Raw genomic sequence first — 115,343 nt, 5'->3', positions numbered from 1 at the left:
CTGAGCGTCCGTCGGGCCGCGGAGCGGTGACTTGGCGTCCGTCTGGACGCCCCGCGCCGCTCCGGACGGACGCCAGCTCACCGCCCGACGGGCTGGGCCCGGCGGACGGACGCCAGCTCACCGCCCGACGGGCCGGGCGCGGCGGACGGACGCCAACCCACCGCCCGACGGGCTGGGCGCGGCGGACGGACGCCAGCCCACCGCCCGACGGGCTGGGCCGGTCAGCTGCGGGTGTCGGCGAGGGCCATGTGGAGCGCGCTGTTCACGACGATCTCCTTGACCCGGTCGAACGGGACGTCGTCGACGGCGGGCAGGCCCGGGTTCTGCTCGCGCACGGCCAGGCGCAGGGTGGCGAGGTTCAGCACGCCGAGCGCCTGCGTGTAGAAAATGTTGGCCAGCAGGGCGGGGTCCTCGACCCGGAAGACGCCGGAGGCGTTGCCCTCGTCGAGGACGGCCACGACCACGCCGAGCGGCCCGTTCATGGCCTGGCCCAGACGGAACATGGCCTTGTCGCTCACCTCGGCCATGAGCTCGTCGCCGCGACGACGCAGCAGCGACTGGGCGCAGTCGACGAACGCGGGGTACTGCTCCCCGAACTCGAGGAAGCCGCGGGTGATGGCCACGAGGCGGTCGGGCTCGGTCTCGGCGGAGGCGTCGGCGGTGCGCAGCAGCTCGGCCAGCTCGTCGAGGTAGGCCACGAGGGTGAGCGCGAACAGCTCCTCCTTGCCCGAGAAGTGCCGGTAGATGATGGCGCGGTTGATGCCGACGGCGCGGGCGATGTCCTCGATCTGCGCGTCGCGCACGCCGCGCTCGTCGAAGAGGGCGCGCGTGGCTGCCAGGATCTCCTGCGTCCGTGCTGCGCGACGGTCCTGGGCGGCCATGTCGTCCACCCTAGTGCTTGCTCTACGCACGGGCTGCTTCTGTCGGTGCCGACACGTACGCTGGTGGGAATGAGGCCAGTAGCGGAGCTCCAGCGTCAAGTCGCACCCTTCGAGGTCGTCTCGGAGTACAAGCCGGCCGGTGACCAGCCGGCCGCGATCGCCGCGCTCACCCAGCGCATCGGCGCGGGTGAGAAGGACTCGGTGCTCATGGGCGCCACCGGCACCGGCAAGACGGCCACCACGGCCTGGCTCGCGGAGCAGCTGCAGCGACCCATGCTCGTGATGCTGCCCAACAAGCTCCTGGCGGCGCAGTTCGCCAACGAGCTGCGTGAGCTGCTCCCCAACAACGCGGTCGAGTACTTCGTCTCGTACTACGACTACTACCAGCCCGAGGCGTACGTGCCCCAGACGGACACGTACATCGAGAAGGACTCCTCCATCAACGAGGAGGTCGAGCGGCTGCGGCACTCGGCCACGTGGTCGTTGCTCACCCGCCGCGACGTCATCGTCGTGGCCACCGTCTCGTGCATCTACGGACTCGGCTCCGCCGCCGAGTACACCAACCGGATGATCGGCTTCAAGGTCGGGGAGTCCAAGCCGCGCGAGGAGCTGCTCCGCACGCTCGTCCAGGCCCAGTACGTCCGCAACGACGCCACCGCCACCCGCGGCACGTTCCGGGTCAAGGGCGACACCGTCGAGATCTTCCCGGTGTACCAGGAGATGGCCGTCCGCATCGAGTTCTTCGGCGACGAGATCGAGCGACTCATGACCCTGCACCCGCTCACGGGCGAGATCCTGAGCGACGACCAGGAGCTCTACGTCGGCGCCGCCACCCACTACGCCGTGGGCCCGGAGATCATGACGCGCGCCATCTCCAGCATCGAGCTCGAGCTGGCCGACCGCCTGGCCGTCCTGGAGCGCGACAACCAGCTCCTCGAGGCCCAGCGGCTGCGCATGCGCACCACGTACGACCTCGAGATGATGCAGCAGATCGGTACCTGCTCGGGCATCGAGAACTACTCGCGCCACATGGACGGCCGCGCGCCCGGGTCGGCCCCCAACTGCCTGCTCGACTACTTCCCCGAGGACTTCGTGCTCGTGGTCGACGAGTCGCACGTGACCATCCCGCAGATCGGCGCCATGTACGAGGGCGACATGTCCCGCAAGCGCACCCTTGTCGAGCACGGCTTCCGCCTGCCCAGCGCCATGGACAACCGTCCACTCACGTGGGACGAGTTCCTGGAGCGCATCGGTCAGACGGTCTACCTCTCGGCCACGCCGGGCAACTACGAGATGGAGAAGGTGCAGGGCGACTTCGTCGAGCAGATCATCCGGCCCACCGGCCTCGTCGATCCCGAGGTCGTCGTCAAGCCCACCAAGGGCCAGATCGACGACCTCATCGCGCAGATCCGCACCCGCACCGAGCGCGACGAGCGCGTCCTCGTCACCACCCTCACCAAGAAGATGTCGGAGGACCTCACCGACTACCTCCTCGAGGCCGGCATCCGCACGCGGTACCTGCACAGCGAGGTCGACACGCTGCGCCGTGTCGAGCTGCTGCGCGAGCTGCGCATGGGGGAGTACGACGTCCTCGTGGGCATCAACCTCCTGCGTGAGGGACTCGACCTCCCCGAGGTGAGCCTCGTCGCCATCCTCGACGCCGACAAGGAGGGCTTCCTGCGCTCGGGGCGTTCCCTCATCCAGACCATCGGTCGTGCCGCTCGTAACGTCTCGGGCCAGGTCATCATGTACGCCGACAAGATGACCGACTCCATGGCCCTGGCCATCGAGGAGACCAACCGTCGCCGTGAGAAGCAGGTCGCCTACAACCTCGAGCGGGGTGTCGACCCGCAGCCGCTGCGCAAGAAGATCGGCGACATCACCGACATGCTCGCGCGCGAGGACGCCGACACCGAGAAGCTGCTCGCGGCCACCGGCGACCGTCGGCGCAAGGGTGCGGCCGTCCCGCTGGGCCAGCACACCAAGGACCTCGCGTCCCTGCCCTCCGGCGAGCTGGCCGACCTCATCGCCCAGCTCAGCGAGCAGATGCACACCGCCGCCGCCGAGCTCCAGTTCGAGGTGGCCGCCCGGCTCCGCGACGAGATCGGCGACCTCAAGAAGGAGCTGCGCGGCATGATGGCGGCCGACGCCTAGCACCTGCGCCCTGCGGCTGACGCCGGTCCCACCTCGTGGGACCGGCGTCGTCATCAGGTCTGCCGGGCACACGGTGGGGCGACCAACCCCGACCAGGAGGTCGCCATGACTGTCACCGACGAGCTCGTCGAGTCCAACCAGGCCTACCAGCAGGGCTTCGAGGGTCCCCTGCCGCTCCCGCCGTCCCGCAAGGTCGCCGTCGTCGCGTGCATGGACGCCCGCCTCGACCCCGCCAAGATCCTCGGCCTCTCCGAGGGCGACGCCCACGTGATCCGCAACGCCGGCGGAGTCGTCACGGAGGACGCGCTGCGGTCGCTCGCCATCAGCCAGCGTCTGCTCGGCACGGAGGAGATCGTCCTCGTGCACCACACCGACTGCGGCATGGTCACGTTCTCCGACGACGAGTTCCGCCAGAGCATCGAGGCCGACACCGGCATCCGTCCCAGCTGGGCCGCGGAGGCCTTCCCCGACGCCGCCGCCGACGTCGTGCAGGGCATCAGGCGCATCCAGGCGAGCCCGTTCGTCCCGCACCGGGACCAGGTCCGCGGGTTCGTGTTCGACGTCGCGACCGGCGCCCTCGACGAGGTCCAGGTCTGACCACCCGCTCGCCCGGCCCCGGCCGGGCGAGCGAAGCTCGGGGCGTGCTGTCAGAATGATCCGCGGAGGGGAGTATTCCCTGATCACAGCGCCGTCATCACGGTGACTCCCAGCAGTCACCCGGTTCTGTGGGCCGTGCGCCCGCCTCGAGCGTGGTCCGGCGGAAGAGACCTCCGGCCGTTTGACGACCGGAGGAATCTCCCTTGAACGTATCCACCACCGAGTGGGCCATCACGATCGGCGTGACGCTCGCGGTGCTCCTGTTCGACATCCTCATCGTGGCCAGGCGGCCGCACGAGCCGTCGATGAAGGAGTGCGCCACCTACCTGAGCATCTATGTCGGACTGGCCATCGCCTTCGGCATCTGGGTCACGCTCTACCACAACGACCCGAACATCAAGGACGGCGACTTCGGGCTGCAGTTCTTCGCCGGCTGGCTCACCGAGTACAGCCTGTCGATCGACAACCTGTTCATCTTCATCATCATCATGGCCAGCTTCAACGTGCCGAGGAAGTACCAGCAGGAGGCCCTGCTGGTGGGCATCGTGATTGCCCTGATCTTCCGTGCGATCTTCATCGCGCTCGGCGCTGTGGCCATCGAGCAGGTCTCGTGGATCTTCTACATCTTCGGCGCGTTCCTGCTGTACACGGGCTACAACCTCATGAAGGACACCGACCACGACGACGACGGCGAGAACGCCGTCGTGAGGTTCGCCCGCAAGCGGTTCACGATCTCCGAGCAGTGGGACGGCCTCAAGCTGTTCGTCCACGAGAACGGCAAGCGCGCCATCACGCCGATGTTCCTCGTGATCATCGCGCTCGGCACCACCGACCTGCTGTTCGCGCTCGACTCCATCCCGGCGATCTACGGCCTTACCAAGGAGCCGTACCTGGTCTTCACGGCCAACGTCTTCGCCCTCATGGGTCTGCGTCAGCTGTACTTCCTGCTCGGTGGGCTGCTCAAGAAGCTCATCTACCTGTCGCAGGGCCTCGCCATCCTGCTGGCCTTCATCGGCGTGAAGCTCATCCTCCACGCGCTGCACGAGAACGAGCTCCCGTTCATCAACGGCGGCGAGCACGTGAAGGTGTACGAGATCCCGACCCTGCTGAGCCTCGGCGTCATCGTGGCCATCCTGTCGATCACGGCGATCGTGAGCCTCACGGTCTCGAGCCGTCGCGAGAAGGCCGGGCTCAACCCGGACGGCAGCGAGAAGTCTCAGGCCGGTCCCTCGGACGAGATCTCGTAACGACTGACCGACGCATCGACGATCGCGACCTGCTGGTCATCCGACGGCCCTGAGCCCCGGAAGGCCAGCAGGTCGCTCTCGTCCTGCCACCGCTCGTAGACGTTGATGCGGCCGGCGTCGACGAGGTCGGCGCCGAGGGTGAAGTCGAGGCAGCCCTGCGCAGCGCGCGCCTGCTCGACGACGGCCGTGCAGCCCGCGAGGTACTCCTCGCGGGCTGCAGGGTCGACCCGGAGCCATCCGGCGACGACGAGCACGGGTGCTACTCGCCGAGCTGGTCGATGTTGTCGAACTTGCTGTCTCCGGTGCCGGTGAGCCGGTTGACCACGTAGGTGAGAGCCCACAGCCCCACACCGATGAGCATGAGCACACCGGCGATCTCGTAGATGAGCGCGTCACGGTCGACCCAGGGTCCGACCAGGAAGAGGCAGAGGAACGCCCCGAGGTACGGCAGTGGACCGGGCGAGGTGAAGAAGGTCTTCACCTTGTCGTGCCGCTTCCCGCGCAGGACGATGCAGGCCACGTTCACCACGGCGAAGACGGCCAGCAGAAGCAGCGACGTGACGCTCGCCAGGTTCACGACGATGTCGCTCTCGGGGTCCTGACGCACGTAGAAGATCAGGCCGAGCGCCAGGAGCGTCGTGAAGACGATGCCGGCCCACGGGGTGCGACGCCCCGGCAGGACAGCTCCCAGCTGGCGGGGGAGCACGTTCTGGTTGGCCATGCCGTAGATGAGCCGGCTCGCCATCAGCATGTTGATCAGGGCGGTGTTGGCCACCGCGAAGACCGCAAGGAACGGGAAGACCTTGTCGATCGGGAAGTCAGGGGCACCGACCGACACCACGGACAGCAGGGCGCGGTCGCCGTTGGCGTTGATCTCCGCGATCTGGTCGGACGTCAGCACGCTCACGACCGAGACGGCCACGAGCATGTAGAGGATGACCGCGATGCCGAGGCCGGTGAGCATGACCCGCGGGAAGATCTTCCGGGGCTCCTCGACCTCCTCCACCATGTTGACGGCGTCCTCGAAGCCCACCATGGCGAAGAACGCGATGGACGTGGCTGCGGTGACAGCCAGGAAGAGACCCTTGTCGTTGGCGTCGTTGAAGACGGTCACCTGGCTCAGGTCGCCCTTGCCCTGGGCCAGCACGTAGAAGCCGACGCCGATGACGATGGCGAGCGCCGTGATCTCCACGAGCGTCAGGACCACGTTGAACTTCACGCTCTCGCCGGCGCCCCGCAGGTTGATGAGGGCGAGCAGGATCATGAAGCCCATGGCGATGGCAGTGATGGTGCCGTCGCTGACGTCGCCGTCGATCCAGCCGTTGATCTTGAGTCCGTCGGTGAGGAACCCGGACAGCGTGGCCGACGCCGTGGACGCGCTCGTGATGCCTGAGCACACGACGGCGAACGCCACGATGAAGGTCACGAAGTGCAGTCCGAAGGCCTTGTGCGTGTAGAGCGCTGCTCCGGCCGCTTCTGGGTACTTGGTCACCAGCTCGAGGTACGAGAGGGCGGTGATGGTCGCGACGATGAAGGCCAGCAGGAACGGCAGCCAGACGATGCCGCCCACCTGCCCCGCCATCTGGCCTGTGACGGCGTAGACGCCGGCGCCCAGGATGTCTCCGACGATGAAGAGAAGGAGGAGCTTGGGCCCCATGACCTTCTTGAGCCCGGTGGGCCCGGCGGGTCCGGTGGACTGCGGTTCCGCGGTGGTAGCACTCATGGTTCCCCCTCGGTGATGGATCGCGAGGTCGTCGCGATTCCTGTCACCCTGGCCTAACTGCCGCGAGTCCGCAATCGCCCCAGGTGTGCTCAATGGTATTTTCGGGGAGTGCTGGACCTGCGTGGACGACTCAGTCGATGGGTCGGACGTCTCGCTGTGCGGCGCATCCAGAAGCAGGGCATCGACCTGTCGCGGATCAGCATCATCCCCGAGCCCACCAAGGTCCCGCTGCAGCGCATCGGCACGGACCCCGTGCCCCGGCTGGCCGAGATCCGGGGCGAGGGAGCCCTGCACAAGCTCCAGCTGCCGTTCTCCTTCAACGCCTACCTCGTGTCCGGGTACGACGAGACGCGTACGATCCTCACCGATCGCGGCAGCTACTCCAACGACATCCGGCACCTGTTCCACGGCGACGGTCCGGCCACGTCCGACGACATCGGCGGCCTCGGGTTCACCGACCCGCCGCTGCACACGCGGCTCCGCAAGATCGTCAACCCCGAGTTCACGATGCGACGGCTCTCTCGCCTCGAGCCCATGATCGACCGCATCGTCAAGAACGCGCTCGACGAGTTCGAGGACGCCGGCTCGCCGTCGGACCTCGCCAAGCACCTGGCCTTCCCGGTCCCGTTCCAGACCATCTGCGAGCTCCTCGGGCTCGACTACGAGGACCGTGAGGCCTTCGCCGCCCTCGGGAGCGCTCGCTTCGACGCCACCGGCGGAGGAGCCGCTGCCTTCGGTGCCGTGTCGGCCCAGCGAGAGTTCCTGTTCGAGGCCGTGGCCCGGCAGCGCAAGGAGCCCGGACCGGGCCTCATCGGCCAGATCATCCGCGACGAGGGCGACACCATCTCCGACGTCGACCTGGCCGGACTCGCCGACGGCGTCTTCACCGGAGGCTTCGAGACCACGGCCGGGATGATCGCCCTCGGCACCATCGTGCTGCTGCGCGATCCGGCCCACGCAGACCTCATGCGTCACGGCTCGCGCCCCGACGTCGAGCGCGCCGTGGAGGAGCTGCTGCGCTACCTCTCGGTCGTGCAGGTGGCGTTCCCACGGTTCGCCCAGCAGGACATGGAGCTCTTCGGCCAGCAGATCAAGAAGGGCGACGTGCTCCTCGCCTCCATCAGCGGGGCCAACCGCGATCCCAGCGCCGTCGGCGAGGATCCGGAGAGCTTCGACCCGTTCCGGGTGCCGAAGAACGGCCACCTCGCCTTCGGCCACGGGATCCATCGCTGCATCGGCGCCGAGCTGGCCCGCATCGAGCTGCGCGCGGTGTTCCCGGCCCTGCTCCAGAGGTTCCCCGACCTCGCGCTGGGTGTGCACGAGTCCGAGCTGAGCTTCCGCCAGCTCTCGTTCGTCTACGGCGTGGACGAGCTCCCCGTCACGTTCTGACGGGTCAGACCAGGCCGTGCTCGTGGGCCAGCACGATGGCGGCCGGGCGGTCGCGGAGGTCGAGCTTGCTGAAGATCCGGCCGACGTGGCTCTTGACCGTCAGCTCTGAGATGAAGAGCTGTGAGGCGATCTCGGGGTTGCTCAGGCCGCGCGCCATCAGGGTCAGCACCTCGAGCTCGCGCGACGTGAGGTCGTCGAACACCATGGTGGAGCGCGCGGTGGGGGAGGTCCGGTAGGCGGTGAGCACGCGAGCCGTGACCGCGGGGTCGAGCCAGGCCTGCCCGGTGGCGACGGCCCGCACCGCGCGGATGAGGTCCTCGGCGGGCGTGTCCTTGAGGACGAAGCCCGCCGCGCCGGCGCGCAGGGCACCGGACAGCATCTCGTCGTCGTCGAAGGTCGTGAGCACGATGACCGGGGGAGCGGCCGGGTCGGAGCGAAGGTCACGGGTCGCGGTGATGCCGTCCACGCGCTTCATCCGCAGGTCCATGACCACGACGTCGACGGCGAGGCGGGAGAGTGCTGCCGCGACCTCGTCGCCGTCCGAGCACTCGCCCACGACCTCGAAGCCGTCGCGCCGGCGCAGGATGCGGGACAGGCCCGAGCGGACGAGCTCCTGGTCGTCGACGAGGAGGACGCGCAGCAGGTCGGGTGCGTCCGTCATGAGCGGCTCCCGTGGAGTCCGCACATCAGTCGGCGCCTCCAGGCCGGCTCCCTCGACGCGCCGAGCGGCACCGAGAGCGCCACGACCCAGTCGTCGTCGACCTGGTGGGCCTCGAGGGATCCCTCCATCTGCTCGGTCCGCTCGCGCATGCCGGTGATGCCGTGTCCGAGTCCGTCGTCGGCCGCCGGACGCGGGTTCGGGTTGGTGACCAGGACGGTCACGTCGGAGCTCGTGGCCGAGATCATGAACGTCGCCGAGGCACCCGGAGCGTGCTTGACGACATTGGTCAGCGCCTCCTGGACGACGCGGTAGACACCGAGGCCGACGCCGACCGGGACGGTGTCGAGGTCGCCTGAGACGGTCGAGCGGATCGTGAGGCCGGCGGCGCGCACGGTGGCGAGGAGCGTGGGGATGTCGGCGGCGGTCGGGAGCGCGTGGGTGGGCGCGGCTCCGTCGGCCAGGAGGCCGACGGTGCGCCGGATGTCCGACATGGCCTCACGACCCACTCGTTCGGCGTCCGCGAGCGCGGCGGACGCCTCGGCGGTGTCGTCGTCGAGCAACGCGCGCCGGGCGCCGGTGACCTGGAGCAGCGTCACGCTCATGGAGTGGGCGACGAGGTCGTGGATCTCGCGTGCAATCCGCTGCCGCTCGGCCAGGGCGGCCCGCTCGCGCTCTCCCCGCCGCGCCGCCCGCTCGGCGAGGAGGGCGCGCATCTGCCAGCGCAGCATGGCCCCCATGAAGAGGCCGAGCACGATCTCGCCGGCCTGCGACGAGCCGGCCAGGACGTCGAGCGCGAGCGTCGCCGTGACGGACACCGCCGCCACGACCGTGCCGCGTCGAAGCCCGTCGGTGGCGACCACCTCCGCCACGAGCACCGCGAGGACGGCCGGCGCCAGGTCGACCCGTCCGTCATAGTCCACCGCCATGATCCAGGCGACCCCGCTGCCGACGCTCAGCGACGTCGCCCACCACGGCACCCAGCGCTCGGTGCTCGCCTGGACGACGTGGGGGAGCGCCACCAGGGCGACCGCGAGGACCAGCACCGACGGCGGAGTCAGTGCGTCGCGCTGACCGACGGCGGCCAGCGCGATCCCGACCTGAGCCGTCTTGGACACGAAGCCACCCCACCAGGGGTACGCGAGGCCCTTGCGCTGGGACTTCTCGTCGAAACGCGCCTGGACGGCGAGCAGGACGGACGGCAGGGCAGGCACATCGGCAGCCTAGAGCCGGTGGTCGCCTCGTGTCGTCGGACCGCCGAAGGAGCCGGCCTCCGACCAGGGTAGGACCTCGAATGCGGTCCCCGGGCCGATGCCCACGACACGTGCCGACACCTAGCGTCGTCATCAGCACCCGAATCCGCACCGAGCCGAAGGAGCCGGCCATGACCTGGACCGAGACCAACCGACGCCAGCAGGCCCTCCGGGAAGCCCTGGCGATGATCGAGCAGCGACGCGATGGACGGCTGCCCTGGCACGAGGACTGGTACGACGTGTTCGGCGACCAGGAAGGCCTCCTGTCCGCCCTGAGCCACCGCTGGCGGCGCCAGCGCGAGGGCCAGCTGGACCCGGCACTCGACGACGTCGGGCTGGCTGAGGCCCGGCGTAGGCTGCAGGACCAGAACGTAGGTCTCATCGCCGTGCTCGCGCGGCACGACGACAGGAGGTCCGTCGATGTCGCCTGAGGATGCCGCACGATGCCCCGTCGACCACTCCGCGGTCGCGTCCACCCCGGCTGGCGCAGCACCCGCCGTGCCGCACTGGGAGGGCCGGGCCGGCCAGTGGTCCCGGCTCCCCGGCGCCTCGCGGCTCGCGTGGTCCATCAACTTCGGGCTGGCGCGGCTCATGTTCGGCATCGCCGGCCGGCGCGGCGACCAGATCGCTCTGCTCACGACCGATCCGGTGCTTCGCGCCGACCCCTATCCCGGCTACGAGGCGCTGCGGGAGCAGGGGCGCATCGCGGTGGGCGAGGTCATCACCGCCACCGTCGACCATGCGCTGGCCCGCGAGATCTTCAAGTCTCCGGACTTCGGCGTCGGGGGCGACTCCAAGCCGCGCCAGGGACTCCTGAGCGACGCCTACTACGGGCTGACGGCCCAGCGCCACCTCGGCCCCGTCGATGCGCCCTCCATGCTCGCGGTCGACGGCGAGCTGCACACCCGGTACCGCCGCTTGGTCACCCGCGCGTTCGCCGCGCGGTCGGTGGCCCAGCAGGAGGACCAGGTCCGCGAGATCGCGACCGGGCTCCTCGACGACCTCGAGGCCGAGGGCCTGAAGGAGTTCGACCTGGTCGAGCGGTATGCCGGTCTGCTCCCCGTCGCCGTCATCGCCGACATGCTCGGCGTGAGCGTGGACGACCGCCGACGGATCCTGGACTGGGGAGACAGCGCCGCGCTGCTCCTGGACCCCGACCTCACGTGGCGTCAGTACCGCCGTGCGGTCAAGGACGTGGCGCACCTGCACGACTGGATCGGCGACCACGTGGAGCACCTGCGCCGCGAGCCCAACGACAGCCTCCTGGGTCGGCTCGTCCAGCTGGAGGGCGACGAGGCACTCGACGACCTCGAGCTCCGGGCCACGGCGCTCCTGCTGCTGGGCGCGGGCTTCGAGACGACGGTCAACCTCATCGCCAACGCGGTGCACCTCCTCGACGAGTTCCCGGAGCAGCGGTACGCGGCGGCGCAGCACGGCTGGGCCGGGGTGGTGGAGGAGGCTCTGCGGTTCGAGCCGCCGGTCCAGCTGACGCTGCGGGTCGCCACGCGCTCCACCGAGGTCGCCGGCCGTCGGTACGAGCCCGGCCACGGCATCCTGCTGATCCTCGGTGGGGCCAACCGGGACCCGGAGGTCTTCGAGGACCCGCACGTCTTCGACGTCACCCGCGCCAACGCCGGCGAGCACCTCTCCCTGTCGCACGGCGCGCACTACTGCATCGGTGCCAACCTGGCGAAGCTCGAGGGTCGGGTGGCCCTCGAGGAGCTCTACGCGCGTTTCCCCGACCTGCAGGTCACCTCCGGGGCGCACAGGCGGCCCAACCGCGTGCTGCGGGGCTGGGAGTCGCTACCCGTCAGCGTGTGAGGCCGACACCCGCGGTGGGTGGAGCACGAGCACCACGACGACCGCCACGAGGATCAGCGTCGTGAACGTGAACGGCACCGGGATGACCGGGTCCAGGAGGACCAGGACGGCGCCGAGCGGCACGACGGTGTTCACCCAGCGGTCGGCCTGTGCGCGCATCGCGATCCACCAGGTGCCGAGCATGAAGATCGCGATCGGGACGGTGACGGTGTAGGACGCTGCGAGGTCGCTCAGCTCGCTGTGGTCGGAGAGGGCGTCGATCTCCACCTCGATCCCGGCGGAGAGCGCGCCCGCCGCGGCGAACACGAAGAGGTGCGAGTAGCCGTAGCGCAGCGAGCTCCGCAGGTCGGTGATGATCAGCTGGTGAGTGGGCCAGAAGTAGATCCACCAGAGGGCCGCCGTGGCCACGAAGGTCAGGACGGCGATGGAGACCAGCGGCAGCAGGTCGGCCTCGCCGTCGCGCGCCTCGATGAGCGCGTTCGTGGAGGCGAGCAGGCTCTCGCCGAGCAGGATCAGCGTGAACAGTCCGTAGCGCTCGGTGACGTGGTGGCGGTGCCACGGCGTGAGGCCGCGGCGCTCTGCCACCACCGGCACGGCGATCTCGGCCAGCGCGAGCAGCAGGAAGACCGGCACCCGGACGCCGTCCGGGATCGCGAGGAAGGCGACCCAGAGGACCTGGACCGCGGCGATGCCCCCGGCGTACGCCCGTGCCGTCCGACGGTGCTCCGCCGACCCGCGCGAGGCCCGCAGCCACTGCGAGATCATCGCGAGACGCATGATCACGTAGCCGACGACGGTGGTGGTGAAGTCGTGGTCCTCGAAGGCGTCGTGGATCCCGGCCGTGAGCACCAGGACACCGCCCATCTGCACGAAGGTGGTGACCCGGTAGAGCCAGTCGTCGGTGTCGAAGGACGTCGCGAACCAGGTGAAGTTCATCCACGCCCACCAGATGGCGAAGAAGACGAGGAAGAACGACAGGACGCCGTCGAGCACGTGACCCTCGGTGAGGGCGTGGTGCAGCTCGTAGGCGGCCACGCTCACGGCGACCACGAAGACGAGGTCGAAGAAGAGCTCCAGCGGACTGGCGGCACGGCCGGGCTCGTGGGGATCGCGTGCCGTCATGGGGACGAGCCGGGACAGGGCCGAGGAGTCAGGCGAGTTCACGGACCCAGGGTAGGGGTTGGGTGCGTGGACATTCTCCCCAATGTTCCGCCGGACGTTTTGCCCAGCGTTGTGCACAACTTGTGCGTAAGTTCGACGTACGATCGACGAAGGTCGCCGAAGCGGTGGCACCACGCACGGGGGGCGGGTCGACGACGTGGCCGCCTCGAGCCGAAGTCGGCTCGGGGCGGCTGACCCGTCGGGGCTACTCCTGGGGGTCGCGGGCGCTGGTCTCGCCCTCGCTGGCCTTCCAGATCGTGATGACGCGAGAAGTCGCCGCGGCGATGATCGCCACCGGCAGCACGGCGTAGGCGAAGGCCCGCGGCAGGACGTCGGCCCGGACGAGTCCCAGCACCACGAGCACCACGACGATCGCAAGGACGATCACGAGCATCCCGAACTTCCAGGTGCCCCGGCCCGCGCCCATGGAGTGCCGCCGCGGCGGGTTCATCCACGGCCGCTTCATGCTCCCGGTCCACTCGTCGTCGGTCCTGCGCTTGTCCTCTGCCATGCGTCGGAAGTACCCAGGACGACCCGGTTCACGCGCCGACCGTGGAGGTGGGCCGGCTCTACCAGCCGCGCTCGCGCCACTCCGCGAGGTGGGGGCGCTCGGCGCCGAGGGTGCTGTCGTTGCCGTGGCCGGGGTAGAAGTGCGTGTCGTCGGGGAAACGGTCGAACAGCTTGGTCTCGACCTCGTCGACGAGGGTGGCGAAGGCCTCGGCGTCGCCGAACGTGTTGCCCACGCCGCCCGGGAAGAGCGAGTCGCCCGTGAACAGGTGCACGATGCCGTCGGGGTCGTCGTAGGCCAGCGCGATGGATCCGGGGGTGTGACCGACGAGGTGGATGACCTCGAGCTCACAGGAGCCCACGCGCACGCGGGCGCCGGGGCCGACGCGGTTGGCGGTCGGAACGGGGATGGCGTCGGCGTCGAGCTCGCCGGCCACGGTGGTGGCGCCGGTGGCCTTCACCACCTCCTCGAGTGCGCCCCAGTGGTCGCCGTGCTGGTGCGTGGTGATGACCGTGGACAGGCCGGCGTCGCCGATGAGGGCGAGCAGCGTCTCGGGCTCCGCGGCGGCGTCGATGAGCGCCTGCTCACCCGTGAGCGCGCAGCGCAGCAGGTAGGCGTTGTTGCTCATCTCGCCCACCGCGACCTTCGTGATGACCAGGTCCGTGGCGTCCTGCGTGTCGGCCGGACCGCCGACCTCGACCTCTCCGGTGTACGTCATGCGGCGAGCCTAGGGGACGAAGGAATCGACCTTCGGATGGCCTGGGGGACATGAATGTCGATTCCTTCGTCGACCCGGACGGATGCAGATTCCTTCGTCACACCTGCTCGACGTGTTTATGTCGGTGCTCGCCACTACGCTCGAAGAGGTATGCCCATCACTGTTGCAAGGGAACTTCGTTGATCGACCGGATCGTCGTCCGCGGCGCGCGCGAGCACAACCTCAAGGACGTCTCGCTCGACCTGCCGCGTGATGCCCTCATCACCTTCACCGGGCTCTCGGGCTCGGGGAAGTCGTCGCTCGCCTTCGACACCATCTTCGCCGAGGGACAGCGACGCTACGTCGAGTCGCTGTCCGCGTACGCGCGCCAGTTCCTGGGCCAGATGGACAAGCCCGACGTCGACTTCATCGAGGGGCTCTCGCCGGCGGTCTCCATCGACCAGAAGTCCACCTCACGCAACCCGCGGTCCACCGTGGGCACCATCACGGAGGTGTACGACTACCTCCGCCTCTTCTTCGCCCGCGCGGGCCGACCGCACTGCCCGGTCTGCCACGAGCCCATCGCGCGCCAGACGCCGCAGCAGATCGTCGACCGCCTCCTCGAGATGCCCGAGGGCACCCGCTTCCAGGTGCTGGCCCCCATGATCCGCGGACGCAAGGGTGAGTACACCGAGCTCTTCCGCCAGCTCCAGCAGGACGGCTACAGCCGCACCATCGTCGACGGCGAGGTGCACCTGCTCGCCGACGAGCCGCCCAAGCTGGCCAAGCAGAAGAAGCACACCATCGACGTCGTCGTCGACCGCCTGCAGGTCAAGGCCTCCATGCACCAGCGCCTCACCGAGTCGGTCGAGACGGCCCTCGGCCTGGCCGACGGTCTCGTCATCGCCGACTTCGTCGACCTGCCCGACGACGACGAGCACCGCACGCGCCGCTTCTCCGAGAAGCTGGCCTGCCCCAACGACCACCCGCTCGCCATCGACGAGCTCGAGCCGCGGTCCTTCTCCTTCAACGCCCCGTTCGGCGCGTGCCCCGAGTGCCACGGCCTCGGCACCCGCATGGAGGTCGACCCCGAGCTCGTGGTCCCCGACCCCTCCAAGTCGCTCGCCGAGGGCGCCATCCAGGCCTGGAGCTACAACCAGGTCTCCGAGTACTTCCTGCGCATCATGGAGGCACTCGCCCACGACCTCGGCTTCGACATCGACACGCCGTACGGCGAGCTGAGCGACGACGTCCAGCGCATCCTCATGCACGGGCAGCCCGACAAGGTCCACGTCAGCTACAAGAACCGCTACGGCCGCACGCGTTCGTACTACACGGCGTTCGAGGGTGCCATCGCGTTCCTCGAGCGGCGCCACGCCGAGACCGAGTCCGACACCAACCGCGAGCGGCTCGAGGGCTTCATGCGCGAGGTGCCGTGCGGCGAGTGCGGCGGCAGCCGGCTCAAGCCGGTCATCCGTGCGGTCCTCATCAACCACCCCACGCTCGGCCCCAAGAACATCGCCGAGGTCAGCAACCTCTCCATCCGCGAGGCAGCCGAGTACCTGGCCGACCTCGAGCTCAGCGACCGCGAGCGCCAGATCGGCGAGCGGGTGCTCAAGGAGATCCACGAGCGGCTTCGGTTCCTCCTCGACGTGGGTCTCGACTACCTCAGCCTCGACCGCGCCGCGGGCTCGCTCTCCGGCGGCGAGGCCCAGCGCATCCGCCTCGCCACGCAGATCGGCGCCGGCCTGGTGGGCGTCCTCTACGTCCTCGACGAGCCGTCCATCGGTCTGCACCAGCGCGACAACCACCGCCTCATCGAGACGCTCGTGCGACTGCGCGACCTCGGCAACACGCTCATCGTCGTCGAGCACGACGAGGACACCATCCGCGCGAGCGACTGGGTGGTCGACATCGGCCCCGGCGCCGGCGAGCACGGCGGCAACGTCATCGTGTCCGGCTCGGTCGACGAGCTCCTCGCGAGCAAGGACTCGCTCACCGGCCAGTACCTCTCGGGGCGCCAGGCGATCCCGGTCCCGGAGGTGCGTCGCCCGCGCGACCCGGAGCGCTCCCTGACGGTCCTCGGGGCCCGTGAGCACAACCTCAAGGACGTCGACGTCGAGTTCCCGCTGGGGCAGTTCGTCGCGGTCACGGGCGTCTCCGGCTCGGGCAAGTCCACGCTCGTCAACGACATCCTGTACACCCAGCTCGCGCGGCACATCTACGGCGCCCGCACCATCCCGGGCCGTCACCGCACCATCGAGGGCCTCGACCAGGTCGACAAGGTCATCCACGTCGACCAGTCGCCCATCGGACGGACGCCGCGCTCCAACCCGGCCACGTACACCGGCGTCTTCGACCACGTCCGCAAGCTGTTCGCGCAGACGCCCGAGGCCAAGATGCGCGGCTACCAGCAGGGCCGGTTCTCGTTCAACGTCAAGGGCGGACGCTGCGAGGCCTGCTCCGGCGACGGCACCATCAAGATCGAGATGAACTTCCTGCCCGACGTCTACGTCCCGTGCGAGGTCTGCCACGGCGCGCGGTACAACCGCGAGACGCTCGAGGTCCACTACAAGGGCAAGTCCATCTCCGACGTCCTCGACATGCCCATCGAGGAGGCCGTCGAGTTCTTCGAGGCCATCCCGGTGATCGCGCGGCACCTCAAGACCCTCGTGGAGGTGGGTCTGGGCTACGTGCGTCTGGGCCAGCCGGCCACCACGCTGTCCGGAGGCGAGTCGCAGCGCGTCAAGCTCTCCTCCGAGCTGCAGAAGCGGTCCACGGGCCGCACGGTGTACGTGCTCGACGAGCCCACCACCGGTCTGCACTTCGAGGACATCCGCAAGCTGCTCGGCGTCCTGCAGCGCATCGTCGACACCGGCAACTCCGTCATCGTCATCGAGCACAACCTCGACGTCATCAAGACGGCCGACTGGGTCATCGACATGGGCCCCGAGGGCGGCAGCGGCGGCGGCCAGCTCATCGCGCAGGGCACCCCGGAGGACGTCGCGAAGATGAAGCACAGCCACACCGGCCAGTTCCTCGCGCCGCTCCTGAAGTAGGGCAGGGTCGAGCCATGGCCGATCCGTCCACCTACCGACCCAAGCCGGGGGAGATTCCGGCCGAGCCCGGCGTGTACCGCTTCCGCGACGCCTCGGGCCGGGTCATCTACGTCGGCAAGGCCAAGTCGCTGCGCCCCCGGCTCAGCTCGTACTTCCAGGACGTCGCCAACCTCCACCAGCGGACGCAGCAGATGGTGCTCACCGCCGCCAGCGTCGACTGGACGGTCGTGGGCACCGAGGTCGAGGCGCTCGCGCTCGAGTACACCTGGATCAAGGAGTTCGACCCGCGGTTCAACGTCAAGTACCGCGACGACAAGAGCTATCCCTGGCTGGCCGTCACGGTCGGCGAGGAGTTCCCCCGGGTTCTCGTGATGCGCGGCGCCCAGCGCAAGGGGGTCCGGTACTTCGGTCCGTACGGCCACGCGTGGGCCATCCGCGACACCGTCGACACGCTGCTCCGTGTCTTCCCCATGCGCTCGTGCAGCGCAGGGACGTTCCGCCGGGCCCAAGGGATCGGTCGCCCGTGCCTCCTGGGCGACATCGGCAAGTGCGCGGCCCCGTGCGTCGGCCGGGTGACGGCCGAGGAGCACCGGGCCATCGTGAACGACTTCATGGCCTTCATGGGGGGCCAGACCGGCAACTTCACGCGCCGTATCCAGCAGCGCATGAAGGAGGCCTCCGACGCCCAGGAGTACGAGCTCGCGGCCAAGCTGCGTGACGACCTCGGAGCGCTCAACCGGGTGCTCGAGAAGCAGACCGTCGTCCTCGGCTCCGACACCGACGCCGACGTCCTGGGCTTCGTCGACGACCCGCTCGAGGTGGCCGTCCAGATCTTCAACGTCCGGGGCGGCCGCATCCGTGGTCAGCGCGGCTGGGTGGCCGACAAGGCCGACGACGCCGACTTCCCCGAGCTCGTGCAGCGCGCCCTCGTCACCCTCTACGGCGACGCTGCCTCCGACGCCGTGCCGCGCGAGGTGCTGGTGCCGGCGCTGCCGAGCGACGTCGAGGCCGTCACCGAGCTGCTCGCCGAGCTGCGCGGCAGCAAGGTCCGGGTGCGCGTGCCGGAGCGCGGCGACAAGAAGCGACTCATGGAGACGGTCGTGCAGAACGCGCAGCAGTCCATGGCTCGCCACAAGCTCAAGCGTGCCGGCGACCTCACCGCCCGCAGCAAGGCGCTCGAGGAGATCCAGGACGCGCTCGAGCTGCCCACCGCACCGCTGCGCATCGAGTGCTACGACATCTCCAACCTGCAGGGCACCGAGATCGTGGCCTCCATGGTGGTCTTCGAGGACGGGCTGCCCCGCAAGAGTGAGTACCGGCGCTTCACCATTCGTCACGAGGGCCAGAGCGACGTCGCAGCCATGCACGAGGTCATCACCCGTCGGTTCCAGCGCCTCCTCAAGGCGCGGGCCGAAGGAGCCGACGAGGCCGGCATCGACCCCGAGACCGGTGCGCCCAAGAAGTTCGCCTATGCGCCGGCGCTCGTCGTGGTCGACGGTGGCCCGCCGCAGGTCGCCGCGGCGCAGACCGCCATGCGCGAGCTCGGGATCGCCGACGTCGGCCTGTGCGGCCTGGCCAAGCGCCTCGAGGAGGTCTGGGTGCCCGACGAGGAGGACCCCGTCATCCTGCCGCGCACCAGCGAGGGTCTGTACCTCCTGCAGCGCGTGCGCGACGAGGCCCATCGCTTCGCCATCGCCCACCACCGCCAGCGGCGTGCCAAGGCCATGACCGGCAGCGCCCTCGACGACATCCCCGGGCTGGGCCCGTCCCGCCGTCGCGCCCTCATGTCCACGTTCGGGTCGGTCAAGAAGATCCGCGCCGCCACGCCCGAGCAGATCGCCGAGGTACCTGGCATCGGTCTCGCTACGGCAGAATCCATCCGGACGGCCCTCGCCGCCGATGCACCCGCCCCGGGAGTCGACATGGCGACCGGCGAGATCGTGGAGGACTGAAGGCCGATGACCGAGCTCACGAGGTTCGTGGTGGTGACCGGCATGACCGGGGCCGGACGCGGCACCGCCGCCAAGACGTTGGAGAACCTCGGCTACTTCGTCATCGACAACCTTCCCGCCCCGCTGCTCGTGGGCACCGTCGAGGCGATCGAGGCGACGGGTCACACCGACCGACTCGCCATCGTGGCCGACGCGCGCTCCGGCGAGTTCTTCGAGTCGCTCATCGAGTCGCTCGAAGAGCTCCGAAACCGCGGCCTGCATGCCGAGGTCGTGTACCTCGAGGCCTCCGACGAGGTCCTGGTCCGGCGCCAGGAGGCGGCCCGACGCCCGCACCCCCTGAGCCGCGAGGGGCGCCTCCTGGACGGTTTCACCCGCGAGCGCGACCTCCTGCGCCGCCTGCGCGGCCGGGCCGACCTGGTCGTCGACACCACCAACCTCAACGTCCACCAGCTGGGCCAGCGGATCCGTGCGGCGTTCGAGCAGCGCGAGACCGACGGGCTGCGCGCATCGATCATGTCGTTCGGCTTCAAGTACGGGATCCCCATCGACGCCGACATGGTGGCCGACATGCGGTTCCTGCCCAACCCGTTCTGGGACCCCGAGCTCAAGCCCATGAGCGGCCTCGACGCACCGGTCTCGCAGTTCGTGCTCAGCCAGCCGTCGGCCCAGGAGTTCCTCCAGCAGTACGAGAACCTGCTGGCACTGCTCACCGACGGGTTCCTGCACGAGGACAAGCGCTTCCTCTCCATCGCCATCGGCTGCACGGGCGGACGCCACCGCAGCGTGGCCATGGCCGAGGCGTTCGCGCTGCGTCTGCGCGCCCGAGACGTCCGCACCCTGGTGGTGCACCGCGACCTGGGGCGTGAGTGATGGCGGCCGTCGACGTCGTCGCGCTCGGCGGCGGTCACGGTCTCGCAGCCAGCCTCTCGGCGTTGCGCCGGCTGGAGACCCGGCTCACCGGCATCGTCACGGTGGCCGACAACGGGGGGTCGTCCGGACGCCTGCGCGAGGAGCTGGGCATCCTGCCGCCCGGCGACCTGCGCATGGCGCTCGCCGCGCTGTGCGCCGACGACCAGTGGGGTGAGCAGTGGGCCGCGGTGCTGCAGCACCGCTTCAGGAGCGACGGGCCGCTGGCCGACCACGCCGTCGGCAACCTCCTGATCGCGGCCATCTGGGACCTCCTCGACGACCACGTGGCCGGGCTCGACCTCGTGGGTCAGCTGCTCGGTGCGCGCGGTCGCGTCCTTCCCATGGCGGCCGTGCCCCTCGACATCGAGGCCGACGTGCACCTCGACTCCGCCCCCGACCGCCTCACCACCGTGCGTGGCCAGGTGCAGGTGGCCTCCGTCGACGGACAGGTCGTGGCGGTCCGACTCGACCCCGAGGACCCGCCCGCCTGTCCCGAGGCCGTGGCTGCCGTGGAGGCGGCCGACTGGGTCGTCATCGGACCCGGCTCGTGGTTCACGAGCGTCATGCCCACGCTGCTGGTCCCGCAGCTGCGCGACGCCCTCGTGCGCACCTCGGCGCAGCGCGCCCTCGTGCTCAACCTGCGGGAGCAGGAGGGCGAGACCGAGGGGCTCTCGCCCACCGACCACCTCGAGGTCCTGAGCGCTCATGCGGCCGAGCTCCGGCTCGACGTCGTGATCGCCGATTCCTCCTTGGCCGACGACCGTGGCATCCTTGAGTCGGCAGCGCGGGCGTTGGGAGCACGCCTCGTCACGGCTGACGTGGCTGCCGCGCCGGGCTCGGACCAGCACGATCCTGATCGTCTTGCCCAGACCTTCTCCACGGTCTTGCAGTCCGGCGTAGAGTGACGCTGACCGCGACACGCCCGAGTGCGTGGTCCGAGGGAACGACGAGAGGAACAGGTCGCGCATGGCGATGACGGCGCAGGTCAAGTCCGAGCTCGCGAACACCACGATCACCAAGTCGTGCTGCCGCAAGGCGGAGGTCTCCTCGATCCTGAGGTTCGCCGGGGGCCTGCACATCGTCGCCGGCCGCATCGTCGTGGAGGCCGAGCTCGACACCGGAGCAGCCGCCCGGCGCCTGCGCAAGGACATCGCCGAGGTCTACGGGCACCAGAGCGAGGTGCTCGTGGTGCAGGGCAACAACCTGCGCAAGGGCGTCACCCACTACATCGTCCGCGTGGCCAAGGACGGCGAGGCCCTGGCCCGTCAGACCGGACTCATCGACGGTGGCGGACGCCCCGTCCGTGGCCTTCCGCCCCAGGTGGTCTCGGGTGCGTCGTGCGACTCGGTCGCGGCCTGGCGGGGCACCTTCCTGGCCCACGGCTCGCTCACCGAGCCCGGTCGCTCCTCCGCGCTCGAGGTCAGCTGCCCGGGCCCGGAGGCCGCGCTCGCCCTCGTGGGCGCAGCACGTCGACTCGGCATCAGTGCCAAGGCGCGTGAGGTGCGTGGCGGCGACCGCGTCGTCATCCGCGACGGTGAGGCCATCGGCGCCCTGCTCACCCGTCTGGGTGCTCACGAGTCGCTGTTGGCCTGGGAGGAGCGACGCATGCGCCGGGAGGTGCGTGCCACGGCCAACCGCCTCGCCAACTTCGACGACGCCAACCTGCGTCGCTCGGCGCGCGCCGCGGTGGCGGCCGGCGCCCGCGCCCAGCGCGCGCTGGAGATCCTGGCCGAGGACGTCCCCGACCACCTCAAGATGGCCGGCACGCTCCGGGTCGAGCACCGGCAGGCCAGCCTCGAGGAGCTCGGCCAGCTGCACGACCCGCCGCTCACGAAGGACGCCATCGCCGGCCGCATCCGCCGCCTGCTCGCCATGGCGGACAAGATCGCCGAGGAGCGCGGGATCCCCGACACCGAGGCGAGCCTCGGCGACGACACCCTGTCCGAGGAGTAGGTCGCGCTGCCCGGTCTCGTGGAGCGGTTGCGCGCAGCGGGCTGCGTGTACGCCGAGGACGAGGCACGGCTGCTGGCCGAGGTCGCGACGGGGGAGTCCCTGGAGCGTCTGGTCCGTCGCCGGGTCGGTGGCGAGCCGCTGGAGCACCTCCTGGGCTGGGTGCAGTTCGGCGGCCTGCGCCTCGCCGTCGGTCCCGGCGTCTTCGTCCCGCGGTCCCGCACCCAGGTGCTCGTGGACGTGGCGCTGGAGCACGTCTCCGGCGCCGACGCACCGCTCGTCGTCGAGGTCTGCTGCGGAGTGGCTCCGGTCGGCAGCGCCGTGCTGGCGGCGCGACCCGACGCCGTCGTGCATGCCGCCGACCTCGACGCGCGAGCCCTCGTGCACGCCCGGACCAATCTCGGCCCTGCGGCGGGGGTGTGGTGCGGCGACCTCCTCCGCCCGCTCCCGGCCGGGCTGCGGGGCCGCGTCGACGTCCTCGTGGCCAACGCGCCGTACGTCCCCACGCACGCCATCGCCCTCATGCCGCCCGAGGCGAGGGACCACGAGCCGCACCACACCCTCGACGGCGGCAGCGACGGTGCCGACCTGCACCGTCGGATCGCCGGCGAGGCGGCGTCCTGGCTCGCTCCGGACGGCCTGGTCGCCGTCGAGACAGGCCGGGAGCAGGCCGACACCACCGTCGAGGCGCTCACCCGGGCAGGGCTCGAGACGTCGGTGAGGTTCGACGACGAGGTCGACGGGACAGCCGTCCTGGCCCGCCGACCGAGGTGACTCGCGAGTCACCTCGGCACTTCGTTAGGCTGGCCACGTCTCACCCCCACCATCCAGGAGCATCGTCGCTGTGACCGTTCGCGTTGGCATCAATGGATTTGGCCGTATCGGCCGCAACTTCTTCCGCGCGGCGCGTGCAGCCGGCGCCGACATCGAGATCGTCGCCGTCAACGACCTGACGGACAACAAGACGCTCGCGCATGTGCTCAAGTACGACTCGATCCTCGGCCGTCTCGACGCCGACGTCACCTACGACGACGCCAACATCTACGTCGGCGAGCAGAAGATCGCAGCGTTCGCCGAGCGCGATCCCGCGAAGCTCGACTGGGCCTCGGTCGGTGTCGACATCGTCATCGAGTCCACCGGCTTCTTCACCGACGCCACCAAGGCGAAGGCGCACGTCGACGGCGGTGCCAAGAAGGTCATCATCTCCGCGCCCGCCAAGAACGAGGACATCACGGTCGTGATGGGCGTCAACCACGACCTCTACGACCCGGCCGCCCACACGGTCATCTCCAACGCGTCGTGCACCACCAACTGCCTCGCTCCCATGGCCAAGGCGCTCAACGACGGCCTGGGCATCGAGAAGGGCCTGATGACCACGATCCACGCGTACACGCAGGACCAGAACCTGCAGGACGCGCCGCACAGCGACCTCCGTCGCGCCCGCGCCGCCAACCTGAGCATCATCCCCACGTCGACCGGCGCCGCCAAGGCCGTGAGCCTCGTGCTCCCCGAGCTCAAGGGCAAGCTCGACGGCTACGCCCTCCGGGTGCCCGTGCCCACCGGCTCGGCCACCGACCTCACCTTCACCGCCTCGCGCGAGACCACGGTCGAGGAGGTCAACTCCATCGTCAAGGCCGCGGCCGAGGGCGCCATGAAGGGTTTCCTCGTCTACACCGAGGACGAGATCGTGTCGGCCGACATCGTCACCGACCCGTCGTCCTGCATCTTCGACTCGGGCCTCACCAAGGTCATCGGCGACCAGGTCAAGGTCGTCGGCTGGTACGACAACGAGTGGGGCTACTCCAACCGCCTCGCCGACCTCGTCGTGCACGTCGGCGCCTCGCTCTGAGCGCCGACGGAGTCCCGGGCGCTGTGAAGACGATCGACGACCTGACCACCGAGCTCGGGGGAGACCTGCGCGGCAAGCGCGTGCTGGTCCGCTCCGACCTCAACGTGCCGCTCGACGGCACCACGATCACCGACGACGGACGGGTGCGCGCCAGCGTGCCCACCATCAAGCGTCTCGCCGACGCCGGTGCCCGGGTGCTCGTCACGGCCCACCTGGGTCGTCCCAAGGGCACCCCCGACCCGGCGTTCTCGCTGGCCCCCGTGGCCCAGCGCCTCGGTGAGCTGCTCGGCACGCCGGTCCTCTTCGCCAACGACACCGTCGGCACGGAGGCCAAGCACATCACCGCGGCACTCACCGACGGACAGGTCGCCGTGCTCGAGAACGTCCGCTTCAACGCGGGCGAGACGAGCAAGGACGACGCTGAGCGCGGAGCCTTCGCCGACGAGCTCGCGGCCCTCGCCGACGCGTTCGTCTCCGACGGCTTCGGCGTGGTGCACCGCAAGCAGGCCAGCGTCTACGACGTCGCCGAGCGGCTGCCCGCCGCCGTGGGTGGACTCGTGCAGACCGAGGTCGAGGTGCTGAAGCGCCTCACCGACACCCCCGAGCGTCCGTACGTGGTCGTGCTGGGCGGGTCCAAGGTCTCCGACAAGCTCGGTGTCATCGACAACCTCATCGACAAGGCCGACAGCCTCCTGATCGGCGGCGGGATGGTCTTCACCTTCCTCGCGGCCCAGGGCCACGGCGTGGGCTCGTCCCTCCTCGAGGCCGACCAGCTCGACATCGCCCGGCGCTACGTCGAGCAGGCCGCCGAGAAGGGTGTCGACCTCGTCCTGCCCACCGACATCGTCGTGGCACCGGCGTTCTCGGCCGACGCCCCGGCCACCGTCGTGGCGGCCGACGCCATCCCGGACGACCAGATGGGCCTCGACATCGGCCCCGACTCGGCCGCGCACTTCGCGTCGATCGTCAGCGCCGCGAAGACCGTGTTCTGGAACGGCCCCATGGGCGTCTTCGAGTTCGAGGCCTTCTCCGGCGGCACGCGTGCCGTGGCGAAGGCGCTCACCGAGGTCGACGGCCTGTCGGTCGTCGGCGGTGGCGACTCGGCCGCAGCGGTGCGTCAGCTCGGGTTCACGGACGACCAGTTCGGTCACATCTCCACCGGCGGCGGTGCGAGCCTGGAGTACCTCGAGGGCAAGACTCTCCCGGGTCTCGCCATCCTTGAAGAGCAGAGCCCGGAGGACCCCGCATGACTCGTACCCCGCTCATGGCCGGCAACTGGAAGAGCAACCTGAACCACCAGGAGGCCGTCGTCCTGGTGCAGAAGCTCGCCTGGACGTTGTCGGACAAGAAGCACGACCCGGCCAAGGCCGAGGTCGTCGTCATCCCGCCGTTCACCGACCTGCGCAGCGTCCAGACGCTCGTCGACGGCGACCGACTCACGATCGGCTACGGCGCACAGGACGTCTCCGAGCACGACGGCGGGGCCTACACCGGTGAGATCTCGGCCGCCATGCTGGCCAAGCTCGGCTGCTCGTACGTCGTCGTCGGTCACTCCGAGCGCCGCGAGTACCACGCCGAGTCCGACGCGGTCGTCAACACCAAGACCGTCAAGGCGCTCGCCGCCGAGATCACGCCCATCGTGTGCGTCGGCGAGGGCCTCGAGGTCCGCCAGGCCGGTGAGCACGTGGCCCACACCCTCGCCCAGGTCGACGGATCGCTCGCCGGTCTCTCCGCCGAGCAGGTCGCCGGCCTCGTCATCGCGTACGAGCCCGTGTGGGCCATCGGCACCGGCGAGGTGGCCACCCCCGACGACGCCCAGGAGGTCTGCGCGGCCATCCGCGCACGGGTGAGTGAGACCTTCTCGCCCGAAGCGGCCGACCGGATGCGTATTCTTTACGGCGGATCGGTGAAAGCAGCGAACATCGCCTCCATCATGGTCAAGTCCGACGTGGACGGGGCCCTGGTCGGAGGTGCGAGCCTCCAGGCGGAGGAGTTCGCCGCGATCGCCCGGTTCTACGACATGCCCGACCTGGGCATCTGAACCCCGACCCTGAGCCCCCACGCTGAGACATTGAAGAAAGACTTGCTGTGATCCTTCTGTTCTCGATCGTCCTCACGATCTCGAGCCTGCTCATGATCGTGCTGATCCTCATGCACAAGGGCCGCGGTGGCGGTCTCTCCGACATGTTCGGCGGTGGCGTGTCCAGCTCGCTGGGCGGGTCCTCGGTGGCCGAGCGCAACCTCGACCGCATCACCGTCGGCATCGCCGTCGTGTGGGTCGTCTCCGTGGTCGCCCTCGGGCTCCTGCTGAAGGTGAGCAACTGACATGGCTGCTGGTGCCATCCGCGGAAGCCGCATCGGCTCCGGACCCATGGGCGAGGCCGAGCGTGGCGAGGCCGCGCCCCGCCAGGCCATCACCTACTTCTGCGTCAACGACCACGAGACGGTGCTGCAGTTCTCGCTCGAGGCCGACGTCCCCGCGTCGTGGGACTGCCCGCGCTGCGGCATGCCGGCCAGCACCGACTCGGCCGACCGCCCCGCGGCGCCCAAGACGGAGCCGTACAAGACGCACCTCGCGTACGTGAAGGAGCGCCGCACCGAGGACGAGGCCGTCGAGATCCTGTCCGAGGCCATCGAGACGCTCCGCGCCAAGCGCAAGTCCGGCGAGGTCATCTTCTGACCTGCACGCCGAAGCCCCCGCCAGCCACCCGCCGGCGGGGGCTTTCTCGTCCCGGCTGAGGAGGACCGTCCTCAGAGGAGCGAGGCAGCGGCCTCGTCGAGCAGCCAGAGGGTCTCCTCCGTGCCGCCGACACCGCGTGCGGGGGTCTGCTCGACGGTGCCCTCCTCGGCCAGGGCGCGGGCGACCGCCTCGGCCTTGCCGTCGCCCGAGACCAGCAACCACACCGCGCGGGCGTGGTTGAGGGCCGCGAAGGTGAGCGTGATGCGCTGCGGCGGCGGCTTGGGGGAGTCGAAGACCTCCACGGCGAGGCGGCGCGTCTCGTGCAGGTGCTTGTCGTGGTGCGGGAACAGGGAGGCGACGTGCCCGTCGGGCCCGACCCCCAAGAGCACGAGGTCGAACGGCTCCGTGGGCAGGGCGTCGGCGTAGTCGTCGGCGGCCGCGGCCATGGAGTCGCTGCAGCCGTGTGCCGGCATGGCGTGGACGCGTTCGGCGGGGACGGCGGCCCGGTCGAGGAAGGCGTCGCGCGCCTGCTGGTCGTTGCGGTCCTCGTGACCGGCCGGCACGAAGCGCTCGTCGCCCCAGTACCAGTCGACCTCGGCCCACTCGGCGGCCTCGACGTCGAGCCGCTCGTAGACCTGGTTGGCGATCGTCCCGCCCGTGAGCACGACCGTGGGTCGGCGACCCTGGGCGCGGACGTCGACGACCAGCGCCGTGAGCCTGCGAGCGATGTCGTCGGCCAGCTGGTCGCCGGTGGGGACGACGTGGATCTCGGTCATGTCAGGCCTTCACGAGTCGTTGGACGGTGGCGCCGTAGACCTCGTCGGCGTCGAGGCGACGAAGGTCCTCGGCGAGCAGCTCGGCGAGGGTCCGGGTGGGCAGCGGCACGGTGCGCGGTGCAGCGCCCGGGACGGAGAAGGTGGCGGAGTCGTCGGCGTCGCGCTCGATGCAGATGTCGCCGCGCGCGGTGGTGAGGACGACCCGCTGGATTTTCTCGGACTCGATCTTCTTCCACGACACGTGGACCCCGAGGCGGCTCTCGAGCCACGACTCGAGGAGGACCCCGGCCGGGTTGCCCGGTCCGGCCTCGATGACGCCACCGGTGACCGGGGAGCGAACCTGGTCGTACGCGGCCGCCAGGAGGGCCCTCCAGGGCGTCAGGCGGGTCCAGGAGAGATCGGTGTCGCCCGGCGTGTAGGCCTTGGCGGACGCCTGGAGGCTGCGCAGCGGTCGGGGCGCGGCCTCGGCGTCGGTGAGCCGGCGGTTGGCCAGCGCGCCCATGGCGTCGGCCGACGGGTCGGTGGGCGCCGGTCCGGGCCACCAGACGACCACGGGGGAGTCCGGGAGCAGGAGTGGCAGGACCGCGGACTCCGCGTGCGGCACCAGTCGGCCCGAGAGCCTCAGCAGGATGGACTCGCCCGACGTCTCGCTGCCGACGCGGATCTTGGCGTGGAGATCGGCTGCTCCGGTGCGCTTGCCCAGGATGACGCCGATGACCCGCGCGGGATGCTCGCGCGACAAGGTGGTGGCGGCCGCGAGCGCGTCGGTGACGGTCTCGTCGTCGCACACGACGATGAGGGTGAGCACCATGTCCATGGCGGGGCTGCCGGACTGGTGGCGGGCCCGCACGAGCGCCGCCGCGATGGCCGAGGAGTTGGTGTGCTCGAGCGTGACCTGCATCTAGGGCCTCCTCCATCGACGTCCGTCGCGCGCGATCATCGCGTCGGCGGACTGGGGTCCCCACGTGCCTGCGGGGTAGGTGTCGATGGACTTCTTGCGTGACCAGTGACGGATGATCGGGTCGAGGATCTCCCAGGCCAGCTCGACCTCCTCGTGCTGCGGGAACAGCGGAGGGTCGCCGAGCAGGACGTCGAGGATGAGTCGCTCGTAGGCCTCGGGGGAGTCCTCGACGAAGGTGCCGCCGTAGGCGAAGTCCATGTTGACGTCGCGGATCTCCATGACCGTGCCGGGCACCTTGGCGCCGAAGCGCAGCGTGACGCCTTCATCGGGCTGGATGCGCATGACGAGCGCGTTCTGTCCCAGCTCCTCGACGTCGGTGGACTGGAACGGCAGGTGCGGCGCTCGCTTGAAGACGACCGCGACCTCGGTGACGCGGCGTCCCAGCCGCTTGCCGACCCGGAGGTAGAACGGCACGCCGGCCCAGCGGCGGGTCTCGATGTCGAGGCGGATGGCCGCGTAGGTCTCGGTGGTGGAGTCGGCCGGGATGCCCTCCTCCTCGAGGTAGCCCGCCACCTCCTCGCCGCCGGCCCAGCCGGTCGTGTACTGCGCGTGGCTCGTGTGCAGGTCGAGACGCTGCGGCGGGCGCGCGTTGGCCAGGATCTTCTGCTTCTCGATGCGCAGGCTTGCCGCGTTGAGGGAGACCGGCTCCTCCATGGCCACGAGCGCCATGAGCTGCAGCAGGTGGTTCTGGATGACGTCGCGGGCCGCGCCGATGCCGTCGTAGTAGCCGGCACGGGTGCCGATGCCGATGTCCTCGGCCATCGTGATCTGCACGTGGTCGACGTAGTGGCTGTTCCACACCGGCTCGAACATCCCGTTGGCGAAGCGGAAGGCCAGGATGTTCTGGACCGTCTCCTTGCCCAGGTAGTGGTCGATGCGGAAGACGCTCTCGGGCGGGAAGACCTCGGCCACGATCTCGTTGAGCTGCTGCGCCGACTCGAGGTCGTGCCCGAAGGGCTTCTCGATGACGACGCGGCGCCAGGCGTCGCCGGGCGCCTGGGCGAGCCCGTGCTGCTTGAGCTTGCTCACCACCACCGGGAAGAGGCCCGGCGGGATGGACAGGTAGAACGCGTGGTTGCCCTGCGTGCCCTGCTTCTCGTCGAGCTCGGCCAGCGTGTGGCTGAGCTTCTCCCACGCCGTGTCGTCGTCGAAGGATCCCTCCACGAAGCGGACCCCGGCGAAGAGCTGCTTCCAGGTGCTCTCGCGCCACGGCGTCCGGGCTCCGGCCTTGGCCGCCTTCTTGGCCAGCTGGGCGAAGCCCTGCTCGCCGAAGTCGTGACGGGCGAAGCCGATGAGCGCGAAGCCCGGCGGCAGCAGCCCGCGGTTGGCGAGGTCGTAGATGGCGGGGATGAGCTTCTTGCGGGCCAGGTCTCCGGTGACGCCGAAGAGCACGACGCCGCACGGACCCGCGATGCGGGGAAGGCGCCGGTCCTGCGGGTCGCGCAGCGGGTTGTCGAGCCCGAGCTCGGCGGCGGAGGTCATGAGAGCAGCTCGCGCAGCCGTCCCAGGGCCGACTCGACGTCGTCGAGGTGCCAGCGCAGGACGGGACGGCCCCGGCCTCGCAGGACGCTGGCGTCACCCTCGGCCTGCGAGCCGATGAAGTCGCCCAGGGTGAAGTCGCGTCCGGGCACCGGCAGGTCCTCGACGGGGTCGGAGGTGAGCTGCAGGTAGACGCCCGTGAGCGGCCCGCCCTTGTGGTACTGCCCCGTGGAGTGCAGGAACCGCGGGCCCCAGCCGAAGGTGACGGGACGACCGGTGCGGCGGGCCAACAGCTCGCGCAGGCCTTCGTAGGCCGGGAGGCCGACGCGGTCCAGGTAGGCCTGGACGGCGACGTAGCCGTGGTTCTCGTCGAGCGCGGCGAGCAGCTCGTACAGGGAGCCCTCGACGGTGGTGGCGTCGGTGCCGTGCACGGCGATGCCGTCCTCGGTGAACGCGGGCGACGGTGGCTCCTGGGAGCCACCGAGCAGGTCGCGGGCCGCCTGCTTGGCGCTCTCGACGTCGGGCTGGTCGAAGGGGTTGATGCCGATGAGCTCGCCGGCCACGACGGTGGCCACCTCCCACAGCAACATCTGGGCGCCGAGGTCGCCGGTGGTGGCCACGGCGTATCCCGACGAGGCCTCGGGGGGCGTGTCCGTGCCGATGCCGGTGACGATCGAGTCGGCCGTGCTGGGCACGGCGTTGACCGCGGTGGGGGACTCCACCACGACGGGCAGGACGCCCTTGCCGTCCTTGCCGGTGGACTCGGCCACGAGCTGCTCGATCCAGTCGCCGACGCCGTGCCCGGTGTGGTCGCTCAGGACGAGCTTGTCGACGCCCTGGGCGTTGGCCACGCCGAGGAGCACGCCGAGCCGCAGGCCCGGGTTGTCGGCGGAGTCGGCCTGGAGCGCCTGCGTGGCCGCCTGCGCCGAGTCGAGAAGACCGACGACGTCGGCTCCCGCCAGGCCGCTGGGCACCAGTCCGAAGGCGGTGAGTGCGGAGTAGCGCCCCCCGACGTGCGGGTTGGCGAGGAAGGTCCGGTAGCCGGACTCGCGCGCCTGCTGCTCCAGAGGGGAGCCCGGGTCGGTGACCACGACGATGTGGTCGGCCGGGTCGTGGCCTGCGTCGAGGAAGGCCTTCTCGTAGACCCGGCGCTGGCTGTCGGTCTCGACCGTTCCTCCGGACTTGCTCGAGACCACGACGACGGACCGCTCGAGGCGGTCGCCGAGGGCCCGTCGCACCATGTCGGGCTGCGAGGAGTCGAGCACGGTGAGCTCGACACCGTCGGTGTGGCAGATGACCTCCGGGGCGAGGGAGGACCCACCCATGCCGCACAGCACGACGTGGTCGAGGCCGCGGCCGTTGAGCTCGGCGCGCAGCGCCAGCACCTCGTCGGCGAGCGGACGCGACTCCGTGGCCAGGTGCGTCCACCCGAGTCGGATGGACGCCTCGTGCTCCGCCTCGGGGCCCCACTCCGTGGGGTCGTGGGCGAAGATGCGCGACGCGAGCCGCTCCTCGACCGCACGGTGCACGGCGGCCTCGAAGGCCTCGGAGTCAGCAGCGGTCAGGGTGACGTCGGGGCTCCCTCCGGCCACGACTCAGGCCTTGTCCAGCTCGGCGGAGACGGTCTCGAGCAGCTCGGACCAGGAGGCGTCGAACTTCTCGAGGCCCTCGCGCTCGAGGATCTCCACCACCTCGTCGTAGGAGATGCCCTCGGCCTCGAGCCCGGCGATGACCTCACGCGCGTCGTCGTAGGTGCCGCGGACCGTGTCGCCGGCGACCTCGCCGTGGTCGGCGAAGGCCTGCAGCGTCTTCTCCGGCATGGTGTTGACCGTGTCGGCGGTGACGAGCTCGGAGACGTAGAGGGTGTCGGGGTAGGCCGGGTCCTTGACGCCGGTGGAGGCCCACAGCGGACGCTGCGCGCGCGCTCCCTTGGCCTGGAGGGCCTTGAACCGGTCGGAGCCGAAGACCTCCTCGTACGCCTCGAAGGCGAGTCGGGCGTTGGCGAGGGCGGCCTTGCCGCGCAGCGCGTGCCCCTCGGGCAGGCGACCGTCGACCTCGGAGTCGACACGGCTCACGAAGAACGACGCGACCGAGTGGATGGTGGACAGGTCGTGCCCGTTGGCCTCGGCCTGCTCCAGGCCGTAGAGGTAGGCGTCCATGACGCCGCGGTAGCGCTCGAGCGAGAAGATCAGGGTCACGTTGACGCTGATGCCCGCGGCGATCGTGGCAGCGATCGCGGGAAGGCCCTCGACCGTGGCCGGGATCTTGATGAGCGTGTTGGGCTGACCGACCTTGTCCCAGAGCTTCTGGGCCATGGCCACGGTGGCGTCGGTGTCCTTGGCGAGGCCCGGCTCGACCTCGATGGACACGCGGCCGTCGACCCCGTCCGTGGCGTCGTGCACGGGCCGCAGGATGACGGCGGCGTCGTGGACGTCCTTCGTGGTGAGCTCGAAGACCGTGGTGTCGACGTCGGCACCGGCGGCCTTGAGCTCCTTGACCTGCGGCTCGTACTTCTCGCCCTTGGCGAGGGCCGAGGCGAAGATCGACGGGTTGGTGGTGACGCCGACGACGTTGGAGCCGTCGACGAGCTCCTGGAGGTTGCCCGTCTCGATGCGCTCGCGGGAGAGGTCATCGAGCCAGATGGACACTCCGGCGTCGCTGAGGGACTGCAGACGATCGTTCATGCTTGTCTCCTTCGTTCGGGAGCCGCCGGTCGACCGGGTCTCGGCCCACTCGGCGGTCCCGGGTGGTCAGTGGGTGGGTGCGTCCGGGTTGTCCGCGGGCCCGACCGGTCCGGCCGGACGGGCGAAGAACGGCACGCCCCCGGTCTCGGACGCTGCGGCGATCGACTCCTGGGCTGCCGAGGCGACGGCCTCGGCCGTGAGGCCGAACTTCTCGTAGAGCGTCTGGTAGTCGGCCGAGGCGCCGAAGTGCTCGATGCCGACGATGCGACCGGCGTCGCCGACGACGTCGCGCCAGCCGAAGGCCACACCGGCCTCGACCACGACACGGGCGCGGAGCGCGGGCGGGATCACGCTGTCCCTGTACCCAGCGTCCTGCTGCTCGAACCACTCGCGGCTCGGCATGGAGACGACACGGGCCTGGACGCCCTGGGCGGCCAGCTGCTCGCGGGCGGCCACGGCGATCTGCACCTCGGAGCCGGTGGCCACGAGCACCACGTCGGGCTCACCGTCGGGCGCGTCCAGGAGCACGTACGCGCCCTTGGCGGTGCCCTCGGCCGAGGCCCAGGAGCCGGCAGCGTCCTCGGTGTCGCGGGGGAACGTCGGCAGGTTCTGGCGGCTGAGCGCCAGAGCGGCCGGGCGGTCGGTGTTCTCCAGGATGGTGCGCCACGCGATGACGGTCTCGTTGGCGTCGGCCGGGCGGACGACGTCGAGGCCCGGGATGGCGCGCAGGGCGGCGAGGTGCTCGATGGGCTGGTGCGTGGGGCCGTCCTCGCCCAGACCGATGGAGTCGTGGGTCCAGACGTAGGTGACGGGGAGCTCCTGCAGTGCCGCGAGACGCACCGAGGGCCGCATGTAGTCGCTGAAGACGAGGAACGTTCCGCCGTACGGGCGCGTGAGCCCGTGCTGGACCATGCCGTTCATGATCGCGCCCATGGCGTGCTCGCGGATGCCGAAGTGCAGCACCCGGCCGTACCAGCCGCCCTGGAACTTGGCGGTGGAGTGCTCGGGCGGCAGGAACGACGGCTCGCCCTTGGGCGTGGTGTTGTTGGAGCCGGCCAGGTCGGCGGAGCCGCCCCACAGCTCGGGCAGGACGGGTGCGAGCGCGGAGAGCACCTCGCCCGAGGCGGAGCGGGTGGCGACGCCCTTCTCGCTGGCCTCGAACGTGGGGAGCGCGTCGGTCCAGCCGTCGGGCAGAGCGTGGGTGGAGAGGCGCTCCAGGAGCGCAGCACCCTCGGGGTTGGCCGTGGTCCAGGCCGCGAAGCCCTCCTCCCACTCGGCGCGGGCGGCGGCGCCGCGGTCGACGGCCTTCTCGGTGTGGGCGATGACCTCGTCGTCGACGATGAACGTCTGCTCGGGGTCGAAGCCCAGGAGCTCCTTGGTTGCCTTGATCTCGTCGTCTCCGAGCGCCGACCCGTGGGAGGCGCCGGTGTTCTGCGCCGAGGGCGCGGGCCACGCGATGATCGTGCGGAGCTGGATGAAGCTGGGGCGGTCGGTGACGGCCTCAGCCGCCTTGTAGGCGTCGAACAGGGCCTGGACGTCCTCGTGGTAGCCGGAGCCGCCGTTGGTCCAGTCGACGGTCTGCACGTGCCAGCCGTAGGCCTCGTAGCGTGCAGCGACGTCCTCGCTGAACGCGACGTTGGTGTCGTCCTCGATGGAGATCTTGTTGTCGTCGTAGAGCACCGTGAGGTTGCCGAGCTTCTGGTGGCCCGCGAGGGACGAGGCCTCGGCCGAGACGCCCTCCTGCAGGTCGCCGTCGGAGCAGATGACGTAGACGTGGTGGTCGAAGGGGCTGGTGCCCTCGCCCGCGGTGGGGTCGAGGAGCCCGCGCTCACGCCGGGCGGCCATGGCCATGCCCACCGCGTTGGCGACACCCTGGCCGAGCGGGCCCGTGGTGACCTCGACGCCGGGGGTGTGGCGGTACTCGGGGTGCCCGGGGGTCTGGCTGCCCCACGTGCGCAGGCTCTTGAGGTCGTCGAGCGTCATGGGGTAGCCCGCGAGGTACAGCTGGATGTACTGCGTGAGGCTCGAGTGGCCGCACGAGAGGACGAACCGGTCACGCCCGACCCAGTGCGGGTCGGAGGGGTCGTGCCGCATCAGCTTCTGGTAGAGCAGGTAGGCCGCGGGGGCGAGGCTCATGGCCGTCCCGGGGTGGCCGTTGCCGACCTTCTGGACGGCATCGGCCGCCAGCAGACGCACCGTGTTCACCGCCTTGTCGTCGAGCTCGGTCCAGTCGAGGGCGGCGGGAATCTGAGACACGCGCGGGGACTCCTTCAAGAAGTTCGGTACGGCCGACAAGGGGTTTCGATGCCTACGTCACGAGCCTACTCGCGTGCGACTAGACTCCCGCAAGTGAGTGCACTCCAGACCGACGGTCAGCCGTCGCCCCTCGATCCCTCGACGGGTACCCAGCACGGCGCTCCTGAGACAGGCCTCTCCGCGACCGACGTCGTCAAGGCGTACGTCGCCCTCATGAAGCCTCGGATCATCGAGCTGCTGCTGCTCACCACCGTCCCGGTCATGTTCCTGGCCGCGAAGGACGTCCCCTCGCTGTGGCTCGTCGTGGCCACCATCGTGGGCGGCACGCTCTCGGCCGGCAGCGCCAACGCGCTCAACTGCGTCGTCGACGCCGACATCGACACCAAGATGCGCCGGACGGCCCGCCGTCCGCTGCCGCGTCACCAGGTCGGCACCCGGGGTGCGCTCTGGTTCGGCCTCGCCCTCGGCGTGGTCTCCACGCTCCTGCTCGGCCTCACCGTCAACTGGCTCTCGGCCGGGCTCGCCCTCGCGGCCAACGTCTTCTACGTCGTGGGCTACACGATGATCCTGAAGCGCCGCACCTCCCAGAACATCGTCTGGGGCGGGGCCGCGGGCTGCTTCCCGGCCATGATCGGCTGGACCGCCGTCACCAACGAGCTGGCCTGGACCCCCGTGGTCCTCTTCCTCGTGGTGTTCTTCTGGACGCCGCCGCACTTCTGGTCGCTGGCCATGCGGTACCGCGAGGACTACTCCGCGGCCTCGGTCCCGATGCTTCCCTCCGTGGCCACGTCGGCCGAGGTGGGCCGCCAGATCGTCACGTACTCCTGGGTCATGGTCGCCACGTCCCTCGCCCTGTGGCCCGTCGCCGGGATGGGCTGGTTCTACCCGGGCGTCGCCATCGTGCTCGGCGTGATCTTCCTCGTCGAGGCCTACGACCTCAAGTCGCGTTCGGTCGAGACCGAGGACCTCGCGATCATCAAGCCCATGCGTCTGTTTCACCTCAGCAACGCCTACCTGGCGCTCCTGTTCGTGGCCGCGGCCGCCGACCCGTTCCTGCGCTGACCGCCTGAGCGTCGTGCCGCCGCTGCCCCACCGGCTCCGGGCCGTCGTCCCCACGTCGGGCCCAGGACGGATCCGCCGCGTGGGCCTGCGGGCCGCGCTCGCCGACGCCAACCGCGAGGCACGCCACGAGCAGGCCCCCGGCGAGGCAGCGCTGCCCGGCATGACGTGGCAGGAGGACGACCGCACCTCCGTGCGGTGGTATCCGCAGGGGATCACCACCTCGGCCGACGCCTACGGACCCGAGCCTTCCGGCGGCCAGTACGAGGGTCGCGACGTCGTCCTCGTGAGCTGGTACGGCCGCGGCGCGGTGGGCCGGTGGGTCGGGTCGCGGATCACGGCCGTCGACTGGCATGACGACGTCCCGCCGCGCTACCGGCACCTCCTCCTGGTGGACCGGTCCCGTCGCTGGGGCTGGCGCGGACTGCGGGCCGTCAGGGTCCACGCGGGGGGCATCGTCTGGTACGGCGACCACCTCTTCGTGGCGGGCAGCCGGGCCGGCATCCGGGTCTTCCGCCTCGACGACGTGGTGCGGGTCAAGAACCGGTTCCGCAGCAAGGGCTACCGCTACGTCCTCCCGCAGCTGTTGAGGTACGAGGCCGAGAACGACGCCGAGGCGCCCCGCATGACCTACTCGTTCATGTCCTTGGAGCGCTCCGCCGAGGGGCACCGGCTCGTCGTCGGCGAGTACGGACGCAAGGACGCTCCCACCCATCGTCTGCTCCGCTTCCCCATCGACCCACGCACCGGTCTGCTCCGGGCCGACGCCGACGGCCGCGTCGAGCCACTCGACCTGCACGACCGTCAGCTGCCTCGCATGCAGGGCGCCGTCGTGGCCGACGGGACCTGGTTCGTCACGGCGAGCTCGGGGGAGGACGTGCCGGGCGACCTCTGGGCCGGCCGTCCGGGGGACTGGACGCGCCACCGCGGCGTCCTGCCCACCGGTCCGGAGGACATCACCTTCCTGCCGCAGCGCCGGCAGCTGTGGACCCTCACGGAGTGGCCCGGGCGGCGCTGGGTGTTCCCCATCGACGCCGACCGCTGGCGCGGGGGCGGACCACCGGCTGCCTGAGCCGCTCGAAGGGCTTCCGCCACGTCGGTGACCCTGGCTAGGGTCGGGTCATGCCCGTCGATCCCACCGGCCACGACCTCAAGCGCTATCTCGCCGAGGACCCGGGAGGTCCCGTCGTGATGCTCAACCTGCTCCAGCTGGCACCCGGCGGGCGCGACTCGTACGAGCAGTACGCCCGCGAGATCGCGCCGTTCCTCGAGCGCGTGGGTGGCGAGATCGTGTACGCCGGCGACCTGTCCACCGAGCTCGTCGTGCGGCCCGACCCGGAGCCCGACTGGGACGTCCTGCTCCTCGTCCGCTACCCGAGCCGCCAGGCCTTCACGGCCATGGTGGCCGACCCGGAGTACCAGCAGATCACGCACCTGCGGACGCAGGCACTGAGCGAGGCCGTTCTTCAGGCCTCCACGCCCTGGGCCGCGTCGGCGGGCTGATCCTGCGGCACGCCGCGCGTCACCAGCGCGAGCCGCGTGCCGAGCGCCACCAGCACGGCGGCTCCCACGAGGTGCGTCGCGACCAGCGCGATGGGCAGGTCGGTGAAGTACTGCACGAAGCCGATGAGGCCCTGGGCCAGCTCACCGACGAGGAGGGCGACGGCCGGGCCGTGAGCCACCGTGCCGCGTGCCTTCCAGACGAGCACCAGCGTGAGGGCGACCACGAGGTAGACCGAGAACGCATGGACGTGGCTCATGACGTGCGGGTCGATCCCGTTGCGCGGCGCCTTGGCGTCGCCGGCGTGGGGGCCGCTGCCCGTGACCACGGTGCCGAGGTAGACCACCACCCAGAGGACTCCGAGCACGGCGAGCGCGAGCCGTCGTACGCCCTCGGGCACGGCCGGGACCGATGTCCCCATCACCCGCATCAGCAGGACGGTGGAGCCTGCCACCAGGACGAGCGACAGGATCAGGTGGAGGGCGACGATCCAGGGATTGAGGTCGGTGAGCACGGTGATGCCGCCGATGACGCCCTGGAAGGGGATGCCCAGCGTGAGGAGCAGGACCAGCCTGCGGTCGCGCAGCTGCGCCTCCGACCAGCGCCAGATGGCGACGCACGCCACGACGGCGACGACGATCAGCGCATAGGTGAGCATGCGGTTGCCGAACTCGATGACGCCGTGGATGCCGAGCTCCCGGTGCGGGGTGAACGAGGCATCGGTGCAGCGTGGCCAGGTGGGGCAGCCCAGTCCGGATCCGGTGAGGCGCACGAGGCCGCCCGTCAGGATGATCACGGTGTTGGCCACGAGCAGCGCCCAGGCGGCCTTCACGACGAAGGGGCGGGTGGGCGAGCTCAGCGCACGGGTCACTCCCATCGGAACGTCCTCGAGGTGAGCAGTCCCGCGACCAGGGCCCAGACCGCCAGCACGACGACCGGGAGCAGGCCGGGGCCGCCGCCGTCGAACGCGGCCCGCAGACCCTCGCCGAGCGCGCCCGAGGGCAGCAGCTCGAGGATCTTCTGGGCGCTGTCGGGGTAGCGCGACAGCGGGACGATGAGACCGCCGCCCACCAGGAGCAGCACGTACACGAGGTTGGCCACGGCCAGCGTGGCCTCGGCGCGCAGGGTGCCGGCGATGAGCAGGCCCAGTGCGCCGAACGCCGCGGTGCCGAGTGCCACGAGCACGAGGAGCCACAGGGCCGCTCCGACGCCGCCGCTCGGCTCCCAGCCCAGGGCGAGGCCGACCCCGCACAGGAGGACGATCTGCACGGCCTCCACGACGAGGACGGCGGTGATCTTGCCGAGCAGCAGCCCCCACCTCGGCAGCGGGGAGGCGCCGAGCCGCTTGATGACGCCGTACCTCCGCTCGAACCCGGTCGCGATGGCGAGCGAGGTGAAGGAGGCCGAGAGCACCGCGAGCGCGAGCACGCCCGGCGTGATGATGTCGATGGCACGGCCCTCGCCGAGGTCGACGATGTCGGTGGACCGCGTGCCCATGACGAGCAGGAGCACGGGGATGACGAGGGTCAGGAGCAGCTGCTCGCCGTTGCGCGACAGCAGCCGCAGCTCCATGACCGACTGGGCGCGCAGCATCTGCCGCGTCGGTGCGGCACCAGGACGCGGGGTGAGGTCGAGAGGCGCCGTGGCGGCGGTGGTCGCGTGGCTCGTCATCGCAGGGCCCGTCCGGTGAGGTCGAGGAAGCGGTCCTCGAGGGTCTGCCGCTCCACGAGCAACGAATCCACCAGGACGTCCTGCGTCGCGAACCAGGCGGTCAGGGTCGACAGCAGCGTCGGGTCGACGTCGCCGGACACGACGTAGCGGCCGGTGGGGGACTCCTCGGCCTTGGTGCCGTGGGGGAGCGCGGCCATGAGCGCGGGCATGTCGAGGCCCGGCCGAGCAGTGAAGCGGATGGTGTTGCGGGCTCCGGAGGTGGCGAGCTCGGCGGGTGTGCCGCTCGAGATGACCTGGCCGGCGTCGACGATGTGCACGACGTCGCTGAGGGCCTCGGCCTCGTCCATGAAGTGCGTCGTGAGGACCACGGTGGCGCCGACGTCGCGCAGCTCGGACACGAGGTCCCACGTGGCCCGGCGGGCCTGCGGGTCGAGTCCCGCGGTGGGCTCGTCGAGGAAGAGCAGCTCGGGTCGGCCAACGACGGCCATGGCGAGGCTGAGGCGCTGCTGCTGGCCGCCGGACATCCGTCGGTAGGGCGTGCGGCCGCTGGAGCCGAGGCCGAGTCGCTCCACGAGCGAGGGGACGTCGAGCGGGTGCGCGTGCAGCGAGGCGATGTGGCGGAGCATCTCCTCCGCGCGCGAGCCCGACCACGCGCCGCCGGACTGCAGCATGACCCCGACGCGGGGGCGCAGGGCGGTGGCGTCGACGAACGGGTCGAGCCCCAGGACGCGGACCGTGCCGGACTGGGGCGCCCGGAAGCCCTCGCACGTCTCGATGGTGGTGGTCTTCCCGGCGCCGTTGGGACCGAGGATCGCCGTGATGGTGCCCGGCTGCACGTCGAGCGACAGGCAGTCGACGGCGGTCGTCGCGCCGTAGCGCATCACGAGGTCGCGCACCTCGACGGCGGGTGAAGTCACCGGGTCAGTCTAGGTCCCGTCCTCAGGCGGACGGTCTGAGGTACGGCTTACGCTGACGTGCATGGACCTGCCCGTCGTTCCGCCCTTCCAGCCCATGCTCGCCAAGTCGGTCAAGGGTGTCCCGGCAGCCGACAGCGTCGAGGGCGGTCTCGTCTACGAGCCCAAGTGGGACGGCTTCCGCGCCATCGTGTTCCGCGACGGCCAGGACGTCGAGATCGGCAGCCGCTCCACCAAGCCCCTCACGCGCTACTTCCCCGACGTCGTCGAGGCGGTGAAGGCCTCCCTCCCCGAGCGGTGCGTCGTCGACGCCGAGATCGTCGTGGCCGTCGACGGGAGGCTCTCCTTCGACCACCTCTCGCAGCGCATCCACCCCGCGGCCTCCCGCGTGGAGATGCTGGCCCGCGAGACGCCGGCGCTCCTGGTGGTGTTCGACCTCCTCGCCCTCGGCGACGACTCGTACGTCGACCGTCCGCTGACCGAGCGTCGAGCCGCCCTCGAGGAGGCGCTGGCCGGGGCCGAGGCGCCCGTCCACCTCACCCGCGTCACGTACGACGCCGTCGAGGCCGAGCGCTGGTTCGAGCAGTTCGAAGGGGCGGGTCTCGACGGCGTGGTGGCCAAGCCTCTTGCCTCGCCCTACGCCCCCAACGGCCGCACCATGCTCAAGGTCAAGCACGCGCGGACGGCCGACGTCGTCGTGGCCGGCTACCGCCTGCACAAGACCTCCACCGAGGACCATCCTCTGCTCGGCTCGCTGCTGCTCGGCCTGTTCGCCGACGACGGCCGTCTCCAGCACGTGGGGGTGGCCGCCTCCTTCACGGCCGCCCGGCGGGCCGAGCTCATCGAGGAGCTCGCCCCGCTCGTGGTCCCGGTCGCCGACCACCCCTGGGGAGCGTGGCGCGACGAGCAGGCCCAGGCCGACGGCCGGCTGCCCGGCGGGCAGAGCCGCTGGACGGGCACCAAGGACCTCTCGTTCGTGCCCCTCGCGCCGGAGCGCGTGGTCGAGGTGGGGTACGAGCACATGGAGGGCCAGGGCGACTCCGCACGGTTCCGGCACACCGCGCAGTTCAAGCGCTGGCGCCCCGACCGCGAGCCTGCGTCGTGCGGCTACGCCCAGCTCGACGAGGTCGTCGGCTACGACCTGGCCGACGTCCTCGCCTGAGGTCGCACCCGCAAGGAGACTGCCCGAGTCAGGGGAGGGGCGGGCCGTCGGCCAGCCGGCGGAGCTCCTCGAGGAGACGCTCGCTCGGCACGAGGTCGTCTCCGGCACGCAGCTCCGCGCGGACGTCGTCGGACAGCCCGCTGACGCCGGACTCGTCGAGGCCGCGCACCTCGGCGTGCAGGCTCTCCATGCGACCGTCGAGCGCGTTGGCCGACTCGGCCGCCTCGCGCAGCCGGTCCTGGAGGTCGACGGGCACCGCGCCTCGATACTTGTAGTGGATCTTGTGCTCGAGGCTCGCCCAGAAGTCCATCGCGATGGTGCGCAGCTGCACCTCGACGCCCACGGCGACGGGGCCGTCGGAGAGGTAGACCGGCACCTCGACCAGCGCGTGCAGGCTCCGGTACCCGTTGGGCTTGGGCTCCACGATGTAGTCGCGGACCTCCTTGAGCGTCACGTCCTGCTGGCTCGTGAGCACGTCGAACACCTGGTAGACGTCGGACACGAAGGAGCAGGTCACCCGGACGCCGGCGATGTCGGTGATCTCGGCGCTGATCGACTCCCACGTGGCCTCACAGCCCTTGCGCTGGATCTTCTCGGCCAGGCTGTCCGGCGACTTGAGCCGGGAGGCGACGTGCTCGATGGGGTTGGTCTCGTGCATGAGCGCGAACTCGTCGCGCAGGATGTGGAGCTTCGTGACGATCTCCTCCATGCCGAAGCGGTGCCGCAGCATGAAGCGGGTGAACTCCTGGCGCAGGCCGCGGAGGTCGTCGAACGAGATCGCCTCCGAGGGTCCGCCCCGGGGGCGGTGCGAGCTCAGGTCCACGTCGTCACCCTACGGAAGTCCCGCTCGGGCGTCCGCACGAGCCTTCGTGGGCCGCGACTATCGTCAGGGGCACGGCGACACCACGGGGAGCCGCACCCGCCGGCCACCCAGGACCTGTGGGACCACCGCCCAGGTCTGCCTCGTGAACCACGAGACGCAGCCCGGCGCCGGCCCCGTCCTTTTCCCGGGGCCGTCGTGCTGTCTCAGGCACTACTTCTTGCTGTTGCGCGTGTCCTTGCTGGGCTGGACCCGCTTCGGCTCGCCCGGCATCTTGGGGGTGCCTACTTAATAAGCGCTGTGCTGAGTCGCAGAAAGCCCCGTAAACCCGGTAGAGGCCGCGAGCGGTGTGGACCCGATAGCCGGGCGAGATTTCGCCCCTGAACCCATCCGAAAAGAGATGCCCTCGCGACGGTTGCACCCGTCCGAGGGCGTGGACCGATCGTGAAAGGATCGACCATGAAGAACGATACCGCCGTGACCTGCCCTAGCTGGTGCAAGAAGGATCACGCGAAGCACGACGCCGAGACCCGGGCGCAGTACGCGCAGGACATCGAGGCCGGCCACATCGTCGACTCCGTGAAAGGGCGAGAGACCCTCGAGCACGACGTCGCCGGCACCTACACCGAGCACAGTCGGGTGTTCGATGCGAGCGCACACCTCGTCGAGGTCGTGACGGTCGGCTCGGGGTCGGCCGAGCTCCACGTCCTGGCCGACCGAGACTGGGCCGGGATCACTAGCGTCGACGCTCGCTCGCTGGCGTCGGCCCTTCAGGGCGCGGCCGACCTCCTCGACGAGATCTTGTGACCGAGCCGAGGGCGCCGCAGCTGCTGTCGGTCGCTGAGGCGGCCGAGCGTCTCTCGTGCTCGCGCGGTCACGTGCTCAACCTCGTGGCTCGCGGCGACCTCCGCGGCGTCGAGATCGGCATAGGCCGTGCGAAGACCCGGGTCTACGAGCGAGACCTGGCGGCGTTCATCGCGGCTCGGACCCGCTGAGCCGTCCCGGGCGTGGCGCTCGCTGCCGGCACTGATGCCTCACCTAGATTGACACAATGGACTGGGCTCAGACGTCTGCTATTGGGATCACAGCCGTTTCGACGCTGGCCGGATCTCTAGGCGGAGCGGCGTTCGCCGATCGACGGTCAGCTCGCAGGGACGATGTCGCACGCCAGGAGTCTCGTCGAGACGAGCTTCGACGAGTGCTCGCGGAGCTCCTGGTCGACGCGCGCGGACTGGTTGAGCTTGAGTGGATCATGATTCCGGCGTTCACAACGATGGAGACGAAGGACCTGATCGAGTTCGTCGACACCGATTCGGGAAAGCAGATGGCTGAGCGCAATCACCGGCTGCGGCGCTCCCTTACCGAAGCACGCCTGCTCGTGGCACCGGACAGCGATCTCGGCCGCGCGCTGATGCTGGTGCACGCATTCCACATCTCACTTCCCGAAGAAGCTCACGGACCCGTGCAGGGCTCAAGTAAGTCTCGCGAACAGAAGATGGATGGGGTCGGCCCTGCGTTCACACACCTGAGGAAGTTGGAGGACGCGGTGAGCGCGGTTGAGAAGCTGGCTCTTGCTGAACTTGCTCGTCTAGCGGCCGTGCGCGACGGCACGAGGCGCCAACGCCGGGCGTAGGGTCGCGGCGGATGGTCACTTCTTCCCGTTCCGGCGGTTGTGCTTGTTGATCGAGTAGAGGATGTCCTTGCCCTCGAGGTGGATGTGGATCTCAGCCTTGCCGGTGTTCTTGTCGAGGCGCTCGAGGACGCGGAGCAGCTTCTCGGCGCCGGTCAGCTCACCCTTGGTGCGCTTGATCGCTGGGTTGAAGACCGCGCCGCCGGCCGCGGCACCCGTGCGCCCGTACGCGACCTGCGTCGCCTTGTCGAGCGCGTTGAGCTGGGAGACGTCGGCCCGGCTACCGGTGGTGGCCAGCTGGTGCATGGCCGCGATGCCCGACTCGCCCGATGCCTGCATCTGCCGGATGAGCGAGGCCGAGAGTCCCAGCCTCAGCAGCTTGGAGACGTCCCCCTTGACCTGGTTCGCCTGGTCGAGCTGGCGCTGCTGGTACGCCAGGATCCCGCCGGTGCTCGGACCGAGCTCGCCGTAGTCACCGCCGAAGACGGAGCTCGAGAAGTTCATGCCCGCCGCGAAGGTGTTGCGCTCGCCGCGGAGTCCTGCGAGCTTCTCGCGGATGGACCTCACCTTGGCGACCGTGCGGGCGACAGCGGCATCGAGAGACTTGGTCTTCGGCCCGAGGATGCCCTTGGCCAGACCCTCGGTCACGTAGCCGCCGATCTCCATCATGACCCGCGAAGGCGACTTGATCCGGAGAAGCTTCTTGATCGAGCCCGGCACCCGGTCCCCAAGCGCTCGGGCCGCCCCAGAGATCCTTCCGAGGAGGTCGATGTCGGTCAGGCCGCTGACAAGCCCGCGCACGGCGTCACGGCCAGCCTCGGCCATCTTGCCCCCGAAGCCGGACAGCGCCTTGATGGCCTTGCCGGGGAGAGCGCGCACCACCCTGACGACCCGCAGGACGCCGCTGGACGCTCCGTCAGCCATGCGTAGGAGCAGCGCGTACATCGCGTTGTCTGCGCGGCCGGCACCTGCACGGAGCGTGTTCACGATGGTCGCGGGAATCCTTCTCATGAACGACCCGAAGCGCGACAGAATCCCGGGGCCCGTGCGTCCGAGGCCAGCGAAGAACCCGTCAGAGAACCACTTGAACCACTCGACGATCTTGCCCTTGACCTTGCCGCCGGCGCCGTTCAGGCTGCGCACGACCCAGCCGAGCAACTTGCCCGCGAGGGGGATCCGTTCAAGCGATCGTGCCACTCCGCCCGCGATCTTCGCCGGGGCGAACACGACCAGAAGGACCCCCATGAGCACCTCTTGCCAGTGCTCGCCCACGCCCGAGAGCAGGCTGCCGAAGTCGAAGGTGACGATGCCCGTTGCCAGGCCGAGAAGCAGCGATGGGACTTGCTTGCCCATCCCGATGCCGAGGCCCAGCCAGTCGACGTCACCGAAGGCCTGATCGAGGCGCTCGTAGAGCGAGCCCGCCAGGCCGCCCAGCTTGCCGAGCCCCGACTCGACCGCGCCGGCGAGCTTGGTCCCGATCTCCTCGCCGTCGAGATCCTGCAGCCCGCGGAAGGTGTCGAGGATCGTGCCGACCTTGTCGCGCACGGTGTCGCTCGCGGCGCCGACCTTCTCACCGACAGCGCTCGACCACTTGTCCAGCACGGGAATGCCGGTGCCCGTCAGCCACGTGGCCATCTCGGTGAGCGGTCCCATGAGCTTGTAGCCGAGCGCCTCGCCCGCCTCCGAGAATGCGATCTTGACGCGCGCGTACTTGCCGGCCGTGGTGTCCGCTGCCCCGGCTGCCTGTCCCTTGAAGGTCTTCGCGAGGTTCTGCGTGATCTGGTCGAACGTCAGCGCCTTGCCGCTGGCGTCCTTCGTCACAACACCGAGTCGTGAGAGCGCCGACGTGTTGCCGCCCTGGGCCCGAGCCAGGGCTTCCGTAACTGTGCCGAGCGCCTTGCCCCGGCCAGCCGACACGTTCATCGCCAGGGATGCGAGACGCTGCGCTTCGCCGACGTCGTTCGTGGCGGTCACAAGACGTCCAAGAGCGGGCCGCAGCTCGTCGTCCGTGACGCCGAGAGCGAGGCCTTGCTTCGTGATCCACGCCTCGGTGGCCGAGATCTGCAGCCGAGTGGCCCCGGCATTGTTCTTGAACGCCCGAGCCATCTTGGTGGCCATGAGCTCGTCACTCGCCGCTGCCTTCGCGAAGCGCAGCGCGACGAGCGTTGCCGAACCGATACCCGCCGACATCGCCAGCGCGCCACCCTTGACGAGCTTGCCCGCGCGGTTGGTCCGCACACCGGCGCGCTCGGCCGCGTCACCGATGCGGGTGAGGCTGGCCGACGCGCCACGGTCACGGGCGAGGATGTCGTAGGCGATCGAGGTAGTGCTCATGCGAGCTCCTCAGGAGGGTGCCTGCGACACCGATCCGCGGAAAGGACGGTTGAACCCCGGTGACCAAACCAGGGCCGCGGAAACGGATCGGTGCCGCAGGCGGTCGGAGGGTCAGACGACGGGGATGCCGTCGTTGACCGGCTTCGGAGCGCTCGCGCGCTCGAGGTGCACGGCGAGGTAGATAGCCACCACGCCGGCCAGCACGAGGAACGTGCCACTCGCGAGCACGGCCAGCGCGATGCTGACCATGGCCGCAGCCGCAACGACGGCGCCGAGACCGATGAGCATGAGGAACACGCCCACGATCTCGACGACGCCCGCCGTCGCGGTGCTCATGCCTTGACGCCCGTCACGATGTCGAAGGCGGCCGGACGCGCCGGGACGATGTCGCCGCGGAACCACGCGACGAAGCCGACCTGGCCGGTGTCGGCGTAACGCTCGACGAGACGGCTGATCACGAGGTTGGTCCGGATGCCGACGTACAGCTTGGACCAGTCGCCCGTAAACACGTCCGCGGTGTCGTTGGACGTGCCCACGGTGAGGTTCGTGGGCACCTGGCCCGTCGTGAGCAGTGGAACGCCGTCGAGATAGCCCGGACGCTGCAGGTAGGCGCCGGTGCCCGTCTCCTTGAGCTTGGCCAGTGAGCGGGCCGTGCGGTCGGCCGAGATCTGTGCGTTCGGGTCGTAGTTCTTGTCCCGCAGACGGCCTACCGAGTCGACGAGCGCATCCCACGTCGGCGAGGCGCCGTTAGCTGCAAGGGGCGTCTTCGTCACGCCTGCGTTGCCCTTGAGGCCGGCCGGCGAGTTGGCGCCGGTGCCGTAGAGCGCCGCGGTGTCGAGCTTGAGCGCGAACGACGCCGCGAAGGCCTCGAGCAGCAGTTTGTCGACGTTGGTGTCCTCGAGCAGCTCCCGCGACGCCTTCACGAGGACCGCCAGGCTCTTGGCCTCGAGCTCGATGTGTCCAAGCTCGCCGTCGTCCTCCGCGATGGCGGCGTTCTCGGCTCGCCACTCCGGGGCGGGGTCGTTCTCCCACGTGGGAACCTCGATCTTGCGGTTCGCCATCGGCACGATCCGGGCGCCGGCCTCGAGCACTCGGGCCTTGTTGCGGGCCAGGTCGATGATGTCGGCAGTCAGGATCGAAGGGACGAGGTAGCCGCCTGCGGCGTCCGACCCCTCGATCATCGAGTTGACGATGTTCAGCCGGTTGTCGGCCATCGCGTTGCGGAGCACGGCCCCGAACGAGAGCTCCTCGCCGGACGAGTCGCGAAGCTGGTCGAGGTTGCGGTCGTCTCGGTCGAGCCCGAGCGCGTTCACGGCGCCGCGGAACGTCTGGTCCTGGGCGAGAGGTCGGTCCTGGGCGTAGGCAGCCGTCCGCGGTGCGGTCGGAGCGACGACGCCCGAGCGGTCGACAGGCGAGTACCGCTCGACGAAGGTACCCATCTCGTCGAGGGAAGCCTCGAGCGATTCGTACCGGTCCTTCAGCTCGTCAGACCATTCGTCCGCCTCGGCGTCGGCCATGACTTCCTGCATGTGCGCCCAGACGCTGTCGCGGAGCCCGCGGGCCTCCGCGGAACGGTCGGCCGCGTTGGGGGCGTCGTAGAGACGGCCAGACGGAGACGAGCCCAGGTCGGACACGGCCTGGTTCCGGAAGCTCGTGAGCTTGTTGGAGAGCTGGGCGAGGGTGTCGACAGGCTTGGTAGCACGATGCTTGCGTGGCATGAGAGTCCCCTCCTGGGGATGAGTCGGGAGATCGAGCGCTCGGCGCTCAGATGACGGGTGCTGCTGCCTCGCCCTTGCGGCCAGATGGCTCACGCACGGGGGCCGGCTCGAACTCAGCTCCAGGGCCCTTGCGAGCTCACCCGGCCAAATTCATGCCTCAGAACGAAGCATAGCAGCGGTTACGTGCGCGAATCGCGTATCTGACGCAACGTTTCTTCGTCGAGGTCGTCGGCGAGACAGCCTTCCTCATCGTCGTCGAGCATCTCGGCCTCGGCGACGAGCATCGTCCGCTCGCGCTGCTGCACGGCGCGGATGAGCGCGTTCCCGAGGGCTCGCCAGAGCGCGGCCGCTGAACCGCCCTCGTCGGCCGCGGCCATGTAGGCCAGCACCATCTTCTTGAGCTCGACGTCGGTGAGCTGCGCGACCTCGTGCTGCGCGATGTACGCCATCACGCACCGCCCGTCACAGTGACACGTTGCGTAGGTGCGCTACCTGCTGCGATCCCGGGCAATCGACCATCCGTTACGTGACGACGTACGCGTCCGAGGGGGGAAATTTGGCGAGGCGGGTCATGCCGGTGATCGAAGCGAACTTCTGACCGGCCCTCCCGCCTCATGACGGCTCCCGGCCGGCCGTGGTCCAGCCGTCCGGGTCGTCGAGCGACGGGTCCACGCTGGCCCAGAGAAGCCGCTTGCCGTGCGTCCAGAGCGCATCCGCGAGCTCGCGCAACAGGTAGGCGAGCTGCGCGTCGCGCTCGTGCCACACGCGAGACACGAGCATGTGCTCGGCGGCGTGAGCCATCGCCTCATTCGCATCACGGAATCCCGAGAGGTCCAGCTGCAGCGCGGCGCCTGCTCGGTAGTCCACGAGCGCACGAGCCACCGCCTCGTACAGCACGACGGTGGGCGGGTGCTCGTTGTCGGTCGACGCATCACCGGCGCTGCTGAAGAACGTGGCCAGGGCTGCAGCGTGCGCCGGGCTGATGACCACCGGCACGTTGATGTGCGTCATCGCTGAACCGTCCGGTAGGTGCCCTCGCACCAAGCGCGGATCTCGTCGAGCGATCCGGTCACCACAGTGCCGGTCACCCGGATCGTGTCGCACTTGTTGCAGAGCTTCGAGGTCGGACCGTTCTCGGTCTCGCGCATGTGCTCCTCCGCGCATGCGCAGCCCGCGCTCAGTGTGAGCTCGTAGTGCACGCGGATCGGCTTCGGCCGGGTCGTCGTGGTGGTGGTCGGAGTGGTCTTCTTCGTAGCCATCAGATGGTCCTTCGGTTCGGTGTCTCGCGCGCACGTACTCGACGTGCTTCGGGAGTCGACATCGCGCTGGTCATGGTTGGTAGTTGGTTGGTATTGGTTGGTGGGGTGTCACGGGTGGCACGTGGTCGGGTCATGGGTGGCGTGTGGTCGGTCACCCATGGCGTGTGGTCGGGTCATGGGTGGCGTGTGGTCGGCGGCGATCGGGTGTCACGGGTGGCACGTGGTCCCCCCTTATCCACAGGCTCCGGAGGTTGCGTCGAGGGGTCATCGACGAAGGCCGCGGGCACCGTCAGCTGGTACTCGTGAGCGTCGGCTCGTCGGGCCTTCGGGAGCTGCTCGAGCCACCCCAGGCGCATGAGTTCGCGACGGTTCCGCACCACGGTGCGCAGCCCCTTGCCGCAGACGTCGGCAAGCAGGTGGTCGCCGGGGCGCACTTCTCGCCCGCCCTTGCCGGCCCATGTGGCCATGACGAGCGCGACGTACTTCAACTCGGGGGCTAGCGAGGCGCGGCGTACGCAGCGCTCCCAGGCGAAGCGATCCATCGGTATGCTGTGACCAGAGCCGCCAAACTCTTGGGCCGCCTCGTGGTCATCCACGAGGCGGCTTTCATGTGCCGTCACGCTGCACCGCTCGCCTTCCGGCGACGCGCCTGGGCGGACTTCCGCGCGAGCTGCTGGTAATAGGCCTTCTTGATGTGCTCGGCGCGCACAGGGTCGCCGTCGGCCTGGTCGAGGAACTTCTGCGCCATAGCGGCTCGGCCGGCGGAAGTTCGGGCAGTGCGGTCGGCTGTGTTCCCCCACGACGTGTGGGCGCCGATGCGACCGATGGTCGCGCGGTCTTCGGGATCGGATGAGGCCATGGCAAAGCCCCCTTCAAGGGGTTGCCTCGTCACCCGTTCTCGAGGATTCGCGCATCTTGTGCGCGGGAGTTCTTGGGTCGATAGTACAGCGCTTAGCGGAGTTCGAGGAACATGATCGCCCCGAGCGGCTTCTCGCCGTTGCGGACCATCTCGACGAACTTGACCATGCCCTCGATGCCTTCCTCGTCCACCCACACTCCGGCGCTGTGCCGACACTGGTGCTCAATGGGCTGTCCGACCTTGAGAGGCCAGGGCCCCATCGCCGTGGCGTCGGCTGGCAGGTCGGCGTTCTCGCCGTACGCGACGACGGAGAACGGCTTGAGCTTCATCACCACCTGCGGCTCGCCGTCCACCATGAGGATTGACCCGAGGAGGCATCCCTTGGGGCAGCGAAGTCGTACCAGCGGCCGCGGGGTCACACTCGATCACCTCGCGCCATGCGGGTGGCCGCGGCACGGGCGCGCGCGTCGGCCGCGGAGGCGCCGTAGCGCTCGAGCATGGTGTCGCTCGTCCAGCCGGCCAGGCGCTTGAGGTCGCGCTCCTGGCCGCCGTTCACGAGGAAGTCGTGGGCGAAGGTGTGGCGGAAGCGGTGCGGGTGCAGATCCTCGATGCCGGCCTGGCGCCCGCGGTTGGCGATGATGTCGCGGGCGCCGTCGGTCGAGAGCGGGCCTCGCTGGGTCAGGAAGAGCGACTCGAGGTGCGCCCAGCGGTGGCCCGAGCGGATCCGCAGGTACCGGTCGAGCGCGCGCACCGTGCGGGAGGAGAAGTAGATCGGCCGGACCTTCGCGCCCTTGCCCATGACCGAGGCCATCTCTTGCGTCAGGTCGATGTCGGTGACCTTAAGGGCGCAGAGCTCAGCGACGCGCACGCCGCAGTTGAGCAGCACGCGGATGACCGCTTCGTCGCGGCGCTCGTTGAAGCCCTTCCCGGCGCACGCGCGCATGAGCGCCTCGAGCTCGTCGTCGGTCAGCACGGGGACGGGCGGCGGCTTCACGTCGGGCGGGGAGATGTTGAGCATGGGGTTGGCCTCGATCTCGTCCTCGTCGACGAGCCAGACGCAGAAGCGGTGCAGGCCGCGGTACCGGGTCTTCACGGTCGAGGCCTGGTTGATGCCGTTGAGGTCGGCGAGCCAGTCTGTGATGCGTCGGCGGGTGAGGTTCTCGAGCGTCGGCTCGTGGTCGTTCGCCTCGAGCCAGCGCGAGAAGAACTCGACCGACTGCAGGTAGAGCCGCAGCGTCCCGGGGGAGCGGTTCTCAGCCCGAAGGTGGCGCGAGAACGAGTCGCCGAGGTCCCGCAAAGATGTCGTCACGAACTGAGATTATCAGGCGAGTAAGCGCTATGCTACGAAACACGCATCGCAACCACCGCTGTTTTCAACTGGAACTACGGGCTTCTCGACTCGGTTGCACCCGCTTCGGCTCGCCCGGCATCTTGGGGTACTCCGGCGGGTAGGGCATGTCGGGCAGGCCACGCTCGACGTCGGCCCGCCAGAGGTCCAGCAGCGGCTCCAGGCTGTGATGGACGTCGTCGATCTCGGCCCAGGCGTCTCCGTGCGTGGCGAGTCGTCCCGGCACGGTGCGGAGCGTGAAGGCCATGGGGGAGTCCAGCGCGGCGAGCTCGTCCCACGTGAGGGGTGTCGAGACCGGAGCGCCCTCCTTGGGGCGCAGCGAGTAGGCCGAGGCGATGGTCCGGTCGCGGCAGTTCTGGTTGAAGTCCACGAAGATGTTGTCGCCGCGCTCCTCCTTCCACCAGGCCGTGGTGACGCCCTCGACCCGCCGCTCGAGCTCGCGACCGAACCCGATGGCGGCGTGCCGGACGTCGGTGAAGGTCCAGCGCGGCTCGATGCGCACGTAGACGTGGATGCCGTTCTTGCCGCTCGTCTTGGGGAAGCCGCGGAGGCCCAGCTCGTCGAGAAGGTCCTTCGCCAGCCCGGCCGTGCGCACGGCGTCGACGAACGACGTGTCGCCGTAGGGGTCGAGGTCGATGCGCAGCTCGTCGGGTCGGTCCAGGTCGGCGACGCGGCACGGGCTGGGGTGGTAGGTGATGCTGCCCATCTGCGCGGCCCAGGCCACCGACGCCACGTGGTCGGGCGCGAGCTCCACCGCCGTCCGGCCGGTGGGGAAGTGGACGCGAACGTGCTGGGCCCACTCAGGAGCACCGCGCATCATGCGCTTCTGGTAGAACGCATCGCCCTGCGGACCCCGGCCGTGGGTGGCGTCGCGGGCCGTCAGGGTCATGCCCGGCAGGACGCCCTTGGGCCAGCGCTCGAGGGCCGTGGGTCGGTCGCGGAGCGCTCGCATGATCCCGTCGGCCACCGCGACGTAGTACTGGACCACCTCGAGCTTCGTGACCTCGGGTCCGTGCTGCGAGGCGGGGAAGATCACCCGGTCCGGGCTGGAGACGCGCACCTCGCGCCCGTCTGCGTCGATCATCACCGCGTCGGCCTTGGTCGCCATGGCCCGAGCCTAGGCCCTCGAGACCGCTCGCGTGAGGCGTGCCTCACTGAGGTTGGCCTTCCTTGAACGGCCGGAATCAATAACGGCACACTGGTGTTGTGAAATACATGCGGCCCGAGCTCAGCGAGGTGGAGGCGTCGTCGGTCATCGACGATGCTCCTACGCGCGAGCGGGTCGTGAGCACCATCCTCGAGCAGGGCCCCACCACGGCCGCCGTGCTCGCGGAGCAGCTCGGGCTCACGCCGGCTGCGGTCCGTCGTCACCTCGACCAGCTCGAGGCCGACGGCGTCGTCGCCGTCCGTCAGCCCCGGGCCGAGGAGCGCCGCGGACGCGGCCGTCCGGCCAAGGTCTACGTCATCACCGACGTCGGCCGCGACCGTTTCGACCACGCCTACGACGCGCTCGCCGTCGACGCCCTGGAGTTCCTCTCCGAGTCCGCCGGACCCGACGCCGTCAAGGCGTTCGCCCGGCACCGGCTCTCAGGGTTGAAGAACCGCCTCCTGCCGCTCGTCGAGCAGGCCGCTCCCGCCGACCGCGCCGCGGTCGTCGCGCAGGCCCTCACCGACGACGGATTCGCCGCCTCGGCCACCAGCACCCCGGCCGGGCAGCAGATCTGCCAGCACCACTGCCCCGTCTCGCACGTCGCGGAGCAGTTCCCGCAGCTGTGCGAGGCCGAGGCGGAGATGTTCGCCGAGCTTCTCGGCACCCATGTCCAACGACTTGCGACCATCGCCCACGGCGATGGCGTGTGCACCACCTACCTGCCCCGGACCGTTTCCGAGGGACAGGCCGCCACCACAGAGAGGGCCACGTCATGACGACGACTTCCCCGGAGAACAGCACGGCGAACGGCACCGCCACCACCGTCCCCAACGCGATCGAGGAGGCGAACCCGGGCCTCAAGGACGTCGGTCGGTACGAGTTCGGCTGGTCCGACGCCAACGACGCGGGCGCCACCTCCCAGCGAGGCCTGAGCGAGGACGTCGTGCGCAACATCTCGACCCTCAAGAGCGAGCCGCAGTGGATGCTCGACCTCCGTCTGAAGGGCCTGCGCCTCTTCGAGCGCAAGCCCATGCCCACGTGGGGCTCCGACCTCGGCGGCATCGACTTCGACAACATCAAGTACTTCGTGCGCTCCACCGAGAAGCAGGCGGCCACGTGGGACGACCTGCCCGAGGACATCAAGAACACGTACGACCGGCTCGGCATCCCCGAGGCCGAGAAGCAGCGCCTCGTCTCCGGCGTGGCCGCGCAGTACGAGTCCGAGGTCGTCTACCACTCGATCCGTGAGGACCTCGAGGCCCAGGGCGTCCTGTTCCTCGACACCGACACGGCGCTCAAGGAGCACCCCGAGCTCTTCCAGGAGTACTTCGCCACGATCATCCCCGTGGGCGACAACAAGTTCTCCGCGCTCAACTCGGCCGTGTGGTCCGGTGGCTCGTTCATCTACGTGCCCAAGGGCGTCCACGTCGACATCCCGCTGCAGGCGTACTTCCGCATCAACACCGAGAACATGGGTCAGTTCGAGCGGACGCTGATCATCGCCGACGAGGACTCCTACGTCCACTACGTCGAGGGCTGCACCGCGCCCATCTACTCGAGCGACTCGCTGCACTCGGCCGTCGTCGAGATCATCGTGAAGAAGGGCGCCCGCGTCCGCTACACGACGATCCAGAACTGGTCCAACAACGTCTACAACCTCGTCACCAAGCGCGCCGTCTGCGAGGAGGGCGCCACGATGGAGTGGGTCGACGGCAACATCGGCTCCAAGGTCACCATGAAGTACCCGGCCGTCTACCTCATGGGCGAGCACGCCCGGGGCGAGACGCTGTCCATCGCCTTCGCCGGCGCCGGCCAGCACCAGGACGCCGGAGCCAAGATGGTCCACGCAGCGCCCCACACGTCGAGCTCGATCCTGAGCAAGTCCGTCGCCCGTGGCGGCGGTCGCACGTCGTACCGCGGCCTGCTCCAGGTGCTCGAGGGAGCTGAGGGCTCGGCCAGCACGGTCAAGTGCGACGCGCTGCTCGTCGACCAGATCAGCCGCTCCGACACGTACCCGTACGTCGACGTCCGCGAGGACGACGTCACGCTCGGCCACGAGGCCACCGTCTCCAAGCTCAGCGACGACCAGCTCTTCTACTTCATGTCACGCGGCATGGAGGAGGACGAGGCCATGGCCATGATCGTCCGCGGCTTCGTCGAGCCGATCGCGCGCGAGCTGCCGATGGAGTACGCCCTCGAGCTCAACCGCCTGATCGAGCTCCAGATGGAAGGTGCAGTTGGATGAGTGGGACCACTGACGCTGTGGCCACCAGGCCAACGGCCGGCTCGGACCTCGCTCAGGTCTTGGAGCTCTCGCCGGTCGAGAGCCACCTCCACCCGGAGGGGTCCTTCGACCTCGCCGACCACCCGGTGCCCACGGGCCTCGAGGAGATCTGGCGCTTCACCCCGCTCAAGCGGCTCAAGGACCTCCACACCGAGGCCGCCCTCGACGGCGACCAGTACACGGTCGCGGTCGACGCTGCTGAGGGCGTCACCGCCGTGTCGGTGCCCGTGGCCGAGTCGGCCCGTGGCGTGTCGGGCTACGTGCCCAACGACCGCATCTCGGCCCGTGCCTGGGACGCCGCCCAGTCGGTCTTCGAGATCACCGTGGCCAAGGACGCCGTTGTCGAGGAGCCCACGTACGTGCGGCTCACCGGCACCGGCACCGAGAAGGCCGCCGCCGGCCAGCTCCTCGTCCGGGCGCGCGCGTTCAGCCACGCCACGGTCGTCGTCGAGTACTCCGGCTCCGCCACCTGGGCCGAGAACATCGAGGTCGTGCTCGAGGACGGCGCCCAGCTGACCTTCGTGACCATCCAGGACTGGGCCGACGACGCCGTGCACGTGGTCACGCAGCACTCGCGCGTGGGCCGCGACGCCTCGTTCAAGCACGTGGCCGTCACGCTCGGTGGAGACGTCGTGCGTGCCAGCACGTCCACCGACTACGTCGGCACCGGCGGCGGCGTCGAGCTCTTCGGCGTCTACTTCGCCGACGCGGGCCAGCACATCGAGCACCGGCTCTTCGCCGACCACACGGCGCCCAAGACCCGCAGCAACGTCCTCTACAAGGGTGCGCTGCAGGGCCAGGACGCGCACACGGTCTGGATCGGCAACGTCCTCATCCGCAAGGAGGCCGAGGGCATCGAGACGTTCGAGCAGAACGACAACCTCGTGCTCACCGACGGCGCCAAGGCCGACTCGGTGCCCAACCTGGAGATCGAGACCGGCGAGATCGAGGGTGCCGGCCACGCCAGCACCACCGGTCGCTTCGACGACCAGCACCTCTTCTACCTGCAGAGCCGCGGGATCCCGGAGGACGAGGCACGTCGCCTCGTCGTCCACGGGTTCTTCAACGACATCATCCGCAAGATCGGTGTGCCGCACCTGCAGGAGCGCCTGGAGGCGGCCATCGAGGCCGAGCTCTCGGCCGCCGAGCGCGCAGGAGCCCTCTGAGCATGAGCAACGGTCCTGAGTTCGCAGCGCCCCTCGACCTCGTGGTCGAGGGAGCGGCGACCCCCGTCACCGTCGGCGGCATCGACCTCGCGCTCGTGCGCGAGGGCGACGTCGTCTACGCCATCCGCGACGAGTGCTCGCACGCGTCCATCCCGTTGTCCGAGGGCGACGTGGAGGGCTGCGAGATCGAGTGCTGGCTGCACGGCTCGCGCTTCGACGCCAAGACCGGCAAGCCGCTCAACCTCCCGGCCGTCGAGTCGGTCCCCACGTACGCCACGACCATCCAGGACGGACGCATCCTCGTCGATGTCTCCGTCCCCATCCAGAACTGAAAGCACAGGCTGAGAGCACACATGAGCACCCTGGAGATCAAGAACCTGCACGTCACGGTCGACACCGAGGACGGTGCCAAGGAGATCCTGCGCGGCGTCAACCTCACGATCAAGAGCGGTGAGGTCCACGCCATCATGGGCCCCAACGGCTCGGGCAAGTCCACGCTGGCCTACTCCATCGCCGGGCACCCCAAGTACACGATCAGCGACGGCGAGGTCCTGCTCGACGGCCAGAACATCCTCGAGCTCTCGGTCGACCAGCGCGCCCGCGCCGGCCTGTTCCTCGCCATGCAGTACCCCGTCGAGGTCCCGGGCGTCTCCGTGGCCAACTTCCTGCGCACGGCCAAGACGGCCATCGACGGCGAGGCCCCCAAGCTCCGCACGTGGGTCAAGGACGTCAACGCCGCCCTCGAGCGCGTCACCCTCGACCCCACGTTCGCGCAGCGCAGCGTCAACGAGGGCTTCTCCGGTGGCGAGAAGAAGCGCCACGAGATCGCCCAGCTCGAGCTGCTGAACCCCAAGTTCGCCGTCCTCGACGAGACCGACTCCGGCCTCGACATCGACGCCCTGCGCGTCGTCTCCGACGGCGTCAACCGTTACACGGCGCAGGGCGACCGCGGCGTCCTCCTCATCACGCACTACACGCGCATCCTGCGCTACATCGAGCCCGACTTCGTCCACGTCTTCGTGGCCGGCCGCCTCGCCGAGTCCGGTGGCAAGGAGCTGGCCGACCAGCTCGAGGCCGAGGGCTACGACAAGTACGTGAAGGCCGCGTCGGTCTGATGACCATCACGGCTGCCGGAGTCGACTACGACGTGCTCAAGGTTCGGGAGGACTTCCCGATCCTGGGCCGCACCGTGGCCAACGGGCTCCCGCTCGTCTACCTCGACAGCGCCAACACGTCGCAGAAGCCGCGGCAGGTCGTCGAGGCCATCGAGCGTCACTACCTCGAGCACAACGCCAACGTCGCCCGCGCCATGCACACGCTCGGCGCCGAGGCCACGGAGGCGTTCGAGGGCGGGCGCACCCGCATCGCCGAGTTCATCGGTGCCCCGAGCCGCGACGAGGTCGTGTTCGCCAAGAACGCGTCCGAGGCGCTCAACCTCGTGGCTCGCGTCCTGGCTGACGCCGGCCGTCTCGGTGCCGACCGCGAGGTCGTCATCACCGAGATGGAGCACCACTCCAACATCGTGCCGTGGCAGCTCGCCACCGAGCGCACGGGCGCCACGCTGCGCTGGTTCGGCGTCACCGACGACGGTCGGCTCGACCTCGACGGCATCGAGCAGCTCATCACCGAGCGCACCGCGGTCGTCTCGCTCACGTGGGTCTCCAACATGCTGGGCACCGTCAACCCGCTCGACGTGGTCATCCGGCGCGCCCACGAGGTCGGCGCGCTCGTGGTCGTCGACGCCTCGCAGGCCGTGCCGCAGATGCCGGTCGACGTCGCCTCGCTCGGCGCCGACTTCGTGGTCTTCACCGGCCACAAGATGGTCGGTCCCACCGGCATCGGCGTGCTGTGGGGCCGCTACGACGTCCTGGCCGAGCTTCCCCCGTTCCTCGGTGGTGGCGAGATGATCGAGACCGTCACCATGGAGCGCTCCACGTTCGCGCCGCCGCCGGCTCGATTCGAGGCCGGCACGCCGCCCATCGCCCAGTCCGTCGGACTCGGCGCGGCCGCCGACTACCTCGACGCCCTCGGCATGGAGAACATCGCCGCGCACGAGCACGCCATCACCGCCTATGCCCTGGGTCGCCTGCAGGAGATCGACGGCCTCAGAGTCGTCGGTCCGCAGACGGCCGAGGAGCGCGGGGGAGCGGTGAGCTTCACGCTCGGCGACATCCACCCGCACGACGTCGCGCAGGTGCTCGACTCGCGCGGCATCGCGGTGCGCGCCGGACACCACTGCGCCAAGCCGGCTCACCGCCGGTTCGGGGTGCAGTCCACCACGCGCGCCTCGTTCTACCTGTACACCACGGAGGCCGAGATCGACGCGCTCGTCGAGGGCCTCGTCGCCACCCAGAAGTACTTCGGAGGCTGACGTGAACCTGGACTCCCTGTACCAGGAGATCATCCTGGACCACTACAAGCGCCCCCACGGCGCCGGTCTTCGCGACCCCTTCGAGGCCGAGGTCCACCACGTCAACCCCACGTGCGGCGACGAGATCACGCTGCGGGTGCACCTCGAGGCCGGCACCGTCTCCGACGTCTCCTACGCCGCCGAGGGCTGCTCCATCAGCCAGGCGTCGGCCTCCGTCCTCAACGACCTCGTCGTCGGCAAGCCCGTCACGGAGGCCCTCCAGGTCCTCGACTCGTTCCAGGCCCTCATGCAGGGCAAGGGCCAGGTGGAGGCCGACGAGGAGGTCCTCGAGGACGGCATCGCCTTCGCCGGAGTCGCCCAGTTCCCCGCGCGCGTGAAGTGCGCCCTCTTGTCCTGGATGGCGTTCAAGGACGCCACCACCCGAGCTGTCGAGGAGTCAGCATGACCGACCAGACCAGCACGCCCGACCACACCGACCTGCCCGAGGTCGACCTCGCGCCCACCACGGGAGGCACCTCCGAGGAGGACGTCCTCGAGGCCATGAAGGACGTCGTCGACCCCGAGCTCGGCATCAACGTCGTCGATCTCGGCCTCGTCTACGGCGCGCACGTCGACGAGCACAGCAACACGATCCTCCAGATGACCCTCACGTCGGCGGCCTGCCCGCTGACCGACGTGATCGAGGACCAGACGCGTGCCGCGCTCGACGGGATCGTCAACGACTTCCGCATCGAGTGGGTCTGGGTCCCGCCTTGGGGTCCGGACAAGATCACCGACGACGGCCGCGAGATGCTGCGCGCCCTCGGCTTCAACGTCGGCTGACCTTCCCGATGCGTGACGGGTCCGCCCGCAAGCCCACGGCCTGCGGGCGGACCTGTCCCATGTCGCACCTGAGAATCCAGACGTTCGACCACGATCTGTCGTGATCCGGGATAGAACGGCCACGTGGTCACTCCCCGCAGGTTCTCGCTCGTCTTCCTCGTCCTCGCCGGGCTCCTCGGTCTGACCGTCTCGCCGGCGTCCGCCGCCACCGCCCGGACGCTCAGCATCAAGGTCTCGTCGACCACTCCGTCGACCTCCGCCACCGTGACCTTCAGTGGCACCCTCTCGAAGTCACCCAGGGGCACGACCGTGAAGGTCACGCGGAAGTCCGGCACGCGGTGGGTCACGGTCAAGAGCACCCGGACCACCACCACGAAGGGGGCCTACAAGGTCGCCCTGAAGGTCCCGTCGTCGGCCGCGCGTCACACGTACCGAGCCACGGCGGCGAGGACGAGCAGGCTCAAGGCCGCCACGTCCAGGACGCTCGTGCTCGACGTCCGGCGCAAGGTCGGCATCACGTCCACGCTGAGCCCCACCACCGTCGCGGCGGGCTCCACGACGGTCCTCAGCGGGACGGTCTCACCGGCCTCCGTCGGCACCGCCGTGACGATCCAGCGCGTCGCCGGGTCCACCGTCACCACGATCACCACCACGACGCAGAAGAGCACTGGCTCCTACAGCGCCACGATCACCCCTCCGAGCGCCGGGACGTTCACCTACCGAGCCTCGACCGCGGCCCGGACGGGATACACGGCCGCGGTGTCGCCCAGCAGGTCGGTGACGGTGCAGCCCGTCCCGGTCGCCCCCGTCATCTCCACGACGAGTCTCCCCGCCGGGGTGGTCAACCAGCCCTACGACGCGACGCTCGCCACCGTCGGTGGACAGCCCGGCACGTGGAGCGTCTCCCCGGCGCTCCCCGGCGGCTTGTCGTTGAACGGCTCGAGCGGCCGGCTCAGCGGAACGGCTGGCCCTGCCAGCACAGGGCGGTACACCTTCACCTTCCGTCACGCCAATGGTCTGGTGACCTCGCGAGCCCTCGTCCTCGGGGTCTACGTCAGGCCGCAGATCACGACGAGCTCCTTGCCGGTCACCTCCCCGGGATCGACCTACCCGTTCCAGCTGCAGGCCTCCGAGGCGGGGACCTGGAAGCTCATCGACGGGACCGCGCTGCCCGCGGGCGTCTCGATGTCGCCCGCCGGACTCCTCAGCGGCACCGTCGCGGCGCCGCTGGGTTCCACGGCCTTCTCGGTGCGATTCACCAGCAGCGCCAGCGGGCTCACGAGCGACGCCGCCTTCCAGATCGAGGTGAAGGACTACATCGCCACGAAGACCCTTCCCGTGGCCGCGGCCGGTCAGCCCTACTCCTTCGTGCTGCGCACGAACGGCAACATCGCCGGCACGTGGACCTCGCTGGGAGCACTGCCCGGCGGCATCAACCTCGACGGCGCCCGGCTGAGCGGAACGCCCCAGGGCGGGACGTCCACGACCCTCTTCCTGACCTTCACCCCGCGCCAGCCCTACGCCGCGGCCGACACACGGCTCGTGTACACCGTGGAGGGAACGATGCCCTCCACGCGGTCGTCCACGGTCGTCGACGCAGGCAGCCAGTTCGCGTGCCGCGTGAAGTCAGAAGATGCCTCGTTGTGGTGCTGGGGCTACAACCTGTCGGGCAACCTCGGGATCGGCGACTACAGCCCCATGGACGCGGTCCAGCCGACGCCTCAGAAGGTCCCCGGGGCCTGGCGCACCGTGGCCACCGGAGGCTTCTTCGGCGCGTGCGGCCTGAGGACCGATGACTCGCTGTGGTGCTGGGGGCAGAGCAACCAGGGCCAGATCGGGGACGGCTCCCTCGTGGGGGCCAACAGCCCTCGCCAGGTCACGTCCGGCGGCAAGACCTGGTCCTCCGTGGCGGTCGGCTACTCCCACGCGTGCGCCACCACGAAGGCGGGCGCGCTGTGGTGCTGGGGCGACAACTCCTCGGGCGCGCTGGGGCTGCCCGCCGCAGGGAACGGCTCCTCCACGCCGGTGCTCGTGGACCAGAGCACCTGGACGGCGGTGTCCGCGGGCAACAACCAGACGTGCGGCGTGAAGACGGACGGCTCGCTCTGGTGCTGGGGGCAGGGCGACAGAACGCCTGTGAAGGTCGACTCCGCGACCTGGTCCGACGTCACCATCGGACTCGGCTCGATCTGCGGGGTCCGCACGGACGGCACCCTGTGGTGCTGGGGCAGCAACCGGAGCGGGCAGCTCGGCAACGGCACGACGGCGGCGTCCGCGTCGCCGACCCAGGTGGGATCGGCCGTGACGTGGCGCTCCGTCTCGTCGGACGGTGGATCCTCAGGGGCCACCACGTGCGGCACGCAGACCGACGGCTCCGGCTGGTGCTGGGGAGCGGGGGAGGACGGGCAGCTCGGCAACGGCACTGCGCAGTCGAGCCTGCTGCCGGTGCGGATCGACCCCACCAGCACCTGGTCGTCCGTCGCCGTCGGTGATGCCTTCGTCTGCGGCGTCAAGAACGACGGCACGCAGCGGTGCTGGGGCTCAGGCGACAGTGGACAGCTGGGCGGCGCCGGAGCGCCGCGGCGCAGCGACGTCCCCATCGCGGTCCAGTAGGTCCGTCGACGCCGGTGGAGGTGAAGGTCACAGGCCCTGTGGCCTCGCTCGCGTAGGTCCTCGGCTCCCGGGGCTCTAGACTCGTGCGGTGAGCTTCTACCAGCGTGAGTGACGACCGGACCTTCGTCCGTCGTCCATCCCTGCTCTGAAAGTTCCTCATGCTCACTGTCTCCCACGTGGAGCTGCGCTTCGGCGCCCGCGTCCTCATGTCCGACGTCTCGTTCCAGGTGGCCAAGGGCGACAAGGTCGGACTGGTCGGTCGCAACGGCGCCGGCAAGACCACGCTCACCCGCATGCTGTCCGGCGACGGCCAGCCCGCCGAGGGCACCATCACGTCCACGGGCAAGATCGGCTACCTGCCCCAGGACCCCAAGTCGGGTGACCTCTCCACGACGGCGCGGGACCGGATCCTCGGCGCGCGCGGGCTCGACACCGCCCTCACGGCCATGCGCAAGGCCGAGATCGACATGGGCTCGCCGGACCCGGAGATCGCCGAGAAGGCGATGAAGGCCTACGCCCGGGCCGACGCGACGTTCGGCGCGGGCGGGGGCTATGCCGCGGAGGCCGAGGCGGCCACCATCGCCGACGCCCTGGGTCTTCCCGACCGGGTGCTCGGACAGCCGCTGTCCACCCTCTCCGGTGGTCAGCGACGACGCATCGAGCTGGCCCGCATCCTCTTCTCCGATGCCGACACGCTGCTCCTCGACGAGCCCACCAACCACCTCGACGCCGACTCCGTCACGTGGCTGCGCGGCTTCCTCAAGAGCTTCAACGGCGGCATCGTGATCATCAGCCACGACGTCGACCTGATCGAGGAGACCGTCAACAAGGTCCTGTACCTCGACGCCAACCGCTCCACGATCGACATCTACAACATGGGCTGGAAGTCCTACCTCAAGCAGCGTGAGGCCGACGAGCACCGCCGCAAGCGTGAGCGGGCCCTGGCCGTGAAGAAGGCCGACGCGCTCACCACGCAGGCCAACAAGTTCCGCGCCAAGGCGTCCAAGGCCTCCACGGCCCAGCAGATGCTGCGTCGTGCCGAGCAGCTCGTGTCGGGACTCGAGGGGGAGCGGGCCAACGACAAGGTCGCCCACATCAAGTTCCCCAAGCCGGCTCCGTGCGGCAAGACCCCGCTCATGGCCGAGGGCCTCTCCAAGTCGTACGGGTCCCTCGAGATCTTCACCGACGTCGACCTCGCCATCGACCGTGGCAGTCGTGTCGTCGTGCTGGGTCTCAACGGCGCGGGCAAGACCACGCTGCTGCGCATGCTGGCCGGTGCGCTCAAGCCCGACACGGGCGAGATCGAGCCCGGTCACGGCCTCAAGATCGGCTACTTCGCGCAGGAGCACGAGACCCTCGACACCGATCGCACGGTGCTGGAGAACATGCAGGCGACGGCGCCCCAGCTCACCGACACCGAGGCCCGTAGCGTCCTCGGCTCGTTCCTCTTCAGCGGCGACGACACGTCCAAGCCGGCCGGGGTCCTCTCGGGCGGCGAGAAGACCCGTCTCGCCCTCGCGGCGCTCATCGTCTCCAGTGCCAACGTGCTGCTCCTCGACGAGCCCACCAACAACCTGGACCCCGCCTCGCGCGAGGAGGTGCTGCGCGCCATCCGCACCTACGAGGGCGCGATCGTGCTCGTCTCGCACGACGAGGGAGCCGTCTCGGCCCTGGAGCCCGACCGTGTCCTGCTGCTGCCCGACGGCGACGAGGACCTCTGGAACGACTCCTACCTCGACCTCATCAGCCTGGCCTGATCGGGAGGTCCCAAAAAAGTCCCGGCTTCACCCGGGACTTTTGACCCTCGGTGGGTCTAGTGTGAAGGCCGGGAACCTCGTGACGATGCTTGGGAGATCGTCGTCACCGGGGGCGATGCACATCGTGGGGTTCCTCGACCCGAGGGAGAGGGAACCACATGAACGCCGTCACCAGGCGGCGCGGTCTGTCGACCGCCCGCATCGCACTTCTGACCATCGTCACCGCACTCATCGCATCGATGCTCGCCGCCGCACCCGGCCAGGCCGCTGAGACCGCGCTGATCAAGTGGTCCACGTCGGCCACGGCCACCGAGACCGTCACCGTCAAGGAGACCGCCACCTACAACGGCTACACCGGCACCGGTGAGGCCACCTCCACCAAGACCGCTGTGGGCATCGGGACGGCCGAGGAGGCCACCAACTGGGAGGTCTACTACTGGGCCACGGTCCGTGCACAGCAGGCTGCGTCCGACGCGGCCAAGGCGGCCGCCGATGCCGAGGCCCGGCCGATCGCCAAGCAGCGTGCGCTCGCCGATGCCCAGGCCAAGGCCGCCGCGGGTCCCGTCTACATCGAGTGGTCCACGACTGCGACCGTCACGGAGTCCGTGACGGTCACCGAGACCGCCACGGTCGACGGCTACACCGGCACGGGCACGGCCACCTCGACCAAGACCGCCACCGGCACGGGCTCGGCCAAGGAGCTCACCTACTGGGAGGTCTACTACTGGGCCACCGTCCGTGCCCAGGCCGCCGCCTCCGCCAAGGCCAAGGCTGCGGCCGAGACCGAGGCACGCAGCATCGCGAAGCAGCGCGCCGAGGCCGACGCCGCGGCCAAGGCCGCAGCGGGACCGGTGTGGATCGAGTGGAGCACCCAGGCCACCGTCACCGAGAGCGTCACCGTCACGGAGACCGCGAGCGTGGGCGACTTCGAGGGCGAGGGGACCGCCACCGTCACCAAGACGGCGACGGCGACCGGCTCGGCCAAGGAGCTCACCTACTGGGAGGTCTACTACTGGGCCGTCGTCCGCGCGCAGACCGCCGCCTCCGAGAAGGCGAAGGCCGAGGCGGACGCCGAGGCCCGAGCGCTGGCCAAGCAACGCGCGCTGGCCGACGCCCAGGCCCAGGCCGATGCGGCTGCGACACCGACGCCCACGCCGACGCCGACGCCCACCCCCACGCCGACACCCTCGGGTGGGACACCCACGCCCACGCCGACGCCGACGCCGACGCCCACGCCGACGCCCACACCCACCGGCCCGACCTGCGGGACGGCGAAGGTCAAGGACGACGGCACCCCGTGGACCTGCACGTTCGCGGACAACTTCACCGGCTCGACGCTCGACGCCAGCAAGTGGTCGCCGATGCGGACCGAGACGTCGAGCTTCTCCTACGGCGACTGCTTCCTGGGCGCGGGCCCCAACATCACCGTCGCCGACGGAGCGTTGAGCCTGAAGACGCGCAAGGAGACGTCACCCGTCACCTGCAAGATCGGTGACCGGACCATCACCAGCAACTACACCTCCGGTTCGGTGACGAGTCTCGGGAAGTTCTCCCAGGCCTACGGCCGCTTCGAGATCCGTGCTGCGATGCCGGCGTCGTCGAGCAAGGGACTCCAGTCAGCGCTGTGGCTCGTCCCCGACGTGCCGAGCTTCTACGGCGCGTGGCCCTACTCGGGTGAGATCGACGTCGTGGAGTACTACACGCAGTACCCGGACCGGCTGATCCCGGCGCTTCACTACGGCTCCACCGCGCCCTTCGACCAGCGGACGAACAACGCCTGCCTGGTCTACAAGCCGACCGAGTTCCACACCTACGTCCTCGAGTGGACCAAGACCAAGCTCAAGGTCACGATCGACGGGACGACCTGCGTCGACCACGCCATCTCGCCGCTCGCGCCGCTCCTCGGCAGCGCGCCGTTCGACAAGCCCTTCAACCTGAACCTCACGCAGATGCTGGGCTCGGGCGACAACGCGCTGCCGGCAGGGACCAGCATCGATGAGGCGACGATGAAGGTCGACTACGTCAGGGTCTGGAAGTAGGGGCGCCGGGCACGGACCGGCCGGGTCACGACCCGGCCGGTTCGAGGTCCTTGGCAGGGCGAGCCGTCCGCGGCTTGCCGTGCTTGCGCTCCTTCTCCTCCACGCGAGCGAAGTAGAAGTACCCCACGACGGCGAGCAGGGCGAAGAACCACCACTGGAGCGCGTAGAAGAAGTGCGGTCCCTGTCCCCGCTCCGGCTCCGGCTCGGGCGCGAGGGAGCCCGTGGCGGACGGCTCCTGCTTCAGGAGGTCGAGGTAGCCGTGCCGCAGCGGCATGCCGACGTACTCCTCCTGGGCCTTGCTGGAGATGGCCCGGACCTGGCCGTCGAAGACCTTCACAGCGTCGCTGCCGGCGCCGTTGTCGGGGCGGAGCCAGCCCGTCACCGTGACGTCGCCCGAGGGGACGGGCGGAAGGTCGGTGGGCTTGCGAACGTTGTTCTCGGTCTCCACCCAGCCGCGGTCGACGAGGAGCGCGGTGCCGTCGCCGAGCACGAGCGGGGTCACGACGTCGACGCCGGGCGCGCCGTCGCGGGTGGCGAACTTGACCGTGACGACCTTGCTCGCGTCGAACCGCCCCGTGACGGTGACGCGCGTCCACTCGGAGTCCTCGTCGACCGTCGCCGTGCGCGGCAGGGCTGCGTCGAGCGGGACCGGATCGGCCTTGAGGTGCTTCTCGATGACCTTGTTGCGGTCGAGCCGGTGCTCGAGACGGTGCAGCTGCCAGAGGCCGAGCCGGCCGCAGACCCCCGCCAGGATGATGACGAAGAGCGCGAAACCGATCCAGCGCCGGCTCAGCATGAAGCCGTAGGGGCGCCCGGGCGTGCCAGGGCTCGACGTGCTCTCCGTGCTCATGCGTCAGGCCCCGACGGGGAGGGTCTCGCGGTAGAAGCCGCGGGCGTCGAGGAAGCCGCGGAGCGTGGACTCGTGCTCGGAGCACGCGAGCCACGTCTTGCGGCGGTCGGGCGTGTGGATCTTGGGGTTGTTCCACTCCACCCGGTGCTGCGCGGGCTGCGAGCAGCCCTTGGACGAGCAGATCAGCTCATCGGGGGAGTCGGTCACTTCTCGTCCTCGCCCTGCGCGGGGCCGGTCGTCCCCTGACTGATCTCGCCGAAGGGCTCGGGGCTCAGGAACGTGCCGCCCTCGGACTTCTTGCGGACGCCCGCGTTGGCCATCACGACGGAGGTGTAGGGGAGGAAGACCGCGAGGATCATCAGGATGACGCCGAGCCAGACGGCGACGTTGAGCCAGCAGATGACACCGCCGACGAAGCAGAGCGAGCGGATGGCCATGGAGATGGCGTACTTGATCTCCCTGCTCCCCAGCTCGTCGCTGTGGGCCTCACGCGCCGAGGTGATCGAGTAGACCATCTCGCGGGGGCGTTCCTTGGGAGTCTCGGGCACCCTCCCAGCCTACGTCGTCCCCCCAGAACGGCATGATGGCGTCATGAGCAATCGCACCTACCGCATCAGCGAGATCGTCGGCACGTCCGAGCAGGGCGTCACCGAGGCCATCGAGAACGGCATCAAGAGGGCCGGTCAGACCCTGCGCCACCTGGACTGGTTCGAGGTCCAGGGCATCCGCGGCCAGATCACCGACACCGACGTCTCGCACTACCAGGTGACCCTCAAGGTCGGATTCCGCCTCGAGGACGACGAATAACCCGGGCCGTCCCCTCGTCCCTCGGGAACTCACTCCGCCGCTCGCTGCGCTCGCGTCGGCCCGGCTCTCGGGCTTCGCCCTCGGCATGGGCGCCTGAGCGGTCGAGTGGGATCTAGCGCTCGTCGGCGGCGTCGGCCGCCTCGATCTCCTCACGGGTGATCCCGAGGAGGTAGACGATGGCGTCGAGGTACGGGACGTTCACGGCCGTGCGGGCCTGGTCGCGCACGACCGGCTTGGCGTTGAACGCGACGCCGAGCCCGGCGGCAGCCAGCATGTCCAGGTCGTTGGCACCGTCGCCGATCGCCACGGTGTTCTTCACCGAGATGTTGGCCTCGGCGGCGAAGCGTCGGAGCGCCTCGGCCTTGCCGGCCCGGTCGACGACCGTGCCGAGCACACGGCCCGTCAGGCGACCGTCGACGATCTCGAGCTCGTTGGCGGCGAAGTAGTCGATGCCGAGGTCCTCGGCCATCCGCTCGATGAGCTGGGTGAACCCTCCGCTCACGAGCGCGAACCTGTACCCCAGACGCTTCAGGGTGCGGATCATGGTGCGCGCTCCCGGCGTGTACTGCAGGGCGTCGTGCACCTCGTCGAGAGCCGAGGCGGGCACGCCCTCCAGCATGGCCACACGGGCACGCAGCGAGGCCTCGAAGTCCAGCTCGCCGCGCATGGCCTGCTCCGTGACGGACGCGACCTCGGCGGCGTGGCCGGCGTGCTCCGCGAGCATCTCGATCACCTCGCCCTGGATGAGCGTGGAGTCGACGTCCATCACGACGAGGCGCTGGGCGTGCCGCAGGATGCCCCGCTCCTCGACGGCGATGTCGACGCCGTGCTCGTACGCAGCTGCGGGGAGCTCGGCCTGGAGCAGGTCGGGATCGGCTCCCGAGACCTCGAGGCGCAGCGCCGTGACGGGGTAGCGGGCCAACCGCATGATGCGGTCGATGTTGCCGCCGGCGGTCTTGATGCGCGCGGCGATGGCGGCCATCGCGGCCGGCTGGAGCTGGGAGGCGAGCAGCGTGACCTGGCTGCGACCGACGCGTCGAGGACGGTTGTCGCCGGTCCCGTGCTCGATCTCGACCTCGAGCCCGAGCTCGCGGCCCACGGCGTGCGCATCGGACTCGAGCGCCGCGACGTCGTCGGGCTCGGTGGCCAGGACGCTCAGGACGAGTCGGCCGCGGACCACGATCTGCTCGACGTCGACGATCTCGACGAGATGGTTGGCGAGCGCCTCGAAGAGTCGCGTGGAGACGCCGCTCTGGTCGGGGCCCGTGAGGGTCACCAGGACGGTTGCAGAGGTGAGGTGCAGCGCGGGCACGTGCTCGGTCATCGGGACCGAGGCTATCGTCCAGGCTCGGGAACGGCGCGATAGGTTGGTGCCGGACAGCCGACGAGCGCGACGGACCCACGTCGCACCAGCAGGAGGATGCATGGCGACGGCCATCGATCTCGCGGGAGTGAGCATCGTCCGCTCGGGCGCGACACTCCTCGACGACATCACCTGGCAGGTCCAGGAGGACGAGCGATGGGTCGTGCTCGGCCCCAACGGAGCCGGCAAGAGCACCCTGCTCCAGGTCATCGGTGCACACATGTATCCCTCGCAGGGCTCGGCCGAGATCCTGGGCCAGCGCCTCGGCGAGGTCGACGTCTTCGACCTGCGCACCCGCATCGGCCAGAGCGGCGCGACGATCGCCGACCGCATCCCGCCGCGCGAGTCGGTCCGCGACGCCGTGGTCTCGGCCGCCCACGCCGTGCTGGGCCGGTGGAACGAGGAGTACGAGGGCGAGGACACGCACCGCGCGGAGCAGATCATGGGTGAGCTGGGCATCGGCGCTCTCGCGGACCGCACCTTCGGGACCCTGTCGGAGGGGGAGCGCAAGCGCACCCTCATCGCACGGGCCCTCATGACCGACCCGGAGCTGCTCCTGCTCGACGAGCCCGGGGCGGGTCTCGACCTGGGCGCCCGTGAGGACCTCCTCGCCAGCCTCGACGTCCTCTCCAGCACCGACGACGCGCCCGTCATGGTGCTCGTCTCGCACCACGTGGAGGAGATCCCGGCCGGCTTCAGCCACGTGCTGATGCTGCGCGCCGGCCAGGTCGTGGCGGCCGGCCCGATCCACGAGACCATGACGGCCCAGAACCTGGGCCGCACGTTCGGCATGCGACTCGAGCTGTCGGTGGAGGACGGTCGGTACTCCGCCCGACGTGCCGCCTACGGACATCGGGCCGAGGCCGACCGCAACTGATAGCCTGACCCACCCGTCCGAGGAGGCACTCATGATCGACTGGTTCAGTGACCACGCCTGGGTGACCTGGGTCGGGATCGCGGTCCTGCTCGCGGTGGCCGAGCTCCTCAGCCTCGACCTGGTCCTGCTGATGTTCGCCGTCGGCGCTCTCGGAGCCGCCGTCGTGGCGGGTCTCGGAGGACCTCTGTGGCTGGCGATCGCGGTGTTCGCCGTCGTGGTCGTCGCTCTGCTCACGCTCGTGCGACCACCCTTGGTGGAGAAGCTGCACGCCGGGCCCACGCTCCAGGTGGGCCACCAGTCCCTCGTCGGCAGCACGGCCGTCGTCCTCGAGCCCGTCGGCTCCTTCGACGGTCGCGTCCGGCTCGGCGGCGAGCTGTGGTCGGCCCGCACCGACGACGCCGCCCAGATCGGCGAGGGCGCGCAGGCGTACGTCGTCGCCATCGACGGAGCCACTGCCGTGGTCTCCGCCACCCTCCCAGTCAAGGAGTCCTGATGTTCGCCTCCGCCCTCACCGTCTTCCTCGTCCTGATCGCGATCCTCGCGATCGTGGTCGTGTCGATGACGGTCAAGATCGTCCCGCAGGCCCGTGCCGGCATCGTGGAGCGCTTCGGCAAGTACCGCACGTCGCTCTCGGCCGGCCTGAACATCGTGGTGCCGTTCATCGACAAGGTGCGCTACATGATCGACCTGCGTGAGCAGGTCGTCTCGTTCCCGCCGCAGCCGGTCATCACCGAGGACAACCTCGTGGTCTCCATCGACACGGTCATCTACTTCCAGGTGACCGACCCGGTGGCCGCCACGTACGAGATCGCCCAGTACATCCAGGCCATCGAGCAGCTCACCATGACCACGCTGCGCAACATCACCGGTGGCATGACCCTGGAGCACGCCCTCACGAGCCGCGACCAGATCAACTCCGGCCTGCGCGGCGAGCTCGACTCCGCCACCGGCAAGTGGGGCATCCGCGTCAACCGCGTCGAGCTCAAGGGCATCGACCCGCCGCCGTCGATCATCGACGCCATGGAGCAGCAGATGCGGGCCGAGCGGAACAAGCGCGCCGCCATCCTCACCGCCGAGGGCAACCGTCAGTCGGCCATCCTCACCGCCGAGGGCGACAAGCAGTCGGCCATCCTCACGGCCGAGGGCCAGCGCCAGGCGCAGATCCTCAACGCCCAGGCCGACCGACAGGCACAGATCCTGCGGGCCCAGGGTGAGGCCCAGGCCATCCAGACGGTCTTCCAGGCCATCCACGACGGCAACCCCGACCAGAAGCTGCTGTCGTACCAGTACCTGCAGATGCTGCCCAAGATCGCCGAGGGCGACAACGCCACCACGTGGATCATCCCGGCCGAGCTCACCAAGGCCCTGGGCACGCTCGGCGGCACCGTCGGCAAGATCCCGGTCGACGGTGGCGGGAGCAAGACCCGCATCGACCTCGACGCTCCGATCGACGAGGGCGACCCGGCCGGCGAGGCCGACACCTCGCAGGCTGTCCAGCAGGCCCTCGACGCTGCCAAGGAGGCCGAGGGGCCCGGCACCCCGACGGCACCCCCCGCGGACCCGCCGGCACCGCAGGCCCCGCCTGCCTGACCGTCGAGCAGCGCACCAGAGCTCCTCCCGCGCAGGCCCTTCGTCCCCTCGGACGGAGGGCCTGCGCGCTTCCTCGGACAGGAGCCCAGGGCCGGGTGCCGAACGGCCACGGACCGTTCACTGCGCATTCACCACAAGCACCGCAGCGGACGCCAGGCTGCTGACACTCTTCGGGGGTCCCTGCCCACCTCCCCCCTGGAGCAGCACCCGTGAGCACCCCCAGCGCCACGGTTCTCCGCACCGAGCCCCCCAGGCTCGACGCCGACGAGCCACGCGACCTGGAGATCGTCCAGAGCGGCGCCGACCGCATCTTCACCGTGACCACCCGGGCCATCGCGGCCACGGTGCTGGTCATCACCGGTGGCATCGGCATCTTCCTCGCCTCGTCCTTCATCCCCACGATCAAGACGTACGGCTGGGGATTCCTCACCGGCAGCACCTGGGAGCCCGAGAAGGACGTCCTGGGCATCGGCTCCGTGCTCGTGGGCACGTTCACCGTGGCGTTCATCGCGCTGGTGATCGCGTTCCCGCTCTCGGTCCTCGGAGCCCTGTACATCGCCGAGTACGCCCCGCCGCGGCTGCGCGCCACGCTCACGTCGCTCGTGGACCTCATGGCCGCCGTGCCGAGCATCATCTACGGCCTGTGGGGGTTCTTCCTGCTCCAGCCGCACGCCAGCGGAGTGGCGCACTGGCTGCACCAGCACCTGGGCTGGTTCCCGCTGTTCCACGTGGGGACCGACCCCGACAAGGCGTCACCGCAGATCTACAACTACACGGCGTCGGCCTTCATCGCCGGTATCGCCGTGGCGATGATGGTGATCCCGATGGCGTGCGCCGTCATGCGTCAGGTCTTCGCCCAGACACCGCCGGGGGAGCGCGAGGCGGCGCTCGCGCTGGGCTCGACCCACTGGGGCATGATCCGCTCCGTGGTCCTGCCGTTCGGGCGCGGCGGCATCATCGGCGGAACGATGCTCGGTCTGGGCCGCGCCCTGGGCGAGACGATCGCGGTCTACCTCATCATCTCGCCGTCGTTCGACCTGAAGCTCCGTCCGCTCGAGATCGGGACCAACACCGTCTCGGCCCTCATCGCCGGTCGGTTCAGCGAGGCCTCGGACCAGCAGCTCAAGGCCCTCCTCGCGGCGGGCTTCGTCCTGTTCATCATCACGCTCGTGATCAACACGGCCGCAGCCATGGTCGTCGCGCGGAGCCGGTCCGGGGCGGGAGCCGACGCATGACCGTCGTCGACGCTCCCCAGACCCAGCAGGACGTCCAGCTGCACGCGGTGCCGCGGACCTTCGTCCGCTCGGAGCCACCGGCCGCGGAGGACCTCGACCCGGGCAGCCGGCGCGTGCTCAAGGCTGTGACGGCCGAGCAGAGCTTCGTCCAGACAGGTGCGTGGCTCGCCTCGCTCGCGTTGACCTGGCTCATCGTGACCCGACTGCTGCCGTGGAGCGGCGTCATCGCCTTCGTGCTGACCTTCTTCGTGCTCGGTCTCGTCATGATCGCGGTGATGACCGCCCTCATCGGGGGGTGGCCGGAGGTGGTCGACCGGGTCATGAGCGCCGTGGTGCACGGCGCCGTGATCCTGATGGGCGTGGCCCTGGCCAGCACCATCATCTTCGTGTTCGTCCGCGGCTGGGACGCCCTGCCGCACCTCAACTTCTTCACCCAGGACATGGAGGGCGTGGGCCCGCGCGACGCGTTCGACCGAGGCGGCGTGCTCCACGCCATCATCGGCTCCCTCATCCAGGTGGGCATCGCGATCGTGATCACCGTGCCGCTGGGCATCGGCACGGCTGTCTACATGACCGAGATCGGCGGCCGGTTCGCCCGGATCGTCCGGACGGTCGTGGAGGCCATGACGGCCCTTCCCTCGATCGTGGCCGGCCTCTTCATCTACACGGTCGCCATCGTGGCCCTGGGCGTGCCCAGCTCCGGGCTGGCCGCTGCGCTGGCGCTCTCGGTGATGATGCTGCCCATCATCGCGCGCGCCTCCGACGTCGTCCTGCGGGTCGTGCCCGGCAACCTGCGCGAGGCGAGCCTCGCGCTGGGCGCCTCCCGCTGGTCGACGGTCTGGAACGTCGTGCTCCCCACGGCGCGCCCCGGCCTCGCCACCGCCGTCATCCTCGGCGTCGCGCGTGGCGTGGGGGAGACCTCGCCGGTCCTGCTCACCTCGGGCGCCGCCTCGTTCACGGTCCTGAACCCCACCGATGGCGTCATGAACTCCCTGCCCCTGTACATCTTCTCGACCGTCCGGTCCGGTGAGCCCCTGCTCATCTCCCGGGCGTTCGCCGCCGCGAGCGTCCTGCTCGCCCTCGTCCTCCTGCTGTTCGTGGTCGCCCGCCTGGTCGCCCGCCCCAAGAAGGGAATCCGGTGAACCTCTCCGGCACGCACGCCCGCCGCCGCTCCGCCGGTGGCCGCTCCGCACTCTCCGCGCTCGGCATGATCGCGCTGAGCATCACGGTCCTGCTCGCCAGCGAGCGTCCGGCCGACGCGGCCTACGCCCAGATCGAGGGCTCGGGCTCGACCTGGTCGAAGCTCATCGTCGACCAGTGGATCTCGGACGTCTCCGCCAACGGCATCAAGGTGGTCTTCACGGGCAACGGCTCGTCCGCCGGACGCAGGGCGTTCGCCGCGGGCACCTCCGACTTCGGCATCACGGAGGTCCCGTACCAGGGCTCCGGCGCCCAGGGCGGCGACGACCCGCCGCCGAAGAACCGGTCGTTCGCCTACCTGCCCATCGTGGCCGGCGGCACCGCCTTCACCTACCAGGTGCGGGTGAACGGCAAGCAGGTCAAGAACCTGCGTCTCTCGGGCGAGACCATCGCCAAGATCTTCACGAACAAGATCACCAACTGGAACGATCCCGCCATCACGAAGGACAACAACGGCACCAAGCTGCCGTCGCTGCAGATCATCCCCGTGCACCGCTCCGACGGGTCCGGCACGACCGCCCAGTTCACGACGTGGCTCAACAGCGAGTACTCCTCCCTGTGGAAGCCGTTCTTCGGACGCAGCGGGATCACCTCGTACTACCCGTCGAAGGGCCGGTCGATCGGCGCCAACGGCTCGGACCAGGTCATGAACACCATCTCGGCCGCGCAGGGCAACGGGACGATCGGCTACGTCGAGTACGCCTACCCGGTCCGCAAGAGCTATCCGGTGGTGAAGGTCCTCAACAAGGCCGGCTACTTCGTGGAGCCCACGCAGTACAACGTGGCCGTGGCCCTGACGAAGGCCAGGCTCAACCAGGACCTCACCCAGAACCTGACCGGCGTCTACCGGGGAGACGACTCGCGGACCTACCCGCTCTCGTCATACTCGTACATGCTGCTGCCGACCGGAGCCAAGGACAAGCGCATGTCGACGAGCAGGCGTCAGTCCCTCGCCGACTTCATGTTCTACTCCCTCTGCGAGGGCCAGTCGAAGGCCGGCAAGTTCGGCTACTCGCCGCTGCCGCTCAACCTCGTGCAGGCCGGTTTCGACCAGCTGGGCAAGCTCAAGAAGGCCGACAAGAACGTCAACCTCGAGAACCGGTCCGTCACGCAGTGCAACAACCCCACCTTCGTGGCGGGCAACCTCAAGGCCAACAAGCTGGCGCAGGTCGCGCCCAAGCCGGCCGACTGCGACAAGCTCGGCGCAGGTCCCTGCACCACCGGCACGGGCGCGGCGCCCACCAGCGTGAGCGACGCCAAGAACGGCGGTGGCGCAGCCGGCGGGACCGGACCCGACGGCGGTGACGACGCGGCGTCGGGCGGTGCCGAGGTGGACCCCGACACCGGTCTGCCGGTGGGATCGGCCGCGCAGGGCGGTGGTGCCGCGTCCGTGGCGGTGCAGACCGAGCTGGTGGCCGGCCGCGCCGGTGACGACAAGGTCTTCGGCGCCCTCGCCGTGGCCGAGCTGCTCGCCATCGTGGTCGCACCAGGGCTCGTGGCCGTCTACCTGAGTCGACGCACGCGCCGGCGGACGGGGACGCCGGCATGAGCCGGCGCAGGATCGCCCTCCTCCTCGGAGTGCTCGTGGTCGCCACGTTCGTGACGTCGTCCACCGTCACGGCGGCCGGCGACGACGTGGGAGCCTTCAGCCAGAAGAAGACCGTGACGCGCGAGAACGTCGACGCGTTCGGGAACGCCAGCACGGTGGACTCCCAGGACGTGACCCTCGAGGTCGACCACACCAAGAACCTGCAGGGCCGCGAGCGCGTGCAGGTGAGCTGGAGCGGGGCGCGTGCCAGCGCCGGACGCGCCACCAACCCGTACGGCGAGAACGGCCTCGCGCAGGAGTACCCCATGGTCATCCTGCAGTGCCGTGGACGCGACGACAGCTCGCTCTCGGCGGGCAAGCGGCTGAGCCCCGAGACGTGCTGGACGTCGTCGCGGCAGCAGCGCAGCCAGGTGGCCGACACGAGCGCCGCGGTCTGGCGTCTTGACCCCTTCGCGACGGAGGCCGACCGTGGACAGGTCTCCGGCGTGAGCAAGGTCCCGGCCGGCTGCAGCAGCCCCGGCGCGGACAGCTCCCTCCATCTCACGCCCTTCAAGGCCGCCAACGGCAAGGTCTACCCGGCGTGCTCGAACGACACGATGCCCCCCGAGGCCGCGATCGACGGCGCCTTCCCACCCGCCGAGCAGGCCGCCTACACCGGCGTCGACGGCAAGGGCGAGACGTCCTTCGAGGTCCGCTCCAGCATCGAGAACGAGTCGCTGGGCTGCAACGAGTCCACGCCCTGCAGCATCGTCGCCGTCCCGATCATGGGCACGAGCTGCGCCCGCGGGACCGGCGACCTGGCCGACACCAACGGACCGTGCCGCGCGAAGGGACAGTTCGCCCCGGGGTCCAGCAACTTCTCCGGCCTCGGCGTCGACGACGCCGTCTCGCCGCTCTACTGGTGGGCCGAGTCCAACTGGCGCAACCGGATCAGCGTGCCCATCACCTTCGGTGCCTCGCCGAACGTGTGCAACGTGCTGGACTCCCGAGCACCCGTCGGCTTCTACGGCACCGAGCTCATGAGCCAGGCCGCGCTGCAGTGGGCGCCCGCCTACTGCCTGCGCAAGGACCGCTTCCGCTTCCAGCACAACGTCCAGCCCGACCAGGCCTCCTTCACGCTCATGGAGCAGAAGGAGGCACCCGGCGCCTTCGTCTCCGGGGCGCAGGAGGACGCGGGTGAGGACAACGGCTCACCGGAGTACGCGCCCACCGCCGTCACAGGCTTCGCCGTCTCCTACGTGATGGACAGGCCCGACAACGCGGGCGAGGACTCCGACCTCAAGCTCAACGCCCGCCTGATCGCCAAGCTGCTCACGCAGAGCTACCCGGCGTCGGCCTTCGGCAAGGACCACCCCGGGCTGGGGGACAACCCGCTCTCCATCAACCAGGACCCGGAGTTCAAGGCGCTCAACCCCGGACTGGACTCGATCGCGCGGGAGGCTGCCGCCGTCATCATGTCGCTGTCGGAGTCGTCGGACGTGGTGAAGGCGATCTCCCAGTACATCGCGACGGACCCGGAGGCGTCGGCGTTCATCGCCGGCAAGGCCGACCCGTGGGGCATGACGGTCAATCCCTCGTACAAGGACATCTCACTTCCTGTGAGTGAGTGGCCGCTGCTCGACGAGTTCATCCCGGTCATGAAGGACGACTGCCTCAAGGCGAACAACGACACGCCCTACCTGCCGCGGCTCGCGGCGCCGGTCACGAGCTTCCGGAAGATCGCGGAGGCCGTGCTCGACGCCTGGCCGCTGGCCCAGACCCGGTGCACCGGTATCGGGACCGACCTGTCGCCCTACGTCCTCGGACGCAGCGAGCGTCAGGGCGTCGGTGCCCGCATGCTGCTGGGCGTCACGACCTTGGGCGACGCCGAGCGGTTCGGGCTGAGGACGGCCTCGCTCCAGACCAGCCAGATCCCTCCGGGTGGCACGTTCTCCAGCGCTGCCGGACGCACCTTCGTCGGTCCGACCCGCGCCGGCATGGCGGCCGCGGTCAAGACCGCCGAGCAGGCCAAGAGGGGCGCGCCCTTCACCCTCGACATGGAGAAGGTGCGCCGGTCCAAGGGCGCCTACCCGGGCACGCTCATCGTCTACACGGCGGCTCGGACCGCCGGTCTCGAGAAGTCGACGGCTCGCACCGTGGCGGGCTTCGTCCGCACGGCCACGACCGAGGGACAGCGACCCGGATCGGGCAACGGGTTCCTGCCGTCGGGCTACCTGCCCATCACGAGGGCCGGCACGACCGCGGCGCTCTTCACGAGTGCGCAGCAGGTGGCGGCCGACATCGAGGGCCAGGTGGGAGAGACAGCCACCCAGGCTCCCGCCGACACCTCGGCGGGGATCGGCGGTCCCGGGACGGACGCCCTGACGGACGCCGCCGCCACCGGTGACGACGCTGCCACCGACGACGCGCCGAAGCAGGCGACGAGCGACCAGCTCGAGAGCCTGGGCAGCACGGCGTCGCTCACCTCGACGCTCGCCGCCTGGGCGTTGCCCCTCCTCGTCCTGCTCGGACTCGCGGCCGGCCTCGCCGGGCCCGCGATGCGGGTGCTCGCCGCCCGCCGGAGGCTCCGGTGACCACGCTTCCCTGGGGTCGGAAGGACAGCCGGCCGGCGAACGGACGTCGTCGAGGTGACAAGAAGCCCGGCGGGGTGCGCGACGTGCTGGCCGAGGCCACGTCGTCGTCGTCGATGAGCGAGCGCGAGGTCGTCGTCAGCTCCGGCCTCGTCGTGCTGAGCGTCATCATGCTGTGGCTCGTGGTCCAGATGCTCGTGCTCGGCGGACTCGAGTTCTCCCGAGGCCAGGACCGGCTCTACGGCCAGCTCAGGGCCGAGCTGGCCACCGGCGAGGCCCCCACGGGTGGCGTCATCGCGCCCGGCGACCCCGTGGCGCTGCTCAAGCTGCCCTCGCTCGGCGTGGACCAGGTCGTCGTCGAGGGGACGTCGGCGGGGCACATGCTGACGGCCCCCGGACACCGACGCGACACCGTCCTGCCCGGTCAGGCCGGCGTGTCCGTCCTGTACGGCCGTTCCCAGACCTTCGGGAAGCCCTTCCAGGTGATGCTGCAGGACGCCCTGGGCAAGGACATGAACGTCGTGACAGGTCAGGGCACCTCCACGTACCGGATCGAGCAGGTCCGTCGTCCTGGCGACCCCGTGCCGGCGCCCCCGGCGGCCGGCCAGGGGCGTCTCACCCTGGTGACCTCCCAGGGGAGCGGCTTCCTGAGCGCCCTGCGTCCCGGCGAGGTGGTCTACGTCGACGCCTCGTTGAGGACCAAGTCCTTCGCGGGCGGCGCGGCGCGGGTCAACACGATCGCGAAGTCGGAACGACCCATGGCGGGCGACCACTCGGTCCTGCCGATGCTGGCCCTGACGCTCGGCGGGCTGCTCGCCGCCGTGGTGGCCACCCCCTTCGCCCGCCGGCGGTTCGGGTCGGTCCTGACCTGGATGATCGCCGCTCCCGTCGTGCTCGCGCTGGCCTGGTTCGCGGCCGACCTGACCGTCTACCTGCTCCCGAACCTGCTCTGAGAACGTCCCCGGTGACTGTCCACGCGACGTTCGTCCGGCGTTCACCGCAACCGCTCCGGGCACCTCTGACGAAGCCATACGTTCCCTGTGGGTCGCACGCCGGGCCCGCCACCCCCCACTGAGAATCCCCCACACAGAACAGGAAACCGTTCGCATGACACGTTCGCGAACCACGTGGCGCGCCTCGCTCGCGCTGGCGGCCGTCTCGGCCGTCGCCCTGGGCACCCTCGCCCCGGCCCAGGCATCCGCCGAGAACCCCTCGGACCCCGAGTTCACCGCCGGCGCCACCGACTTCGTCGGAGTCGGCTCGGACACCACCCAGATCGTCGTCGACCACCTGGCCGACGGCTACAACGCCGGCAAGACCACGGGGCGCATCGCCTCCTACGCCGCCGACGGCACGCCCTCCTCGCTGTCCCTGCGCAGCGGCTCGGCGGCCATCGAGCGTCAGAGCATCAACGGCTCGGGCGCGGGCAAGCTCAAGCTCTACAGCCCGAGCAACCCCGACGTGAGCTTCGCCCGCTCCTCGTCGGGCCCGTCGACCGCCGAGGTCGGCGCCAAGCTGCAGTTCTTCCCGTACGCGCTGGACGGCATCAAGATCGCGGTCAAGTCGACCGGCTCCCACGCCCCCGCCTCCATCACGGTGAGCGACCTGGTCAAGATCTACACGGGCCAGATCGATCAGTGGAACGAGATCGCCGGCAACGCCTCGGGGAGCAGCGACACCATCAAGGCGCTCATCCCGCAGAGCGGCTCCGGCACGCGCTCGTACTTCCTCTCGCTCCTCCAGGCGGCCAACGGCGGCAACGCCATCACGTCGCCCGTCGCCACGGTGACGCAGGAGCACTCGGACGCGGACATCAAGAACGACCCCAACGCCCTCGCGCCGTTCTCCACCGCGCGCGCCAAGAGCTCCGCCACCATCAAGGTGCTCGGCGGCTGGGGCGAGGTCCGTCCCGTCTACAACGTGCTCCGCGAGAACGACGCCAAGAAGGCCGACTTCCTCGGCATCTTCGGCAAGAGCGGCTTCATCTGCTCGCCCGCCGGTCGCACGATCATCGAGGCAGCCGGCTTCGACCAGCTCGCCTCGCAGAGCCGCGGCGGCGTGTGCGGCGTCCCCACGCAGACCGCCACCACCAACCTGCGCACCGCTCGACAGGGTGACGCGACGGTCGTGACGACGACGGACCTCGCCGTCCTCGGCACGCCCAGCGGCAAGGTCTCGCTGTCCGCCACGCTGGCTCCGCAGGCCGCCGGAGGCTCGGTCGAGTTCTTCGAGGTCGGCGGCACGAAGTCCGAGCCCACGTCCACCCAGGTCGGCGAGACCACGCCGGTCAAGGGCGGCACGGCCGACCTCGTCCTCACGGGCGTCGCACCGGGCCAGCACACCTACGAGGCGCGCTACACGCCCAGCGACGTGAACCTCTACGGCCCGTCGACGTCGGCGACCGCCACGGCCGACGTCGCCGGCTCGAAGTTCGAGGCCGCGACCACGGTCACGGCTCCCGACACCGCGTGGGGCACCACGAAGACCGTCTCGGTCACCGTGGCCAAGAACGGCGTCAAGGGCACCGGCAGCGCGTCGTTCGTCTACGCCGACAAGGCGTCGGTCACGCGCCAGCTCGACTCCAGCGGCAAGGTCGCCTTCTCGCTGCCTGCGACCACCCCGGTCGGAACGTACTGGGGCGTCGTGTCCTACTCCGGCGACGCGAACTTCGCGAAGGACTTCTCCCTCGTCAAGCTCGTCGTCAAGAAGGCCACCACCAAGACGACGCTGAAGCTCGCCGCCAGCAAGGTGAAGGTCAAGAAGGCGACCAAGGGCAAGGTCACCGTCGTCATCAACGGCACGGCTCAGAAGGCTGCCGGCACCGTGACGCTCAAGATCGGCAAGACGACGGTCGGCACCGGCAAGGTCGTCGGCGGCAAGGCCACGGTCACCATCAAGGCGCAGACGAAGGTCGGCAAGAAGAGCGTGAAGGCCACCTTCACGCCCAGCTCGTCGAACTACGGCTCGTCCAGCGCGACCGCCACGTACACGGTCGTCAAGTAGGTCAGACGCACGGCGCCCTCCGCGGCGGCGCCGTCGCACCGGCCTGAGGGGCCGGCCCTGCTCACCCGAGCAGGGCCGGCCCCGAGGGCGTCGATCGGGGGATCGAACAGGAGATGAGCATGAGCAGCAGCGAGATCGCACCGACCATGGACGCCGTGACCGACGTCATCCCGGCCGTCCCGGCCGAGCACCACACGTCGGTCATGGAGGCGGTACGACCCGACCCCACCCACCTGGCCACCATCGAGGCCCGGGACGTGTCGGCCTGGTTCGGCACCCACAAGGTGCTCGACCGGGTGTCACTGTCGATGCCGGCCGGCGAGATCACGGCGCTCATCGGACCCTCAGGCTGCGGCAAGTCGACCTTCCTCCGCATCCTGAACCGGATGCACGAGCTCATCCCGTCGGCCTCGCTCGCGGGCAGCGTGAACCTCGACGGTGACGACATCTATGACGCCACCCGCAAGCTCACCGACGCGCGACGCGCGATCGGCATGGTCTTCCAGAAGCCCAACCCGTTCCCGGCCATGTCGATCCAGGAGAACGTCCTGGCCGGCCTCAAGCTCACCGGCACCAAGGTCGATCGTGACGAGCGAGACGCCCTCGTGGAGTCCTGCCTGCGCAAGGGAGGTCTCTGGAACGAGGTGAAGGACCGGCTCGACGCCCCCGGCGGTGGGCTGTCCGGTGGCCAGCAGCAGCGCCTGTGCATCGCGCGCTCGCTGGCCGTGAAGCCTCGCGTCCTGCTCATGGACGAGCCGTGCTCCGCGCTCGACCCCACCTCGACGCGGGTGATCGAGGAGACGATGCTCGAGCTCGCGCACGAGGTGACGATCGTCATCGTCACGCACAACATGCAGCAGGCCGCGCGCGTGTCGGACCGGTGCGCCTTCTTCCTGGCGGCGCAGGGCACGCCGGGCGTCATCATCGAGCACGGCGAGACCGACGCCATGTTCCACGCGCCCCAGGACCAAAGGACCTCTGACTACGTGAACGGTAGGTTCGGCTGAGTGAGCCGCATCTTCCTCGTCGTCCCCGTGGGCCTCGCCGCCCTGGCCCTGGTGGTCACCGCTGCCTGGGCCGGTGAGCGCCGCGCACCGGCGGCGGCCGACCTCGGGATCGCCATCGCGCCCGCAGCCCAGTCCCAGCCCACGGCGGAGCCGGCGCCTGCCGACGCCGGCGCGGCACCCCGTCCCGACCCGGACTGGGTGAGCACGGTGGCAGCGAGGACGGGCGTCACCGAGCGGGCCCTCACGGCCTACGCCGCCGCGTCGTTGCGCGTGGAGCAGGAGCAGCCCGGGTGCCGCCTGGGATGGACCACCCTCGCCGGGATCGGGCAGATCGAGACCGGTCACGGCCAGGGTGGGCTCGACGCCGAGGGCAAGAGCGACGGCGCCATCCAGGGCCCTGCGCTCGACGGCACCGAGGGCAACGCCGCCATCACCGAGGACGGAGCCCCGGACCGGGCCCGCGGCCCCATGCAGTTCATCGCCTCCACGTGGCGCGCGTGGGCAGCCGACGCCGACGGTGACGGGGAGGCCGACGTCGACGACGTCGACGACGCCACCCTCGCCGCGGCGCGCTACCTCTGCGCCTCCGGTGCGGACCTCACGACGCCGGCCGGCTGGACCCAGGCCGTGCACTCGTACAACCACTCGGACGAGTACGTGCGCGCCGTCCTCGGCGCGGCCAACACCTACGCCGCCCGCTCCCGCTGAGTGTGACGCTTCCGTTGGTCTCGGGGTCCAGATCCAGCAGAAGCGTCACACTCAGGGGATCAGTGGGCGTAGGTGCCGTGGATGACGGCGCGACCGAGGGTCTTGAAGGCCAGGTTGAAGCCGACCACCGCAGGCGAGGCGTCGCCGTCGACACCGAGCGTGGGGGCGCCCACCGCGTGCACCACGAAGAAGTAGCGGTGCAGCTGGTCGCCCTCCGGCGGGGCCGCGCCCATGAAGCCCTTGGCGCCGCCGTCGTTGCGCACGTGGAACGCGCCGCCGGGCAGCGTCTCGTCGCTCGCACCGGCACCGGCCGCGAGCTCGGTGACGTCGGCCGGGACGTCGACCGCGACCCAGTGCCAGAAGCCGGAGACGACCGGCGCGTCGGGGTCGAAGCACGTGATGACGTACGACTCCGTGCCCTCGGGAGCACCGGACCAGGACAGCTGCGGCGACGTGTCGCCGAGCGCGTTGACCTGGTCGTCCTTGAGCGGCTGTCCGTCGGTCACGTCGGTGCTGATGACCGTGAACGAGGGAACGCCGGGAAGGAGCGGATAGGGGTCGGGAGTGACGGGTCGATCGAGGGAGCTCATGACCTCTAGGCTAGTGCGGTGGCCGAGATCGTACGACTCGTCGACCTCGACGACCCGAGGCTCCGCGACTTCCTGCACCTGCGTGACGTCCAGCTCCGCACCCGGCTCGAGGGCGACCGCGGCATCTACATCGCCGAGGGCGAGAAGGTGGTCCGGCGCGCGCTCGAGGCCGGCCACGAGCCGTCCTCGTTCCTCATGGCCCCCCGGTGGCTCGAGACCCTCGACGACGTCCTGTCCGCCACGGAGGCACCGTGCTTCGTGCTCGAGGAGAAGGACATCGAGCACGTCACGGGCTTCCACGTCCACCGCGGCGCGCTGGCGGCGATGAGGCGTCCGGAACCAGTGGGCACCGAGGCGCTGCTCGCCCGTGCCCGCAGGGTCGTCGTGCTGGAGGACCTCATGGACCACACCAACGTGGGCGCCGCCTTCCGGGCGGCAGCCGCGCTGGGGTTCGACGCGGTGCTGCTCTCACCGCGCTGCGCCGACCCGTTCTACCGGCGCGCCATCAAGGTGGCCATGGGCGCGGTCTTCTCCCTGCCCCACGCTCGGCTCGACGACTGGTTCACCGCGCCGCAGCTGCTGCGCGAGGCCGAGTTCACGACGTACGCCCTGACGCTCGCCGAGGACGCCGTGCCGCTCGACGAGGTGCCGACCGACGTGGAGCGTCTGGCCGTCGTCTTCGGGTCCGAGGGCCACGGGCTCACCCCGCACTGGCAACGGGAGAGCGACGTGCGCGTCATCATCCCGATGGCGGACGAGATCGACTCCCTCAACGTGGCCTCGTCGGTCGCGGTGACGTGCTGGCACCTGCGTCCGAGGGGCTAGCTACTCGACCTCGGGGCCGGCGGGGGAGACGGGCCAGTCGGCCGGGAACTGGTCGGCCAGCTCCTCGTGCTTCTTGTAGAGCTTCTTGCGAGCACGCTCGGGCACGCGGTCGCCGAAGACCGTGCCGAACAGGTGGTCGGTCTCGTGCTGCAGGCAACGGGCCAGCAGGCCCGTGCCGGTGAACTCGACGGGCTCCCCGTGCTCGTCCACGCCGGTGACGTGCGAGCGGTCGGGGCGCGAGCACTCGGTGAACGCGCCGGGCAGCGACAGGCAGCCTTCGTCGGCCTCCTCCAGCTGACGGTCGGTGCCTTCGGGCAGGGTGAGCACGGGGTTGATGACGACGCCGGTGATGCGGTCCTCGTCGTCGTCGGGGCAGTCGAACACGAAGACCTTGAGGTCGACGCCGACCTGGTTGGCGGCCAGCCCGACACCGTTGGCCGCGGCCATGGTGGCAGCCATGTCGGCCACGAGCGTCTTGAGCTCGTCGTCGAAGACGGTGACGTCCTTCACCTCGCGGTGCATGACGGGCGTGCCCCAACGCGTGATGGGGCGGACCGTTCCACCCTCGGGGAGGGGACGTGCTGACGCGTGATGCACCGGGGTTCTCCTTCGTGGACGAGCGCGTCCACGCTATCCGAACCGCCGATTCCGTTCAGATGGTGGTGCCCGGCTGTGACCTCGGATACTCTGGGTACGCGAAAGTGCAACTCGCAGTTACAGTTGTCGCAGCAAGCACCTCCGGCGGGCACCTCGTCCGACCGTTCCCGCTTCGACGTTCCCACTCAGGAGAGATCCGTGGCCAACCGCAAAGACCCCATGGGCATCGGCCTGGCGGTGCTGAACCGCATCGCCAGCTCGCCGGCCATCGACAAGCTCGGCCTCCGCAAGGCCACCGAGCGCGCGGTGTACCAGGGCGCCAAGTCCGGCTTCCAGCTCGCCGGCAACGCCAACCGCACGTTCAAGCGCGTCAAGGGCTCGGGCAAGCCGCGTCGCCTCAGCTCCAACGGCGACAGCGGCGTCTTCGACCTGACGCCCACCGAGGACCAGCAGATGATCGTCGGCGTCATCAACGAGTTCGCCGAGGAGGTCCTGCGACCCGCCGCCGAGAGCGCGGAGTCGGCCACGGACACCTCCAAGGAGGTGCTCGCGCAGACCACCGAGTTCGGCCTCACGCTCCTCAACGTCCCCGAGGATCTTGGCGGCATCGCCGAGGACCGCTCAGCCGTCACGGGTGTGCTCGTGGCCGAGGCGCTCGCCTACGGCGACATGGGCCAGGCCGTCGCCTGCCTCGCGCCGGCCGCCGTGGCCACCGCCATCTCGCTGTGGGGCACCGACGAGCAGCAGCAGACCTACCTGCCCGCCTTCACCGGCGACGACGTCCCCGCTGCCGCGCTCACGCTGGCCGAGCCGCGTCCGCTGTTCGACCCCTTCGAGCTCGAGACCACCGCTCGCCTGTCCGGTGACGGCTACGAGCTCAACGGCATCAAGTCGGCCGTCGTGCGCGGCACCGAGGCCGAGCTGTTCGTCGTCGCTGCCCAGCTCGACGGCGAGTCCCGCCTCTTCATCGTCGAGTCGAGCACCGAGGGCATCTCGCTCGCGGCCGACCCGTCCATGGGCCTGCGCGCCGCAGGCCTCACGCGGCTGAAGCTCGAGAAGGTCCACGTCCCCTCCACCGCGCTGCTCGGCACCGCCGACGACTTCCGCGAGTGCGTGCGTCTCTCGCGCCTCGCCTGGGCCGGGCTCGCGCTCGGCACCGGCAAGGCCGTGCTCGACTACACCAAGGAGTACGTCAAGACCCGCGAGGCGTTCGGTGAGCCCATCTCGCACCGCCAGGCCGTGGCCTTCATGGTCGCCAACATCGCCATCGAGCTCGAGGGCATGCGCCTCGTCACGCTCAAGGCCGCCTCGCGCATGGAGCAGGGCGTCGACGCCGCCCGCGAGGTCGCGCTGTCGCGCAAGCTCGTGAGCGAGTACGGCATGAAGATCGGCACCGACGGCGTCCAGCTGCTCGGTGGTCACGGCTTCGTCAAGGAGCACCCCGTCGAACGCTGGTACCGCGACCTGCGCGCCATCGGCCTCATGGAAGGAGCGGTCCTCGTCTGAGGGCGGAACACATCATGATCAATCTCGACACTCCCAAGAAGTTCCGTGGGTTCATCGACCAGGCCCACCAGGTGGCCGACAACTTCCTGCGCGCCAACTCCCGCAAGTACGACCTCGCCGAGCACGCCTACCCCAAGGAGCTCGACCTCCTCGCCTCGCTGATCGACGGCATGGGCGACTCCGGCCAGGGCCAGGGGGCCGGCGCCGCCGGTGTCCGCCGCGGTGAGGACGAGGACGGCGGCAAGAAGGACAAGGGCAAGGTCAAGAACGGCACCAACATGTCGTCGGTCCTCTCGGTCATCGAGATGTGCTGGGGCGACGTCGGCCTGCTGCTCTCCATGCCCCGTCAGGGCCTGGGCAACTCGGCCATCGCCTCGGTCGCCACCGACGAGCAGCTCGAGCGGTTCAAGGGCACGTGGGCCTCCATGGCCATCACCGAGCCCAGCTTCGGCTCCGACTCGGCCGCCATCACCACCACGGCGGTCAAGGACGGCGACGCCTACGTCATCAACGGCGAGAAGATCTACGTGACCTCCGGCGAGCGGTCCGACTCGATCGTCGTCTGGGCCACGCTCGACAAGAAGCTCGGCCGGGCCGCCATCAAGTCGTTCGTCGTGCCCAAGTCTCTGCCCGGCGTCCGCGTCGAGCGTCTCGAGCACAAGCTCGGCATCAAGGCGTCCGACACGGCCGTCATCATCTTCGAGAACTGCCGGGTGCCGGCGGAGAACCTCCTGGGCAGCCCGGAGATCGACACCAAGCAGGGCTTCGCCGGAGCCATGGCCACGTTCGACAACACGCGTCCGCTCGTGGCCGGCATGGCCGTCGGCTGTGCGCGGGCCTCGCTCGAGCTCCTCAAGGAGCTCCTCGAGGACGCCGGCGTGGTCATCGACTACGACCGTCCGGCCACTTCGCAGTCGTACGCCGCGGCCACCTACCTGCAGATGGAGGCCGACTACGAGGCGGCGCTGCTCCTGACGCTCGAGGCGGCCTGGCTCGCCGACAACCGCAAGCCCAACTCGGTCGAGGCGTCCATGTCCAAGGCCAAGGCCGGACGCGTGGGCAACGAGATCACGCTGCGTGCGGTCGAGCTGGCCGGCACCCTCGGCTACGCCGAGACCGAGCTGCTCGAGAAGTGGTCGCGTGACTCCAAGATCCTCGACATCTTCGAGGGCACGCAGCAGATCCAGCAGCTCATCGTGGCGCGCCGTCTGCTCGGCCTGAGCTCCTCGCAGCTCAAGTAGTCACATCACCTCACGTCACACGACCCCTGGGCCAGTCGGTCCGGGGGTCGTGTGCGTCGCACCCCTAGGATGACCGCATGAGCCGCCCGCTGCCGCGCGACTTCGACGTCGACTACGAGCTGACCCGTCTCGTGCGCCGCGTGCGGATGAGCTCCATGGGTCGGTTGTCCGAGATCCATCCCACGCTCGACTACAACGCGTTCCTGCTGTTCATCGCCATCGCGGACGAGCCGCGTGGGGTCCGCGCCTCCGACCTCGCCGAGACCCTGCAGGTGCACAAGTCCACCGTGAGCAGGGCCGTCACCGCGCTGGAGAAGATGGACCTCGTGCAGCGCGAGGCCGATCCCGACGACGGCCGCGCCCAGGTGCTCACCATCACGGCCGACGCCCGCAGCCGGCTCGACGCCTTCCGCAGCCGCTCGCACGCCTGGCTCGCCAGCCTGCTGGAGGACTGGGCCCCGCAGGAGCTCACGTCGTTCGCCCAGCAGCTCGCCCGGCTCAACGACACCGCTGAGACCAAGCAGCGCTGAGCGCTAGAACGTGAGCAGGGTCTTGATGGCCTTGCGCTCGTCCATGGCGGTGTAGCCGTCGGCCACCTGGTCGAGGGGGAGTGTCTGGTCGAAGACGAGGCCGGGCTCGATCGTGCCGTCCAGCACGTCGGGCAGCAGCTCGTCGAGGTACGCGCGCACCGGGGCCACACCGCCCACGAGGTTGGAGTTGGTGAAGAACATGACGGGCACGTTGAGCTTGACGTCGTGCGGCATGCCGACGTAGCCGACCGTGCCGCCGGGGCGCACGGACTGGAAGGCCTGCTTCATCGAGTCGCCCGTGCCGACGCACTCCAGGACGGCGTCGGCGCCGATGCCGCCGAGGATCTCCTTGACCTGCTCGGCACCTTCGCGTCCGCGCTCGGCCACGACGTGGTCGGCGCCGAACTGACGCGCGATGGCCTGACGCGGCTCGTGGCGCGACATCGCGATGACCGTCTCCGCGCCGAGGCGCTTGGCGGCCAGGACGCCGCTCAGGCCCACGGCGCCGTCGCCGACCACCACGACGGTGGAGCCCTCGGTGACCCGCGCCGACACGGCCGCGTGGTGACCGGTGGGGAAGACGTCGGAGAGCGCCAGGAGGTGTGGCACGAGGGCGTCGGTCATCCGGTCGGCCGGCACCTTCACGAGGGTCCCGTCGGCCTGCGGGACGCGGACCTTCTCGGCCTGGCATCCGTCGTAGCCGCCGCCGTTGACGCACGAGGTGTGGACGCCCTTGGCGCACAGCGCGCACGTGTTGTCGGAGTAGAGGAACGGCACGATGACGACGTCGCCCTCGCTGACGCCCGACACCGAGGACCCGACGCTCTCCACGACGCCCAGCAGCTCGTGCCCGATCTTCTGGGGCTTGGACTGCGTGCCGGCGAGACCGCGGTACGGCCACAGGTCGGAGCCACAGATGCAGGACGCGAGAGAACGCACGACGGCGTCGGTGTCCTGCTCGATCGTGGGGTCGGCGACCTCGTCGAGGCGGATGTCGGACGGGGCATGGAGGACGGTGGCGCGCATGGGTCCATCCTGCCAGGCTGTTGGCCGCCCGCACGGCTCGTGTGAAACCATCGGAGCATGACCTCCAAGCCTGAAGTGGACTTCATCCCCGGACCCCCGCCCACCGAGCTCACGATCACCGACCTCGTCGTCGGTGAGGGCGACGAAGCCGTTGCCGGCGGAGTCGTCGACGTGCACTACGTCGGTGTCGAGTTCGAGACCGGTGAGCAGTTCGACTCCTCCTGGGACCGTGGCCAGTCCGCGCGCTTCCCCCTCCCGCAGCTCATCGGCGCCTGGCAGCAGGGCATCCCCGGCATGAAGGTCGGCGGACGTCGCCAGCTCGTGTGCCCGCCCGAGCTGGCCTACGGCCCGGCCGGCGGCGGACACCGCCTCTCGGGCAAGACCCTCACCTTCGTGATCGACCTGATCGGCGTCGGCTGAGTCCTCGTCCTTCCAGATCTGCGCCGGGATCGACTGTTCTCCTCAGGGAGAAGGGTCGATCCCGGCGCATATGTGGTCAGACGGCCAGCTCGTCGATCAGCTTGGTGACGCGCTTGACCGACACCGAGAACGCCGTGCCGAGGCCCTGGGCGAACGTGCCCACCCGCAGCTCCTCGAGGGCCCAGCGCACGTGCTGCACGTCGGCGGCCAGCCTGCGCGTGGCGCTGAGGGCGGAGGTCTTGTCGTGGAACCGCGCCTCGAGCTCCTGCACGGCCACGCCGGCGTCGTCCATGGGGCGTGAGAGCCGACGTCGCGCGGCGTCGACGTACACAGGGTGTCGTCGTAGCCACGTGACGCCGGCATCGCGGACGAACCCCGGGTAGACGAGCCAGGAGAGCTGCACCCGCACGTCCTCGCCCACCGCGTCCGGTCCGGGCGAGACGCCCGCGAGCTTCTCGATGGTGCGCAGGACGTCATGCACTGCTCGCTCCGTGACGTCGTGGAGGTCCGGCCGGACCTTCTCGCGGAGCGCGAGGAACGAGACGTCGTCCCACACCGGCCCGCCGTGCTGACGCACGAGGTGGTCCAGCGCGGCCGCGCGGCAGTCCTCCACGAGAGCCGTGAGGTCCTGGTAGGGGGACGTGCCGAGGGTGAGCTTCTGACGCAGGTCGAGGCCGTCGATGATGCGCTTCGTCGTGGACGGCACCGACAGCGCCAGCAGCCGTGACTCGCCTCGCACCAGGGCCACGTCCTGCTCCTGCGGTGTCTCCAGCACCCGCAGCGAGACCGACGCGCCGTCGTCGACGAGGGCTGGATAGCCCGTGGCCTGGCCCACCGTCACCGACCGGTCGAGTCGGCCGACGTCCCACGTCGTGATGCCGGTGCGGGCCTGCGACGCGGCCGCCTGCTCGAGGTCGGCCCGGATGGCCGGACGGAGCTCGGCGCGCAGAGCCTCGACGTCGGTGCCGCGGGCCAGCTCCTTCTCGCCGTCGACGACACGGAACGTGACGCGCAGGTGGGCCGGGACGGCTGACCAGTCGAAGTCGTCGGCCTCCACCAGCGTGCCCGTGGTCAGCCGGATCTGGCGCACCAGCTCCGCGGTCAGGCCCGGTGCCTTGGGGTCCATGGTCTCGAGCAGCCGGGCCGCGTGCTGGGGGACGGGCACGAGCTCACGACGCAGGCGCTTGGGCAGGCTGCGCAGCAGTGCCTCGACGAGCTCGGGCCGGTGCCCGGGGACGTTCCACGCGAACTCGTCGGGGCGGGCCTGCGTGAGTCGCTCGAGCGGGAGGTCGACCACCACGCCGTCGTCGACGCGACCGGGCTCGAACACGTACGAGACCTCGTACTCGCCGCTCTCAGAGCTCCACGTGGTGGGGAACTGGTCCTCGATCTCGTCGGCTCCGTCGACGGCCAGGAGCGCAGGGTCGATCGTGAGGAGGTCGGGGGAGTCGCGCCGGGTCTTCTTCCACCAGGCGTCGAAGTGCCGGACGGAGACGACGTCGGCCGGGACCCGGGCGTCGTAGAAGCCGAAGATCACCTCGTCGTCGACGCGCAGCCCACGCTTGCGGGTCCGTTCCTCCAGCTCCTCGATGCTCGCGACGAGCTCGGTGTTGGCCTGGAAGAAGGCGTGGTGGGTGCGCCACTCGCCCTGCACCAGCGCGTGACGGATGAAGAGCTCGCGCGCGAGGGCAGGGTCGGTGCGTGACAGCGGGACGAGCCGGTCGACGACGACGGGCACGCCGTAGAGCGTGGCCCGCTCGCGCGCCATGGCGGAGCCGCGCTTGGCCGACCAGTGCGGCTCGGCGTACTGGCGCTTGAGCAGGTGCGCACCTTCGCGCTCGACCCACTCCGGCTGGATCTTGGCGACCGTGCGGCCCCAGAGGCGTGACGTCTCCACGAGCTCGCCGACCATGGCCCAGCGCGGCGGCTTCTTGGAGAGGTCGGAGCCGGGCCACACGACGAACTTCGCGCCGCGGGCACCGAGGAACTCGCGCTGGTCGCCCTCGCGCAGGCCGATGTGCGACAGCAGCCCGGCCAGGAGCGCGCGGTGCACGTCGTCGGGGTCCGAGCCGGCGTTGCCGGGCTTCATCCCGAGGTCCTTGACCGTGCGCCGCAGCTGGGAGTGGACGTCGTGCCACTCGCGGATGCGGAGGTAGTGCAGGAACTCGTCGCGGCACATGCGTCGGAAGGCGCTGTGCGAGCCGGCGGCGCGCTGCTCGCGCAGGTAGGTCCAGAGGCTCAACCAGGACAGGAAGTCCGAGTCGGGCTGCTTGAACCGCGAGTGCTTCTCGTCGGCCTGGCCCTTCTGGTCGACCGGGCGCTCGCGGGGGTCCTGGATGGACATCGCGGAGACGATCACGAGGACGTCGGCGAGGCAGCCGAGGCGGTCGGCGGCGATGAGCTGTCGTGCGTGCCGAGGGTCCACCGGCAGTGCCGACATCGTGCGGCCGATCTTGGTGAGCCGCGGGGTGCTGTCGCGTCCGGTGGAGAGGGCGCCCAGCTCGCTCAGGAGGAGGCGGCCGTCGCTGACCGCACGGTGGTCCGGCGGGTCGAGGAACGGGAAGTCGCCGACGTCGCCGAGGTCGAGCGACGCCATCTGGAGCAGCACCGACGCGAGGTTGGTGCGCCGGATCTCGGGGTCGGTGAACTCAGGTCGGCCGTCGAAGTCGTCCTCCGCGTACAGCCGGATGCAGATGCCGTCGGCGACACGGCCGCAGCGGCCGGCACGCTGCGCAGCGCTCGCCTGCGAGATGGCCTCGATGGGGAGGCGTTGCACCTTGAGACGCTGGCTGTAGCGCGAGATGCGCGCATAGCCGGGGTCGATGACGTACCGGATGCCGGGCACCGTCAGCGACGTCTCGGCGACGTTGGTGGCCAGGACGATGCGGCGGCCGGGGTGCGAGGCGAAGATCTTCTGCTGGTCCTGCACTGCGAGGCGTCCGTACAGCGGGAGGATCTCCGTGCGGGGGTACTTCTTGGCCTCGAGGAACTCGGCGGCGTCGCGGATCTCACGCTCGCCGGACAGGAACACGAGGATGTCGCCCTCGCGGGGGAGCTCGTCGACGCCGGCCGCGATGGCGTCGAGCTGGTCGTCGCCCTCGGGCGGTCGGTACCTGATCTCGACCGGGTAGGTGCGGCCGCTGACCTCCACGACGGGGGCTCCGTCGAACATCTCGGAGAAGCGCTCGACGTCGATCGTGGCCGACGTGACGATGAGCTTGAGGTCGGGGCGGCGGGGGAGCAGGCGCTTGAGGTAGCCCAGCAGGAAGTCGATGGCGAGGGAACGCTCGTGCGCCTCGTCGACGATGATCGTGTCGTAGCGGCGCAGGTCGCGATCGTGGTTGATCTCCGCGAGCAGCAGTCCGTCGGTGACGAGGGCGACGGCGGTGTCCTTGCCGCGCTTCTCGTCGAAGCGGACGGCGTAGCCCACCTCGGTGCCCAGCTCCACGGAGCACTCCTGGGCGATGCGCGCCGCGACGGAGCGGGCCGCGATGCGTCGCGGCTGGGTGTGCGCGATGGCCCGGGCGCCCAGCTCGTAGGCGATCTTGGGGAGCTGCGTGGTCTTGCCCGAGCCGGTCTCGCCGGCCACGACGACGACCTGGTGGTCGCGGATGGCGTCGGAGATCTCCTGGCGCCGCGCGCTGATGGGCAGGGCGTCGTCGTAGACGATCCTCATCGCAGCCCCAGCTGGTCGGCGAGGGCGTAGTAGCCGACGAACGCGACGACGTCGAGCAGCGTGTGGGCGATGATCAGCGGCATCACGCGGCCGGTGCGTTGGAACCAGTAGCCGAACACGAGACCCATGACGACGTTGCCGAACGCCGGGCCCACCCCCTGGTAGAGGTGGTAGCTCCCGCGCACGAGCGCGCTCGTCACCAGGACGGCAGCCGCTCCCCAACGGAGCTGCGTGAGCCGGGTCATGAGGAAGCCCACGACCACGACCTCCTCCAGCACGGCGTTCTGCGCCGCGGCGAGGATCAAGACGGGGACGGTCCACCAGTGCGTCACGTCGGGCGCGGGAATGACCTCCGCGGTGATGCCGAGCGCCCGGCCGGCGAAGTAGAGCCCGAGACCGGGCAGTCCGATGATCGCGGCGAGCCCCGCCCCGCGCAGGACGTCCCCCCACGGTCTGGACCGGTCGAGACCGAGGCGACGACGCACGGGTCCTTCGGCGTCGAGACTCAGCAGGTACACGGCGAGCGCCACCGGGACGAGCGCGAAGAAGATGCTCAGGAGCTGGAGCGTGAGGTCGAGCCAGCCCTGGTCGGCCCGCGAGGCGTTGAGGGTCGCGGTGCTGGAGCGCAGCCCGCCGTCGGTGAGCTTGATGATGAGGCTCAGCAGGGCATAGACCCCCGACTGGCCGAGCGAGAGGCCAAGGACGAGCCAGACCTCGGCGCCGAGGCGCCTGCCGCCGGGCGTGACGGTGCTCTGCTGCGGGTCGCTCACGGGGTCAGAGCGCGTCGGTGTCGAACGTGTTGCACTGGTTGATGGTCCCGCCCTCGTAGCCGGTCATGAACCACTGCTGACGCTGCTCGCTCGAGCCGTGGGTCCAGGAGTCCGGGTTGACGGTGCCGCCGGAGGACTGCTGGATGCGGTCGTCGCCGACCGCCGACGCGGCCGAGAGGGCCGACTGGATGTCGGCCTCGGAGAGCGGCTTCAACAGCGTGTTGCCGTCGGCGTCCTGCGTGGTGGAGGCGTGGTTGGCCCACACCCCGGCGAGGCAGTCCGCCATGAGCTCGATGCGCACCCCGTTGCTGGAGGCGCCGGTCTGGCCGTCCTGGTTGTCGAGCAGGCCGAGGATGTGCTCGACGTGGTGGCCGTACTCGTGCGCCACGACGTACTCCTGGGCCAGGGCGCCGCTGTCGGCGCCGTAGTCGCGGCTCAGGATCTCGAAGAAGCTCGCGTCGATGTACACGCGCTCGTCCGTCGGGCAGTAGAAGGGCCCGGTCTGGTTGGAGGCCGTGCCACACGCCGACTGGGTGGACCCGGAGTAGATCACCGTCTGGGCCGCGCGGTACTGGCGGCTGAGGTCGGCCGGCAGGGCGTCCTTCCAGTAGTCCTGGACGCTGTTGACGGTGCCGACGATGCGGCAGTCGTCGTACTGGTTGGCGTCGGCACCGGTCTTGCAGTGGGAGAGGTCGTACGTCTCGCCGGTCCCCGAGGTGCTGACCTGGCTCGTGTCGAAGGGGCTGCCCGAGGGGTTGATGCTGCTCAGGTCGACGCCGAAGAAGAGGCCGATGAGCAGGATGACCACGCCACCGATGCCGCCACCGATGACTGCGCCGCCGCGTCCGCCCCCGGTCACCTGGCTCGTGTCCAGGCTCGACCCCTCGTTGAAGCTCATGCCAGGAGTCTACGCAGCGCAGTGGCCGAGCCGACTGGCCCGACACTCACTAGGCTCAGCGGCGTGACCAGCACCGATGCGCCTCCTGCCGCTGGCCCCGGCCTCGCCCTGAGCGGCAACGACCTCGCCCGACGCAAGGGTCTTCGTCGCATGCGTCTCATCGCGACGTCGCTCCTCGTCGTCGCGGCGATCGTCTTCGTGCTCACCCACGGGCAGGACGGTTGGATCTCCTACGTCAACGCGGCGGCGGAAGCGGCCATGGTGGGAGCCATCGCCGACTGGTTCGCCGTGACCGCGCTCTTCCGTCACCCGCTCGGGCTGCCCATCCCGCACACCGCGATCATCCCCAAGCGCAAGGCGTCGTTGGGGGAGAGCCTGCAGGAGTTCGTGGCCGACAACTTCCTGCGCGACGACATCGTGCGCGAGCGCGTGCTGAGCGCAGGAGTGGCCAAGCAGGCCGGCGCCTGGGTCCTGGAGGGCGAGCACGCGCAGCGCCTCGTGGAGGAGGGCTCGCGGATCATGTCCGACGGGCTCAGCCGGATCCGACGCACCGACGTCGCTGCGGTCGTGCAGGAGGCCCTCGTGCCCCGCATGGCCGAGGAGCCGCTCGCTCCCGTCGCCGGTCAGCTCCTCGGCGAGATCGTGGAGGACCGCGCCCACTCCGGTCTCGTCGACCTCATGACCGACGAGCTCCTGCGCTGGCTCGGACGCAACGGCTCCGACGTGCTGGCCATCGTCGAGGAGCGGGCGCCCTGGTGGACCCCGCAGTGGCTCGACGAGAAGGTGGCCGACCGGATCTACCGCGAGGCGGTGCGTTGGGTCCGCGACATCCACGAGGACGTGAACCACCCGGCCCGCCTCGCGCTCGACAGCTGGCTCGCCGATCTCGCCGTCGCGCTGCAGGAGGACGCCGAGACCCAGGAGCGGTTCGAGCGTCTGAAGGTCCGCCTGCTCGAGCAGCCGCAGCTGTCCAGCACGTCCATCGCGCTGTGGGACGCCTTCCGGCGCTCGCTCATCGGTGCTCTGGCCGACCCGGACGGGCTGCTGCGCCGACGAGCGCTCGACGAGCTCCTCACCCTGGCCCACCGGCTCCAGGACGACGAGGCGCTTGCTCGTCGCATCGACACGGTGCTGGCCGACGTCGCGGGGTACGCGGTCTCGCACTATGGCCACCAGGTGGCCACGATCATCTCGGCCACGGTCGACCGCTGGGACGGGAAGGAGACCGCCGACCGCGTCGAGCTGCACGTGGGCCGCGACCTCCAGTTCATCCGGATCAACGGAACCGTCGTGGGCGGTCTCGCCGGCCTCGTGATCCACACGCTCGCGGAGCTGCTCTGACCCGAGGTTCGTCCACGTCGTGTGGACGAACCTGTGCACAGAGCGGTGCACAACCGACCCAGCCTGTGCATGGAGGCGGTCATCCTGTGCACGAGCCTGTGGACGCTAAAACTCCTGTGAAAACAGCACGAAAAGCCCTTGCGGCCAGCGCGTGAACAGGCGTAGAACTGGTCTCACGCCAAGGGCAACCGCGGCGGGAAGGACACCCGAGGATCGGGGTTCAGCCAGGGCTTCGGCCCCGGCAGCCACGCTGGTGATGCAGCTGGTGGACACCGAGGAGAAGGGTCCGGACGAGCAGGATCATCACGCCGACTCAACCGTCGAGGCCCCGAGAGACTCATACTCCCTCGGGGCCTCGCACCTTTTCATGGTGCGGCGAGGGCCCGGTGCGGAGCAACCCGGAGCCTTTGCTAGAGTTCTCAACTGCACCACGCGCCCCGATGAGGGGCACTGTCCGGGTGGCGGAATAGGTAGACGCGCTAGCTTGAGGTGCTAGTGCCCTGTAAGGGGCATGGGGGTTCAAGTCCCCCCTCGGACACGGTCAATCCCTCTGGAATCACTCTCGCCGGTGAGGACAGGGGGATTGCTCATTTTCTGGGCCGCATCGCACGAGGAACCACTCCCGGGACGCTCTCCACGACAGGACACACCGTGAACCGACCTCGCGCCAGCTCCTCCCAAGGCACTGCCGCTCGCGCGGTCGGGGCCGTGCAGGACCGCGTCGCCGACACCCTCGACGAGGTCAAGCCGCACCTGCGGGGCTGGCTCCATGCCGCCACGGCGCCCCTGGCCTTCATCGCCTTCCTCGTCCTGCTGACCGTCGTCGACAGCGCCTGGATCCGGTTCGGCATCGCGATCTTCATGGTCAGCGCCCTGGCGCTTTTCACGACCAGCGCGATCTACCACACCGGGACCTGGACCCAGCGCCGTCGCACCATCCTCAAACGGCTCGACCACGCCAACATCTTCATCCTCATCGCGGGCTCCTGCACGCCGTTCGCGCTGCTGCTCCTGACGCGCCAGCACGCCGTCATCCTCATCATCACGGTGTGGAGCGGCGCCCTGCTCGGCGTGCTCTTCAAGGTGTTCTGGCTGGACGCGCCGCGGTGGCTCTACGTGCCGCTCTACCTGGCGCTGGGCTGGGCGCCCATCCTCTTCGTGGGCGACTTCCTCGACTCCGGCCAGACCGCGGCCCTGGTGCTCCTGGCCGCCGGCGGACTGCTCTACTCGGTCGGCGCGGTCGTCTACGGCATCCGGCGCCCCGACCCCTCGCCGACCTACTTCGGATTCCATGAGGTGTTCCACACCCTCACGATCCTGGCCTTCACGGCACACTTCATCGGCATCGCGCTGCTCGTGTGAAGGGGCGCTGGTCCTCCGGCCGGCCCCGGGCCGCGCGCTCGGCTGCGGATCGTCGGGGAACGCCCTAGGTTGATGCCAGTCGAGCCGTCACCGTCCTGAGGAGCTCCCATGCACAGCCGTCTGATCAGCGTCCTGCTCCTGCTCCCACTCGTGGCCACCACCGCCTGCTCGGGTGGAGACGAGACGGCCTCACCGACCAAGACCTCCTCGTTGCCCAGTCCTTCCGCCACCCAGGCCACGCCGAGCGCCTCGCCGACGTCGGACGCGTTCCCCACGACGGTGCCGGAGGCGGCCAAGATCGCCTCGTCGGCGGTCGTCAGCAGCACGGCACGGACGAGCGAGGAGAAGGCGGCGGTCCGCTCCTTGGGCGACTACTGGAAGGCGGTCGTCCGTACCTACAGCACGCTCGAGGCCGACCCCGGGCTCGACGTGGCCCGGGGCAAGCCGGTCACCGGCGTCCTCGACTACCTCCAGAGCCTCAAGACGCGCGGTCTCAAGGTCAAGGGCTGGACCAAGCAGCACGTGGAGGACGTGGACGTGAGCGGCGACGACGCGACCCTGAAGGTCTGCAGCGAGAACCTGAGCTTCGAGGTCGACCAGCAGGGCAAGCAGGCGGAGCCGATCATCCCGTTCTACCGGGCCACGGTCACGATGCGGAAGATCGACGGCCGCTGGATCATGATCGAGCTCGTCAACCAGCAGAGCATGAAGAGATGCCTGACCTGAGGCTCCTGGGCCGACCCCACGCAGATCCTGTTCGCCGTCGTTTCGTGTTCCGACCGCGAAGCACCTAGGTTGAGGCCAGTCGAGCCGTCACCGTCCTGAGGAGCTCCCGTGAACCACCGTCTGCTGCCCGTCCTGGTGCTGCTCCCGGTCCTCGTCCTGAGCGCGTGCTCCGGCGGGGACGACGAGCCGAGCGCGAAGGCCACGACCTCCGCCTCGGCGAGCGCCTCCGCCACGAAGGCCACGCCGAGCGCCACGCCCACACCGACGCCCCAGGCCTTCCCCACGGATGTTGCGGCGGCCTCCAAGATCGCCGTCTCCCAGACCGCGAGCAGCGTGGCGAGGACGCCCGAGGAGAAGGCGACCGTGCAGTCGCTGACCGACTACTGGGCCGCCGTCGTCCGCACCTACGACACGCTCCAGCTGGACCCCGGTCTCAAGATCGCTCGGGGTCAGGCCCTCACGCGCGTCATGGGCTATCTCCAGGACCTCCGGGGCAAGGCCCACAAGGTCAAGGGGTGGACGCGCGACCACGTCCAGAAGATCTCGATCGACGGAGACAAGGCGGCGCTCGTCTTCTGCACCGAGAACTTCACCTTCGAGGTCGACGCGCAGGGCCGGAAAGCCGAGGACATCACGCCCTTCTACCTCGCCACGATGCGCCTGCAGAAGATCGACGGGCGCTGGATCGTGACCGAGCTCGCCGACAACCAGAAGCTGCAGAAGAGCTGCCTGACGTAGCCGCGGACCGGGCCCTGAGGGTCCCGGTCCGCAGCACGCGGGCGGCGGTCAGCGCAGGTCGAAGCGGTCGAGCTCCATGACCTTGGTCCAGGCCGCCACGAAGTCGTGGACGAGCTTCTCCCCGGCGTCGGCGCTGGCGTAGACCTCGGCGAGCGCCCGCAGCTGTGAGTTGGACCCGAGCACGAGGTCGACCGCGCTGGCGGTCCACCGCACCTCGTCCGTGGCCAGGTCGCGGATCTCGTAGACGTGCTCCTCGGACTCCGAGGCGACCCAGCGGGTGCCGGGGGAGAGGAGGTTCACGAAGAAGTCGTTCGTGAGGACCCCGGGGCGGTCGGTCAGGACGCCGTGCTGGAGCCCGCCCACGTTGTTGCCGAGCGCCCGCAGACCGCCGACGAGCACGGTCATCTCCGGAGCGGTCAGGTCCAGCATGTAGGCACGGTCGACGAGAAGGACCTCGGGCTCGGTCTTCTCGCCGGGTCGCAGGTAGTTGCGGAATCCGTCGGCCCGAGGCTCCAGCACCCGGAACGACTCGACGTCGGTGTCCTCCTGGGAGGCGTCGGTCCGACCCGGCCGGAACGGCACAGTCACGTCCACCCCGGCGTCGCGCGCTGCCTTCTCGACCGCCGCGGAGCCGGCGAGGACGATGAGGTCGGCCAGCGACACCTGGGCGCCGCCGCGCTGGTTGAACTCGCTGCGGACGCTCTCGAGGGCCTCGAGCACCGTCGCGAGCTGCTCCGGCTGGTTGACCTCCCAGCTGCGCTGGGGCTCGAGCCGCAGGCGGGCTCCGTTGGCCCCGCCGCGCTTGTCCGTGGAGCGGAAGCTGGCGGCCGACGCCCACGCCGTCGACACCAGCTGCTCCGTCGTGAGCCCGGACTCCAGGACCGCGGCCTTGAGCGACGCGACCTCGTCCTCGCCGACCAGCGGCTGCTCGGCCGCCGGGACCGGGTCCTGCCACAGCTGCGGCTCGGGGACCCAGGGGCCCAGGAAGCGGCTGACCGGACCCATGTCGCGGTGCAGCAGCTTGTACCAGGCCTTGGCGAAGGCCAGGGCGAACTCCTCGGGGTTCTCCAGGAACCGGCGAGAGATCTGCTCGTACGTCGGGTCCACGCGGAGCGCGAGGTCCGTCGTGAGCATCGTCGGGCGGTGCTTGCGCGACGGGTCGTGCGCGTCGGGGATGATCTCCTCGGCGTCCTTGGCGACCCACTGCTTGGCGCCGGCCGGACTCGTCGTGAGCTCCCACTCGTGGGCGAAGAGGAGCTCGAAGAAGCGGTTGCTCCACTCGGTCGGACGGTCGGTCCACGTGACCTCGAGGCCGCTCGTGATGGTGTCGCCGCCCTTGCCGCTGCCGTGGGTGCTGAGCCAGCCGAGCCCCTGGTTCTCGAGCGGCGCCCCCTCGGGCTCCGGCCCGACGTGCGTGTCGGCGTCGCCCGCCCCGTGGGTCTTGCCGAAGGTGTGACCGCCGGCGATGAGGGCGACGGTCTCCTCGTCGTCCATGGCCATGCGGGCGAAGGTCTCGCGGATGAAGTGCGCGGCCGCGGCGGGGTCGGCGTTGCCGCGCGGTCCCTCCGGGTTCACGTAGATGAGGCCCATCTCCGTGGCGCCGACGTCCTCGGCCATCTCGGAGTCGCTCACGTAGCGCTCGTCGCCGAGCCACGTGTCCTCCGGTCCCCAGAAGATCTCCTCGGGCTCCCACACGTCGGCGCGGCCGAAGCCGAAGCCGAAGGTCTTGAACCCCATGGACTCCAGGGCCACGTTGCCGGCGAGCACGAGGAGGTCGGCCCACGAGAGGCTCTGGCCGTACTTCTGCTTCACGGGCCAGAGGAGGCGGCGGGCCTTGTCGAGGTTGGCGTTGTCCGGCCAGCTGTTGAGCGGTGCGAAGCGCTGGGACCCGTCGCCGGCACCGCCGCGTCCGTCCTGGATGCGGTACGTGCCGGCGGCGTGCCAGCTCAGCCGGATCATGAGTCCGCCGTAGTGCCCGAAGTCAGCCGGCCACCAGTCCTGGGAGGTGGTCAGCACGTCGGTGATGTCGCGCTTCACGGCGTCGACGTCGAGCCCCTCGAACGCCTTCGCGTAGTCGAAGTCCTCGCCCAGCGGGTTCCCCTTGGACGAGTGGGCGTGGAGCACCGACAGGTCGAGCTGGTTGGGCCACCAGTCGCGGTTGGTGTGGGGGCGGCCGCCCGTCTTGGGCGTCGGCGAGTCGATGGCAGGGTTCTCGCTCTCGCTGCCGTGAGAGGTGACGGAGTCGTGGGCGACGGGACAGCCCGCGTCGGCCTTCTGGTCCACGCCCTGGGCGCTGGTGGGGACGTCCTGCTGGTCGCTCATGGAGTTCCTTCCGGTGTGGTGACGGTCTGGCTGGGGAGTGTGGTGCTGACGGGACGACGTGGGACCGGGTCAGGTCTGGGTCGCGCATGCTGCGCAGGTACCCCAGAAGACGACCTCCGCCTCGTCGACGACGAAGCCGTGGTCGTCCGACGGCGTGAGGCACGGCGACGGCCCGACGGCGCAGTCCACGTCGGCGATGGCCTGGCAGGACCGGCACACCACGTGGTGGTGGTTGTCGCCCGTCCGGGTCTCGTAGCGCCGTGGCGCCGGCCGGCTGGATGCGACGGAGCAGTCCTGCCTCCGTGAGCGCACGCAGACCGTCGTAGACCGCCTGGTGCGACACGTGCGGAAGTGCAGTCCTGACGATCCCGATGACGGCCTCGGTGTCGGCGTGTGGATGTCCTTCCACCGCCTCGAGCACGGCGAGCCGAGGCCGGGTGACCCTCAACGAGGCCTCCCTCAGCTGCGTCTCCGCCGTGCTCATGAGACCGACGACAGGCACTTCCCGGAGTCGTTCAAGTCGAGCGCCGTGCTCGGACCACCCGGCCGTTCGCGCCTGCTGCACCTAGGGTCGTGTCATGACCGAGCTGCGTGGCAAGACCGTCCTGGCCCTGCTCGCGCCTCCTCTCGTCATCGGGCTCGTCGGCACCACCCACCCGGCCCACCTCACACAGGAGGCGTCCGGGTACTGGACGCACCTGCACGTGATCCTGCTGCCGCTGTTCCCGCTGCTGGCGGTCGGGCCATGGCTCGTCGCACGGTCGGTGGACGCGATCTACGGACGGATCACGCTCGTCCTCGGCTACGTGTACGCCTGCTTCTACTCCGCGCTCGACATCCTGGCCGGGATCGCGGCAGGCGCGCTCAAGAACGACCGCGAGGGGGGCCTGGGCACGGTGTTCGGCTGGGCGAGCGACCTCGGCCAGGTCGGCTCGATCGCCTTCGTCGGTGCCACCGCCGCCGCCGCGGGCTGCATGCTCCGGGTCAGCGGCGTCCGCGCGTTCCCCGGTGCGCTCCTGGCGCTCGGCGGCGCGTTCGGGTTCATGCAGGAGCACGTCTACTGGCCCGGCGGCGTGCTCTCGATGGCAGCTGTCGCGGCGGGCTGGGCGTGGATGATCGTCACGTCGCGCCGCGGGGAGACGTCCAGCATGCTGGAGGCATGAGCTTCCCCCAGGACCTGGCCGCCCTGGCAGCGGCCCACGGCGTCGGCATCGACTACGAGGGCTCCGACCGCACCGTCGTGACCGTCGAGCCCGAGGTCGTGCGGGCCGTGCTCGACACCCTCGGCGTCGACGCGTCGAGCCCCCAGAGCGTGGCGTCCGCGCTCGAGGAGGTCCGGCGGCAGGAGTCGGCCCGCACGCTTCCTCCCACGGTCGTCGTGTGGCAGGGATCGGCGATGGCCCTGCCCGTCGCGGCGTCGGTCGAGCTCGAGGACGGGACCCGGCTCCAGCCGACGCGTGAGCTGCCCGCCGACCTCCCCGTCGGCTACCACCGGCTCACCGCCGGCGAGACGCAGTGCTTCCTCTTGGTCGCGCCACCCCGGCTCGCGGAGGTCCCTCGGACGTGGGGCTGGATGCTGCAGCTCTACGCGCTGCGATCCGAGAGCTCGTGGGGGATGGGCGACCTCGCCGACCTGGCCACCTTCGTCCGCCGGTCCGGCGAGGAGCAGGGCGCCGGCGTGGTGCTGGTCAACCCGCTCGACCTCGTGGCGCCCACCCACCCGATCCAGCGCTCGCCCTACTCACCGGCCACCCGCAGCTGGGTCAACCCGCTCTACCTCTCGGTCACCTCGACGGCCGCGTTCCGCGGTGCCGACGCGGCCACGCAGGCGCGGGTGCTGGAGCTCGCGCCCCGCAACGACACCGAGCTCATCGAGCACGACGCCGTGTGGGACGCCAAGAGCGCAGCGCTGGAGCTCCTCCACCCCCTCCGCCCGGACGAGGAGCGCGTGGAGCACGACGACGAGACCCTCGACGTCGCCACCTTCTGCGCCCTCGCCGAGCGCCACGGCGGTGACTGGCGGGACTGGCCGGCCTCCCTCCAGGACCCGAAGGACGAGGCGGTGCGGCAGGTCCGGGTCGACCTGGCCGAGCGGGTGGGCTTCCACGCCTGGCTCCAGCTCCTGTGCCGCCAGCAGCTCGACGCCGCCCGTGAGGCCGCACGCGACGCCGGCATGGCCGTAGGAATCGTCCACGACCTTCCGGTGGGCGTGAGCGCCGGTGGTCCCGACACCTGGGCCGAGCGCGACACCTTCGCACCGGTCGTCCGGGTCGGCTGCCCGGCTGACGCCTTCAACGAGCTGGGCCAGGACTGGGGCCTGCCGCCGTGGCGACCCCGCGAGCTGGCCGAGGCGGGCTACGACCCGTTCCGCCGGGTGGTGCGCGCGGTCCTGGAGCACGCCGACGGGATCCGGGTGGATCACGTCGCAGGCCTGTGGCGACTGTGGTGGATCCCGCCGGGAGAGCCGGCGCGCCGGGGCACGTACGTGCACTACGACCCCGACGCGATGCTCGCCGTCCTCATGATCGAGGCCGAGCGGTCCGGCGCCATCGTGGTGGGCGAGGACCTCGGGACCGTCGAGCCGGTCGTCACGCGCACCATGCGTGAGCGCGGGCTGCTGAGCTCGTCGGTGCTGTGGTTCGAGCGCGACTGGGACACCCCAGGGCAGCCGTTCATCCCGCCCGAGGAGTGGGAGCCCGAGACCATGGCCAGCGTCACGACGCACGACCTGCCCACCGCCACGGGCTGGCTCGACGCCGAGCACGTCCGCCTGCGGGCCTCCCTCGACCTCATCGACGGCTCCGAGCAGGAGGCGCTCGAGCAGGCGCACGCCGACCGCGACGCCCTCCTGCGCCTCGTCGAGGACCTCGGGCTCGACCGGAGCGATCCCGTGGCGGCCTTCCACGCGGTGATCGCGCGGGCCGCCTCGAGGCTCGTGCTGAGTGCCCCGTCCGACGTGGTGGGGGAGCGTCGCCAGCCCAACCTGCCGGGAACCGTCGACGAGTACCCCAACTGGCGCATCCCACTCCCGCTGAGCCTCGAGGAGTTCTTCGCCGACGAGCAGGTGGCTCGCGCGATCGCGCCGTTGCAGCGCGAGAGGCCCTGAGGGACCTTCCTCACACAGCGAGCGATTGCAGGTGTCCCCGGTGGGGTATTGGCTGGAGTCCCACCCACGAGCACCTGGAGCACCTTTGCGCACCTGGCCCGGATCCGCCTACCCGCTGGGCGCCACGCACGACGGCGTAGGAACCAACTTCGCGCTCTTCTCCGAGGTCGCCGACAAGGTCGAGCTGTGCCTCTTCGACGACGACGGCCAGGAGACCCGGGTGACGCTCGAGGAGGTCGACGGCTTCGTCCACCACGGCTATCTCCAGGGTGTCGGTCCAGGCCAGCGGTACGGCTACCGCGTCCACGGGCCCTACGACCCGGCCCAGGGCCTGCGGTGCAACCCGCAGAAGCTGCTCATCGACCCCTACGCCAAGGCCATCGACGACGGCATCGGCTGGGACGAGTCGCTCTTCGGGCACACGTTCGACGACCCCGACCAGCGCAACGACCTCGACTCCGCGGGTCACGCCCCGTACTCCCTCGTCACAGGTCCGTGGTTCGAGTGGGCCGACGACCGGCTGCCCCGCACCCCGTACCACCGCAGCGTGATCTACGAGGCGCACGTCAAGGGCCTCACGATGCAGCACCCGGGTGTCCCGGAGGAGCTCCGCGGCACCTACGCCGGCATCGCGCACCCCGTCGTCATCGAGCACCTGCAGAAGCTGGGGGTCACGGCGCTGGAGCTGCTGCCGGTGCACCAGTTCCTCACCGACGGCGCGCTCCGCGAGAAGGGCCTGTCCAACTACTGGGGCTACAACACGATCGGCTTCTTCGCGCCCCACGACGCCTTCGCCTCACGGCCCGGCCACCAGGTCGAGGAGTTCAAGGCCATGGTGCGAGCACTCCACCAGGCGGGCATCGAGGTCATCCTCGACGTCGTCTACAACCACACGGCCGAAGGCAACCATCTCGGCCCCACGCTGTCCATGAAGGGCATCGACAACGCGTCCTACTACCGCCTGGTCGAGGACGACCAGCAGTTCTACATGGACTACACGGGAACCGGCAACTCGCTCAACGTCCGCAGCCCCCACACGCTGCAGCTCATCATGGACTCGCTGCGCTACTGGGTCACCGAGATGCACGTCGACGGATTCAGGTTCGACCTCGCCGCCACGCTGGCCCGGGAGTTCTACGACGTCGACAAGCTGGCCACGTTCTTCGAGCTCGTCCAGCAGGACCCGGTGGTCAGCCAGGTCAAGCTCATCGCCGAGCCCTGGGACGTCGGGCCGGGCGGGTACCAGGTCGGCGGCTTCCCGCCGCTCTGGACGGAGTGGAACGGGGAGTACCGCGACGTCGTCCGCGACTTCTGGCGGGGAGCACCCTCCACGCTGGGCGAGTTCGCCTCCCGCATCACAGGGTCCTCCGACCTCTACCAGGACAACGGCCGCCGACCGTACGCCTCCATCAACTTCATCACCGCTCACGACGGCTTCACCCTCGCCGACCTGGTCTCCTACGAGCAGAAGCACAACGAGGCCAACGGGGAGGACGGGCGCGACGGCGCCGACGACAACCGCTCCTGGAACTGCGGGGTGGAAGGCCCCACCGACGATCCGGAGGTCCGGGAGCTGAGGATCCGGCAGCGGCGCAACCTGCTCACCACGCTGCTGCTCAGCCAGGGCGTCCCCATGATCCTGCACGGCGACGAGCTGGGCCGGACCCAGGGCGGCAACAACAACGCCTACTGCCAGGACAACGAGGTGTCGTGGGTGGACTGGTCGCTGTTGGAGTCCGACGCGGAGCTCGTCCAGCTCGTCGCCGACCTCACCGCCTTCCGGCGCGACCACCCGGTCTTCCGACGTCGGCGGTTCTTCGAGGGAAAGCCCGTGCGCAAGGGCGACGAGCTGGGCGACATCGCCTGGTTCACCCCCTCGGGCGAGGAGATGACCGAGCAGAACTGGGAGGACGACTTCGGCCGGGCCATCGTCGCCTTCCTCAACGGCGAGGCCATCGTGGAGCGCGACGAGCGGGGTGAACGGCTCGTCGACGACTCCTTCCTGATGGCGTTCAACGCCCACCACGAGGACATCGAGCTCACCCTGCCCGGACCCGACCACGGGCCCGGCTGGCAGCTCGTCATCGACACCCACACGGGCCTGGTGCGGTCAGAGCCGGGCGGCGACGTGGTGCCGGCCCACGGCGCGTTCACCCTTCCGGCCCGGTCCGTCGCCGTCCTGCAGCTGGTGACGCCATGACCCCCTCCTCCACCTACCGCCTCCAGCTCCGGCCCGAGTTCGGGTTCGACGACGCGAGCGCCGTCGTCCCGTACCTGGAGGCGCTCGGGGCGGGAGCGGCCTACGTCTCGCCCGTCCTCGACGCCACGCCCGGCTCCACCCACGGCTACGACGTCACCGACCCACGTATCGCCCGACCGGCGCTCGGCGGTGAGGCGGGTCGGGTCCGGCTCAGCCGACGACTCCGGGAGTCCGGGCTCGGTCTCGTGGTCGACATCGTGCCCAACCACATGTCCGTCGAGGTCCCCCGGGCCAACCCGTTCTGGTGGGACGTCCTGCGGATCGGCAAGGCGTCGCCCTTCGCGCACTGGTTCGACATCGACTGGTCCCGAGGACGGGTCCTGGTTCCCGTCCTGGGGTCGGCCGACGACGTGGAGGCCCTCTCCGTCGACGGCGACGAGCTGGTCTACTTCGACCACCGGTTCCCCATCACCGACGGGACCGGGCACGGGACACCGCAGGAGGTCCACGAGCGTCAGCACTACGAGCTGGTCGACTGGCACCGCGGCAACGCCGAGCTGAGCTACCGACGATTCTTCGACATCACGACCCTGGCCGCCGTCGCCACGGAGCTGCTCGACGTCTTCGAGCACACGCACGGCGAGGTCCTGCGCTGGGTGGCCGAGGGCGACGTCACCGGCCTGCGCATCGACCACCCCGACGGGCTCGCCGACCCCACGGCGTACATGGAGCGGCTGTCCCAGCGGGCCCCCGGCACCTGGATCGTGGTCGAGAAGATCCTCCACCCCGGCGAGCAGCTCCCGTCGTCCTGGCCGGTCGACGGCACCACGGGATACGACGCACTCAACGACGTCCTGGCCGTGCTCGTGGACCCCGCGGCCGACGAGCTGCTCACCCGGCTCGCGGCCGACCTGGGCCAGTCCGTCCACCTCGCCGAGGTCGACGAGGCCACCCGCCGCCACGTCACGGACTCGATCCTGGTGGCGGAGGTCCGCCGGATCGCCGCCCTCGTCCAGGACGTCGACCCGGAGGAGGCGCGAGCCGCGGTCGCCGAGGTGATGATCGCGTTCGAGGTCTACCGCTCGTACCTGCCCGAGGGCCGCGACGACTGGGACGCCGCCGTCGAGAAGGCCCGCGAGCGACGTCCTCGGCTCGCCGCCGCGCTCGACGCGCTCAGCGCCCAAGTCGTCGAGCACCCCCACGACGAGCTTGCCGTCCGCATCCAGCAGACCTCGGGCATGGTCGTGGCCAAGGGCACGGAGGACACCACCTTCTACCGCTTCACGCGGTTCGCGGCCCTCAACGAGGTGGGTGGCTCGCCCGAGCGGTTCGGGATCGACCTCGACGCCTTCCACTCCTCGGCGATGCTGCGCGAGGAGACCTCGCCCGAGGCCATGACCACCCTCACCACCCACGACACCAAGCGCTCCGAGGACACGCGCGCCCGGATGGTGGTCCTGGCCGAGGTGGCCGAGGACTTCGCGTCGTCCGTCCGCTCCTGGTCCGAGCGCTGCGGACTGAGCGACCCGTCGCTCGACCTGCTGGCCTGGCAGACGCTGGTGGCGGCCGCTCCTCTCAGCGACGACCGGCTCGTCGAGTACCTGCTCAAGGCGGCCAAGGAGGGCAAGACACGCACGTCCTGGACCGAGCCCGACGAGTCGTTCGAGACCGAGATCCGCGCGTGGCCCGCGCGGGTGCGGGAGAGCGTCGGCCCCGAGGTCGACGCCTTCGTCGAACGCATCACCGGATGGGGCTGGGCCACGTCGCTCACCCAGAAGCTCGTCCAGCTGGCCATGCCGGGCGTCCCCGACGTCTACCAGGGCACCGAGCTGTGGGACTTCTCGCTCGTCGACCCCGACAACCGGCGCGCCGTCGACTACGCGGAGCGCACCGCACTGCTGGCGCGCATCGAGGGCGGGCTCGTCCCCGAGGTCGACGCCACCGGAGCCGCCAAGCTGCTGCTCGTCAACCGGACGTTGACGTTGCGGCGCGAGCGGCCCGAGCTGTTCCGGGGCTACGCACCCCTGCGGGCAGCGGGCCCTGCCGCGGAGCACCTGCTCGCCTTCACCCGCAGCAGCGACCTGGCCGTGCTCACCACGCGTCTGCCGGCCGGGCTCGAGGTCGGCGGCGGCTGGCGGGACACCACGGTCCAGCTCGACGACGGCGCCTGGCGCGACATCCTGACCGGCGCGGTGCACGAAAGCGGAACGGTGCCGGTGGCCGATGTCCTCTCCACCTATCCCGTGGCCCTGCTGGTGCGCGACGGCCGCGACGAGGAGTGAGCATGTTCGACGTCTGGGTCCCGGGGAAGCAGCGCGTGCGCGTCCGGGTCGACGGCACCGACCACGAGATGGTGCCCGGCCACGGCGGCTGGTGGTCGTGCGACGTCCCGGGGGAGCGCTACGCGTTCCTCCTCGGCGACGACGACACCCCGCTTCCCGACCCACGCTCGCTGCGTCAGCCCGACGGCGTGCACGAGGCATCGCAGGTCTACCACCACGACGCCTTCGCCTGGACCGACCAGGAGTGGGAGGGCCGAGCCCTCGAGGGGTCCGTCCTCTACGAGCTGCACGTCGGCACCTTCACGCCTGGGGGGACCTTCGACAGCGCCGTGGAGAGGCTCGACCACCTCGTGGGCCTCGGCATCGACCTCGTGGAGGTGCTGCCCGTCAATGCGTTCGACGGACCACACGGCTGGGGGTACGACGGCGTGCTGTGGGGCGCGGTCCACGAGCCCTACGGCGGCCCCGACGGCTTCAAGCGGTTCGTCGACGCCTGCCACGCCCGTGGACTGGGCGTCGTGCTCGACGTCGTCTACAACCACCTCGGCCCGTCGGGCGCCTACCTCGACCGGTTCGGCCCGTACTTCGCCAAGGAGAACGACTGGGGGCCCGGCCTCAACCTCGACGAGTCCGGCTCCGACGAGGTCCGCAGCCTGATCCTCGACAACGCCCTCGGGTGGTTCCGCCACTTCCACGTCGACGCCCTGCGCCTCGACGCCGTGCACGCGCTGGTCGACACGCGCGCCCTCACGTTGCTCGAGACGTTGTCGGCCGAGACCGAGGAGCTCGCCCGGGAGCTGGGCCGCCCGCTGTCGCTCGTGGCCGAGTCCGACCTCAACGACCCGCGGACGGTCGCCTCGCGGGACCGCCACGGGCTCGGGATGACGGCCCAGTGGGCCGACGACATCCACCATGCCCTCCACGTGCGGCTCACGGGCGAGACCCACGGCTACTACGCCGACTTCGCCGACCCGAGCGCGCTGTCCAAGGTCATGCGCGGTGCGTTCTTCCACGACGGGACCTGGTCGTCCTTCCGGGGCAGGTCGCACGGACGCCCCGTCGACCCCGAGGAGCTGCCTGCCTCGGCGTTCCTGGCCTACCTCCAGAACCACGACCAGGTGGGCAACCGCGCCACCGGTGACCGCCTCACCGCCACCATCACACCCGGGCGCCAGGTGTGCGGCGCGGCCCTGGTGCTGCTGGGGCCGTTCACCCCCATGCTCTTCATGGGGGAGGAGTGGGCCGCCTCCACACCGTGGGCGTTCTTCGCCTCGTTCCCCGACCCGCAGCTGGCCGACGCGGTGCGCACCGGCCGCCGACGCGAGTTCGGCAGCCACGGCTGGGGCGAGTCCGACGTGCCCGACCCCATGGACGTCGCCACGTTCGAGGCCTCGCGGCTGGCGTGGGCCGAGGTCCAGGAGCCCGGGCACCGCGAGGTGCTCGAGGCCTACCGAGCGCTCATCGCGCTGCGACGGGAGCACGCCGAGCTCCGGGACCCGTCCTTCGCGTCGCTCGGCGTGCACGACGACGGACGCCGCATCGAGCTGGACCGGGGTCCGTTCCGCGTGGTCGTCGACCTCGAGGCGGAGACCGTCATCGTCGAGCGGGACGGCACGCCGGTCCTGGAGCTCTCCCCGCCGGCAGGAGCGACGCCATGAGTGCCGAGTCGGCCTGGGTGCGAGCAGCCGCCGAACGGCTGCGGGGCGCCGGCTACCGCGACACGTCGCTCCACGTCCCGGAGGCCACAGCCCTGCGCCGGGCCGACTTCCGGGTGTCGTGGTTCCTCACGCGGCTGCACACCTTCGTCCTGCTGGTCACGCCAGGCCCGCTCGACGTCCGACGGGCTGCAGAGCTCGTGGCCGAGGGAGTCGGTGCGGCCAAGCGTGCCAAGGGCGGTCTGCCGCTCGGGTTCCAGACCGGCCTCGCAGCGCTCACGGTCGTGGTGGTCGACGAGGCCACCGACGACCTTCGCGCCTGGTTCGCCCTGCGACCGGCCAAGATGTTCGGTGCGTTCCCGCTCGCCCTGCTGGTCGAGACCTCCACAGGACGCGTGACCACCTACACGGGCGACGTCTACTGGGGCTCGGCCTACCAGTCCTTCCTGGCCGAGCAGCAGCACCTCGTGACCGGCGACGCCGGCTCCGCTGCGCTGGGCGGAGCGGGCGGGGGGCGGGGGCAGGCCATCACGACGGTCTACGCCGTCGTGTTCGTCCTCGCCATCCTCATGGCGTTCGCCATGCTGGTGCTCCTGCTGGTCCGGTGAACCGGCGTCAGAGCGCCACGTCGCCGGCGATGCCGACCACGGTGTCGCCACCCACCCACAGGGTGTCGCCGTCCTGACTCACGTGCACACGGCCGCGACGTCCGAGGACCGTTCCCTGCGCGGCGACGTACGAGGTGGGGGCGCGGCCGGCGCCCACGAGCCACTGACCGATCGCAGCATGGAGGCTGCCGGTCACCGGGTCCTCGCCCGAGGGGAAGAAGGCGCGGACCTCGAAGGCCACGTCCGAGCCCTCGGGGGCGGGCCCCACGACGCCGACCTTGTCGAGCGCGCCGAACGCCCCGGGCTCCAGGGCGAGCACCGCGTCGGCGTCGTGCAGGAGCACCATGACCCAGCCCGGTCCGTTGTCGCCCCACTCCGCGTCCACGACGTCGCCGGGCTCGATGCCGAGGGACGCACAGATCTCCAGGACGTCGCCCTCGCTGACCGGCCCGCTGCGCCGACGTGGCGGGGCCGCGAACGCCAGCCGCCCGCCGTCCTCGCGCACCGTCACGAGACCCACCCCGCACTCCTGGACCAACCGGCCCGCCTCCTGCGGCGTCCCTCCAGCGGAGAGCCAGGCCCGCGCTGAGCCGAGGGTCGGGTGACCGGCGAACGGCAGCTCGCGGTAGGTCGTGAAGATCCGCACGCGGTAGTCCGCCGACGGGTCCGTGGGAGCGAGGAGGAAGGTCGTCTCGGAGAGGTTCGTCCACCGGGCGAAGGCACGCATCTGGTCATCGGTGAGCCCATCGGCGTCGTGCACCACGGCCACCGGGTTCCCCAGCGTGAGCTCGTCGGAGAAGACGTCCACCTGGCTGAATCGCATGCGTCCAGGCTAACGAGGTCCCGCACCGGACAGGCGACACCGACCGGGTGGAAGACTCGTGCCATGGCCACCCATCCCACGACGGACACGCAGGTCCTGGCCGGAAGGCCGTTCCCGCTCGGTGCACATCCCGAGGCCGGTGGCGTGCGCTTCGCGGTCGCGAGCAGCGTCGCGGAGAAGGTGGAGCTGTGCCTCGTCGACGACGACGGGAGCGAGCGCCGCATCGAGCTGACCGAGCGCACCTTCGGAGTCTGGCACGGCCTCGTCCCCGGGGTCACGCCCGGACAGCGCTACGGCTATCGCGTCCACGGCCCGTACGACCCGTCCCGCGGACTGCGCTGCAACTCGAACAAGCTGCTGCTCGACCCCTATGCCCGCCGCATCACGGGCGCGATGACCGACATTGAGGCCGCCCACGGCTACGCCGACGACCCCGAGGGACCCGAGCCGTCCACCGTCGACTCCCTCGGAAGCGTGCCGCTCAGCGTCGTCATGAGCCCCGGTGGTCCCGACACGGGCGCCAAGCCCGAGATCCCGTTCGAGGAGGCCGTGGTCTACGAGCTCCACGTGAAGGGCTTCACGCAGCAGCACCCCGACGTCCCCGAGGCGCTCCGCGGCACCTACCTCGGCCTGGCCCACCCGGCCGCGGTCGACCACCTCGTGCGCCTCGGCGTGACCACCGTCGAGCTCCTGCCGGTCCAGGCGTTCTGCGACGAGCCCTCCCTCGTGCGGGCCGGGCGCCACAACTACTGGGGGTACTCGCCGCTGGGCTACTTCGCGCCCCACGCGGGATACGCGAGCGAGCCCGGTCAGGAGGTCGCCGAGTTCCGCACCATGGTCGCCGCACTCCACGCCGCCAACATCGAGGTGCTGCTCGACGTCGTCTACAACCACACGTGCGAGGGCGGCCCCGACGGCCCCACCCTGAGCTTCCGCGGCTACGAGGCACCGGCGTACTACCTGCACGACGAGAACGGCCACATGGCCGACATCACCGGCTGCGGCAACACGCTCGAGGCGGCTTCTCCCACCGTGATCCGTCTCGTCACCGACTCGCTGCGCTACTGGACCACCGAGCTGGGGGTCGACGGCTTCCGGTTCGACCTCGCGAGCGTCATGGGGCGTCCGCGCGGTGGCGCCTTCGACCGCGACTCCGCCCTCCTCACCGCCATCACCACCGACCCCGTCCTGTCGCGCTGCAAGCTCGTGGCGGAGCCCTGGGACGCGACGGGAGAGGGCTACAAGGTCGGCGACTTCGGGGCCCAGTGGGCCGAGTGGAACGGCATCTACCGGGACTCGGTCCGCGACTTCTGGCGCGGCGCCTCCGGAGTGAACGACCTCGCCTACCGGCTGTCGGGATCCTCCGACCTCTACGACCACACGTTGCGCCGTCCGTGGCAGTCCATCAACTTCGTCGACGCCCACGACGGGTTCACGCTGAGGGACCTCGTGAGCTACGACGGCAAGCACAACGAGGCCAACGGCGAGGACAACCGCGACGGCACCAACGACAACCGCTCCTGGAACCACGGCGTGGAGGGCGAGACGGACGACCCCGAGATCCGCGCGCTCCGCGCCCGTCAGGGCCGCAACCTGCTCGCCACCCTGCTCCTCTCCACCGGGACCCCCATGTTCGTCGCCGGCGACGAGCTCTGGCGCACCCAGGGCGGCAACAACAACGCGTACTGCCTCGACGACCCCACGTCCTGGGTCGACTGGACCACGACGCCCGAGACCGAGCAGATGCTGGCCTTCACCCGGCGCGTCGTTCACCTGCGCGACCGCAGCCCCGCGCTCCGCCAGCCCGAGTTCTTCGACGGGCGCACCACGCCGACCGGACGTCCCGACCTCATCTGGCTCCAGCCCGACGGCACGGAGATGGACGACGACGCCTGGAACGACCCCGAGCGACGCAGCCTGGGCATGTGGATCGACGGCTCCAACAGCCAGTCCCGGACCCGGGAGGGCGAGCTCCTCGCCGACCATTCCTGGCTGCTGCTCCTCCACGCCGGCGACGAGCCGCTCGACGTCACGCTGCCGGACCACGAGTTCGGGCAGACCTACAAGCCGGCGCTCGACACGACCTCGGCGGACGGCGAGCCGCAGGACCTCTCGGCGCTCGCAGCAGGCTCCGTCGTGACCCTGCAGCCACGGTCCCTCCTGCTGCTCAAGGCTCCGCGCGAGGTCGCGGAGGACCACTGAGACCTGTCCGACACGCTGGACAGTTGCGCCTCACTCGCACCGTGGAAGGGTGGGAGGAGATGACTGACGAAGCGCGACGCAAGGGAGACCACACCATGACCGGCCGACTCGGCATCGACGACGTGACGCCCGAGGTGGCCGGCGGTCGCGACCCCGCCAAGGCCGTCGTCGGCGAGCACGTGCCCGTCACGGCCACGGTGTGGCGCGAGGGCCACGACGCCGTGGCGGCGACCGTGGTCTGGAGCGGCCCCGACGGCACCGAGCGCAGCACACGTCTCGCCGAGGTGGGCAGCGGCCTCGACCGGTTCGCCGCCACGATCGTGCCCGACACCGTCGGCGAGTGGACCTTCCGCGTCGACGCGTGGAGCGACCCGTGGAGCACCTGGACCCATGCCGTCATGGTGAAGATGGCCGCGGGCCAGGACTCCGCCCAGCTGGCCAACGACCTCGAGATCGGCGCGCGGATCCTCGACCAGAAGGTCACCCAGGGCCGCAGCAAGAACATCCTGAAGGACGCAGCGGCCGCGTTGCGCGCCTCCACCCTGGAGCTGTCCGAGCGGGTGGCCCTCGCCCTGGGGGGAGAGGTGCAGCAGCGCATGCACGAGGACCCGGTCCGCGAGCTCCTCACGGAGGGCGTCCCGCACCGGTTGTGGGTCGACCGCGCCCGAGCCGCCTTCGGATCCTGGTACGAGCTGTTCCCGCGCTCCACGGGCGGCGTCGACAAGAAGGGCCTGCCCAAGCACGGCACCCTCAAGACCACCGCCAAGGCACTCGACCGCGTGGCACGCATGGGCTTCGACGTCGTCTACTTCCCGCCCATCCATCCCGTGGGGCGGGTGAACCGCAAGGGCAAGGACAACACGCTCACCCCCGGGCCCGACGACGTCGGCTCGCCGTGGGCCATCGGCTCGTCCGACGGTGGCCACGACGCCATCCACCCCGAGCTCGGCACCTTCAAGGACCTCGACGCCCTCGTGAAGCGCGCCAAGGCCCTCGGGCTCGAGGTCGCGCTCGACCTCGCCCTCCAGGCGGCGCCCGACCACCCGTGGGCCTCGGAGCATCCCGAGTTCTTCACCGTCCTCCCGGACGGGACCATCGCGTTCGCCGAGAACCCGCCCAAGAAGTACCAGGACATCTACCCGCTCAACTTCGACAACGACCGTGACGCCATCTACGCGGAGATGCTGCGCGTCACGAAGGTCTGGATCGACCACGGGGTCACGATCTTCCGCGTCGACAACCCGCACACGAAGCCCACCGACTTCTGGGCGTGGCTCATCGCGGAGATCAAGGCCGAGCACCCCGACGTCCTGTTCCTCGCCGAGGCCTTCACCCGACCGGCCCGCCTCTTCGGGCTCGGACGGGCCGGCTTCACGCAGAGCTACACCTACTTCACGTGGCGCACCGAGAAGGGCGAGCTGCTGGAGTTCGCCGAGCAGCTGCGTGACCACTGGGACGAGTCGCGACCCAACCTCTTCGTCAACACGCCCGACATCCTGCACGAGTCCCTGCAGGTGGGCGGGCCGGCCATGTTCGCCATCCGCGCCGCGCTCGCCGCCACGATCTCACCCACGTGGGGCGTGTACTCGGGCTTCGAGCTGTTCGAGCACGAGCCGCAGAAGCCCGGCAGCGAGGAGTACCTCCACTCGGAGAAGTTCGAGCTCCGTCCGCGCGACTTCGAGACGGCCCTCGCCGAGGGACGCTCGCTCGAGCCGTGGATCACGCGGCTCAACGAGATCCGCCGAGACCACCCGGCCCTGCAGCAGATGCGCACGCTGCTCGTCCACGAGGTCGACTCCGACGCGCTGCTCTCGTTCTCCAAGTCCGACCCCGAGACCGGCGAGATCGTCGTGGTCGTCATCACGCTCGACCCGCACGGTCCGCACGAGGGCACCCTCCGCCTCGACCTGCCGGCACTCGGCCTCGACTGGGACGACCGGCTCGTCGCGCACGACGAGGCGACGGGGGAGACCTACGACTGGGGTGCCGCCAACTACGTGCGGCTCGACCCCACCCGCG

106 protein-coding genes, 1 tRNA gene and 1 pseudogene (1 of these 108 only partly in view) are annotated in these 115,343 nt (G+C 70.1%); 65 read left to right on the top strand and 43 right to left on the bottom strand.

The features are described from left to right. Positions 1–221: 221 nt before the first annotated feature. Positions 222–881: a TetR/AcrR family transcriptional regulator gene (locus ASD11_RS07540; RefSeq protein ID WP_056285347.1), complete on the bottom strand. Its 660-nt coding sequence runs from the start codon at positions 879–881 to the stop codon at positions 222–224. A gap of 69 nt (positions 882–950) precedes the next feature. Between ASD11_RS07540 and uvrB the strand changes: the two genes are divergently transcribed. The 3 genes from uvrB to ASD11_RS07525 all read left to right on the top strand — a co-directional run bounded on the left by uvrB (position 951) and on the right by ASD11_RS07525 (position 4,879). After that, on the top strand, positions 951–3,035 hold the full coding sequence (uvrB, locus tag ASD11_RS07535) for an excinuclease ABC subunit UvrB (protein WP_056285345.1): 2,085 nt from the start codon (positions 951–953) through the stop codon (positions 3,033–3,035). Positions 3,036–3,140: 105 nt separating this feature from the next. Further along, positions 3,141–3,632 (top strand): beta-class carbonic anhydrase, encoded by a 492-nt coding sequence (locus tag ASD11_RS07530; protein ID WP_056285342.1) that lies wholly within the window; start codon positions 3,141–3,143, stop codon positions 3,630–3,632. A 203-nt stretch (positions 3,633–3,835) separates the two neighbouring features. Next, positions 3,836–4,879 carry a TerC family protein gene (locus ASD11_RS07525; RefSeq protein WP_056285339.1) on the top strand — a complete coding sequence of 348 codons (1,044 nt, stop codon included), beginning with the start codon at positions 3,836–3,838 and terminating at the stop codon, positions 4,877–4,879. On the opposite strand, the gene ASD11_RS07520 is transcribed toward ASD11_RS07525, so the two are convergent. Continuing rightward, positions 4,849–5,133 (bottom strand): putative quinol monooxygenase, encoded by a 285-nt coding sequence (locus ASD11_RS07520; RefSeq protein WP_056285337.1) that lies wholly within the window; start codon positions 5,131–5,133, stop codon positions 4,849–4,851. The genes ASD11_RS07525 and ASD11_RS07520 overlap by 31 nt on opposite strands. A 5-nt stretch (positions 5,134–5,138) precedes the next feature. After that, complete coding sequence (locus ASD11_RS07515; RefSeq protein ID WP_056285334.1) at positions 5,139–6,602, bottom strand: APC family permease; 1,464 nt, start codon at positions 6,600–6,602, stop codon at positions 5,139–5,141. A 108-nt stretch (positions 6,603–6,710) separates the two neighbouring features. Between ASD11_RS07515 and ASD11_RS07510 the strand changes: the two genes are divergently transcribed. Further along, positions 6,711–7,991, top strand: a complete 1,281-nt coding sequence (locus ASD11_RS07510) for a cytochrome P450 (RefSeq protein WP_082554221.1) — start codon at positions 6,711–6,713, stop codon at positions 7,989–7,991. 4 nt (positions 7,992–7,995) lie between these two features. Here ASD11_RS07510 and ASD11_RS07505 read toward each other — a convergent pair whose 3' ends face one another. After that, positions 7,996–8,652: a response regulator transcription factor gene (locus ASD11_RS07505; protein ID WP_056285330.1), complete on the bottom strand. Its 657-nt coding sequence runs from the start codon at positions 8,650–8,652 to the stop codon at positions 7,996–7,998. Further along, a complete protein-coding gene (locus ASD11_RS07500) occupies positions 8,649–9,863 on the bottom strand; it encodes a sensor histidine kinase (protein WP_056285327.1) in 1,215 nt (404 codons plus the stop codon). The genes ASD11_RS07505 and ASD11_RS07500 overlap by 4 nt, the downstream gene beginning before the upstream one ends. A 170-nt stretch (positions 9,864–10,033) precedes the next feature. Between ASD11_RS07500 and ASD11_RS07495 the strand changes: the two genes are divergently transcribed. Both ASD11_RS07495 and ASD11_RS07490 read left to right on the top strand, forming a co-directional pair. After that, positions 10,034–10,333 (top strand): hypothetical protein, encoded by a 300-nt coding sequence (locus ASD11_RS07495; RefSeq protein ID WP_056285324.1) that lies wholly within the window; start codon positions 10,034–10,036, stop codon positions 10,331–10,333. After that, positions 10,323–11,723: a cytochrome P450 gene (locus ASD11_RS07490; protein WP_056285321.1), complete on the top strand. Its 1,401-nt coding sequence runs from the start codon at positions 10,323–10,325 to the stop codon at positions 11,721–11,723. Before ASD11_RS07495 ends, ASD11_RS07490 begins: the two co-directional genes overlap by 11 nt. Here the strand turns inward: ASD11_RS07490 and ASD11_RS07485 are convergent. The 3 genes from ASD11_RS07485 to ASD11_RS07475 form a co-directional block, all read right to left on the bottom strand. Then, on the bottom strand, positions 11,706–12,887 hold the full coding sequence (locus tag ASD11_RS07485; RefSeq protein WP_200940098.1) for a low temperature requirement protein A: 1,182 nt from the start codon (positions 12,885–12,887) through the stop codon (positions 11,706–11,708). The genes ASD11_RS07490 and ASD11_RS07485 overlap by 18 nt on opposite strands. Before the next feature lie 202 nt (positions 12,888–13,089). Then, entirely contained in the window at positions 13,090–13,395 is a 306-nt protein-coding gene (locus ASD11_RS07480; protein WP_056285317.1) for a hypothetical protein, read from the bottom strand. A gap of 58 nt (positions 13,396–13,453) precedes the next feature. Beyond that, entirely contained in the window at positions 13,454–14,110 is a 657-nt protein-coding gene (locus tag ASD11_RS07475; RefSeq protein ID WP_056285314.1) for an MBL fold metallo-hydrolase, read from the bottom strand. Positions 14,111–14,289: 179 nt separating this feature from the next. Here ASD11_RS07475 and uvrA point away from each other — a divergent pair, with 179 nt between their 5' ends. From uvrA to ASD11_RS07420, 11 genes are all read left to right on the top strand, one after another. Continuing rightward, positions 14,290–17,148, top strand: coding sequence for an excinuclease ABC subunit UvrA (uvrA, locus tag ASD11_RS07470; protein ID WP_056285312.1), 2,859 nt, complete (start codon positions 14,290–14,292; stop codon positions 17,146–17,148). Between the two features lie 14 nt (positions 17,149–17,162). Further along, the gene (gene uvrC, locus ASD11_RS07465) at positions 17,163–19,100 is read left to right on the top strand and encodes an excinuclease ABC subunit UvrC (RefSeq protein ID WP_056285309.1); all 1,938 of its coding nucleotides are present in this window, start codon (positions 17,163–17,165) and stop codon (positions 19,098–19,100) included. A 6-nt stretch (positions 19,101–19,106) separates the two neighbouring features. Continuing rightward, complete coding sequence (gene rapZ, locus ASD11_RS18070) at positions 19,107–19,970, top strand: RNase adapter RapZ (RefSeq protein WP_056285306.1); 864 nt, start codon at positions 19,107–19,109, stop codon at positions 19,968–19,970. After that, positions 19,970–20,914, top strand: coding sequence for a gluconeogenesis factor YvcK family protein (locus tag ASD11_RS07455; protein ID WP_056285305.1), 945 nt, complete (start codon positions 19,970–19,972; stop codon positions 20,912–20,914). The genes rapZ and ASD11_RS07455 overlap by 1 nt, the downstream gene beginning before the upstream one ends. Before the next feature lie 61 nt (positions 20,915–20,975). Further along, complete coding sequence (gene whiA, locus ASD11_RS07450; protein WP_056285300.1) at positions 20,976–21,962, top strand: DNA-binding protein WhiA; 987 nt, start codon at positions 20,976–20,978, stop codon at positions 21,960–21,962. A gap of 18 nt (positions 21,963–21,980) precedes the next feature. Beyond that, on the top strand, positions 21,981–22,733 hold the full coding sequence (locus tag ASD11_RS07445) for a putative protein N(5)-glutamine methyltransferase (protein ID WP_268750695.1): 753 nt from the start codon (positions 21,981–21,983) through the stop codon (positions 22,731–22,733). 70 nt (positions 22,734–22,803) lie between these two features. Then, on the top strand, positions 22,804–23,808 hold the full coding sequence (gap, locus tag ASD11_RS07440) for a type I glyceraldehyde-3-phosphate dehydrogenase (RefSeq protein WP_056285294.1): 1,005 nt from the start codon (positions 22,804–22,806) through the stop codon (positions 23,806–23,808). Positions 23,809–23,831: 23 nt separating this feature from the next. Further along, positions 23,832–25,058 carry a phosphoglycerate kinase gene (locus ASD11_RS07435; protein ID WP_056285291.1) on the top strand — a complete coding sequence of 409 codons (1,227 nt, stop codon included), beginning with the start codon at positions 23,832–23,834 and terminating at the stop codon, positions 25,056–25,058. Next, complete coding sequence (tpiA, locus tag ASD11_RS07430; RefSeq protein ID WP_056285288.1) at positions 25,055–25,849, top strand: triose-phosphate isomerase; 795 nt, start codon at positions 25,055–25,057, stop codon at positions 25,847–25,849. The genes ASD11_RS07435 and tpiA overlap by 4 nt, the downstream gene beginning before the upstream one ends. A gap of 47 nt (positions 25,850–25,896) precedes the next feature. Further along, positions 25,897–26,133 carry a preprotein translocase subunit SecG gene (secG, locus tag ASD11_RS07425; RefSeq protein WP_056285285.1) on the top strand — a complete coding sequence of 79 codons (237 nt, stop codon included), beginning with the start codon at positions 25,897–25,899 and terminating at the stop codon, positions 26,131–26,133. Between the two features lies 1 nt (position 26,134). Beyond that, the gene (locus ASD11_RS07420) at positions 26,135–26,488 is read left to right on the top strand and encodes an RNA polymerase-binding protein RbpA (protein WP_056285281.1); all 354 of its coding nucleotides are present in this window, start codon (positions 26,135–26,137) and stop codon (positions 26,486–26,488) included. A 71-nt stretch (positions 26,489–26,559) separates the two neighbouring features. Here ASD11_RS07420 and pgl read toward each other — a convergent pair whose 3' ends face one another. The 6 genes from pgl to tkt all read right to left on the bottom strand — a co-directional run bounded on the left by pgl (position 26,560) and on the right by tkt (position 34,635). Beyond that, a complete protein-coding gene (gene pgl / locus ASD11_RS07415; RefSeq protein WP_056285278.1) occupies positions 26,560–27,264 on the bottom strand; it encodes a 6-phosphogluconolactonase in 705 nt (234 codons plus the stop codon). Between the two features lies 1 nt (position 27,265). Then, on the bottom strand, positions 27,266–28,165 hold the full coding sequence (locus ASD11_RS07410) for a glucose-6-phosphate dehydrogenase assembly protein OpcA (protein WP_056285275.1): 900 nt from the start codon (positions 28,163–28,165) through the stop codon (positions 27,266–27,268). Then, positions 28,166–29,707 carry a glucose-6-phosphate dehydrogenase gene (zwf, locus tag ASD11_RS07405; protein ID WP_056285271.1) on the bottom strand — a complete coding sequence of 514 codons (1,542 nt, stop codon included), beginning with the start codon at positions 29,705–29,707 and terminating at the stop codon, positions 28,166–28,168. Further along, entirely contained in the window at positions 29,704–31,296 is a 1,593-nt protein-coding gene (locus ASD11_RS07400) for a glucose-6-phosphate isomerase (RefSeq protein ID WP_056285267.1), read from the bottom strand. Before ASD11_RS07400 ends, zwf begins: the two co-directional genes overlap by 4 nt. A 3-nt stretch (positions 31,297–31,299) precedes the next feature. Beyond that, positions 31,300–32,388: a transaldolase gene (gene tal / locus ASD11_RS07395; protein WP_056285264.1), complete on the bottom strand. Its 1,089-nt coding sequence runs from the start codon at positions 32,386–32,388 to the stop codon at positions 31,300–31,302. A 66-nt stretch (positions 32,389–32,454) separates the two neighbouring features. Then, positions 32,455–34,635, bottom strand: coding sequence for a transketolase (gene tkt / locus ASD11_RS07390; RefSeq protein ID WP_235503349.1), 2,181 nt, complete (start codon positions 34,633–34,635; stop codon positions 32,455–32,457). Positions 34,636–34,737: 102 nt separating this feature from the next. Here tkt and ASD11_RS07385 point away from each other — a divergent pair, with 102 nt between their 5' ends. The 3 genes from ASD11_RS07385 to ASD11_RS07375 are packed head-to-tail and all read left to right on the top strand — an operon-like array spanning position 34,738 to position 37,206. Then, a complete protein-coding gene (locus ASD11_RS07385; RefSeq protein WP_235503269.1) occupies positions 34,738–35,706 on the top strand; it encodes a heme o synthase in 969 nt (322 codons plus the stop codon). A gap of 13 nt (positions 35,707–35,719) precedes the next feature. Continuing rightward, positions 35,720–36,775, top strand: coding sequence for a hypothetical protein (locus tag ASD11_RS07380; protein WP_156464629.1), 1,056 nt, complete (start codon positions 35,720–35,722; stop codon positions 36,773–36,775). Positions 36,776–36,825: 50 nt separating this feature from the next. Next, positions 36,826–37,206 (top strand): DUF1330 domain-containing protein, encoded by a 381-nt coding sequence (locus ASD11_RS07375; RefSeq protein ID WP_056285254.1) that lies wholly within the window; start codon positions 36,826–36,828, stop codon positions 37,204–37,206. On the opposite strand, the gene ASD11_RS07370 is transcribed toward ASD11_RS07375, so the two are convergent. From ASD11_RS07370 to ASD11_RS07360, 3 genes are read right to left on the bottom strand one after another with little or no spacing between them, the layout of a single operon-like run. Beyond that, positions 37,170–38,081 (bottom strand): COX15/CtaA family protein, encoded by a 912-nt coding sequence (locus ASD11_RS07370; protein ID WP_056285251.1) that lies wholly within the window; start codon positions 38,079–38,081, stop codon positions 37,170–37,172. The two genes, ASD11_RS07375 and ASD11_RS07370, sit on opposite strands and share 37 nt — an antisense overlap. Then, the gene (locus tag ASD11_RS07365; protein ID WP_056285248.1) at positions 38,072–38,875 is read right to left on the bottom strand and encodes an ABC transporter permease; all 804 of its coding nucleotides are present in this window, start codon (positions 38,873–38,875) and stop codon (positions 38,072–38,074) included. Before ASD11_RS07365 ends, ASD11_RS07370 begins: the two co-directional genes overlap by 10 nt. Beyond that, positions 38,872–39,792 carry an ABC transporter ATP-binding protein gene (locus tag ASD11_RS07360; protein WP_235503268.1) on the bottom strand — a complete coding sequence of 307 codons (921 nt, stop codon included), beginning with the start codon at positions 39,790–39,792 and terminating at the stop codon, positions 38,872–38,874. Before ASD11_RS07360 ends, ASD11_RS07365 begins: the two co-directional genes overlap by 4 nt. A 61-nt stretch (positions 39,793–39,853) precedes the next feature. Between ASD11_RS07360 and ASD11_RS07355 the strand changes: the two genes are divergently transcribed. Beyond that, positions 39,854–40,951: an ATP-dependent DNA ligase gene (locus tag ASD11_RS07355; protein WP_056285245.1), complete on the top strand. Its 1,098-nt coding sequence runs from the start codon at positions 39,854–39,856 to the stop codon at positions 40,949–40,951. A gap of 28 nt (positions 40,952–40,979) precedes the next feature. Here ASD11_RS07355 and ASD11_RS07350 read toward each other — a convergent pair whose 3' ends face one another. Beyond that, a complete protein-coding gene (locus ASD11_RS07350) occupies positions 40,980–41,774 on the bottom strand; it encodes a GTP pyrophosphokinase (protein WP_235503267.1) in 795 nt (264 codons plus the stop codon). Between the two features lie 456 nt (positions 41,775–42,230). On the opposite strand from ASD11_RS07350, the gene ASD11_RS07340 reads away from it, so the two are divergent. The 3 genes from ASD11_RS07340 (at position 42,231) to ASD11_RS07330 (ending at position 43,404) form a co-directional block, all read left to right on the top strand. Beyond that, positions 42,231–42,578, top strand: a complete 348-nt coding sequence (locus tag ASD11_RS07340) for a hypothetical protein (protein ID WP_056285237.1) — start codon at positions 42,231–42,233, stop codon at positions 42,576–42,578. After that, on the top strand, positions 42,575–42,766 hold the full coding sequence (locus ASD11_RS07335) for a helix-turn-helix domain-containing protein (RefSeq protein WP_056285234.1): 192 nt from the start codon (positions 42,575–42,577) through the stop codon (positions 42,764–42,766). The genes ASD11_RS07340 and ASD11_RS07335 overlap by 4 nt, the downstream gene beginning before the upstream one ends. A gap of 203 nt (positions 42,767–42,969) precedes the next feature. Further along, complete coding sequence (locus ASD11_RS07330) at positions 42,970–43,404, top strand: hypothetical protein (RefSeq protein WP_056285228.1); 435 nt, start codon at positions 42,970–42,972, stop codon at positions 43,402–43,404. A gap of 15 nt (positions 43,405–43,419) precedes the next feature. Here ASD11_RS07330 and ASD11_RS07325 read toward each other — a convergent pair whose 3' ends face one another. From ASD11_RS07325 to ASD11_RS07275, 11 genes are all read right to left on the bottom strand, one after another. Next, positions 43,420–45,735: a hypothetical protein gene (locus tag ASD11_RS07325; RefSeq protein ID WP_056285227.1), complete on the bottom strand. Its 2,316-nt coding sequence runs from the start codon at positions 45,733–45,735 to the stop codon at positions 43,420–43,422. Between the two features lie 111 nt (positions 45,736–45,846). Continuing rightward, the gene (locus tag ASD11_RS07320) at positions 45,847–46,071 is read right to left on the bottom strand and encodes a hypothetical protein (RefSeq protein ID WP_056285225.1); all 225 of its coding nucleotides are present in this window, start codon (positions 46,069–46,071) and stop codon (positions 45,847–45,849) included. Beyond that, on the bottom strand, positions 46,068–47,453 hold the full coding sequence (locus tag ASD11_RS07315) for a phage major capsid protein (RefSeq protein ID WP_056285222.1): 1,386 nt from the start codon (positions 47,451–47,453) through the stop codon (positions 46,068–46,070). Before ASD11_RS07315 ends, ASD11_RS07320 begins: the two co-directional genes overlap by 4 nt. A 179-nt stretch (positions 47,454–47,632) precedes the next feature. Then, a complete protein-coding gene (locus ASD11_RS07310) occupies positions 47,633–47,905 on the bottom strand; it encodes a hypothetical protein (protein ID WP_156464628.1) in 273 nt (90 codons plus the stop codon). 160 nt (positions 47,906–48,065) lie between these two features. Then, positions 48,066–48,464: a hypothetical protein gene (locus ASD11_RS07305; RefSeq protein ID WP_056285218.1), complete on the bottom strand. Its 399-nt coding sequence runs from the start codon at positions 48,462–48,464 to the stop codon at positions 48,066–48,068. Continuing rightward, entirely contained in the window at positions 48,461–48,712 is a 252-nt protein-coding gene (locus ASD11_RS07300) for a hypothetical protein (protein WP_056285213.1), read from the bottom strand. The genes ASD11_RS07305 and ASD11_RS07300 overlap by 4 nt, the downstream gene beginning before the upstream one ends. 173 nt (positions 48,713–48,885) lie before the next feature. Further along, positions 48,886–49,332, bottom strand: coding sequence for a hypothetical protein (locus ASD11_RS07295; RefSeq protein ID WP_156464627.1), 447 nt, complete (start codon positions 49,330–49,332; stop codon positions 48,886–48,888). Next, a complete protein-coding gene (locus ASD11_RS18805; protein ID WP_268750685.1) occupies positions 49,329–49,460 on the bottom strand; it encodes a hypothetical protein in 132 nt (43 codons plus the stop codon). The genes ASD11_RS07295 and ASD11_RS18805 overlap by 4 nt, the downstream gene beginning before the upstream one ends. 203 nt (positions 49,461–49,663) lie before the next feature. Then, on the bottom strand, positions 49,664–49,927 hold the full coding sequence (locus tag ASD11_RS07285) for a hypothetical protein (protein ID WP_056285206.1): 264 nt from the start codon (positions 49,925–49,927) through the stop codon (positions 49,664–49,666). A gap of 59 nt (positions 49,928–49,986) precedes the next feature. Continuing rightward, a complete protein-coding gene (locus ASD11_RS07280; RefSeq protein WP_082554219.1) occupies positions 49,987–50,880 on the bottom strand; it encodes a tyrosine-type recombinase/integrase in 894 nt (297 codons plus the stop codon). Positions 50,881–50,944: 64 nt separating this feature from the next. Then, positions 50,945–52,027, bottom strand: coding sequence for a DNA polymerase domain-containing protein (locus ASD11_RS07275; RefSeq protein ID WP_056285201.1), 1,083 nt, complete (start codon positions 52,025–52,027; stop codon positions 50,945–50,947). 107 nt (positions 52,028–52,134) lie between these two features. On the opposite strand from ASD11_RS07275, the gene ASD11_RS07270 reads away from it, so the two are divergent. From ASD11_RS07270 to ASD11_RS07220, 11 genes are all read left to right on the top strand, one after another. After that, the gene (locus ASD11_RS07270; protein ID WP_056285196.1) at positions 52,135–52,845 is read left to right on the top strand and encodes a helix-turn-helix transcriptional regulator; all 711 of its coding nucleotides are present in this window, start codon (positions 52,135–52,137) and stop codon (positions 52,843–52,845) included. Continuing rightward, positions 52,842–54,314, top strand: coding sequence for a Fe-S cluster assembly protein SufB (sufB, locus tag ASD11_RS07265; RefSeq protein ID WP_056285194.1), 1,473 nt, complete (start codon positions 52,842–52,844; stop codon positions 54,312–54,314). Before ASD11_RS07270 ends, sufB begins: the two co-directional genes overlap by 4 nt. Then, a complete protein-coding gene (gene sufD, locus ASD11_RS07260) occupies positions 54,311–55,519 on the top strand; it encodes a Fe-S cluster assembly protein SufD (RefSeq protein WP_056285192.1) in 1,209 nt (402 codons plus the stop codon). Before sufB ends, sufD begins: the two co-directional genes overlap by 4 nt. Before the next feature lie 2 nt (positions 55,520–55,521). Beyond that, a complete protein-coding gene (locus ASD11_RS07255) occupies positions 55,522–55,851 on the top strand; it encodes a non-heme iron oxygenase ferredoxin subunit (RefSeq protein ID WP_056285189.1) in 330 nt (109 codons plus the stop codon). A 21-nt stretch (positions 55,852–55,872) separates the two neighbouring features. After that, on the top strand, positions 55,873–56,634 hold the full coding sequence (gene sufC / locus ASD11_RS07250; protein ID WP_056285185.1) for a Fe-S cluster assembly ATPase SufC: 762 nt from the start codon (positions 55,873–55,875) through the stop codon (positions 56,632–56,634). After that, positions 56,634–57,890, top strand: coding sequence for a cysteine desulfurase (locus ASD11_RS07245; RefSeq protein ID WP_056285183.1), 1,257 nt, complete (start codon positions 56,634–56,636; stop codon positions 57,888–57,890). Before sufC ends, ASD11_RS07245 begins: the two co-directional genes overlap by 1 nt. A 1-nt stretch (position 57,891) precedes the next feature. Next, on the top strand, positions 57,892–58,335 hold the full coding sequence (gene sufU / locus ASD11_RS07240) for a Fe-S cluster assembly sulfur transfer protein SufU (protein WP_056285181.1): 444 nt from the start codon (positions 57,892–57,894) through the stop codon (positions 58,333–58,335). Then, on the top strand, positions 58,332–58,712 hold the full coding sequence (locus tag ASD11_RS07235; protein ID WP_056285177.1) for a metal-sulfur cluster assembly factor: 381 nt from the start codon (positions 58,332–58,334) through the stop codon (positions 58,710–58,712). Before sufU ends, ASD11_RS07235 begins: the two co-directional genes overlap by 4 nt. A 123-nt stretch (positions 58,713–58,835) precedes the next feature. Continuing rightward, positions 58,836–61,325 (top strand): putative Ig domain-containing protein, encoded by a 2,490-nt coding sequence (locus ASD11_RS07230; RefSeq protein WP_056285175.1) that lies wholly within the window; start codon positions 58,836–58,838, stop codon positions 61,323–61,325. A gap of 158 nt (positions 61,326–61,483) precedes the next feature. Then, the gene (locus tag ASD11_RS07225; RefSeq protein WP_056285174.1) at positions 61,484–63,082 is read left to right on the top strand and encodes an ABC-F family ATP-binding cassette domain-containing protein; all 1,599 of its coding nucleotides are present in this window, start codon (positions 61,484–61,486) and stop codon (positions 63,080–63,082) included. A gap of 158 nt (positions 63,083–63,240) precedes the next feature. Next, positions 63,241–65,121: a glycoside hydrolase family 16 protein gene (locus ASD11_RS07220; RefSeq protein WP_056285172.1), complete on the top strand. Its 1,881-nt coding sequence runs from the start codon at positions 63,241–63,243 to the stop codon at positions 65,119–65,121. Positions 65,122–65,146: 25 nt separating this feature from the next. Here ASD11_RS07220 and ASD11_RS07215 read toward each other — a convergent pair whose 3' ends face one another. The 3 genes from ASD11_RS07215 to ASD11_RS07205 are packed head-to-tail and all read right to left on the bottom strand — an operon-like array spanning position 65,147 to position 66,519. Next, the gene (locus ASD11_RS07215) at positions 65,147–65,971 is read right to left on the bottom strand and encodes an SURF1 family cytochrome oxidase biogenesis protein (protein WP_056285169.1); all 825 of its coding nucleotides are present in this window, start codon (positions 65,969–65,971) and stop codon (positions 65,147–65,149) included. A 3-nt stretch (positions 65,972–65,974) separates the two neighbouring features. Further along, positions 65,975–66,178 carry a hypothetical protein gene (locus ASD11_RS07210; RefSeq protein WP_056285166.1) on the bottom strand — a complete coding sequence of 68 codons (204 nt, stop codon included), beginning with the start codon at positions 66,176–66,178 and terminating at the stop codon, positions 65,975–65,977. Next, entirely contained in the window at positions 66,175–66,519 is a 345-nt protein-coding gene (locus tag ASD11_RS07205; RefSeq protein ID WP_235503266.1) for a DUF3099 domain-containing protein, read from the bottom strand. Before ASD11_RS07205 ends, ASD11_RS07210 begins: the two co-directional genes overlap by 4 nt. A 43-nt stretch (positions 66,520–66,562) precedes the next feature. On the opposite strand from ASD11_RS07205, the gene ASD11_RS07200 reads away from it, so the two are divergent. Then, entirely contained in the window at positions 66,563–66,778 is a 216-nt protein-coding gene (locus tag ASD11_RS07200) for a dodecin (RefSeq protein WP_056285162.1), read from the top strand. 112 nt (positions 66,779–66,890) lie between these two features. Here the strand turns inward: ASD11_RS07200 and serB are convergent, their stop codons facing one another. Then, positions 66,891–68,102 (bottom strand): phosphoserine phosphatase SerB, encoded by a 1,212-nt coding sequence (gene serB / locus ASD11_RS07195; protein WP_056285159.1) that lies wholly within the window; start codon positions 68,100–68,102, stop codon positions 66,891–66,893. Between the two features lie 100 nt (positions 68,103–68,202). On the opposite strand from serB, the gene ASD11_RS07190 reads away from it, so the two are divergent. The 11 genes from ASD11_RS07190 to ASD11_RS07140 all read left to right on the top strand — a co-directional run bounded on the left by ASD11_RS07190 (position 68,203) and on the right by ASD11_RS07140 (position 81,880). Beyond that, on the top strand, positions 68,203–69,018 hold the full coding sequence (locus ASD11_RS07190; RefSeq protein ID WP_056285156.1) for an ABC transporter ATP-binding protein: 816 nt from the start codon (positions 68,203–68,205) through the stop codon (positions 69,016–69,018). Positions 69,019–69,049: 31 nt separating this feature from the next. After that, a complete protein-coding gene (locus tag ASD11_RS07185; RefSeq protein WP_056285154.1) occupies positions 69,050–69,511 on the top strand; it encodes an NfeD family protein in 462 nt (153 codons plus the stop codon). After that, positions 69,511–70,608 carry an SPFH domain-containing protein gene (locus ASD11_RS07180; protein ID WP_056285152.1) on the top strand — a complete coding sequence of 366 codons (1,098 nt, stop codon included), beginning with the start codon at positions 69,511–69,513 and terminating at the stop codon, positions 70,606–70,608. Before ASD11_RS07185 ends, ASD11_RS07180 begins: the two co-directional genes overlap by 1 nt. A 209-nt stretch (positions 70,609–70,817) precedes the next feature. Further along, positions 70,818–71,843 (top strand): phosphate ABC transporter permease subunit PstC, encoded by a 1,026-nt coding sequence (pstC, locus tag ASD11_RS07175; protein ID WP_056285150.1) that lies wholly within the window; start codon positions 70,818–70,820, stop codon positions 71,841–71,843. Next, positions 71,840–72,985, top strand: coding sequence for a phosphate ABC transporter permease PstA (gene pstA, locus ASD11_RS07170; protein WP_056285147.1), 1,146 nt, complete (start codon positions 71,840–71,842; stop codon positions 72,983–72,985). The genes pstC and pstA overlap by 4 nt, the downstream gene beginning before the upstream one ends. Then, positions 72,982–74,592, top strand: a complete 1,611-nt coding sequence (locus ASD11_RS07165; protein WP_235503265.1) for a phosphate ABC transporter substrate-binding protein PstS — start codon at positions 72,982–72,984, stop codon at positions 74,590–74,592. Before pstA ends, ASD11_RS07165 begins: the two co-directional genes overlap by 4 nt. Further along, positions 74,589–77,165: a hypothetical protein gene (locus tag ASD11_RS07160; RefSeq protein ID WP_056285144.1), complete on the top strand. Its 2,577-nt coding sequence runs from the start codon at positions 74,589–74,591 to the stop codon at positions 77,163–77,165. The genes ASD11_RS07165 and ASD11_RS07160 overlap by 4 nt, the downstream gene beginning before the upstream one ends. Continuing rightward, a complete protein-coding gene (locus ASD11_RS07155; protein ID WP_056285143.1) occupies positions 77,162–78,115 on the top strand; it encodes a sortase domain-containing protein in 954 nt (317 codons plus the stop codon). Before ASD11_RS07160 ends, ASD11_RS07155 begins: the two co-directional genes overlap by 4 nt. A 154-nt stretch (positions 78,116–78,269) precedes the next feature. Continuing rightward, the gene (locus tag ASD11_RS07150) at positions 78,270–80,165 is read left to right on the top strand and encodes a PstS family phosphate ABC transporter substrate-binding protein (RefSeq protein WP_056285140.1); all 1,896 of its coding nucleotides are present in this window, start codon (positions 78,270–78,272) and stop codon (positions 80,163–80,165) included. A gap of 203 nt (positions 80,166–80,368) precedes the next feature. After that, positions 80,369–81,172, top strand: a complete 804-nt coding sequence (locus ASD11_RS07145) for a phosphate ABC transporter ATP-binding protein (RefSeq protein WP_056288553.1) — start codon at positions 80,369–80,371, stop codon at positions 81,170–81,172. Beyond that, positions 81,173–81,880, top strand: coding sequence for a lytic murein transglycosylase (locus ASD11_RS07140; protein ID WP_056285137.1), 708 nt, complete (start codon positions 81,173–81,175; stop codon positions 81,878–81,880). A gap of 59 nt (positions 81,881–81,939) precedes the next feature. Here the strand turns inward: ASD11_RS07140 and ASD11_RS07135 are convergent, their stop codons facing one another. Beyond that, complete coding sequence (locus tag ASD11_RS07135; protein WP_056285135.1) at positions 81,940–82,470, bottom strand: YbhB/YbcL family Raf kinase inhibitor-like protein; 531 nt, start codon at positions 82,468–82,470, stop codon at positions 81,940–81,942. 18 nt (positions 82,471–82,488) lie between these two features. Between ASD11_RS07135 and ASD11_RS07130 the strand changes: the two genes are divergently transcribed. Beyond that, positions 82,489–83,295, top strand: coding sequence for a TrmH family RNA methyltransferase (locus ASD11_RS07130; RefSeq protein ID WP_056285132.1), 807 nt, complete (start codon positions 82,489–82,491; stop codon positions 83,293–83,295). Here ASD11_RS07130 and def read toward each other — a convergent pair whose 3' ends face one another. Beyond that, positions 83,296–83,892 carry a peptide deformylase gene (def, locus tag ASD11_RS07125; RefSeq protein WP_056285129.1) on the bottom strand — a complete coding sequence of 199 codons (597 nt, stop codon included), beginning with the start codon at positions 83,890–83,892 and terminating at the stop codon, positions 83,296–83,298. A 198-nt stretch (positions 83,893–84,090) separates the two neighbouring features. On the opposite strand from def, the gene ASD11_RS07120 reads away from it, so the two are divergent. The 3 genes from ASD11_RS07120 to ASD11_RS07110 all read left to right on the top strand — a co-directional run bounded on the left by ASD11_RS07120 (position 84,091) and on the right by ASD11_RS07110 (position 87,169). Continuing rightward, the gene (locus ASD11_RS07120; protein WP_235503264.1) at positions 84,091–85,398 is read left to right on the top strand and encodes an acyl-CoA dehydrogenase family protein; all 1,308 of its coding nucleotides are present in this window, start codon (positions 84,091–84,093) and stop codon (positions 85,396–85,398) included. Between the two features lie 14 nt (positions 85,399–85,412). Continuing rightward, positions 85,413–86,639, top strand: a complete 1,227-nt coding sequence (locus ASD11_RS07115; RefSeq protein WP_056285123.1) for an acyl-CoA dehydrogenase family protein — start codon at positions 85,413–85,415, stop codon at positions 86,637–86,639. 77 nt (positions 86,640–86,716) lie between these two features. Beyond that, on the top strand, positions 86,717–87,169 hold the full coding sequence (locus tag ASD11_RS07110) for a MarR family winged helix-turn-helix transcriptional regulator (protein WP_082554217.1): 453 nt from the start codon (positions 86,717–86,719) through the stop codon (positions 87,167–87,169). A 3-nt stretch (positions 87,170–87,172) separates the two neighbouring features. Here the strand turns inward: ASD11_RS07110 and ASD11_RS07105 are convergent, their stop codons facing one another. Further along, positions 87,173–88,195, bottom strand: a complete 1,023-nt coding sequence (locus ASD11_RS07105; protein WP_056285120.1) for a zinc-binding dehydrogenase — start codon at positions 88,193–88,195, stop codon at positions 87,173–87,175. Positions 88,196–88,252: 57 nt separating this feature from the next. Between ASD11_RS07105 and ASD11_RS07100 the strand changes: the two genes are divergently transcribed. Further along, a complete protein-coding gene (locus ASD11_RS07100) occupies positions 88,253–88,615 on the top strand; it encodes an FKBP-type peptidyl-prolyl cis-trans isomerase (protein WP_056285117.1) in 363 nt (120 codons plus the stop codon). Between the two features lie 76 nt (positions 88,616–88,691). Here ASD11_RS07100 and hrpA read toward each other — a convergent pair whose 3' ends face one another. From hrpA to ypfJ, 3 genes are read right to left on the bottom strand one after another with little or no spacing between them, the layout of a single operon-like run. After that, the gene (hrpA, locus tag ASD11_RS07095) at positions 88,692–92,291 is read right to left on the bottom strand and encodes an ATP-dependent RNA helicase HrpA (RefSeq protein ID WP_056285114.1); all 3,600 of its coding nucleotides are present in this window, start codon (positions 92,289–92,291) and stop codon (positions 88,692–88,694) included. Further along, positions 92,288–93,061, bottom strand: a complete 774-nt coding sequence (locus tag ASD11_RS07090) for a CPBP family intramembrane glutamic endopeptidase (protein ID WP_056285111.1) — start codon at positions 93,059–93,061, stop codon at positions 92,288–92,290. Before ASD11_RS07090 ends, hrpA begins: the two co-directional genes overlap by 4 nt. A gap of 4 nt (positions 93,062–93,065) precedes the next feature. Beyond that, the gene (gene ypfJ, locus ASD11_RS07085) at positions 93,066–93,959 is read right to left on the bottom strand and encodes a KPN_02809 family neutral zinc metallopeptidase (RefSeq protein ID WP_056285108.1); all 894 of its coding nucleotides are present in this window, start codon (positions 93,957–93,959) and stop codon (positions 93,066–93,068) included. Between the two features lie 63 nt (positions 93,960–94,022). Here ypfJ and ASD11_RS07080 point away from each other — a divergent pair, with 63 nt between their 5' ends. The 5 genes from ASD11_RS07080 to ASD11_RS18065 all read left to right on the top strand — a co-directional run bounded on the left by ASD11_RS07080 (position 94,023) and on the right by ASD11_RS18065 (position 98,126). Continuing rightward, entirely contained in the window at positions 94,023–95,300 is a 1,278-nt protein-coding gene (locus tag ASD11_RS07080) for a DUF445 domain-containing protein (protein WP_235503263.1), read from the top strand. A 452-nt stretch (positions 95,301–95,752) separates the two neighbouring features. Next, a tRNA-Leu gene (locus tag ASD11_RS07075) sits at positions 95,753–95,838 on the top strand. Between the two features lie 113 nt (positions 95,839–95,951). After that, complete coding sequence (gene trhA, locus ASD11_RS07070; RefSeq protein WP_082554216.1) at positions 95,952–96,662, top strand: PAQR family membrane homeostasis protein TrhA; 711 nt, start codon at positions 95,952–95,954, stop codon at positions 96,660–96,662. Positions 96,663–96,770: 108 nt separating this feature from the next. Further along, complete coding sequence (locus ASD11_RS07065) at positions 96,771–97,388, top strand: nuclear transport factor 2 family protein (protein ID WP_056285103.1); 618 nt, start codon at positions 96,771–96,773, stop codon at positions 97,386–97,388. 108 nt (positions 97,389–97,496) lie between these two features. Further along, positions 97,497–98,126, top strand: a complete 630-nt coding sequence (locus ASD11_RS18065) for a hypothetical protein (RefSeq protein ID WP_056285101.1) — start codon at positions 97,497–97,499, stop codon at positions 98,124–98,126. 48 nt (positions 98,127–98,174) lie between these two features. Here the strand turns inward: ASD11_RS18065 and katG are convergent, their stop codons facing one another. From katG to ASD11_RS18910, 3 genes and pseudogenes are all read right to left on the bottom strand, one after another. After that, positions 98,175–100,448, bottom strand: coding sequence for a catalase/peroxidase HPI (katG, locus tag ASD11_RS07055; protein WP_056285098.1), 2,274 nt, complete (start codon positions 100,446–100,448; stop codon positions 98,175–98,177). Between the two features lie 69 nt (positions 100,449–100,517). After that, positions 100,518–100,760 carry a Fur family transcriptional regulator gene (locus ASD11_RS18915; RefSeq protein WP_442854182.1) on the bottom strand — a complete coding sequence of 81 codons (243 nt, stop codon included), beginning with the start codon at positions 100,758–100,760 and terminating at the stop codon, positions 100,518–100,520. A 16-nt stretch (positions 100,761–100,776) separates the two neighbouring features. Continuing rightward, positions 100,777–100,932, bottom strand: a pseudogene (locus ASD11_RS18910) (transcriptional repressor); the annotation flags it as partial. A 94-nt stretch (positions 100,933–101,026) separates the two neighbouring features. Between ASD11_RS18910 and ASD11_RS07045 the strand changes: the two are divergent. The 6 genes from ASD11_RS07045 (at position 101,027) to ASD11_RS07020 (ending at position 110,299) form a co-directional block, all read left to right on the top strand. Next, positions 101,027–101,611: a hypothetical protein gene (locus tag ASD11_RS07045; protein ID WP_056285096.1), complete on the top strand. Its 585-nt coding sequence runs from the start codon at positions 101,027–101,029 to the stop codon at positions 101,609–101,611. Beyond that, positions 101,608–103,554, top strand: coding sequence for a 4-alpha-glucanotransferase (malQ, locus tag ASD11_RS07040; protein ID WP_056285094.1), 1,947 nt, complete (start codon positions 101,608–101,610; stop codon positions 103,552–103,554). Before ASD11_RS07045 ends, malQ begins: the two co-directional genes overlap by 4 nt. A gap of 85 nt (positions 103,555–103,639) precedes the next feature. Then, entirely contained in the window at positions 103,640–105,754 is a 2,115-nt protein-coding gene (gene glgX, locus ASD11_RS07035) for a glycogen debranching protein GlgX (RefSeq protein WP_056285092.1), read from the top strand. Further along, on the top strand, positions 105,751–108,036 hold the full coding sequence (treY, locus tag ASD11_RS07030) for a malto-oligosyltrehalose synthase (RefSeq protein ID WP_056285090.1): 2,286 nt from the start codon (positions 105,751–105,753) through the stop codon (positions 108,034–108,036). The genes glgX (ASD11_RS07035) and treY overlap by 4 nt, the downstream gene beginning before the upstream one ends. 2 nt (positions 108,037–108,038) lie before the next feature. Continuing rightward, the gene (treZ, locus tag ASD11_RS07025) at positions 108,039–109,694 is read left to right on the top strand and encodes a malto-oligosyltrehalose trehalohydrolase (RefSeq protein WP_082554214.1); all 1,656 of its coding nucleotides are present in this window, start codon (positions 108,039–108,041) and stop codon (positions 109,692–109,694) included. Continuing rightward, positions 109,691–110,299 (top strand): hypothetical protein, encoded by a 609-nt coding sequence (locus ASD11_RS07020; protein ID WP_056285088.1) that lies wholly within the window; start codon positions 109,691–109,693, stop codon positions 110,297–110,299. The genes treZ and ASD11_RS07020 overlap by 4 nt, the downstream gene beginning before the upstream one ends. Before the next feature lie 7 nt (positions 110,300–110,306). Here ASD11_RS07020 and ASD11_RS07015 read toward each other — a convergent pair whose 3' ends face one another. After that, positions 110,307–111,122 (bottom strand): PhzF family phenazine biosynthesis protein, encoded by an 816-nt coding sequence (locus ASD11_RS07015; protein ID WP_056285085.1) that lies wholly within the window; start codon positions 111,120–111,122, stop codon positions 110,307–110,309. Positions 111,123–111,185: 63 nt separating this feature from the next. On the opposite strand from ASD11_RS07015, the gene glgX (ASD11_RS07010) reads away from it, so the two are divergent. Both glgX (ASD11_RS07010) and ASD11_RS07005 read left to right on the top strand, forming a co-directional pair. Further along, complete coding sequence (glgX, locus tag ASD11_RS07010) at positions 111,186–113,324, top strand: glycogen debranching protein GlgX (protein ID WP_056285082.1); 2,139 nt, start codon at positions 111,186–111,188, stop codon at positions 113,322–113,324. Between the two features lie 59 nt (positions 113,325–113,383). Then, positions 113,384–115,343: the 5' portion of an alpha-1,4-glucan--maltose-1-phosphate maltosyltransferase gene (locus tag ASD11_RS07005; protein ID WP_327019522.1), read on the top strand. The gene runs 41 nt beyond the window's last position; the window shows 1,960 of its 2,001 coding nt (coding positions 1–1,960); it begins with the start codon at positions 113,384–113,386; its stop codon lies beyond the right edge, outside the window.

Source organism: Aeromicrobium sp. Root495, assembly GCF_001426755.1.
Taxonomy (GTDB): Bacteria; Actinomycetota; Actinomycetes; order Propionibacteriales; family Nocardioidaceae; genus Aeromicrobium.
Note: the sequence above shows the minus strand (reverse complement) of the source record. Positions and strands in the feature narration are given on the sequence as shown.

Coding starts and splice junctions, on each gene's coding strand:
- ASD11_RS07145 (WP_056288553.1), top strand. CDS start 80,369: ATGGAGGCGGTACGACCCGACCCCACCCACCTGGCCACCATCGAGGCC.
- ASD11_RS07505 (WP_056285330.1), bottom strand. CDS start 8,652: ATGACGGACGCACCCGACCTGCTGCGCGTCCTCCTCGTCGACGACCAG.
- ASD11_RS07110 (WP_082554217.1), top strand. CDS start 86,717: ATGAGCCGCCCGCTGCCGCGCGACTTCGACGTCGACTACGAGCTGACC.
- ASD11_RS07370 (WP_056285251.1), bottom strand. CDS start 38,081: ATGGGAGTGACCCGTGCGCTGAGCTCGCCCACCCGCCCCTTCGTCGTG.
- ASD11_RS07325 (WP_056285227.1), bottom strand. CDS start 45,735: ATGAGCACTACCTCGATCGCCTACGACATCCTCGCCCGTGACCGTGGC.
- ASD11_RS07135 (WP_056285135.1), bottom strand. CDS start 82,470: ATGAGCTCCCTCGATCGACCCGTCACTCCCGACCCCTATCCGCTCCTT.
- ASD11_RS07515 (WP_056285334.1), bottom strand. CDS start 6,602: ATGAGTGCTACCACCGCGGAACCGCAGTCCACCGGACCCGCCGGGCCC.
- pgl (WP_056285278.1), bottom strand. CDS start 27,264: ATGACCGAGATCCACGTCGTCCCCACCGGCGACCAGCTGGCCGACGAC.
- ASD11_RS07320 (WP_056285225.1), bottom strand. CDS start 46,071: ATGAGCACCGCGACGGCGGGCGTCGTCGAGATCGTGGGCGTGTTCCTC.
- malQ (WP_056285094.1), top strand. CDS start 101,608: ATGAGCTTCCCCCAGGACCTGGCCGCCCTGGCAGCGGCCCACGGCGTC.
- ASD11_RS07490 (WP_056285321.1), top strand. CDS start 10,323: ATGTCGCCTGAGGATGCCGCACGATGCCCCGTCGACCACTCCGCGGTC.
- ASD11_RS07530 (WP_056285342.1), top strand. CDS start 3,141: ATGACTGTCACCGACGAGCTCGTCGAGTCCAACCAGGCCTACCAGCAG.
- ASD11_RS07495 (WP_056285324.1), top strand. CDS start 10,034: ATGACCTGGACCGAGACCAACCGACGCCAGCAGGCCCTCCGGGAAGCC.
- ASD11_RS07355 (WP_056285245.1), top strand. CDS start 39,854: ATGGACCTGCCCGTCGTTCCGCCCTTCCAGCCCATGCTCGCCAAGTCG.
- ASD11_RS07065 (WP_056285103.1), top strand. CDS start 96,771: ATGCACAGCCGTCTGATCAGCGTCCTGCTCCTGCTCCCACTCGTGGCC.
- ASD11_RS07245 (WP_056285183.1), top strand. CDS start 56,634: ATGACCATCACGGCTGCCGGAGTCGACTACGACGTGCTCAAGGTTCGG.
- ASD11_RS07190 (WP_056285156.1), top strand. CDS start 68,203: ATGGCGACGGCCATCGATCTCGCGGGAGTGAGCATCGTCCGCTCGGGC.
- ASD11_RS07225 (WP_056285174.1), top strand. CDS start 61,484: ATGCTCACTGTCTCCCACGTGGAGCTGCGCTTCGGCGCCCGCGTCCTC.
- ASD11_RS07300 (WP_056285213.1), bottom strand. CDS start 48,712: ATGGCTACGAAGAAGACCACTCCGACCACCACCACGACGACCCGGCCG.
- uvrC (WP_056285309.1), top strand. CDS start 17,163: ATGGCCGATCCGTCCACCTACCGACCCAAGCCGGGGGAGATTCCGGCC.
- sufC (WP_056285185.1), top strand. CDS start 55,873: ATGAGCACCCTGGAGATCAAGAACCTGCACGTCACGGTCGACACCGAG.
- ASD11_RS07275 (WP_056285201.1), bottom strand. CDS start 52,027: ATGGCGACCAAGGCCGACGCGGTGATGATCGACGCAGACGGGCGCGAG.
- rapZ (WP_056285306.1), top strand. CDS start 19,107: ATGACCGAGCTCACGAGGTTCGTGGTGGTGACCGGCATGACCGGGGCC.
- treY (WP_056285090.1), top strand. CDS start 105,751: ATGACCCCCTCCTCCACCTACCGCCTCCAGCTCCGGCCCGAGTTCGGG.
- sufD (WP_056285192.1), top strand. CDS start 54,311: ATGAGTGGGACCACTGACGCTGTGGCCACCAGGCCAACGGCCGGCTCG.
- uvrB (WP_056285345.1), top strand. CDS start 951: ATGAGGCCAGTAGCGGAGCTCCAGCGTCAAGTCGCACCCTTCGAGGTC.
- katG (WP_056285098.1), bottom strand. CDS start 100,448: ATGAGCGACCAGCAGGACGTCCCCACCAGCGCCCAGGGCGTGGACCAG.
- ASD11_RS07105 (WP_056285120.1), bottom strand. CDS start 88,195: ATGCGCGCCACCGTCCTCCATGCCCCGTCCGACATCCGCCTCGACGAG.
- whiA (WP_056285300.1), top strand. CDS start 20,976: ATGGCGATGACGGCGCAGGTCAAGTCCGAGCTCGCGAACACCACGATC.
- ASD11_RS07375 (WP_056285254.1), top strand. CDS start 36,826: ATGCCCGTCGATCCCACCGGCCACGACCTCAAGCGCTATCTCGCCGAG.
- ASD11_RS07365 (WP_056285248.1), bottom strand. CDS start 38,875: ATGACGAGCCACGCGACCACCGCCGCCACGGCGCCTCTCGACCTCACC.
- tal (WP_056285264.1), bottom strand. CDS start 32,388: ATGAACGATCGTCTGCAGTCCCTCAGCGACGCCGGAGTGTCCATCTGG.
- ASD11_RS07180 (WP_056285152.1), top strand. CDS start 69,511: ATGTTCGCCTCCGCCCTCACCGTCTTCCTCGTCCTGATCGCGATCCTC.
- ASD11_RS07020 (WP_056285088.1), top strand. CDS start 109,691: ATGAGTGCCGAGTCGGCCTGGGTGCGAGCAGCCGCCGAACGGCTGCGG.
- ASD11_RS07420 (WP_056285281.1), top strand. CDS start 26,135: ATGGCTGCTGGTGCCATCCGCGGAAGCCGCATCGGCTCCGGACCCATG.
- ASD11_RS07200 (WP_056285162.1), top strand. CDS start 66,563: ATGAGCAATCGCACCTACCGCATCAGCGAGATCGTCGGCACGTCCGAG.
- ASD11_RS07235 (WP_056285177.1), top strand. CDS start 58,332: ATGACCGACCAGACCAGCACGCCCGACCACACCGACCTGCCCGAGGTC.
- ASD11_RS07185 (WP_056285154.1), top strand. CDS start 69,050: ATGATCGACTGGTTCAGTGACCACGCCTGGGTGACCTGGGTCGGGATC.
- hrpA (WP_056285114.1), bottom strand. CDS start 92,291: ATGAGGATCGTCTACGACGACGCCCTGCCCATCAGCGCGCGGCGCCAG.
- ASD11_RS07015 (WP_056285085.1), bottom strand. CDS start 111,122: ATGCGATTCAGCCAGGTGGACGTCTTCTCCGACGAGCTCACGCTGGGG.
- ASD11_RS07540 (WP_056285347.1), bottom strand. CDS start 881: ATGGCCGCCCAGGACCGTCGCGCAGCACGGACGCAGGAGATCCTGGCA.
- ASD11_RS18805 (WP_268750685.1), bottom strand. CDS start 49,460: ATGGCGCAGAAGTTCCTCGACCAGGCCGACGGCGACCCTGTGCGCGCC.
- ASD11_RS07455 (WP_056285305.1), top strand. CDS start 19,970: ATGGCGGCCGTCGACGTCGTCGCGCTCGGCGGCGGTCACGGTCTCGCA.
- ASD11_RS07340 (WP_056285237.1), top strand. CDS start 42,231: ATGAAGAACGATACCGCCGTGACCTGCCCTAGCTGGTGCAAGAAGGAT.
- ASD11_RS07475 (WP_056285314.1), bottom strand. CDS start 14,110: ATGACGTACACCGGAGAGGTCGAGGTCGGCGGTCCGGCCGACACGCAG.
- ypfJ (WP_056285108.1), bottom strand. CDS start 93,959: ATGAGCTTCAACGAGGGGTCGAGCCTGGACACGAGCCAGGTGACCGGG.
- ASD11_RS07115 (WP_056285123.1), top strand. CDS start 85,413: ATGATCAATCTCGACACTCCCAAGAAGTTCCGTGGGTTCATCGACCAG.
- ASD11_RS07410 (WP_056285275.1), bottom strand. CDS start 28,165: ATGCAGGTCACGCTCGAGCACACCAACTCCTCGGCCATCGCGGCGGCG.
- ASD11_RS07215 (WP_056285169.1), bottom strand. CDS start 65,971: ATGAGCACGGAGAGCACGTCGAGCCCTGGCACGCCCGGGCGCCCCTAC.
- ASD11_RS07100 (WP_056285117.1), top strand. CDS start 88,253: ATGACCTCCAAGCCTGAAGTGGACTTCATCCCCGGACCCCCGCCCACC.
- ASD11_RS07220 (WP_056285172.1), top strand. CDS start 63,241: ATGAACGCCGTCACCAGGCGGCGCGGTCTGTCGACCGCCCGCATCGCA.
- ASD11_RS07045 (WP_056285096.1), top strand. CDS start 101,027: ATGACCGAGCTGCGTGGCAAGACCGTCCTGGCCCTGCTCGCGCCTCCT.
- ASD11_RS07270 (WP_056285196.1), top strand. CDS start 52,135: ATGCGGCCCGAGCTCAGCGAGGTGGAGGCGTCGTCGGTCATCGACGAT.
- ASD11_RS07305 (WP_056285218.1), bottom strand. CDS start 48,464: ATGACGCACATCAACGTGCCGGTGGTCATCAGCCCGGCGCACGCTGCA.
- tpiA (WP_056285288.1), top strand. CDS start 25,055: ATGACTCGTACCCCGCTCATGGCCGGCAACTGGAAGAGCAACCTGAAC.
- glgX (WP_056285082.1), top strand. CDS start 111,186: ATGGCCACCCATCCCACGACGGACACGCAGGTCCTGGCCGGAAGGCCG.
- zwf (WP_056285271.1), bottom strand. CDS start 29,707: ATGACCTCCGCCGCCGAGCTCGGGCTCGACAACCCGCTGCGCGACCCG.
- ASD11_RS07315 (WP_056285222.1), bottom strand. CDS start 47,453: ATGCCACGCAAGCATCGTGCTACCAAGCCTGTCGACACCCTCGCCCAG.
- sufB (WP_056285194.1), top strand. CDS start 52,842: ATGACGACGACTTCCCCGGAGAACAGCACGGCGAACGGCACCGCCACC.
- ASD11_RS07160 (WP_056285144.1), top strand. CDS start 74,589: ATGAGCCGGCGCAGGATCGCCCTCCTCCTCGGAGTGCTCGTGGTCGCC.
- ASD11_RS07285 (WP_056285206.1), bottom strand. CDS start 49,927: ATGGTGGACGGCGAGCCGCAGGTGGTGATGAAGCTCAAGCCGTTCTCC.
- ASD11_RS07150 (WP_056285140.1), top strand. CDS start 78,270: ATGACACGTTCGCGAACCACGTGGCGCGCCTCGCTCGCGCTGGCGGCC.
- ASD11_RS07480 (WP_056285317.1), bottom strand. CDS start 13,395: ATGGCAGAGGACAAGCGCAGGACCGACGACGAGTGGACCGGGAGCATG.
- treZ (WP_082554214.1), top strand. CDS start 108,039: ATGTTCGACGTCTGGGTCCCGGGGAAGCAGCGCGTGCGCGTCCGGGTC.
- ASD11_RS07255 (WP_056285189.1), top strand. CDS start 55,522: ATGAGCAACGGTCCTGAGTTCGCAGCGCCCCTCGACCTCGTGGTCGAG.
- serB (WP_056285159.1), bottom strand. CDS start 68,102: ATGACCGAGCACGTGCCCGCGCTGCACCTCACCTCTGCAACCGTCCTG.
- pstA (WP_056285147.1), top strand. CDS start 71,840: ATGACCGTCGTCGACGCTCCCCAGACCCAGCAGGACGTCCAGCTGCAC.